Below are 106,848 nucleotides of genomic sequence, written 5' to 3'. Positions count from 1 at the left end.
AACCATTCATCTTCCATTATGTGTTCTCCTTTTTTTGTAACATAACTGGTAAACGCTTATCATTGAGGTCTATTATACAAAACGGTCATGACCGTTTTGTTGGACCGCAAGCGGTCACATCCAATTTTATGAAAAACGTCGAGACGTTTTTCACAGAAAAAGAAAAAGCACTCTTTCCATTTGTGAAAAGGAAGTGCTTTTTAACTTACTATGATTAGTGAATCACTAAAGAGCAGTCTGGTAAATAGATTGACCTGCTTTATCCAAATAACCAAAATGTTTAGTAGTCGTGTAAATGAACTGCATTGGTAATTTTTTGGTTATTTCGTCATCATAACTCCAGAACGGATGAAATACCTCGTTAACAGAGCGTACTGATGTGTAAATAGCAGATGATTTAGCCTTACCATCAGTCCCGAGAATCCCGTATCGACCTGTTTTTGCATCCTGATAGGTGATTAACATGTTACCAGCATCATTCATTACTACCTGTAAATTCTTATACCCTGCCGAAAGTTTTTTCAGCTGGTTAGAATAGAGAGCCCAGGTGTTTGCTTTTTTCACCAAGATTACTGGGGTCTCTACACCTACATTCACATCCTGAATGGCAGGTAATTGATAAACACCCGACTTGTTTACTACCACAAGGTCTTTTTGCTTATTCGCTTTCGTCAGGATGAAGATACCGCCTTCCTGATAGTATCGATATTCCATCTTTACATAGGCTGCACTTGTCACAGGTACGGCTTTCTTTTCCGAAATAGAAAGTAGCGCATAAGGAGCTGTTCCCTTTTGAGAAGCAAGTGCATACATATTGTCCCCTACGTACGCATAATCTACCGGTCCCATATCCATTCCACCTTTAACATGATGATAGGTATGGTTGGCATATAATTTCCATTCTGGATGTAAAGGTTGCCCGCTCTTCGTAAAAAGAGTTGCTGTCTTCTTATTTAAATCAATAGCGATTACCTTTTGGTCCTTAAAATCTTTGTAGATAGTAAAAAAGTAGTTCGATAGTGGTTTTTTTGTTGCCGTATCAATCAACATAGTGCCTTTTCCCATGGTTGTGGAAATACTTAGCTGGTCCTGCTCAGATATTTTCCTTACATCGGCTTGCTCTTTACCAAACTGATCACCATTGGACCAATATTTGATTGTTTTCCCGCCTGCTGTTGAAACGGTAACGATATCCGTATTCAAGTCCCCTTTGACCTCAACACCTTTAGCTGGCTGAACCAACACTCCTTTGTATACAGAGTATAGTCCCTTATTTCCATTTTCCACGATAACCGCCATTTTTTCATTCATCATCGGATAGATATGACTGTACCAGCCTTTAGGTGCTTCTATCTTGCCGTCAGTGTTGTGAATCATTCCCTTTTTACCATTTGCTTTCACCAGGAAATTGATTGTCAGCTGAGGTTGCTCGATTTTCGGAAACTCATAGGGGACAATCGTGTCTCCATTTATGTGCTGTACTCCATACAGACCAGTTTTCGGATCTTGCCCCATCACATAACCATCTGATAAATAGGTAGACCCCTCTTTTACTGTAATAGAGCTATTCTGGGAAATGGAATGATAGGTGGTTAAGCCTTTGCTGGTAACCGAATAATACGTGTTTGGATAAAGAATATCAGTTTTTTCATAAGGCTCTCCGGTAATCAACTTCTCTCGTCCCTGATGAAACAAGCCCATACCTTCGTCAGTTCTAACCTCAATATACGAACCAGGACGGGCTGTAAACTCCTTGTATGCTGGCTCTAGTACAATCTTGCCGGATCGATCTGCTAAGCCAAATTTCCCATTCTTCTCAAGTAAAAAATATGGGGTGTCTTCCACATTACCCTGGATACTGTAGCCTTCCAAGGTGAATACAGATTTCAAGGTAGTTACATCATAAACGGTTACTCCATCAGCTGTATTATTTGCCACATAGTACTCGACCTGATTCGAGTAAGGATCTGTAGCTGAAGGAATTTTCAATGTGGCAGATTTCAGGTTACTCCCCTTCCGCATCTCGAGCAATGTCCCATCTCCACGTAGCACCACTGGTACTGGGCCGTTAGCCATATAAATGGCATGCTTTTGGTAGTAGGACGTCCTGATCGATTCCACACTACAATATGGTCCCGTTAGTAATTTCGCTTGTTTATGCTCATAAAACTGAAAGGTATTTCCCTTTTTTACCAAAGCAATCTGGTCATCATGAAGAAATTCTATTGCATCCCATTCCAAAGCAAGTAATTGCTTTCCGGTTGCTCGATCAAAAAGGGCATGCTTTCCGTTTTTAGAAACAGAAAAAAATACTTCTCCTGGCTGAAATGAATCGTATTCAGCTTTTAACACAGTAGCTGAACCATTGGTGAATCCTATCTTTCCTTTACTCATAAAGGGCTGTACATGAGAAAATACGGCAGCCTCTGCCACACTCATAAATGATGAAAAGCTTAAAGCAAGAGCCAATCCTGCTAGTGCCAGCTGTTTTTTCATCTTTTCCTCCTGCAATTGATTCATTCTCATATCTCAGACGTAAAGTTCTTACAAAAGTTACAATATTCAGCAACGTTTTTTCATCCAAAGCTGATAATAATCTACCCAGCCTTGCGCGTTGATTGTTACGCCTTTTAACTCAGGCTGTGAGAGCATCGTAATCTGATTACGATATAAGGGAAGGTATCCATACTCAGCTAATAAATGGCGTTCTGCCTCTTCCCACATTTCATATCGTTCTCTTCTATCTTTAGTCCTGCATAACTTCTGCGCTATCTGTTGGACGAATTCCCGTTGTTCCTCGTTACAATGCTGATAGAGAAAACTGTTCGTAGACAAAAACAGGTGTAACAAGGATAGCTCCACATCCTCCCCAATCGTGGCACTATCATGGATCAGATCTGCTTCCCTCACCCGCTCTGTCTTTAGCAATTCTTCGGTAGTGAAATGATACACCTCCAGTTTGACGCCATACTGGGCACATCTGGCTTTTATCCACTCACCATCCTGACGATGATCCTTTTCCTTAAAAGTAAACAAACGAAGCGTTTCTCCCTGATAATTGCTTTGTAAGAGCAATTGTCCGACGGATTGCGCTAGCTCCGTCATCTCCTTCTCATTTCCCCTCGTTACAATACCCTCTTCTGTCCTGTTTCCCCCACGAAGGTCTAGTAAGAAAAAGCGGTCAGTAGCCTCGGCACGTTCTCCCCCTAGGTCTGAAATCATGTGCTTGGCATGAAGAATGAGAGAAAGAGCTTGTCTAAAATACGGAGAGGATAAAACACCTTCCCGCATCTGCTGAAAGCTGAGATAGGTAATATTACACTCCATACGTTCTGTCCGTCTGTCTGCTTGTGTTCCTGCCTGACGGGTATCCTGGCATGACACCGCTTGATCTGCTGATGGGACATATTGCAAATCGTAGGAGTTCTTTTCCCTATCTATTACATCCTCGTGCTCTGGTACGATCCAAATCTCGATTCTATCCAGCAAGGCTCGCTCACGAAAATAGGAAGGAAAAGCCTCCAATACTAGCATTGATTCATCATTCCTGACTAAACGGAAGGGACCTGTCCCAATTAATTTATCTCTGCCATTCATCTGATAACGCCGAGAAGCATGTTCTTGTAGAATGGACAAATGTGGACTACAGACGAACCGATCAAACCAGTAGCAAGGGTAAGCAAGCTGAATACGTAAGGTGTACGCATCCATAACCTCCATTTCTTCTATCAGCTCTGTCATCCACCTATAGGGAGAGTTTTCTCGTTTTACTCTCTGAAACGTATAGACGACGTCCTTTGCATCAAGTTCTTTTCCATCGTGAAATTGAACACCTTTACGCAAATAGAAGGTCCAGATCCGTCCATCCTCACTAGACTCTATATGATGCGCCAAATGAGCTTCTGCCCTGTTAGTGAGTGGATCATAGCGAAGCAATGTATCAGTGATTTGCATGACGATATGGCTTTCTGAACGCAGATACATGTGTATGGGGTCCATTTCCGTAAAGACATCGTCAAAACGCAGACGTAACGTAACATGCGGCTTATTTTTGCACATTTCTTGTTGATAACCAAACTGTGTATCGAACCAGTTTTGAAATTGTTCATAGGCATGAGGGAGCGTATTTTTATAGGTATGATGAAGCGCTAATGCTTCTTTTATTTTTCCTTGGTAGACAAGCCCTTTAGCAGTCTTATGATAGATATCTTCCAATTCCACTAGAAAAATTAGTTGAGAGCGATTCCCTCTTCCTCTCCCAGGCACCCATTTAATCACTCCCTGGTCTTCTAGTTTGCGGATAATCAGTTTGGCATTGCGCTCTGTACAACAAAGCAGTTGGGCTAATTGACTGATAGAGATCGTCATTCCCAGATGAAGAGGAACATCCTGATAGGGGTAACGTATCCGATAATAATCTTCGAGTAATAGCATCATTATTGTTCCTTTCTATCAAAAAAGATGAAAAAAACATGAGAAATCTCTTCCCTTTTTACGTTTATTCACCTGCTTTACAATGTGAGAACAAAAGGGGGATCACTCATGAATAAGCTAAAACACACATGGAACTATATCTTGCAAAACTATCATACCACTCTCCTGGTCAGAATGTTTGGAGAGCTACTAACTAGTCTGACAGGTTCAATGCTCTCTCCCTTTCTACTCTTGTACTTATATGAGAGGTTGGACGGTTCCATTCTGTTACCTCTGATCATCGTCGGTTTACAACCTCTAGCAGAGATTGTAGTCACGATAGCAGGTGGTAACATCACGGATCGCTACGGGAGAAAGCCCATTATTATGTTTGCCTTGTCCTTACAAATACTAGCGATGACCGGATTTATGCTAGCTGATTCTGTTTGGCTATTTGCCTTTTTATACATCCTGAATGGGATCGGCCACTCTCTCTACATTCCGGCAGAGCGTGCCCAGATTGCCGATATCGTTTCTAATGAAAAGCGAGCAGAAGTATATGGCGTATTAAACACATTGGGATACATAGGGCAAGGACTTGGTCCTGTACTCGGTATGCTGGTATTTGCCTTCGAGCCCGCTCTCGTATTCGGATTGCAAGCATGCTCGCTTCTCATCTACTTGCTAGTTTTCTGGAAGACTACTGATGAGACGGCACCGGGAGTAGCAGCACCAATTGATCATCAGGATGAACACACTTTGGCAGCTGGTACTGTACAAGATTTTCAGTCTGATCGTTCAATCGATAAGTCTCCATCCTTATTGGAACGAACAAAACAATTCATATATCTCCACCAGCATGTATTACTTCTTATGCTATGTGCGTTACCAATCAGTTTTTTCTATGCACAGACAGAAACCACTTTTCGCTTACATGCACAAGCCACCTTTACCGATTACTTGTCTGTGATCGCTATTCTGGCTACCGTGAAAGCTTGCCTTTCTGTTGGATTACAAGTCTGGCTCATCAAAAAAACGGAGCATATTACGCTCACAGCCATAATGCTAATCACTTGTCTCTGTTATATCCTTACATCACTTTTGTACGGGTTTTCCCCTGTACTTTGGCCTTTACTAGTGGCACAAGTGACAATGACAATCGGAGAAAGCTTAGGAATTACCAGGCTTTATCAGTACGTCGCTGGCATAGCTCCAGCTAATAAACGCGGACTTTACTTTTCCATTCATGGGACTCATTGGGACATTTCCCGCTCGATTGGACCTTTTTTAGGCGGTATTGTATTCATTCATGCAGGTGGCGCTGTTTTATTCACACTCGTCTCTCTTCTATTAGGAGTTTCTTACTTCTTATACCGATATGTATTATCACGTAATGTTCACAGTCCCAAAACACTCGTGGATTCTCCGGATTAAACTATATTATAATAGTGATAATTATGAAAAGTCTGTTTTCAGGAGGATATTTGTGCTAAAGACTGCAATAGGGCGTTTACGAGTGATAGGTTTTGTTGAAGGGATGTCATATCTGCTGCTACTCTTCATAGCTATGCCAGTAAAATATTTCTTGAATGAACCATTGGCAGTGATGCTTGTCGGGGCTCTTCACGGCCTTTTGTTTGTCCTGTTTATTTTTGCTGTGATCCATGCGGCTTTTGTTCATCGATGGTCCTTTACGTTAATTACAGGGGCTGTAATCGCATCTTTAGTTCCATTCGGTACTTTTGTGTTAGATGCTAAGATTAAAAATATGTAAAAAAACGCTCACGTTGCTTCTTTACAGCAACTGTGAGCGTTTTTACTAGGCGTCATCATGATCATGACCTCGTGGCACCCATCCTCTATCTTTCTGATGGAGCCTCCATTACTTTTTCCAGATCACGTACAAATGGACTTTTTTCTACAGCCTTCTCATGTTTATAGGTTCCCATCACCATGTCAAAAACTGGACTGGTTACTCCATACCAATACTTCTCATTTTTAAAATGATGCCATAAATGCAGTTTTTTCACCCAACGTCCCCATGCAGAAAGTGGCTGAACAGGGCGATGAGCTACATAATGTGTCCACTCATAATATAGCAAGAAAAGTATGATCCCACTACCAAAAGCATTGGTCAAAACGAGATTGGTTGTTAGCAGGTAGGCAATCCCTCCTGTAATGATAATAAGAGGCAAACTGTACCAAACAGGTAAAAATAATAAGTGCAGGTTATTCGGATCAACGTGATGGTCATAGTGAAGTCGTTTGAGCAGCTTGAGAAAGATAGGGTTCTTAGGTGGCTTCAAATGAAAAAGGAAACGATGAATGACATATTCACTCGTTGCATAGGAAATCATGCCGATTATCATGGCAATCCAGACATAAGGATATGTACCTGCCAGGAGCGTGAATCCAAAGCTTATTGCAAACAAGAGAGTCATGATTAATACATCGGGAAAAAAGAAAAATTCCTTCAGATATCTTCCTTCCAATGAGATTCCTCCTATTCCTATACTCGAACATCATTATGATCTCATTTTAATGTTAGATAGTACCTGTTCCATTGCCTCCATATATGTAGCATATTCCCCGGTAGTATCCTGATTTTCCAGTCGAAAAAACATGCATCTGACAAAATGCTTCGTATTGATTTTTTTCCTGTATGCTTCTATTCCTCCATTTGCTGATAACTGTTCATAAAAAGAGAGGACCCACTGTATAATCTGCTCTTTAGAAAGTAGATTCCTTTCCATGATCTGAATAGCTGCCGTGGTCAGCCGTTCATCTTCCTCATAGCTAAATACCATTCTCTCTTCCTGAACACTCTCTTGAATCAGATTCAATATGGCAATCAAATCTGCCGATTGTAATTCCAAACATTGCGCCAATTCATCTAACATATCAGCTGCGTGTGCCGTAGCATGTGCCCATCCTTTTTCTTCTATATAGCCGCGAAGGTCTTTTTCTCTGCGGAGATAATCAAATACCTTTTCTTTCATACTGTGGATTTCATGATGTGATAAAAATGGACGCTCTCGATGTACACTGAGGACAAGCGTAAGAATTAACATGGAGAATGAGCGTGTAAATACAGAATCCGTATCGCTCTCACCGATTTGATAAAATAGATGGTCTTCATCTAGCATAAGCCTACCCATCTGACGCATTTCATCTGGATTAAATACTCCATGTAAAAACCACTTTGCTAAAATCGAATAGATGTAATCATCACGTAGTTCAGGATCAACCGATCCAATATTCTGTCTATTTAACATCTCCTGTGCAATATCATATGCATGTTCCGGAGCTTGATAGTCATTCCTCACAATTTGAATGGCAATCTCCTTTATGTTCATTTAATCCCTCTCCCATTCTGTCACAAATTAACATGTAGTTCCATTCTAACAAATTTATTGCCATTTGCTATTCAATTTTGAAGTATTTATTAAAAAGCGGCCAATTACCGGCCTTACAAGTCTTTTGCAAATGGAAATATATGTTATTTTATGACAAAACAAGCCCAGTCACTACCTTTTGAGGTGGCTAGGCATTTCCTTTTCCGAAGGATGAGGAGAATACCTATACTTTAGCAATGACTAAGTGACATATGTGAAAATCATATCCTAAAACAAGAGTATATCGTTGTTGTTACAGGATTTTATGGCTGTTTTTTATTCTGTGTTTTGTATTCGGTTAAACGTTACTAAATAGGTTTTTGTATAACAAAAAAACGGCACCCGCGGAATGCCGTTTTTTCTAAAAATTAATAAGCACGAACAGAAATCTTAGCTCTACCTTGATCTCCATTTTTATCACGGAGTTTAATGACGTATTCGCCAAATTCTGTTTTAAAATCATTTTTCTTTAGAGTGTATTGTAATTCTTTCCCTGGTTTTAATGATGTGTCTAAAAATTTATTTCCTGATGGATACCAGACTTTCGTAGATAAATCTCGTTTTCCAAGATTAGTAACTGAGATAGTAAGTTCATCTTCACCTTTTTCCCATCTATCAAAATCGAATGTAAATGTTTCATCACCTGGAACAGAGAATTCACCTTTTATGTATGATGTACGAGGTAGAATAGCATCAACAATGACATAATCATCTACCAAACTTTCATTGCCATCATTGAGTGTTTCAATTGGCACTGAAGGTGTAACTTTGATGTCTGTGTCTGCATAAGCAGCAGGTGCAACTGATAAAATAGTAACTACTAGGGCTGTTACGATTAAGGATTTAACTTTTTTCATCTTTACTTTCCCCTCCAAAGTTATTTATTTTTAAATGCTTTTTAGATAAAATTCAAAAATTCACTTAAATTACATAATATTCAAACAAATTAAATGATAATTGATTAATAAGTACAAGATGATCTTTCCTTCCAAAATATAACATGTATTTTTTGGGAAATCAATGTTTCTATAAAATAGCAAGATTTTATTATTGGTATAATCAGTGTTTATGTCGAACAAGGTAGAATCTAAAAAAAAGATTCTACCTTGTTCGACATTTTGGTAAACTCAACTCATGATGTTCTTTGATAACTGGGTATATGTGGGGGTGTATGGAGAAATAAAATGCGAAAATCAAGCTTATACCTTCCATGCGTAAAATATCCAAGGTAAAGAAAGAACTCCGAAACGTCGGACATCTAGGATAGGAACTACCCGAAGTAACGCTATAAGGAGATGAAAGGTTGCTTTCGTCGTGGATTTGAGAAGCTCCCACTTAAGGCGATAGCTAAGTTGTGAGTAGTTCACCGACCAGTTACTGACAGCTTTCTAGTAGAGAAGATGGGATTTTATAGGGAATTATGCTTCCTGATTCTCAATTTGCTGGAGAGTCCGTTTAAATGTATCCAGAGACTGAGCTCCTACAATTTTGTATTTATCGTTAATAATAAAGGTAGGAGTACCTGTTACGCCATATTGCTGAGCTTTCTCCTGCGCTTCTTCCAAGCGTGGTAGGTAGCGTCCATCCTTCAGTGCTTTTTCTAGCTCGTCAGTGTCTAAACCTACTTCTTTCGCTATCTCTTTGATCACTTCAATATCACTGATGTCCTTTATATCGGTAAAATTAGCGTAAAATACTTTTTCATGAAACTCATGGTATTTACCGTGATCCTTGGCAAACTCACTAGCCTGGATAGCAAGACGGGTATTATACAAATGCGTTTGTTCTCCGAAAATAATTCCGTACGGTGCACCACTTTGACGAAGTTGAACAAACATCTGCTCTATATTAGCACCCTGGAACTTATCTTTTAATAAAATACCTTCTGCTGGCGTAGTTGGGTGCAATTCGAAATCTACCCACTCATCTTCAATAGATACATCTTTCTTCAATTCTTCAATCATCTTTGTCCCGATATAGCAAAACGGGCAAATATGATCAGAAAAAATCTTAATGTGAAATGTCATGTTATTCTTCCCTCCGAATGTTTTCGTGATTATTAATATAGTTGAAAATCGCTATTAAAAACTGCAGGAGTTTCCTTCACAGAAGTTACTATTCCCTTTGTTTTCCTGATCCTCTTTTGGTTGTAAATCAATAATCTCCAAGTTTTTTTTCTTCTTGTTCTCTGACTCGATTGCTTGTTGCTGTGTATCCTTCTCTGACATGAAAACCGTCCCCTTTTCCTCTATGTAACCGAAATAGATAATTGGCTTTCACTATCTCATGTAAATGAAGACCTGCTTTATTAAGAACTTCCCTTTAAATGTGGATATCATTTGTACACAATATATCTAGTGGCTTTTTGTTTGTCAACGATTGGGGTGTAGCTATAATTTTCTCTCTTTCTAACTGTTTGACTTACCAGTGCGGACTCCTATAAAATAACCTAGATAATAATTATCTCCAATAGATATAAACAAGGAGGTTATTTCTTCATGCGTATGAAATCTGGGATCGAACAAGCTGTTTATACGATGTTTATTCTCTCCCATTTACCTGACCGTAACACGTTATCAGCGGAATCATTAAGTGAATGCCTTGGTGTATCGACTTCTTATTTAAAAAAATTGATGAGAAAACTGGTTGAAGCTGGGTTAATCTACTCTTCACCTGGAATAAAAGGTGGTTTTTCTTTAGCTAAATCTCCATGTACAGTTACTGTGTATGACGTCTATCTAGCTGTGGAAGGCGTTGAATCACTTTATCGACAAAGTGGAGTTTTTACACATCTTTTCACCAAGGAAAATCAATCGTTGAAGGAAGGGCATTGTGCTTTTGAAGTGATAATGGACGAAGCAGAGCTGGCCTGGAAATCTGTCTTACAACGCCATACTCTATCTACATTCTTTGAGACAGCAAGAAGTACCTATCCGCAGCATAAGCTTGATACGATTAATACGTGGATTGCCAACCAACTTGCTAAATAATTGTACCTACATGTAATAATTCGAAAATGAATCTAAAAAGCGGACATTCTCCTTATATGAGATGTCCGCTTTTATTAGATATAGAGACTGCTTACTTATAAAGTAGCATTTACTCTCTCTTCCTGTGACATGCTTGCAAGCTGCTGTACTCGTTCTGTATCTAAGCCCAGAAGAGTAGCAACTCTTGTTCCATAATCTGCATCCGCTTTGTAGAATAATGCGGTTTGTCTGTATTGAAGATTCTCTTTAGCTCCACCTAAATGGCCGGCGATGTTATGGACAAGGTGATTCTTATGTTCTTCGTTTAAAACTCTTCTGTACAATTCTCCAGCTTGAATATAGTCTACATCCTCATCTGGTCTGGTATGGCGATCAATAATAGCTTGAACCTCAATGACAGGTGGTGCAAATGCCAAATCAGGTCTAGGTGTACCAGCCACGCTATTTGGATAATAGTTAGGTCCGCTTCCCCCATTGCCATCTACACTCATATAGCCATCACGTTGATAAGTCATACCTTTTGTATGCTTAGGAGCATTAACTCCGATTTGATGGTGGTTAGCACCTAAACGATAACGATGTGCGTCCTGATAGGCAAAAATTCTGCCTTGTAACAATTTATCAGGAGAGAAGCCGATACCAGGAACAATCGAGCTTGGGGCAAAAGCAACTTGCTCTACTTCGGAGTGGTAATTGTCCGGATTTTCATTTAATACCATTTTACCTAATGGAATCAATGGGAAATCAGAATGATACCAGACTTTTGTAACATCAAATGGATCGAATTGATATTCCTTCGCCTGCTCTGGAGTCATAATCTGTACATTCACGCTCCAGGAAGGGAAGTCTCCTTTATCAATCGCATAGAAAAGGTCACGCGTCGCATGATTCGGATCTTTCCCTTTTATTTCTTCTGCCTGCTTAGCAGTTAATGTTTTATGTCCCTGATCAGTTTTAAAGTGATATTTTACCCAAACATAATCATTATCCTTGTTGTACCACATGTAGGTATGGCTAGAGTGACCATCCATATGACGGTAATCTTGTGGAGTACCTCTGTCAGAGAACAGGATGGTTACCTGATGAAGTGATTCTGGAGTTAAGGAAAAGAAGTCCCAAACGGCATTAGGATCAGGTAAGTTTGTTTGTGGATTTCTTTTTTGCGTATGAATAAAATCAGGGAACTTGATGGCATCACGAATGAAAAAGATCGGGGTATTGTTTCCGACGAGGTCGTAATTCCCCTCCTTGGTGTAGAACTTAACAGCAAATCCGCGTGGGTCACGCTCTGCATCTGCGGAGCCCTTCTCTCCACCAACTGTAGAGAAGCGGGCAAATAAATCCGTTTTCTTGCCAACCTCCGATAAAAAATCTGCTTTTGTATACGTGGATAAGTCGTTTGTTACCTCAAAGTATCCTTTTGCCCCAGCACCTTTTGCATGAACGACTCTTTCTGGAATTCTTTCCCGGTTAAAATGCGCCAGTTTTTCTACTAGATGAACATCCTGCAACATCGCATAGCCATCTCTCTTACCCGTTGTTTCTGATGCCTGGTCATTTGATACCGGATTACCATGACTAGTTGTTAATTTTTTGTCTTTATCTTCCATAAGTAAACCATCCTCCATCAGGTGTATTTTACATATGTAAGCATTTTGGAAATTTGTTGAAAATAACAACTTTTATGAATAAAGTAACTATTATAATGATAACATAAGAATCAGTATCATTATATTGCAGTATTGTGAAACTAGAACGACGTGTAAGAAAAACCTCTACCACGTTTATGCAATTTGATACAGAAAAAAACGTGTAGACCCTCGTACTTTTGAGTACATGATCCACACGCTATTTGGAGAGAACCAAGCTTACGTATGCGCATGGTGGATTCCATAAAAAATCCCTGCAAGTAATTGCAGAAAGTTCTATCCATAAGTTCTTTACTCTTTTCTTCGCATAGCTCTAATCAATTTTTTATTCCTTTTATCTGATTTAGCATCATTCACAACTAGAATGGCGTGGATAACACCTGGAATCCAAAGACACAGCGTTAAAATAAGGTTTAAAATCGCACTTCCCGGTCGCCCAGCAAACAAAACAGCTAATGGTGGACAAATAATGGCAAGTAAAAAAAGCATAAATAGGACATCTCCTTATTAATGATCAGTATTTGAACACTTTAGACCGATTTTCTTTCTTGTTCCATTTCGATTACCATTTTACGCTCCCCTGCATATATTAAGTAGGCATCTGTACCCTTTATGAAAGTAAGCAAAACATTTAATCCAATTGGTACGTGTAGAAAGGAGAAAAGATATGTGGTCACATTCGTTTGACCTGTTTCCTTATGCAGTTCAACCTGGTGATAGCTACTGGCGGCTAGCCCAGGAATATGGTATCTCTGTAGATCATATTGTTGCCGCTAATCCTGGGGTAGATCCCTATCAGCTCATGATTGGTCAGACTATTTATATTCCCATTGCCAGGCACAATATGCCAAACAATCCAGCACCTTCATCTGAATGCATTTGTATGGCAGAGGTTCAATTATCAAATCAGATGCGTATGTTGTGGGAGCAACATGTATACTGGGCGAGAATGCTCATTATTAGCATAGCTGCCAATCTTCCTGACGAGCAGTTCGTAACAAAACGATTGCTGCGTAACCCCCCTGATATTGCTAACTTAATTAAGCCTTACTATGGCGAGAAAAACGCTGCGATTTTTAATCAGCTTTTCACGGAACATCTGGTAATTGGCGCAGAACTTGTTAAAGCAGTAAAAGCTGGAGATAGCAATGCTGCAGCCCGGATCGAAAAGCGATGGTATAAAAACGCGGATGACATTGCCGCTTTCCTTAGCAGCATTAACCCTAATTGGCCAATGAGAGATCTACAAAAAATGCTATATGAACACTTGGGATTAACAGAGCAAGAGGCGGGGTATCGAATCCATAATGATTTTGCCTCAGATATCGCTACTTTTGACAAAATCGAGCAACAAGCGCTAATGATGGCAGATGCTTTAACAGCTGGTATTGTCAAACAGTTCCCTACTTTGTTTGCATGCTAATTGATTTTCCAGTTTAATCGGTAACAATCTTGAAGCAAGAGTCGCAACTAGCAAGACCTGACTCTTGCTTCTTTCCTAAAATATTCCGATATATTGTAATATGTTTTCCACTCAACTCTTATCATTTTTAGTATAGTTATATATGTATACATACCTAAAAGGAGGAATGGGTAATGGCACAAGATAACACAGCGAACGAACCAAAAAAAGAGACTGTCCGTATCGCTAATGATGTAGTGGCTACCATTGCTGGAGTGGTTGCTAGTGAAACACCAGGTGTAATCGCAATGTCAGGTGGCTTATCTGAAGGATGGGCTAAGCGATTAACCGGAAAAAATGTTCAAAAAGGTGTTGCTGTCGATGTAGGAGAAGTCGAAACCTCCATTGACTTACGCATTATTGTAAAATATGGTCTTCCTATTCATGAGGTTTGCAGACAACTGCAAGTTAACGTTCATGATGCCATTCAAAACATGACAGGTTTACATGTAGTTGCTGTTAACGTTATTGTTGATGGTGTTTCTTTAAAAGAAGAAGATGCACCCACCGCTGCACAAACCAAATTATTGGAAGCAAACTAGAGGCGCTTATCCGCCTCTTTTCTTTTTTTTCGATAATTGATAAGGAACTACTCCAGTGCGAAAAAGTCCTATCCTCCTTTCCACATGCATCACAATCTGCCTTGTATATAATGCCTTAGAAACAAGTCCTTCACTGACAGGAAATGCTCCTTGTCATTGAGGGAATTTTTTATTTTGCACACCTGTTATTAGTAGTTTTTCTTCACAATCTAGTTATTATGTCTAGATTGACTCATTATTTCTATTAGGTTACTATATTATTGCATCAAGGAGATATGGAGGTTAAGAAAATGAAAGACGTTGAGTCAGAATTGATAAAATGGAGTGAACAACTAGCTGGGTATCATTTGCCACGTTGGCAAGAACTTCCTGATATAGATCTTTATATGGATCAGGTTGTCACTTTGATTGAAAAATATCTTAAGCTGCTGTCAAATGATGATAGTAAAATTATTACTCCCGCTATGATAAATAATTATGTGAAGCTCGGGCTTATCCCGCCTCCCATCAAAAAGCGATACACACGTACGCATATTGCCTATTTAATTGCGATCTCAATCTTAAAACAGGTGCTTACTATTGCAGAGGTACGTAATGGAATCATATTTCAGTCCAAAGTAAATGGAACAAAAGAAGCATTTAACCTATTCTGCGAAGAACAAGAAAAGGCGCTGCAAGCCATAAGTGCTCATATGGGCTCCAATAAGATAACACCTATTCTTCACGAGAAAATAACGACAGAAAATCTCGCATTACGAATGGCTACTCTTGCATTTGCCAGCAAAATCATTGCTGAAAAGACGATTCAAATCCAAAAGGAAGTTACTTCAAAAGCAAAAGAATCAGAATAGGACAAGATAAGGGTAGTACTTCTTAAGTAAGATGTTTTCATGCGTATCAGGAAGAACCTCTCCGCCGTTTATAACATTCGGATACATAAAAAAAGACATCATTAGATACAGGAAAGGATCAAAAATGAATCAGCAAAAAATTGCTATCTTGGTAGACTCTTGTACTGATATTCCCTTGGATTTAGTTAAAAAATATAACTTGTATGTCGTTCCATTAAAAATAAATTATCGAGATAAAGAATATTTAGATGGTGTTGATATTACCGCAGAAGAAGTATACAATCGCCTTCCTGTCGAAATACCAAAAACATCATTGCCTAGCGGAAGTTACATTGTCGGAATCCTGGATCAAATCAAGGCAGATGGCTATGAAAAAGTATTAGCAGTTACAATCTCCAGCGGATTAAGCGGAACACATAACGTAATTAATTTGATCGGGAGTGAATACGAGGGATTAGATATTTTTGTTCTTGATACCAAAAATATTGGGATGGGAAGTGGATTTAACGCCGTTCAAGCTGCAGAATACATTGAGGAAGGGATGGATTGGGATACGTTGATTCAGACCGTTTCTACTAACATCTCCAATTCTAAAATATTCTTCTGTGTCTCTACCTTGGAATATCTCCAAAAAGGTGGACGGATTGGCTTAGTCTCCTCTATTTTGGGAAATGTCCTCAACCTTAAGCCAATTATTTCTTGTAACGAGGATGGGGTTTATTATACAGTCGCTAAAGTTCGTGGAAGAAAACAATCTATAAAAAAGGCAATGGACATAGCTGTTGAATTTGCACATAAACGAAAGAAGTATAATGTTGCTATTTCCCATAGCAATGCTGAAGAAGAAGCAAATCAAATTAAAGAAATCCTTGTACCGCTGCTTCCTAATGTTAACATCTTTACAATAGGACAAATCAGTCCCGCATTAGGAGTACACGCTGGCCCAGGATTAATCGGGGTAGGTATTCAATTACTTTAAAATTTTTCTGATAAAAAACAAACTCCCCTTATATTTGTAGCATAAGAAGAGTTTGTCGACAGTCTAAAAGAGGCGGATATCCACCTCTTTTTTCTTTATTTAATGAATTGCTTTCTTGTCAAAATTACCGCCCATTACGTCAGATACGTGTTCAATTGCAATAAACGCCTTACTATCTATCTCATTCACGATTGTCCGAAGCTTTGATACCTCAAGACGAGTTACGACACAATAAATGATTTGTGTATCTTCTTTGCTGTAACCGCCTTTTGCATAGATGTAAGTCGTGTTACGACCTAATCTATTCATAATCGCTTCGGAAATTTCCTCGTATTCTTTGGAGATAATCGTAACTGATTTTGATTCATTCAAACCTTCGACCACAACATCTATCAGTTTAAAGGCAATATAGTAGGTAAAAATGGAGTACATCGCAGAATCCCATTCAAATACAAAACCAGCTGTTGTGAAAATAATAACGTTAATGATCATGATAATTTGACCAATTGGTATTCTAGTCTTTTTCGAAATTAATATTGCCACAATCTCTGTTCCGTCCAGTGTACCACCAAAACGAATAACGAGACCAACACCGATTCCTAGAATAAGACCGCCGAATAATACAGCTAATATCTTCTCGTCTGTAAAGGCATGAACATCATGTAGCATATAGGTGGTTATTGACATGACGGCAATCCCGTACATCGTCGCGATAGCAAAAGTTTTTCCGATATGCTTATAACCAATTATTAAGAATGGTATGTTGAGCAAGAAAAGGAAAGCTCCCAGTGGCAGATTGGTTAAAGAGGATAACATGATGGATATCCCGGCGACCCCACCATCAATTACTTTGTTTGGCACCAGAAATAATTCCAACGCCACACCCATCAGAATGGCCCCAATCGTTATAAAAATGAATTGTAGCAATTTGGTAAGTAACGTTCTTTTTTTATGTTGTCTAGCCATATACCTTATCACTCTCCCTTATTTATTTTCATCTAAAACCTTACATATCATAAAAAAAATGATTTACATAACATGTAAGATTTTAGAATAGGTATTTTCATATATTAAAAATATTTTAGCTTAATTGCAACTTTTTCAATACATTGCCTTTTATACTTATCTTAAAAAAATCTTTGTACGCTCCGCATTTCCCCACTCCTTCCAATCGTATTCCAGATTATTTTACCATATATACCCATCCACGCTCTTATTATTGTGGAAAATCCTATCATACCTTCATTGTAAAGTTAACTTGACACTCAACAAAATGTAAAGTACACTTTACGTAAAGCAAACTTGACATGGAGGTGTATGGATGAAGAATCGAGTTCGCGAAAAGCGTATAGAGCAAGGCTGGTCACAAGATACGTTGTCGGAGAGAGTGGGAGTGTCAAGACAGACCATTAATTCTCTAGAAAACGGTAAGTATAATGCTTCCCTACTACTTGCCCATAAATTAGCTCAGATTTTTGGGTGTTTCATTGAAGATCTATTTATTTTTGAGGGAGATGAGAGTATATGACGGACACATATGCTGCTTTACTTGGTTTGATTGGTGGGCTTGTCATCGGTTTATCAGGTATGTATGCTGGAAATAAATTAGCAAAGAAAAAACGCGGGTTAGATGAGCGACATCACATGATTCGAACGAAAGCTAGAGCTACCTCATGGATCATAACACTTGCAACATTATATATCCTCTTTCTTGCAGTAATTTTTAAGGCCAACATTTCTGTTGCTGCTGCTATGGGAACCTTACTACTTGTCCAAATGGGAAGCTGGTTTATTTTAGTCTTTTATTACCAAACAAAGTACTAGGATTATAAAACCAGTGAAAAATCGACAGACTCCTGCTGATATTCTTTCCTTTAAAAAAACTTCTATCGAAGTCCTTTCGAAGAAGCCGGTCCTTCTTTATTGGATGTTTCTCATGCGTATCAGGAGGTAAAGCCCAGAAGCTTATACTTTCTGATACAGTCAAAAAAAAGAGGTGGTCTCCCGCCTCTTCTTTCCTACAATGATGTCAATCCCAGGCATAACGTTCTTCTTTCCAAGGATTCCCATACATGTGATATCCATTTTTCTCCCAGAATCCTGGGCGATCATTCTCCATAAACTCGATGCCGCGAATCCATTTGGCACTTTTCCAGAAATACAGATGGGATAAAACAAAACGAAGCGGATAGCCATGCTCTGGCGTCAAAGCTTCTCCATTATGCTTGAAGGCAAACATGTTACCTGGCGTCATGAAATCAGCTAGTGGCATGTTGGTTGACCAGCCTTCTTCCGCATGTAGCATCACATACTTTACTTCCGGTTTAATCTTTACAAGCTTGACCACTTCTTCCACCGGAATTCCTTCCCACAGGTTGTCGAACTTGGACCAGCCTGTGACACAATGAATATCATTGGTTGCCTGTGCCATGGGTAGAGATAGCATTTGATCGAAGCTTAATGTTTTTTCCACCTCAACCAATCCAAAAATCTTGAAAGTCCAGTTGGTCAAATCCTTATACTCAGGTACATTACCATAATGCAGCACAGGAAAATCTGTAGTAACACGCTGATTCGGTGGTACCCGATCATTATTTTTCTCCTTGGGAAGTCCGTAAAACATTCTACTGCTTCGCCCCTTCTTTTCTCCTACGTGAGTCTATTTGCGACCTACTAAAATGGCATGGTCTACTTTAATACATTTATCCATAATCGCTTCAATTCCATTATTTTTTACCAAGTCAGCCGCTTCTTCATTATAAACACCTTGTTGCAACCAGAAGGCTTTCGGCGTATGTTTCATATTGATTGTATCCAAAGCAATTGGAAATGTCTCTTCACTACGACGGAATACGTCCACAATATCAACTGGTGTTTCAATATCTTTTAATGAAGCCACAACCTTTTCACCCAGTACCGTTTCCCCGGCAATAATCGGGTTAACAGGAATTATGGTGTATCCTGCGTGTTGCAGTGCTTCTGCAATCATGTAGCTGGTACGATCCGGCTTGTTAGAGCATCCAACTACTGCCACTACTTGTGCTTGTTCCAAAATTTCTTTTCGTTGTTCGTTTGACGGATTTTCAAATGCCATGAACAATCACCTCTATCTGCTAGTTTGCTAAATCAAAACTTCTCATCATCTGCTTCTGGCACTCGTAGCGTAAAGCTTCGGTACGGTACAGACAATTTTTTGACATTATCATAAGGGATACGGTCCTCTTCAGGCAATACTTGCAAGCAGCACTCCAGATAATTAAGAACATCCTCTACATCAAGATCCCAATAAAATGGAGCATATGCCTTCAGATATTTTTGGGCGTTCTGAAACATCCAGCGTGCTCCTTTAATATTTCCGTATTCCAGATGATACAGTCCTACTGCCATCTGCAATAATCCCTGTAAAAATTTATTCTGCTTCTGCTCCATCCAGATCTCTTCCAACAAGTCGTGGCACTCATAGAATTCATGCTCATTGAACTTTTGAAAAAAGTCCAGATACTGTTGTGGATGTTTATCTTCCATAGCTATTTACCCACTTTTTGGACAGGCTTACCTGTTTTATCATACCATAATGAAATTTGACTGTTGCAAAATACTTGAGAAGTTGGTAAATCAGGATTACATAGTTTCGTAGCAAAACGTTATAAGAAAAGCTTCTATTGAAGCCTTTCGAAGAGGCTGATCCTTCCTTTGCGGATGTTTTTCATGCGTATCAGGTTGAGTTGTTCCACAGTTTATATTTTCTTATACAGTAAAAAAAGTAGTAAAAAGGCACATCATCTTAACAAAAATCTAAGGATTGTTTGACTCTCTTTCTGATACAATAAACATACTGATCTGTTAAGAAAAACTTCTATTGAAGTCTTTTCGAAGAAGCTGGTTCCTCTTTAGAGGATGTTTTTCATGCGTATCAGGTTGAGTTGCTCCGAAGTTTATACTTTCTGATACAGTAAGAAAAACTTCTATCGAAGTTTTTTCGAAGAAACCGGTCCTTCTTCAGCGGATATTTTTCTTGCGAATAAGGAAGTGAAGCATAGAAGTTTATACTTTCTGATACAGTAAAGTAAGAACAGCCCACACGAAAGGAACGAATTGTTTACATGACTCTCATGGAGAACTTTCCGCTCTGGGCGGCACTGTTAGCAATATTTTTGGCGCAAGCTATTAAGATCCCCTTGCATTATTTCGCTACTCGCAAGTGGGTATGGCCTCTCATGTTCAGTACAGGAGGTATGCCAAGCTCACATTCTGCCGCCGTCACCGCACTAACCACCTCCATCGCGATCGAAGAAGGTTTTAATAGCACCCTCTTTGCTATATCTGCAATTATTGGTGTCATTGTTATGTTTGATGCTGCTGGTGTTCGTCGCCATGCCGGAATGCAAGCTGTGGTACTAAACAAGTTGGTGGAAGAATTTAATCATCTCATTCAGGGAATGAAGACATTTAAAGTAAGACCCACTACGGAGAAAGCCAAGAAGTTAAAAGAACTACTCGGTCACCAGCCTATCGAAGTATTTATGGGCGGTTGGCTTGGTATTGTCGTAGCGCTTGTTCTCCATCCCATTTGGTAAGTTTATCAATATTTTTCCCTGTACACGCACATGATAAAGAACCGGAAAGACTTTTCATCTCTCCGGTTCTTTTTGCCTATTATTTTCTGATTTGAGCGAAAGCAGCTACTCCGTCCTCATTTAATGTCTTCATCATTCTCTCATTCACGTAACCTTTGCCACGATGAACAACGAACACTTCTACTTCCTTTTTACCCCACTGGCTATATACATCTTTTTTAGTTTTGAAGTATAGATCCAGTTTATTTCCTTTGATCGCTCCACCCTTATCCGTTACAACACCGTAGCCATATCCTGGAACATACAGGATCGTGCCTAATGGGAATACCTTTAGGTCAGCTGCAATAGTCGAATAGGTTCCCCGATGAACCTTAACACCAGAATAGGTAATGCCATAGGATGGATGCCCCGGACCTTTTCCTGTTGATTCTACGCCAGCGTAGTAGCCTGTTGCCACCACCCGAACTTTAGGATACTGTGCAAATGCTTCCAAACTAGGCTGATTTGTACTTCCAACATCATTTATCTTTTCGTTCTCCACTGCTGCTTTAACTTTGGGTTCCGATGATTTCATCGTCATCATGGAACTGGATAATACATGCCGTTTTTTGATCATTTTGTAGCCTTCTTTTTTCTGCTGCAAACCGACTGAATGGGTGGTAGTTCCTGAATCCTCGAAATTATACGAATATCCAACGGTAGTTTCACCTAATAAAATCAAGCAACTTAGTGTGAGAACTCCCACAAAACGCAACCATTTCATCATCTATTTGCCTCCTCTCACCATCTAGTCATTTCCAAGTGAGAGTGTGGCTATACATTATTTGTAAGAAAAGCCGACCCCCTAAAAGGAGAAGTCGGCTTACATGTTATTATTTATTGGCTTGAGTACGAGGTACTCGCCAGTCCAGTTTATCTACAGTTACATTACCTCTTGGGAGCACTAAAGATAGCTGTTTCGGCATTTCTTTTGGTCCTTGCATTACAGCTACGATATGCTTTACTTCTTTGCCATCCTTATTTTTTGAAGTGGTTAGGTGGAAAGATGGTTGGTATAGATTGCTTTCTTTATTTTCCAATCCAGTCTTAATTATTGAACTTCCCTCTGACTTCCTTTTTTCTTTAAGTTTAGATACCTCCGCTGCGAAATCTGATGTATGCTCAATTTTTTTAATTGTATACACGCTCTCTTCTTTTTTCACTTCCACATTATTCTTAGCAACCTCTGCAGGGTTAAACGGAATTTCCCAATTCAGAATGCGTGTATATTCCAAACTAGTTAGCTGGAAAGTTAGAGGCTGTTTGTCATTCATCGGCAGAAACGGATCTTGCCCTGAAAAATGTCTCCCTGGCAAAGTGTCCTCATCCGTAAGCAGAACTTTACCTTTGTCGTCAAGGATATTATAAGTAATATTCCCCCTAATAAATGCCTTCTCTGAATAGTCCCATCCTGCTTTTTTGATTTCGGAAGCAAACAGCTCTTCACGCTCTTTGTTAGCTTCTACATCATAGAAGATTCGAGTTGCGCTTGGTGTAAACTCTACTTTTTGTAAATCGACCACATAACCTTGAGGGAGTGTATGTTTTTGATTAACCTGGTATGTCCGCGTAGCCGCTTTGCTTTTTTCTATATCAATTGGGATCTGCATGCTCCAGTTACCCTTGACATCTCCTACCTGCGTCACTTAAGGTTTGAGTCAATCGAGACACGACAGAAAATATTATTTACAACCATATTTTTACACGATACGATAAAGATAAATAGTGGTGGTAATTTATGAATGTTTTTACTGTGAAAAAGTTAGTTTTACATATGGTAAAAAGTGAGGAAACGATTAAAAGGTGGCTTCGATTGGGGAGATTCTCAGACACTTATTTAATAAGCGACAAAGAAGGATGGAGAATACCAATGCATAATTTCATTGGTGTCGCAATACCGAATGCATTGATACAAATGATTAGAACAGAAAACTATGGGAAAAGCCTAATAAAATTGGCTTATGAAGCAGTCACCTTCTCCTAAAGGAATCGCTCACGAACACAATGTTTTAAAAATTCATTATTTTTTCGTGGAGGATATTATGAAAACTTTCATTTACATGGTGAGACATGGCGAATCACCGAAGACGGAAGGAAATGAAAGAACAAGAGGATTAACTGATAAAGGAATATCAGATGCTTATCAAATAACTGAATTATTGAAAGGAGAGGGAATCGAGGTTTTCGTTTCAAGTCCATACCAACGAGCAATCCTAACCATTCAGGAGTTAGCTCGACGTTCAGGACAAGAGGTTTTAGTATTTGAAGATCTTAAAGAAAGAATTTTTTTAAATGAAGATAACCGAATGCCTGATAAGGAATTATACCCTTTGTTGGAGAAGTCGTTTTCTAATCCAAACTTTGCTTTAACGGGAGGGGAGACTAATATAAACTGTCAGAACCGAGCTATAACGGTCTTGAAAGAATTATTAAAGATCTATCGGGGACGGAAAGTAGTATTAGGCACTCATGGAGCTGTAATGACTTTAATGATGGCGTATTATGACAATCAGTATGATTATAATTTTTTACTACAAACATCCAAACCAGATGTATACAGAATGGAATTCAATGATCAGGAATTAGTAGAGGTTAAAAGATTGTGGAATATCCAGTAATGGAGTATTCCGGCAACATTGGGTTGGCTGTCCTTTACTTGATGAGTTATTGGTACGAGCGGAAATAGTTTGGGGACTATTAAACTAACGAAGACGATAGTTCAATTTAAACAAGAATATTTACAGATCTAAAATACTGCTGTAAGTAACTAACAGAAATGGATAGAGATTCAGATGTTTTCTGAAAACCTCTATCCATTCTTAATTTTGTTAATAAAATGTCTAACATTGTATCCAATCACTTTTTATTATTTGCTAAATTGTACTTCCTCGACCTTTTAATAAAAACTAGAGACATCCCTTCTTGAATCAAAACATTCGATAACCTTTTTTCCGCAGTAATTGTATAGTGTAGCCACTGCCAACCGTTCCAGCAATTCCTGCGCTAAGAATGACTATATCAATAAGTTGTGGGACCTTCCCATTCATCAATAAGGAAATAACCACGTAAGCAACAATTCCTACTCCCAGAACCAAAGGAAGCCAAGTAGAACGGAGTAGCATATTTAAAATAAATCCGATGCCAAATCCTAGCACGAGAAACAATACAAGGGAGATAACAGCGGTAATCGGGGTTAATGGCATGATAATTATGATACCTCCGAATACAGTTTATTTTCTGACTACAGTGTAGCGAAAATCAAACTGCTGGTCAATTCATTAGTTACACTTCCCTAGTTTTTGAAAAAATTTATACACGAATAGTTGCACTTATGTAGACTAGGACAAGAATATCATATATTCTTGTCAGTCAAAAAAACAGCCTATGTCTCCTATAAGGAACATCGACTGTTTCAGGTTTTGATTGGTACATCCTGTTTCTTCATTCTCTGTTTACACCTTCAGAATATCCAGCTCACTACTAACACCCATATAGAAGGAATCTCCATGACACTCCGGGCAACTTTCAGTACCGCCAACAGCGATATTTACATATCCTTCGCCTTTGCAAAATGGACACTCTTCTGTGTGTTTATTCTTTTCCATGCCCGATCCCTCCCGTTTTTTATCAACTTCATTTTTTATGGAGAGTTCAATATATCACGGAAAACCTGGTTTGGCGAAAGTCAAAATCGAGTAAAAACAGAGAAATTCTTTAATGAAAGCGGAAACATCTTAAGTTATCTGAAAATTACGCAAATTTATAAATACTCTTGCACTCAGGTAAAAATCTTATAAGACGAATATTGAAATACGGGATTTACCGAATAGTTTTGACCCACCATATAGCTCTGCATGTTAGGTACATGCGGCAGGATAATTTGAATGTATTCGGTAGCTAGCGGGTCTTCAATTAACTCAGCTATCTTACGGAATTCTGCCACTTCAATCTCTCCTGGGTTCGGTGTTGGTTCTCCTTCTATATAATCCATAATAAAAACCAGCATATTATCGCTAATTTCTCCTTTGATAACCCCTGTACGCAGCGCTGCTACCTGTCTTACCCTGGCTGTAACACCCGTTTCTTCCTTCACTTCTCGAACGGCTGCTTCATCCACAGTTTCCCCAGGGTCTACAAATCCAGCAGGGAAGGACCATTTTCCTTTCAGACCGCCGTATGTTTTTTTAACAACCAGCACTTCCTCTCCCTTTATGACGATTCCACCAGCTGCTAACCATACTTTTGATTCTCTCATTTAATCACATCCTACTACGTAAAGATTAAAAGTCCATTTCATTCGGTTCGTGTAAGAATAACCCCCGCTCTAATCGTTACGAGCAGGGGTTACTTGGTTAATTTTCTTCTTCTTCATCTAATAAACCGTGATCAATTAAATATCGCAGATTTTCCTGATCTCGCTCACGGCCTTGTTCCTTAAGACGTTCAATAGCAGGTAAAATCAGCTTATCCACTTCAGACTGAATGTGGTGGGATAAATCATATCGATCTTGTTCCTCTAAAAAGCTTCCTACTTCCATTAAAGCATTATAACGATCCAGTTCATCTCGAGTTAACTTCCCTCTTACCTGAACGCTGGCATGACGCATCTAGTCATTCACCTACAGACGAATTTTTTTCAGAACCAACCCAAGACCACCGATTTTCATCAGATATCTTGCGTCGCCACCTTTTTTCATTATAGCAGCAGAAAGGCCGAACATTTTTTTCTTATTCATGACAATTCCCATGCCTTCGCCTTTCCCCAAGGAAGCAAGTGTACCTTGCAGAGCAGGTACAAAAGGAACTAACGTTAGCTTTTCTCCACGAATAAATGCTTTCAGGTTGCGAACCACATTTTCGGCTTCCTGAATGGAGATTTGAGCAGTCGGTGGATAAGGACGACCTTCATCATTAAATATAAGGGCACAGTCACCGATTATAAATACATTATCATGACCTGGCGCACGCATGTATTCATCTACTTTTACTCGTCCTCGCATTACTTCAAAACCAGACTTTTCTACTACAGAACTACCTCGAACTCCACCAGTCCAGACCACTGTTTTCGACTTGATTTCTTCACCAGTAGCTAAGATAACGCCATCTGCTGTACATTGCTTGATCGGCGTATTAATTTTAAATTGTATACCTTTACTCTCCAGCATGTTCATTGCATATTCAACCAAATCGGTGTCGAAACCTGGCAATGCAGAAGGTGCTGCTTCGATACTATAGATCTGGACCAGTGAAGGGTCCACATCAAATTCACGACATAGTTCTGGAACACGATTAACCAATTCGCCTAAGAATTCGATGCCAGTAAAACCCGCCCCTCCAATAACAAAGGTTAGATAATCCAAACGATCCGGATCATTCTTAAAAGACGCAAACATATAATCAATGTGTTCTTTAATTTTATAAACAGAGTTAATACTGCGGATTGAGAATGCATTTTCCTTAAGGCCCTCAATGCCGAATGTTTCTGGATCGCTACCAAGACCAACGATCAGATAATCATAGGAAAGAACACTTCCATCTTCTAATGCTACTGTTTGATCAGCAGAATTAATAAGTTGTACCGTCCCTTTTACTACATTTACTTTTTTCTGATCAATAATTTCATCCAAGTAAATTTTGGCGCGATGCGCAGGCATGGTTCCTGCTGCCGGCTCATGCAACCATGTTGTTAAGTAGTGGTAATCGTGCTTACTAACCAGTGTGATATCCGCTTCGTTATGATTTAATTTATTTTGTAATCCAACAGCTGTACTTACCCCACCATAACCAGCACCCAGAATCAAAATCTTTGGTGTACTCATTACCTAAGCCCCTTCCATTTTCTAGCACTTTTTCAACATCATCGTTCAACATCTTGTGTTTTTTTTCACGTTAGTTAATAGGTATAATCCCCTAATATAGGAAAAAATAAATGATTGCTAAAGATAAATTATTTTTATATCTGTGAAAAATTGCACTATAATAGTAAGACAACTTTATAATAGAGACAATATTCGAGCAATGCAAGCATTATTTGACACAAAATTGTTTAATTTACATATTTCGTCTTATTGATTATACCTTCCTCTTTTTTTTCAAGGTCAATCTTGTATATAATAAGTAGTGTTTAGTATTTTTACGGAGAAAGTGGAGGTGTATGGGACTTGGCTACAGGCAATAAAGATGAGCAAGTATATGATCTAACCATTATTGGTGGAGGTCCCGCTGGATTGTTCACAGCTTTTTATGGCGGAATGCGTCAAGCAAGTGTAAAAATTATTGAGAGCATGCCTCAATTAGGTGGACAACTTAGTGCGCTCTATCCTGAAAAATACATCTATGACGTGGCTGGCTTTCCAAAAGTACGAGCACTTGAATTAGTCGAAGGATTAAAACAGCAGATCTCTCATTTTAATCCCACTATTTGTCTAGAAGAAAAAGTAGAAAATGTGGAAAAACTGGAAGATCAGAACCTGTTAATCACCACAGATAAAGGAAGTCATTTATCTAAAGCAGTCATTATTACGGCTGGTGTTGGTGCATTCGAACCTCGACGAATTGAGCATCCTGATGCTGTCAAGTTCGAAAAAACGAATCTGCATTATTTCGTAACGGATCTTACTATGTTTAAGGATCAGCGTGTAGCACTATTTGGTGGTGGAGATTCTGCGGTTGACTGGGCATTAATGCTAGAACCAATTGCCAAGGAAGTTCACATCATTCATCGTCGTGACAAATTCCGTGCTCATGAACACAGCGTTGAGAACCTAGTGAACTCACGTGTAAATGTAATAACACCATGTGAGCTTACTTCTATCGATGGAGATGAACTAATTAGATCGATTACCATTGAACACAATGTCACTAAAGAACAAACACAAATTGACGTAGACGCTGTGATTGTTAACTTTGGTTTTATCTCTTCCCTCGGTCCAATCAAAAACTGGGGAATTGAACTAGAAAAAAATTCAATTGTGGTTAACTCTCGTATGGAAACAAATATACCAGGTATCTATGCAGCTGGTGATATTGCTACTTATCCTGGTAAAGTAAAATTAATTGCAGTCGGTTTTGGAGAAGCACCAACAGCAGTAAATAATGCTATTGCGTACATAAATCCGCAAGCCAAATTGCAACCTGGTCATAGTTCTAACATGTCTCTCTAAGTAAATCAAACGAAAATAGGGTCTTTCTAAGCCTTTGCTTGTGTCTATTCCACGAGCAAAGGCTTTTTTATGTATGATTTCTTTTGTTATAATTTCTTCCTCCTGTAAATATGCATATGAACCTAGTATAGAGATCAGAGTGACCGAGAACGCTACAAACTAGGAGGTGTAGCATATGAATACAATCTGTCCGGTTTGTAATGGCTTCTCCCGTCTTCTCGCCACATGTGATCATTGTCATAAATATCTACAAGATAAAGGACGGCTGTCTGATTACCAAGGGGATTACAGTCCATACCGCCCAATTGATGACCTAAAACTATCAAATGGTTACAAGGATGCCGCTGATCATCTCTGTCTTCATCTTTGTTTTTGTGCAGGATGTGGTTGTGAACAAGTACTTCCGGTAAAGGAACAAATTATGCCTCCACCAACGTAGCTAGCTTCAAAGATGGAAACTTGGGATTTCAAACTTTTTTTATTTTTCACTAGCATTTTTTCTGTAAATCATGCAAAATAGTGAAGGGAGTTTTTTACGTTCACATCATGATGACACACTCCGATCAGTTGTACAGATATTCAACGCTATTTTGCAGGAGGGGGGCCCCCGCGTGGAAACCACTGTAAAAACCGTTAAGAAGCAGCCGCGCTTACTATCTACCCGCTGGCTAGCCGATATGGTTCATCATTCTGTTCACCGATTGTCTCATTTTTTTCAAAAAGATTATAATTTGAGGGGCCAAATCCTTCAAGAAAAAATGCAAGAACACAATAGTTAGAAGTTTTGCTCCGCAGTTTATACTTTCTGATACAGTAATAAAAAGGTTTTAGCAAGAGACATCTCTTCTTGCTAAAACCTTTTTGGTATTTTCGCTCTTCATTATTCCTGTATCAGATCAGGTAACCCACGGTATCTAGCCGTACGAAGTTCTTTTTCATATGCATCATATTCCGGCATCTGCGCTTCTTTAGCAAGTTGTAGCGCATAGTCAATATCATACGGAACACGCACTAACGTCATGCTAAAGCTGCTAGGGACTTTGCTATTTCTTTCCCCTTCTATAATCGCATAGGACGCCTGGGTAATATCTAGCGGATTACCGACACTTCCTACATTACAAAGAGTATATTTGCTTAGCTGTTGGATGAATGCATGATGAATATCACCATACATAACCACATCTGGATTCCGTTCAGCAGTACCGGTCATTTCTGTATGTACAAACATTGCCAGCCTTTCTTCTAAAGGAGAATGAGCACGGACCCGTTTATAGACACTTTCTGCTGAAGCATGAAACAGACGAATCAGCTTCCCACTGATCCAAAAATCAAATGAAAAAGGCAGGTTTTTCAGAAAATAAATTCTCTCTTTACCTAATTGCTCTTGATGCCAGCGAATCATCTCAACTTCTGTAGGATTACCAATGAAGTCGTCCCAGTTACCCTGAACAATTACCTCGCATTTTTTTCGTATAAGGTCTACTACTTCAGCTGAATTCGGACCTTTCCCAGGTAAATCGCCCAAACAATAAATGGTCTTGATTCCTTTAGAAGAGATGTCTTGTAACACAGATTCCAAAGCTGGTATATTGCCATGAATATCAGAAATAACTGCGATTCTCTCCACCTACACTCTCCCCTCCCTGTTTTTTATTAGCTAAAAGAAAAAAGAAACGCCCCGTAAGACAGGCGTTCTGGTTGAAAACATTCAAAGATCTATGTTACTCACACTTTTCAGCATTACCTTTACTAGTTCGGGTACGGAATGACGCTCCACATCCACAGGAAGCAACTGCATTGGGATTATCCATTGTGAATCCCCCACCCATGATTGATTCTTTAAAGTCCACTACTAAACCATCAATATGCAGGATACTTTCGGGATCAACGACTACCTTGAATCCTTCATGCTCATACACCTGATCGCCTTCATTAATTTTATCATCTGTTCCCATACCATAAGAAAAACCACTGCATCCGCCTTCTTTTACGCCTACACGTAATAAGATGTTAGGATTATTATCACTGGAAAGTAATTCACGAATTTTTTCTGACGCATTCTCACTAAAGTTGATCATTTTCTTACCTCCTCGACCAACATAATTCTGTCTTATCATAAGATAAAACCGCTTTCCTTATATAGTATACAGGTAAACAGTTTTTGCAACAAGCGGCCGAGTGCTCCTGGCGTCAGGTGACGTCAGCTATCCAATAATAATGAGGTTCTAGGCAATTCTAGGCTAAGTAGGTACACCCTTTCATTCTATAAATGGAATGGGCTTTATCCAGGCGTAATAATTGGTTATGGAGCTTATCCAAGTCCTCACTGCATCGCAGTACTTTCGGATCATTGAGACCCTCTTCTATTCCAATTTTAACCATTTCTTCTCGAAGGAGCTCAATTTGTTCGATTAAATATTCACGCATTATCTCTCCTCCTTATGCCTTTATTCTTATCTTACCTTGTGAATAATAGCCTAAGCAAACAAATTTTGCCATATCTTGTGAACAAATTAAGTAAATTTTTACATAGAAAAGAAATCATAAAATATCCTAGTAAAAACTTAGACGGTTGTTGCTTCTTATAAAGAAGCTTATAATAGAATTACTTTTCTTTATTACTACAACACGAAATCGTAACCTATCACATATTTTTTAAGACACTTACCGCATATTACAACGGATATGCGTTTTACGTTTGTAAAGGATTTAATAATTTCGTAGTCGGGAGATGAACAAATGTCGTTGTTAACCGTAGATGTACAAGATAAGACACTGGCTCCTATTGTTGAAAAAGTAATGAATGGCGAGCGTCTCACACTTGAAGATGGGCTTGTCCTCTATCAATCTAATGATGTATACAGTATGGCTTTGTTAGCAAACTGGGTAAGTGAGAAAAAGAATGGCGATAAAGTTTACTTTGTACAAAACATGTACATTAACCCTACGAATGTATGTGAAGCAAATTGCCGTTTCTGTGGATTCCGACGCGATCAGGATCAAGAAGGCGCTTATACGATGGGCAAGGACGAGTTGCTTCATTATGTAGATACTCGTTTTTATGAAGGAATTCGTGAATTCCACATCGTTGGAGGACACAATCAGCACGTATCCTTTGATTATTATGTAGATACTCTACGCACACTGAAAAAAGCATACCCTGATGTTACGCTAAAGGCGTATACTGGTGCTGAAATTGAGTTTTTTAGTCGTTTGGCTGGTATCAGTATGAAGGAAGTACTTCAAGAGCTGATGAAAGCTGGGCTAGAAAGCTTGACTGGCGGCGGTGCTGAGATTTTAACAGAACGTTATCGTTTAAAAATGAGCCCAGAAAAAGCAAGCACAGACGATTGGTTACTTGCTCACCGCACAGCACATGAATTAGGATTAAAAACACATTGCACCATGCTGTATGGTTCTATTGAAACACTGGAAGAACGTTTAATTCACATGATGCGTATTCGTGAGCTACAAGATGAGACAAATGGTTATCTTGTATTTATTCCACTAGCTGTACAACCGAAGAAAGCATCCGCTGGCATTCGTCGACGTACTTCTGCAATGGATGACATGAAAACAATTGCCATCAGCCGTTTAATGATGGATAACTTTAATCATATCAAAACGTATTTCATCAATGTTGGTACGCAGTTAAGCCAGCTTTCCTTACGCGCAGGGGCTTCAGATGCTCATGGTACATTGGTTGAGGAACGTATTAGCCATTCTGCTGGTGCACTTTCAGAGCAGAGCCTTACGAAAGAAGATTTAATTTGGCTAATCGAAGGTGCTGGTAAAAAAGCAGTAGAACGTGACACTTTCTACAACATCATTAAAGAATATTAATCACCTGATTACGCACAAAAACCACAATCCCGCTTTAACTGGGGTTGTGGTTTTTTATCTTATCAATAAAAAGTGGCAGCTCCACTCGAATGTCTCTTGTTTCGTTATTCCCACTCGGCTTCAAATTGGCGAACACTTTCCATAATTTTCTGCATTAATTGTTCATTTGTTTCAGCTGTAACAAAATCACCATTTACTAAAGCAAATGGCTGCATATAACATTCTCCACAGTGACCAAGGCAGCCATACTCTACTACATCAACGTCAAGATTTGAATGATTCTCCAATTCTATCATTAAGCTTTGTGTGTAGGAGACGGTGTTGCTAGCACAAAATTCCACCAAAGCTTTCATAATATCCCCCTTGTTACTTTTATTACAGTTATGTGAATTTTTCAACTCGACCTATGTTAACCATAGAGGTATAATGGTTGGGGACGATGTTGACTTCAAATTATATCATCTTCCTAACCCGTTTAAAAGTTTCTGTTACACTTCAAGATGTAAACCGTCTAAATCGTTTTAATTATGGCACAGAAAGGAAACGCTTCCTATGAGACAACTGGTTATCTTAGGTGGTGGCTACGGGGGTTTACGCATCCTAGAACATCTACTTACCCCTGATTTGCCTGAAGATGTAGTAGTAACGCTTGTTGACCGCATGCCTTTTCACGGGCTAAAGACAGAATATTATGCCCTAGCGGCCGGTACAGAGCCTGAAAGTAAGATTCGTGTCGCATTTCCTACCGATCCACGCCTAACAATTAAACATGGTGAAATTACAGGCGTTGATCTAAATGAACGCCTCGTTCAGTTTCAGAATGACGAAGATTTGGCATATGAATGGCTCATTATCGGGTTAGGTTGTGAAGATCGCTATCACAATATTCCTGGAGCGGAAGAGTTCACCCACTCAATTCAAACACTGGGTGCTACCCGACGTACGTATGCAGCTATCAATAGCATTAATCCTTATGGAACCGTTACCGTTGTTGGTGGTGGGTTAAGTGGTGTAGAAATCGCTTCTGAGCTACGTGAATCCAGATCAGATCTTAACATTCGTTTGATGGATCGCGGTCCTAGCATTTTAAGTCCTTTCCCAGAGAAACTACAGGATTATGCTTCCCAATGGTTCCTCAAAAACGATGTACAACTCATAAACAGAGCAAATGTGACCAGGGTTGCAGAAAGTGTAATTTTTAATAATGACGACAAAGTAGAGAGCGACGTTATTGTATGGACAGCTGGTATTCAAGGCAGTCGTATTGTCCGTAATCTACCTATCGAGCTGGATAATGGTGGTCGCGCTATCCTGAATCCTTATCATCAATTGCCTAGCCATCCTAATGTGTATGTAGTAGGTGACTCTGCTAGTCTTCCGTTTGCACCAAGTGCTCAGCTTGCTGAAATGCAAGGCGAACAGATTGCACTCATACTTAAGCATGAAATGAAGAGTAAGCCATATACGGAAACTCTTCCTAGTTTTAAAGTAAAGGGTGTTCTTGGCTCTTTGGGTAAAAAAGAAGGTTTTGGCGTTATGGGCAAAATGTCCCTCGTTGGACAAATGCCTCGTGTGATGAAAAGCGGTGTTCTTTGGATGTATAAAAATCATCTAGGTTAATAATTTTTGTAACATTTTTTTGATATTGAATATTTGTATAAAAACTTCTATTAAAGCCCATCGAAAACGTTGGTCTTCTTTAGTAGTGCTTTTACGTGTGTATATAGAAATAACGCATTATACATTTTAGATAAAAAAATAAGGCTGTCAAAAGCGACAGCCTTATTTTTTTATCAGTAGAGACTCAAACTCTTCGCTATTTAAAGGTGGACTAAAATAATAGCCCTGCATTTCAAAACAATTCTTGTCAGTCAAAAAGCGCTTTTGTTCCTCTGTTTCTACACCCTCAGCGATAACATTCAGCTTCAAGCTACGAGCCAGAGCAATAATGTATGAAACGATCTCTACATCATCATCTTCCTCAATATCTCTGATAAAGCTTCGATCAATTTTTAAGGTATCAACCGGAAATTTTTTTAGATAGCTTAGTGACGAGTACCCTGTTCCAAAATCATCAATTGATATATGGATACCCAGTTGTTTTAACTCATACAACGTGGAAAGCGCTACTTCCACTTGGTGCATTGTTACGCCTTCCGTTATTTCCACTTCCAGGTACTCCGAAGAAAGTCCTGTTTCTTTCAAGGTTTCAGCAATCATCTTAGCCAGATTTCGTTGTTGGAATTCCACAGGAGATACATTGACTGAAACACGTATCGGCTTAAATCCTGCATCTTGCCAAGCCTTATTCTGTTTGCATGCTTCCTGCAAAACATATTCATCTAAGGCACTAATTAGCCCTAGCTCTTCTGCCAATGGGATAAAATCACCTGGAGGAATTAACCCTAGTTTTGGATGGTTCCAACGCACGAGTGCCTCCATTCCAATGATTTCATCAGAATTCATATTATAGCGAGGCTGATATTGTAAAAATAATTCGCCTCTCTCAATGGCATTACGTAAATCTTGCATGAGAGTCAGCTTTAAAAAAGTAGACTGGTTCATGGTAGGCATATATAACTGATAGTTATTGCCTCCGCGTTCTTTTGAACGATACATAGCAGCCTTCGCGTTCTTAACCAATTCCAGTGGGGTTACCCCATCTGTTGGATAGAGACTGATACCGATACTGCACGTAACCACAAGCTGCTCTCCATTAATTTCAAAAGGCATGCTGATCTTGTTGTGTAATTGCTCTGCAAGAGTAGCTACATCTCTTAAACCTGAGATGTCAGGGAATATAAATTGAAACTCATCTCCTATTAAACGGCAGACGGTATCACCTTCCCTCATCCCCTCCGCCATACGTTTAGCAACTTGACGCAGTAGCTGATCACCTGCCTCTACTCCCAACGTATCATTAATGACCCTGAAGCAATCCAAGTCCATAACCGCAACAGCTAACATATTATCAGCACGCTTTGCCTGCGAAATAGCTAAGTGTAATCTATCATCAAATAACGTTCGATTGGGTAAACCAGTAAGCGCATCCCAGAAAATATGTTGGCGGAGTAAATCTTCATTTTTTTTACGTTCTGTCATATCTTTAAAAACCCAGATTCGTCCGTAAGACTGCTGATCCCGAGACAAGATTTGGTCTGTAAAAACCTCTAGAACACGCCCATCATGTAAGTTTAACTCTACTGGTTCATTCGTGATAGGCTGCATTTGATCAACGCCAAATATCTCTACATGTTCCCCTGCTTTATCGACCTGGGATACCATGTATGTCAGCCAATCCTCTGCATTTTTCTGATTCTCTATTTGCTCTGGAATATTCCATATTTCTTTGCATTTGCGATTATAATGTACAATTTTATGTTGCTCGTCAACGATCAATATCCCGTCCATGATCGACTCTTGTGTTGCTTTTAAAATAGCATTATTTTTGATTAGTTGATCTTCTGCCAACATCCGTTCCAACTCTGTAGACGCACGAGAAGCAAACAAATTAAGCATGGAATCTACTAATGTCTGGTTGCCTATCGGTTTTGAATGCATTACCCCTAATATCCCCATAGAAGTACCATTGGAATTGAATAATAACCTTCCCATTTGGGCTTCGACTTTCCCATTTTTCTCCCAATAGCCCAGAGAAAATTGGTTCATTGCACCGTGTAATGTACAAGAACTGCCTGATTTTATTACTTCTTCCGTAGGGGTGTTTACAATATCATATTGAATATTATCAATTATTTTGCCATTACTACTGATCGCTAATGTACTTGCACGTCCATCTCTTTCTCTGTCTAGCATCGCAACATATGCACAATCAATATCCAGTACATCCGTAAGCAGATGAGTTAACTCTTTGAAAAACGTAGTACCCGTTTTATTGCTAATCTCTTGAGATAATATATGTAAGATTTGTTCTGTCTGTTTCGAACTGGTTATATCTATAATGGTGCCCACGATCTCTATAACCTTTTCTTTATCCATGATGGGAGAAAGCTGCATAAAAAAGACCTGCTTATGCAATCTAAACTCGAACCATGTGCAGGTTCCAAGAAATGCTTCTTCAAATTTACTTTGGAATTCCCTATAAACGGAACGGGGTAAAACCTGATCAAATGCTTTATCAGTAACATTCTTTGAATTGATTTTATACAATTGGGTGAGCTTGCCTTCTGACAAGCTTATGATGAACTGGCCATCTTCTCGTCTTTTCACTACGATTATATGATGTTGGATACATTGAAGCACACGCTGTTGATACGATGTTGTTTCCTGAATACTTTGCTCCAGTTGAATAATACGATTCTTCAATTCTGTGATTTCTATCTCGTGCTGATTATTGATCTGAAGCCGCTCGTTACTGTTTATTTTTTGCGGGGATTCTATATCACTGTCAGACATGAGCTACCTCCTACCTTACACCTATTAACGTGCCTCTTTATCTCTCTCGTAGCATTTTTCCTCCTCGGTGTTTAGCTATGTCTAGTAAGAAAAACTACTATCGAAGTCCTCTCGGAGAAGCAGGTTCCTCTTTAGCGGATGTTTTTCATGCGTATCAGGAAGTATTTCTGCGATGATAAGAAACCATAATCTTGCTGTTATGTACGATCGAGATTTTTATCTTCATGTTATCAATAAAAATAGTTTTTTTCAGAATAGAAACAAAAGTGATACAAAAGACTGATATTCGACTTTTTTCATGTTGTTTCCTGCTTTTACAGGCAATATTTTTCATTAATCTCTGATTTCCGGCACCATCTCTTACATTTATCGACAAGAAAGCTGAGACCGATGATGGTCTCAGCTTCAATTTTATTTTTCTTCACTTTTATTACCTATAAATCGGGGTAAATATATATTTCAGTATAATTACCAAAAAATTGAAGGTCGAACGCCACCCCATCCGAGTACCAGTGTGCATAGTAAAGGGAAGGGCTGTCTGTCAATTTTCCCTGTTCAGATTCACCCAAACAAACCGAAATCTGCTCGATCAGTTCAACATAATTCGTTTTATTATCGTAGGTTAATGTGATTTGAGAAACCTTATTTTCATTCAAGAAATATTGGGCCTTCGTATCAGTTTTCCAATTAAACCAGTTTTCTATATACGTGATATGGGTTAGAACAGTTCCACCACTATGTGTACCATATTCTTTTTTTCCTTCACCTTTCAACTCATCTAGCTGTTGCATCGTTGCACCTAATACCTCTGCTGGCTGAACAGGGAAGCTTTGTTTTGTACATTCTGCAGTAGTAGACATTGCCGAAGGTTTTGGATTTGAGGCTTGTTCCTTTGCTTCAGTCTTTTGTTGGTTTGTCATAGTTGCATCGCTAGGAGGATCTTGAATGATTGTAGTGCTACTGCAGCCTGAAACAATCAAGGCAGTTACGATCATAAATAGTATCCCAAGGCAGTTTTTCAAGGTAAATCAACACTTTCTGTATGAGATGTATCTTTATGATAACTTTTCAATAGAAGGAAGTCGTTACAAAAAAGTTACACCTCGTTATGAACCAGTTTTGCCCCTGCGTTTTCTAAAGCTTGATAGATTGGTTTTAGCTTTGGATTCCCTTCTCCGACAATTTCCCCGGAAATTATGACAAGTGGATACCATAAATCTTCTTCCATGATGCGCGTTGCCCAGTTTTTATCTATTTCTGTCGCAGGATGCAAGAAATCGCAATATCTTACGTCGAAATCTTCTTTTTTATATTTTCGGGACAAAGCTGCTTCCAGCCATTCAGCTGTTTCCTTAGCAGAAGGCAGATTCACACAGCTTGCACATAATTGTTCCGTTCCATAAACTGTTACCTCGATTTTCATACGATCCCTCCATTTCACTCTTTCAACGATAACTTGTTTTTCTAACTCCTATTATTATAATGGTGTTCGCTGTTATGAGTCCATGAAAAGGGAACATTCTGAAACCTTACATTTTTTCACTATGGAGTGTATCTGGTGGGGAAGGAACTGCGGGTTCGTTATCTCCTCCCAATCTTCTTCTTGCTGTCTCATATCTTCCTTTTGCTGGTTGATGATTAAATGCCTTTGCCAACCCAAAAACTGGCATGTTATTGTAAACGGCTTCATATGTACCAGGTTTCATAATATACGTTTCGTGAAATATGCCAACACTTCCATCGCTACCTATCATTTGGTTAAACTTTTTCCATGTTTCCAGATGATAACCCCCACGAGCAAACGTCTCCAACTGTTCATAGGAACGCCAATATTGTAGTAATCCAATAGTTCGACCGCCCCAAAAACCCTCTGTACTTTTAAAGCCCAACTCAGGATGCCTATATAATTCGCTAATCATTCGCCCCATCGCTAGAAAAACCGGTAACCATTTATGAACCGCCCATAACTTATTAATTCGCATTCCAATAAAAAAAACGACAAACTCCTCATCATCTGCCACCGCTGTGAATCTACCAGGTATTACTTTAGCCATGGTTTGTACACCTCTTCCTGAGATGATTCGAGTTCTATTTACCTCTATTACACCAACAATGTTGATCATTTATCAAAAAGAAAAAGAACCTGTTGAAGGTCCTAGTAGTAGACTTATTGTTCAATCAAAGCACCCATAAATCATTTATTTCTTAATAGGCATAAATAACGATGGGTTCAATTCTTCACTTTCAATGACAATAGCGGTTAATCCAATCATTGACTTTGTTTCGTGCCATTCATCTCTCTCCCAAAATACAGCGTCTCCAGCTTGCACTTTAACATATTCTTCATTTTCACCTCTGACATATCCTTCTCCATTCAATATTAGAAGAAGTTGAGGTGATACTGCTTAATGGTAACCAATAGTTCCGTTTGTATCTACATGCATACATCCGATGTGAGCTGCTTTATCTGTTTGAATAATCCGAGCCATGATAAAGTCTGAATTGAATTTTGTAATCTTTTTACCGCTATCTTTATTGAAAGTATACAACTCCATTACGTACCTCCAAATTACAAAAGATCGGCGAAGAAGCATGTTTATCGGTATCCGACAAGCGAGCTTCCCCGCCCTATCACCACTTATCTCAACGCCTGCTCCAAATCTTCAATTAAATCCTCTACATCCTCAATACCCACAGAAATCCGTATCAATCCATCAGTAATTCCAAGCTGTGCCCGACGTTCTGCTGGAATAGACGCGTGCGTCATCCGTGCAGGAATACTAATCAGGCTCTCTACTGCTCCAAGTGATTCCGCTAGTGTGAAGTATTTTACCTTAGCCAGCACTTCGTCAGCACGACTAGCGCTACCTACATCAAATGAAATCATTCCGCCGAAGCCACGCGCTTGTTTTTTCATCAATTCGTGTCCCGGATGGGAAGGTAATCCCGGATAATTTACTTTTGAAATAGATGGTTGTTCCGATAGCCACTCTGCTAATCGGGCTGTATTTCTCTCATGCTCTTCCATTCGAATTCCCAGTGTTTTTGCTCCACGAAGAAGCAACCAGGAATCTTGTGGACCTAAAATTCCTCCGATTGCATTTTGATAAAAATGCAGCTCTTCGCCTAGCTCAGCGTCTTTCGTAATAGCTACTCCTGCTACTACATCGCTGTGTCCGCCTAAATATTTGGTAGCGCTGTGGAAAACAATATCTGCTCCCAGATCAAGCGGGTTTTGCCAATATGGGGTCATAAATGTGTTGTCCACAACTAGCAATACCTTATTTTCCTTGGCAATGGACGCAACCGCAGCAATATCCGTAACTGCTAGTAGGGGGTTGGTTGGGCTCTCCAGAATCATCAATTTAGTATTGGGCTGAATTGCTTCTTTAACGGCTTCTAAATCGGTCGTATCCACATAGGTTGCTTCCAGACCAAGACGGGTAAATACTCGCGTGATTACTCGATAGGTCCCCCCGTACACATCATGACCAACTACTAAGTGGTCCCCTTTTTGGCACAGAGATAAAATAGTAGACAGCGCAGCCATTCCAGAACCAAATGCAAGACCTCGCGCGCCACCTTCCAGTTCAGCCATATATGTTTCTAGAGCATGACGGGTAGGATTACCAGTACGTGAGTATTCATAGCCTTTATGCTTACCAACCGCTTCCTGCTTATAGGTACTCACTTGATAGATCGGTACAGATACTGCACCAGTATGCTCATCACCGTCAATACCTCCGTGAATCAAGCGCGTTTTCATTCTCATGTTAGATTCCTCCTTGATAAATTTGTTTAGATAGGTAACGTTCACTGCTATCTGCGAATATGACCACAATATTTGTTCCAGGAGTTGATTTTGCAGCTTCCTGAAGAGCTGCTTCCATAGCCGCTCCCGATGAGCTACCTGCTAAAATTCCTTCTTTTCTCGCCAATTCCTTAACCTGTAGAAAAGCATCTTCATCGGAAATCGTGTAAATCTCATCAAAGTAACTAGTATCCATAAACTCAGGAATCAGTTCCATTCCGATCCCTTCCGTCTTGTGTGGTCCTATTGCTCCTCCATTAAGAATAGAGCCTTCTGGTTCTATGATTACGGTTTTAATGTTAGGATTTTGCTCCTTTAAGTAGCGAGCTACCCCCATAAATGTGCCACCTGATCCTGCCCCTGCAATAAAAGTATGAACTTCTCCATCCATCTGCTCCCAGATTTCAGGACCTGTCGTCTTATAATGGGCATGAGGATTAGCTGGATTTGCAAACTGCTGGGGCACGAATGAGCCGGGAATGCTTTCTGCCAATTCTTTAGCTTTTTTGATGGCACCGCGAATGCCTTCTTCCGTAGGTGTATTAACCACTTTTGCTCCAAGCGCTCTCATTAATTCCTGTTTCTCCAGAGAGAATTTTTCTGGTACACAAAAAATCACATGATAAGGTGTCTGTATAGCAGCAAGAGCAAGTCCGATTCCTGTGTTTCCAGCCGTTGGTTCAATGATTGTCCCACCAGGTTGTAATAATCCCTTCTCTTCCGCGTCTCGAATCAATTCAATTCCCAACCGATCCTTAACGCTACCTCCTGGATTAAAATATTCCAACTTGGCAAACAAACGGACTCCTTTTGGCAAAGAAAACTGTGTTACTTCTACAATTGGAGTTTTACCAATTAAATCCTTTATGTTTTGGAACACTTTCACAAAACTCTTCCCCCGTTCATTGTTATTTATCTAATAAGTTTTTATCTACGTACATAACACTTTTTAGTATATCATGATTATTAAAAATTTTTCGTCACCAATATAGAAAGTTGTTTTTCTCGTGGGAAAAAGTTCGTCTTCTTCCTACCATAGTGGAGAAAACCAGCTTCTCTTTTCGCCCTTCGCTTAAAGTCTTCGCCCTGCAAGAGGTTAGACTGTCCGCTCCGCACTATTCATCGGGGAAGCTCTATACGATGTATTCACTGTAAGACTTGCTGGGTATCGCTTCTTTTTCCCGATGAATAGTGCGGAGCTGAGATGGGCTTCGCCAAGACGCTCCGTGTGAAAAGAGAAGCTGGTTTTTTCATGCTTTTGGTTTTGTTTGTGCTATTCCACTGCAGCCCTTGGCAGAAGAAGCCCATTTTTTGTCCAGAACTATTTAAGGTCCTACCTAGCTACACAGCAAAGAGTACGGATTAAAAAGCGCAACCCATGAGACACTGCGTAGCATCCCTTCTTTTTGCACTTTCCGTACTCTTTGCTGTGTAGCGGGCAGTATTCTCTTCTTCGCTGGACCTCAACGAGTTTGCAGTCAAAAAATGGGCTTCTTCTGCCAGTCCATACAGTAGTCATTATATGAAAAACCTCTATCAAAGCTTTCCGATGAGGTTAATAGAGGTTTTTCATGTGAATATGGAAGTAAAGCCCCGAAATTTATACTTAACTTATACAGTAAAAAAATCGAATACTGGAACCGGTTCTACTGCTATAGGAGTGATTTCCACTCCCTTACTACGAATCAACGTGTAGTATTCATACGGCTTAATCACACGAAAATCCCCTTCAAGAATACCTGGATACGCTCGGTTTACGGAGTACTCCTGACTTTTATGAGCTTGAATGGCCTGCCCCTTCCTATCTGTTTGAGACGAGATATCGATTTTTCCCGTGATCGGATAGGTTGCAGATGGTGCATGATCCGTACAATGATCATAATAGTGTGGAATGGATACATAATAAAGATCGCACCATTCATGTGGTTTTAGCCATTGTTCTGATTCTACTACCGCCTGCTTTGTCGCTTCTGACAGCGTAATATGATCATTATGCCCCGTCACCCCGTCTGGCGGGAAAGTAATCACGACATCTGGAAGAACCTTTATGATGGTCTCACGCAGCTTTTCCACCAATGTTTCCCTATTCATCGCAGAGAGTCCTCCATCGGGAAAACGATACAAGATTAACTCTGTCACACCCGTACAATCAGTTGCTTTTTTCAGCTCGTTCTCGCGAAACGAAGCCAACTCCTTCTTGCAAGTGATATTGAACGGGCCACATTTACCCTTATCACCCGATGTTGCACATACGTGATAAATCTCATGACCTGCTTCACTGTATTTACTCATCGTGCCTGCACAGGCAAAGGACTCATCATCAGGGTGTGGAAAAATAAAAAGTAATTTCTTCATCCTTATGTCTCCTCCCTATCATGTGCTACTTCTTGTTCAATTGACCAATTCCCATGGCGATCACACCATGGATCGGTTCTTTTTTTGCTTTTTCTACTACAGCATGGGGGACAAAGGAAGCAAGGCGTTCCATTAATACTTGACGAACTACCGGCTCGTTTTGCAGAACCCCGCCTTGTAAAATAATGGGACAAGCCTGATTCGTCAGATTCAACCGGATCATAACTGCTTTTATACCAGCAAACAGCTCTACCCCAGCTTTCTTCAAAATTCCTTGCGCTACAAGATCTCCTGCAGCAGAAGCTTCACTTACCAAGCGAGCGAGTTCCCCCATTTTTTCAACTGAATAGTTGGAACTATACACCCAATGGAAAAGCTCCTCCACATCATTCATATCCAAGTAGCCGAGCAGCTTCTCTGTCATACACGTCGCTTCCAGTCTGCCATCAGCTTCCTTTAACACGGCTATTACTGCTTCTTTCCCTATCCAGTAGCCACTTCCCTCGTCGCCAACTCGATGTCCCCAGCCACCTGCTCGTAAACTGATCCCCTCTTGATTAATACCACAAACAATGGAACCTGTACCAGCGATGGCAAGTATACCCGGTTTTCCTTCTGTTGCACCTAGTAACGCTGCTACACAATCATTCTCCACAAGCAGCTGTTTTACCTGTAAGGAAAGCTCCTTCAGGATATCGGTTATAAACTGCATAATTATGGTTCGATCATATTCAGTATCAAGGCCTGCCATTCCAAAAACGGCACATTCAATCTGGATTGATTGTTGGTCTGTATCTTCTATGCTACGTGTTTTCTTCCAATCGGAAAGAGCTTCTTCCAAAGCTTGTCGCAATTCCTGAGTAGCACCTGCCACTCCATTTCCATGATAGTTGCAAGACCCTGCTTTTCCTGTACCCAGAACCAAGCTTTTTTCATCCAGGAGGATTGCAAGACACTTGGTTCCCCCTCCATCTACCGCCAAGAGAGGAATTATTGGTTGTTTCATTTTTCTTCACTCCACGTGGAGAGCTCATCATCAAGTTTTTTCAAAGCACTCTGACACTGCAAAGCAGCTTGATTAACCCAATCCTTTGCCTCTTCTTGACGTTTTGTCCGTACCGTAATCATTCGTCTCATCTCTACAGGACTTGGTCCACCTGGTAATGAGCGAATTTGCACAAAATGTACAGGATCAAGAGAGGCAGCCAACTCTTCCTTCGTTAGTTGGAGCGGACGTCCAATCACATGCATTGCAGCTTCATTTACCATCTCAAGCGAAATTTGATCTGCCGAGATGCCTTTGCTCCCCGCCTCTTTGACGATACGGCTCACAATATGATGTGATGTTCTAAACGAAAGTGAATCGGATCGAACAAGGGTATCTGCAAGCTCTGTTACGGTAGCAAAGCTGCCCTTAGCCCGCTCTGCCAATACTTCCTTATTTACATCCATAGTGGTGATAACTGCAGCGAGCAATCGATACATCTGATCTAGTGTAGCTAAGCTTTTCCATACATATGGCTGCATATCATCTTCTGTATCCACAATATCACCAAATGGTGTGTTGTGTATCATGGTTAGCACGGTACCAGCATTACCAGCACAACTGGACAATAATGCCCGCATGTGTTCCAACGAGACCGGATTTCGCTTCTGCGGCATGATAGAGCTGGTTTGCACAAATGGATTCGCCACTTTTAAAACGGCAAATTCCTGTGTGCACCACAGAAGCAAATCCTGTACCGCCCGACCTAAATTAATTGCTGCTACCTGAACGACAGCCATCGCTTCTCCTATGTAATCAGCTCCGCCAATTGCATCATATGAATTTTCAACCAGTTCATCAAATCCAAGTAGGTCCTGCATCATTTCTCTTGAGATATCAAATCCAGAAGTAGTCAGAGCTGCTGCTCCCATCGGACTGCGATTACAGTTATAATAAGCTGCCTTCATTCTACGCAGATCACGTTCTAGTGAATCTGCCATCGCCATGACATAATGAGCCATCGTGGTAGGCTGAGCCTGCTGAGTATGAGTATGTCCAATCATGATTGTCTCTGCATGCTCATCAGCAAATGCAAGGAGGAACTTATGCAACTCTATACCAGAAGAGAGTGTTACGAGCAGTTTCTCTCTTAGCACCATGCGGTAAATACAGATCCCCATGTCATTACGACTGCGAGCCAAATGCAAATTACCGGCGATATCTCCAGTAGCTTGCAATAATTCATCCTCTACTTGAAAGAATAAATCTTCGAATTTGCCTGTATACGAACAAACGCTAAGGGCCTCTGTATCTAATTCCCGTAATGCTTTTGCAATCTGTTTGGCCTCATCCTGCGTAAGCAGCCCTTTTTCTTTTAGCATGATTAGATGTGCCTTGTTAATTGCCATCATTGGTCCCAACAGATGGGTTTTAGCCTCTTGAAAGGCTGGCTCCAACACGCATTCTGTATACGTTTTACCTGGAAATGAAGTACCTTCTTGTGTGAAAATCTGCTCTCTTAAACTCATGATGTTCCATCCTCCTATTTTTAGACAAACGCAGGGGGAGACGGTGTGATTCCACACTCGCCTACCCCACCTTGTATGACAAGACAGCTCATGTTCTTACGTTGACGATGAGTTGCTTGCTTTCTGCGCTTGTTTACTTGCTTTTCCTTATTTGACTTGCTAAATTGACTCAGGTCATTGTCCCAGACTAATCATGTTCACAAACATGCGAATGGAACCAGGAACAAGCTCAGGAATTTCTCTGTACCAGACAAGTGAGCTGTACGTATATGTTCCTTTTCCATATGGAGCACTCAGGAATGTTCCGGTGAATTCTTTCTCACCAGCATCACCGTTAGAGATTAGCTCCGTATACTCTTTACCCCATTCCGCAGGGTTATAGGCAGAGCGGTCTTGAATCCAGCCATCCCAGTCCTTGTCAGTAATTTTGTTAGGTGTGTTAAAGAGCGGATGGTCAGGTGCAAGCATCGTTACCTTGGAATTTTCGTCGGTTACACGGTATTTGATAAGTGGTGCTCCAATCTTAATTGGATATGGTGCTAAATCTGGTGACCACTTATCTTCTGGTTTATGATACTGAACCACCAAATTACCACCGTTGTTTACGTATTCCAATAGACGCTTGTTACTCGGAATCAACTCTGGACGGAATGCGTAGGCACGAATACCAAGGACAATCGTATCGTATTGATCCAGGTTACCTGATTCAATCGCTTTTGCATCCAGATTAACCACATTGACACCTAGCTGGCGCAGATATTGGTCAATGTTATCAAATCCACTGGATACATAACCTACCTTAAGATTCTCTTTTACTTTTAGATCAAATCCCTGAATATTTAATGCTGCTGGTTGAACGTAGTAGTTCGTTCCTATATGTGGGTATTTAATGACCTGTACGTTCTTCTCACTTATCAAATCGCCTGTTGCTGCTTTGGCTAGAATCGTATATTTACCGTTTTGCACGTCTTTAGCTGCTGTTACCTGGAAGGAAACCGATTTACTCTCACCTTTTGCTGCAAAGGTTAATTTATGTGATGAAGGTTCTGCCTTCCAGCCCTCTGGCAGATTAAGCGAGATAACTGGACTTACTTTATTAGGTGCATAGTTTCTAACCGTAACAGTAACAGGAATCGGTTTTTCTGCCTGCTCCGTATTTAGCACCGTAGCGCTTGGATTAAGAGTTAATGAGAATGGAGGCAGAACTCCTATCGCATTATCTGGTTTTACCTCTACTGTTGCTTCCGTTTGATACGCTCGATACTCAATATTTGCTTTTACTGGTGAATCTTGATACGGATGAAATAGTTTGGCATCTGCCGGGATCATTACATCATAGGTAGTAGAAATGGTCTGGTTATACCCTAACTTGGAGAAGGTGGTCGGTCCTTTTGCTCTTGCAATCCAGCCTTCTGGTAAGGCAAGGTTCAGCTTGGCGCTTTTAATATCAACGTTGCCGCCATTGTAAGCTGTTACTGTCATTTTGGTGGTTTGTCCGGCAATCAGCTCATTACTCTCTGGCTTAACCTTGACGACAAGTGACAATGCTTCCACACTTGCTTTGTTTAACTGCTCCTCTTTTACCTTCAAGCGGTGTAAAATATCTGTTTTCCATTCCTCACTGATAGTAGAGGATTCTGTTATTTTCTTGGCTTCATCTACCTCTTCGATCATTTCATGCACTTCTTTTGCTACATTACTAAAGGTAGGATAAGCTGCAATTACCTCATCTGCTTCTTTCTGTAAACTCATTAGTTCTTTGGCGACACGCTTGCCATCCTTCTCTTTCTCTACCTGTTTTGCCAGGTCTTCAAAAGTAAAGGCGATTCCATCAAACATATCCTTTTCTTTTTTCGGAGTCTCTGAGTTAGATTTTAGCTTGTAATAAGCGTAGCTTGGACCTTCATCATAATGGCGACCCATACCCTGGCTCTTATGCATGAAGCGTGATTCCTCACCCAACTGTCTGTAAGAAGCCCCATAGATTTGATCGTAATCGCCTGTAGGTACAGCAAGGGTATTATCCTTTTCATCGGCTGGTTCATACAGCTTTTTAATTTGCCAAGGAGCTATGCCTTCCTTCGCATGCTCTGGAAACACCGTCGGATCAGCTGCATCTGCATAAGCCCTCACCGTCATGATATTAATGGCTCGGTGATGACCATGTGTGGAATCTTCATTTAAAAATGCAGGGATAATGACATCAGGGCGTTGCTCTCTGATATGACGAATCAGACGTTCATAAGCAACATCCTCGCCCCATTTTTTCAACGTTTCATCAGGGCTCTTGGAAAAACCAAAGTCAAAAATCGGATCATTAATTTCCTGACTTAAATTAAAGAGGTGTACATTCGTCACCTTGGAGGCCTCTTGCAACTCGCGAGTGCGGATAATTCCCAGTGCGTTGCCTAGCTCGCTCCCTATTTCATTCTGACCGCCTTCTCCTCGGTTAGCAATCAAACTGCTGGTATTTACGCCTTTTCCTAAAGCTAGGTAGGCAAGAGTAGCACTATGCTCATCGTCAGGATGTGCTCCTGTATTCATGGCACTGGCAATAGTGGTCAAAGGAAGAATTGATTTCCAGAGATCCACTGTCCCTCTGTCTGCATGAGCCGGAGTAGGTGAGATGGTTAAAGGAATAAGTAAACTGGTAACAAGCGCTGTACTGACTGTTGCAGATATCCATTTGGATCGCGACTTTCTTTTACTCAAACTTTTCTCCCCCTTTTTCATGCAAATCTTATTCTTTATACAGGAAGTGGCTGTTGGTTTATTCCTGTAAAATCACGGCATTGCCTGCCTCCTTTCATGATGCCGAGATGAATAACAAGAGTTACACTGCTGACCCTGCCGAATCCCCTGTCAATTTCTTCGAGAGGAATAAGACGATGATGATTAGTACCACTTGCAAAACGCCGTACGCGCAAGCTGTTCCAAATTCAAACGCATACATACGTTGGAAAATTTCAACCGAAATCGGTGTGTTACTCGGTGTAAAGAGAAGGATGGAAGCTACGAATTCTCCGATACCCTGAACAAAAGCGAGTAGAGTACCAGCCAATATTCCGCTTAGCGCCATAGGGAAGACCACTCGACGGAAGCTATACCACCATGATGCCCCTAAATTGCGTGCGGCTTCCTCTACTGAGTGATCCGTCTGCATTAACGTTGCCGAAGTGGAACGGAAAACAAGCGGCAAATGTCGAACGAAGTAGGCCAGCGGAATAATCCAGACTGTACCGACTAATACCTGATTGAAACTAAATACACTTGGCTCACTAAATGCCGTAATCAGATTGATACCTACTACCGTACCTGGCAAAGCCCACGGTAACATGATAAGAACATCCATCAGTGTTTTACCTTTAAAGTTCATGCGCACCATCGCATAAGCGGCAGCAACGCCAAAAATCACGTTTCCAATTGTAGCTAAGGAGCTAAGCTTAAAGCTGGTTGCGATTGGTCCCCATGTATCCGCATCAGTGAAGAGTGCCACATAATGGGCAACCGTATACTCTGGTGGCAGGATTTGAATCGTCCATGTCCCATCCTTGGAGAAGGAAAGCAGTACGAGTACCAGAATCGGTAGCATCAGAATGATTACTCCCAGTGTAGACAAAACCATCGCCAGATAGCGTCCTGCTTTACTTTTCACTTCCGTACGATGCACACTAACTCCCTTGCTCTGATTCTGATAGTTACGAGCGTTTTGATACCAACGCATGAATAATAAGAACAGAACAGAAACAATCGATAGAATCGTAGATTGTGTAGCCGCCATATCAAGACTGCCATTCGTTCGGGAAAGATAAATTTGCATCGTCATCGTCCGGTCAATTCCGAAAATGAGAGGTGCTGTATAAGATGCCATCGACACCATGAAAACCAATAAGGATGAAGCAACAATCGATGGTGTAAGCATTGGCAAAATGATTTTGCGCCAAACCCGCAATCGATTCGCTCCTAAACTAGCTGCAGCTTCCTCTAGCGATGGATCAAGCCCTTTTATAGCAGCAGAAGCCGTCATGAAGAAGTAGGTGTACATGGTAAACGTATGAACCACAATGACACCCCAGATTCCTTTGAGCGAGAAAGGGACCTGCTGTAATTGAAATAACTCTTTTAGCGCACGCGGGATAATACCGCTCTCACCATATAGGAACGTAAAGGAAAGAACACCGATTAACGGAGGCAATGCCATTGGGACCATAGCTAATACGGTAAGGATTTTACGCCCCGGAAAATCATATCTCTCCAACAAAAATGCCATGGAGATTCCGACGATCCCGCACGTAATGACACTTAATACCGATATATAAATGCTGGTCCAGAGTGCTTCCAGATTGGAGGTGTGCTCCAGACTAAAAAACTTTGCGTAGTTGGCCAGGGAAAATGAACCTTCCATTTGCATACTTTGCAAAAAGGTTTGGAACATCGGAAAGATAACAAAAGCAAGTAAGATAAAAAACAGCGGTGCAACTAGCACATAAACAAAATATTTGGAGGAAACCAGCGAACGGCGCTGTTTCAATGTACGAGTCGGCTCTGTTTGTAGGTTCATGCTCTTTCCTCCTTATCCGACGAAGTAGATACTTTCTTTTGGAATTTGGAAAGCAATCGACTCTCCGCTTTGTTTCACTCGACTTCCTTGGTTAATAAACATTGCTTTTATCTGAACATTTTCTGCTACATTGCACATATAATTGACGCTCGCACCATTAAATTCAGACACTGTGATCTCGCATTGCACTTTGTTGTCATATTCTTCTGAATTACTGTTGCACTGCTCAATTACTTCTGGTCTTACTGAAACCGCTATCTTAGAACCAACAGATAGGTCTGCCGACGAAGAAGCATTCTCGACATATCCTTTCAACATAAGGCTCTGATGAATTTCTACCAGTACTTCGTTACCTGTAACCTCTCGTACAATGCCTTCCCAAATGTTCGTCTCTCCAATAAAGGAAGCTACAAAGCGGTTTGCAGGCTTGTTATAAATTTCGTGCGGTGTACCGATCTGCTGCACTTCACCGCTCTGCATCACCATGATACGGTCTGACATGGACATTGCCTCTGCCTGATCATGTGTAACATAAATCGTGGTGATGCCGAGCTCCAATTGCAACCGTTTGATCTCGTACCGCGTTTCTTCCCGCAGCTTGGCATCTAGATTGGATAACGGTTCATCCAGTAGTAAGATAGAAGGCTCAATAACCAACGCACGCGCCAATGCGACACGTTGTTGTTGTCCTCCCGATAATTGGTCGATACGTCTATCCGAATATCCATCCAAATGAACTAATTTTTGTGCCTGCTCTACCTTTTCCTTGATCTGTTGTTTGCTCATTTTACGAACCTGTAGACCGAATGCAATATTCTCAAAAACCGTCATATGCGGAAACAAGGCATAATTTTGAAAAACCATTCCTGTATTGCGTTTATGCGGAGGAACATTCGTCATTTCCATATCGCCAAAGCGAATGATTCCTTGTGATGGGTAGTAGAAACCGGCAATCATCCGGAGTGTTGTCGTTTTCCCACAGCCACTGGGTCCAAGAAACGTGAAGAACTCACCCTGTTTAATATCTATGTGGACGTTTTCTACCCCTTTTGCCTCTCCAAATGTTTTGCTTACATGCTCCAATGTTACACCGCTCACCTTGCGTCCCCCCCTCTTATGATGCAAGACGGAGGTTTCCCTCCGTCTATTGGTCATACTTGTTCGTTACTATCTACTTATTATTTTTTGCCCTTACCTTTTACGTTCTCATCCCAATATTGCATCCATTCTTTCTCTTTCTCAGCCATTAGCTTCCAATCGATATCTAGTGGTTTAAGCTCTATATCTTTCATCCAAGAAGGTAAGCTTTCTTTACTGATATCTTCACGAGTTGGAATTTGGAAATATTTTTCTGCTAAGTCTAGACGTGTTTTCTCTTCAAACAAAAACTCATAGAATTTTTTCGCTGCTTCACTGTTTTTCGCACCTTTAACCATAGCTACACCATCAACCAGGATTGGAGCGCCGCTCTTCGGATAAATGTAGTCGAAAGGTTGGTTCTTGGTTTCTTTTTGTAGCATGATATCTTGTAGGTTCCATAGGGAGATACCTGCTTCTTGACGTGCCATTTTCAGATATAGGTTAGTTGGATCTGTTGCATATTCTTTCGTGTTCGCATCTAGCTTCATCAACCATTCGTAACCTTTTTCAGGTGTATCAGGACCTTGGCGATAAATCATGGAAGAATAGATTGTTCTCATCGTTCCAGATTTTAATACGCCACGAATGACAATTTTATCTTTGTATTTAGGATCAAGTAGTTCATCCCAATCTTTCGGTGCTTCTTCTTTCGGGATCATCTGAGGATTGTACATGATTACTTCAGGTAATAGCATCTCTCCATACCAGCGACCTTTTTCATCTTTATACAGGGCTGGAACAGCTGAGTCGAAGGAAGGTTTATGTTCCTCCAATAGTCCTTCATCAGCCGCAGTCATAAGAGCTGATTGCGTTCCCCCCCACCAGAAGTCTGCTTGGGGATTCGCTTTTTCTGCACGAACACGCTCCAAAATTTCCTGAGCGCCCAGCGTCATAAAATCTACTTTTACTTCAGGGTGTTTCGCATTAAAAGATTTAATAACTTCTTCAGCCATGTTTTTGTCACGACCAGTGTAGATGACCAGCTTTTGTTCAGCAGATGCCTCTGGTGCTGGTGTTGAACCACCTGACTTTCCTGTCTCTCCACCTGTTCCTCCACCGCCTCCAGAAGAACAAGCTGCCAGAGCCAAAACCAATGTTCCAGTTGCAATTCCTTTCATCCATCGGGATACTCGCCCTTTAGACTTTTTCATTGATTGTTTCCCCCTCTTTATCATGTGATTAATTGTTGCTTAGATAATTGAGTCTTTCATTGCTGCAAGAGTCTGTCGAGTGGAAATGCTTCTAGTACGCTTTGTACCGCCCCCACCAAACCAGCTTGATCTCCCAAACTTGCCTTTTCGATTTCTGGTACGACGGGGACCCATTCTTGAAGCCATCCCTTGATTTGACTCACCCCTTTTTCATCAATATGGATCATCTCTCCGCTTAAGATCAGCAATTCGGGATTCAAAACACTGATCAAATTCACCATTCCAAACGTCCAATGCTTGTATGTCTCCTCCAGGAGCTGTTCTGCTTCTTTAGAACCGTTGGACGCCAGTTTGGTTAGATGCTCTATAAGACTCTCGCCTTCTTGATGATCGGAGAGGAGTTCCCTAGCTCGTTGTTTGATACCATACAGTGAAAAGTTTTGTTCAAATACTCCGGTATCTTTCTCCCGAACAGCAGGGATAGGACCTATCATCATGCATCCAACCTCGCCTGCTGCTTCTTTAGAACCACGAAACATTTGCCCATCTAGAATGATACCTGAGCCAATTCCAGTACCCACATACATATATACAACGGAGCCGTACCCAGCACCCACTCCACGGGAATACTCTGCTAACGTCATCATGTTTACATCGTTGTCGATCATTACAGGAACACCCAGACGTTGCTCCAACTCTTGCTGAATCGGTAATCCTGCCCAGCCTGTAACTGGAGAGAAGCTGACTGTACCATCTCTGCGCTGAGCAATCCCAGGTAAACCGATCCCAACTCCCAACAGATGTTCTCTGTCATAGCCACTTTCTTGTAAAAGCTCTTGCACACCCCGTTCCAACGCTTTGAACGTTTCTTGTGTGTCGGCATCAGGTTTAATTGCCATTTGAAAGCGCTTAATAAAACTGCCTCGCAAATCCGCCAAAACCATATGTAAGTGGTGTCCGTCAAGTACAGCGCCAACGAGTACATAAGCTTGATAGTTATACTCAAGCAAAATTGGCTTTCTGCCGCCTTTGGAATTACCGATTCCTACCTCTTTAAGAAAACCTGTTTCGATCAGTTCCACTACTAGAGAAGATACACAGGGACGACTCAATTTGGTTATTTTAGAGAGGTCTGCTCGAGAGATTTGTTCTTGAGCCATACACTGTAACAGGATCTCCTGTTTATTTAAATTTTTGACTAATCTCGTATTACCCGTACTCTTTTGTTGCGCCAAATAACCATCACCGCCAAAGTTAGTTAATCTTACTAACAAAGTAACTTACAAGAAATTATAATGCAGGAGCCCAGTATAGTCAAACTATTCCGAAATGACCAACTAAAGAAACCTGTAAGTATAATAACTCATGGATTTTCTGGCTCATTGGGATTATAATAAAGAGGAAGTGTGGAAAAGGAGTGATAACCAATGATGGAACAAGTACAAGAAGTACTGGATAAACTTCGTCCCTATCTACAACGTGACGGTGGAGACGTTGAGTTAGTTGATGTAGAAGATGGTATTGTTAAATTGCGCCTGATGGGTGCTTGCGGAAGTTGCCCTTCCTCAACCATCACATTAAAAGCCGGTATTGAACGCGCATTGGTGGAAGAAATTCCAGGAATCGTAGAAGTACAACAAGTTTTCTAACATCATATACAACAAAGTAAGCATTCATGCACAGACAGTGCATGAATGCTTTTTTTTAGCTTTTCTTATTCAAATTAGATAGATACTTTTGAAAAAACTTCAAAACACGCTTCTTATATTCTTCAGGATCGCGTGAGTAGCATCTTACATGGTCAGCATCCTCAAGCTTCCATAGCTCTGCCTCTGGATGTTCAGCCGCTTCCAGAAGCTTCTCACTCTCTACACAAGGGATGGTGTTGTCACAAGTCCCATGTATAAGTAAAACGGGCTTACAACCATAACGTTTCAACGCTTCAATCGGCTTTACCTTCTTCGGATCTTCCCTTACGAACCACGGCATGAGCGTAAGGATGAGCCAGTTAAACGGAAAGCTAGGCAATCTTGTCCAGCGTGGCAGGTTATCACGCAGATAATCTGGTAGCGAAGAAAACGGCGAATCTGCTACAACAGCATCCACACGTGGATCGGCTCCTGCTACCATTAACGAGGTGGCTGCTCCCATAGAAAATCCAATTAATCCGATACTATGGTCGGGCTTCAGTTTTTTGGCATAATCGACCGCCCCCATCAGATCCCGTTGTTCGTACAATCCAATCGTGGATATTGTCCCTTCTGATAACCCGGCATTACGAAAGTCAAACATGAGGACATCATAACCCGCACGCAATATATCAGAAGCAAGTGCAAGAGCTGGGACGTGTGGTTCCAATCTATTTTGACTATAACCATGAGCAAAAATAATCGTGGAAGAAACTACTCCTTGCTCCTTCTTCGCTTCCATATACCATCCACTGATACGTAAGCCGTCCTTACTGGGAAACATAATCTCTTCATATGAACGAATCCCAAAATCATCCGGACGCTGATGAAGTGGCTTACGAGGGGGATGAAGCAATTTCATTCCTACCTTTAGTCCAATATAGATCATCCCACCAACTAATAATATCGCTATGATTATAAGAAAGATGACCCATCCATTCATACGGGTGTAATCGCCTCATCTCCCTGTAAAACAGCCTTAATATTTTTAGCAACCAGCATAGCCATTTGGTTGCGTGCCTCATATGTAGCACTTCCGATATGCGGTAATGCCACCACATTAGGAAGCGTAAGTAACGGATGATCTGTTGGGACAGGCTCCACCTGGAATACATCCAGACCTGCTGCCCAAATTGTCCCGTCTCTAAGAGCTTCAAACAATGCTTCTTCATCAACTGTTGCCCCTCGGGATGCATTAACGAACACAGCGGTAGATTTCATTTGAGCAAATTCCTGTTTGCCCATAAGCCCCTTCGTTTCTTCTGTTAACGGAGTCAGTAGTACGACATAATCAGCTTCCTTCAATATATCTGGCAAGCTTGCATATTCTGCGTTATACTTCTCCTCTGCGTTCGGTTTACGATTCCGATTATGGTACATGATTCGCATGTCAAAGCCGGTAGCTCTTTTAGCCACTGCTTCCCCAATACGTCCCATCCCGATGATTCCGATGGTTGCTCCATGGATGCTTTGCCCTGCCATGAAATAGGGACTCCAAGTCTTCCATTCACCATTCATAACCATTCGATTTCCTTCAATGAAGCGACGTCCCGCAGACATTACTAAACCAAAAGCCAAATCTGCGGTTGCATCTGTAAGCACATCAGGTGTATTGGTAACCACAATTCCTCTCTCTTTGCACGCTTGGATATCAATACTGTCATAGCCAACCGCCATCGTGGATACGACTTTCAAATGGGGAGCATGATCAAGTAGCTCACGGTCAATCCGATCAGATAGCATCACATAAAGAGCATCCGCCTGACCTACTTTTTTGAGCAGAATCTCTCTAGGAACCGGATACTCCTTTTCCCATACTTCAATCGTGGCGAACGAAGTAAGAAGATTCAAAGCTTCGTCCGAAACTTTCCTCGTCACGTATACAAATGGTTTTTTCATCATTTCGAGAGAACCTCCATAACCAATTTATTTCAGGAATTGTAACGGTAAAATGTTCAGCAATCGCTTGTGGATACTCTCCCAGAACATGCTCCATCAAGACCAGCTCTTTTTCCAACCCTGTTTTCCATTCTTCCCCTAGTTGCTCCCTTTCCTCTACTGACAACACTGAATAATCCTCAACCGACTTGAGAAATTTTGAGGGATATAAGAGAATGGCATAAATAAAGGCATACTCTTCCTTATACAACTCCGCAACACAATTATACCCTTTCAAAAACTGAATGACATGCTCTTCATTCCAACCATGCTTGCGAATGAGCCACTTGATTCCTTGGCCAATATCACGGGTCCGTATATCTAAAACCCAGCTATACTGACCAGCTAGATAGCAACTGCCACTTTCATGAAAAATAATATGGCCTTCCTGAAAGTTTTGGAACGCTATCTTTCCGTGTTTAGCTATCTGTGGAACCATTTTGCGGTATCCGTTATTGTCCAAATATTTAATCGCCGTTTTCCCCAACTGATTCACATAGTTAAACATAGTGAGCAGATAGACATCCAATTCCGAATAACATTCAAGCTCATCTAAATCATCCAAAAATTCCTCGTATTCTTTACACTTCTTTTCCCACATAGAATTCCAGCTTCCATTGGAAAGATAAGGTGTATACAGCTTATCCCATCCACAAGAGCAAGTTGCCTTATGAAATTCTGCTAATGTCTTACCAAGCAGATAGTAATGCTCTTCCACATTTGTTTCTCTTAGCCCTTCCTGCAAGTAATAGAGCTTATCATCATACTTTAGATGTACTCCCCCCTCTCTGGTCTTACAGACAGGAAGGACCTCTAGTGAGCAATTTGATTGAATCGCATCTATAACTTTTTCCACAAGAAATCCTTTATGTTTATAGGCAGGTGGACATGAGTGTAAATAATGAAGTCCTCGCTCTGTATACAGCAATTGTCGACCATTCTCTTCCTTGTATTCCATATCAATAAAATTGTACTCATCACAAATTTTCCCGATTAATTTTTCCATAATGCGACCTCCTATCCTTGCTGAATTTCATTTTATGAATCAAACGAAGGAAAGGTGCCTAGTGAACAAATTAGGTCATGTTTACTTTTGGGTATAGTCATTAGTAAGCAACCTAATACTATCCGTACCAATATCTAAAAAAGAGGGGATACTCGTTGGAAGATGACAAAGTAATTATCTGGAGTGACCAGGTTTATCAAAAAGCATTGGAGCTATTGGAACAACGCGGTGTTACACTTGAAGATATCGGTGAGATCGTAATGATCTTACAGGAAAATTACATCCCGGATATCACAATGGACCAAGCACTTGAAAGTATTCATGCTGTATTAAATAAGCGGGAAGTACAGAATGCCCTCCTAACCGGCATTCAACTGGATATGCTGGCAGAAGAGGGCAAACTCATCTCCCCGCTTCAAGAAATGCTTGCAAATGACGAATCACTATATGGTGTAGACGAAGTAATGTCCCTCGCCATTGTTAATCTGTATGGCAGTATTGGTTTTACCAACTACGGATATGCCGATAAACGTAAATACGGCGTTCTGCAAAAACTGAACGACAAGGCATATGGCATACATACATTTCTGGATGACCTTGTAGGTGCCATTGCTGCCGCAGCTTCAAGCCGGCTTGCTCACCGTTATCGACACAGACAGGAAGAAGCTTACCGCGCTAAGATGGCATCTTCTGAATCCAAGTAAGCAAGCTTTCCTCGATGTAAGTAGGAGACACTTCATATTTATCTGCGTCATCCTTTGTAGAATAGCCTGATAGTACGAGCAGTGAGTCAATACCTGCATTGACTCCTGCTTGGATATCAGTCAGGAGATTGTCCCCGACAATGATAGTCTCCTCAGGGGATGTCCCTAATTTTTCTAATGCGTATTCCACAATAATGCGCTCAGGTTTACCAATAACAGTTGGTTTTGTCGCAGAGGCAGTGGTTACGGAAGCAACGATGGAGCCTCCTCCTGGCAAAAATCCATTTTCTGTTGGTAACGCTGGGTCAATATTGGTAGCAACAAATGTAGCACCATTGCGGATTGCTCTTGCAGCAATGGAGAGCTTTTCATAGGTGAATTGACGATCCAGCCCTACGACTACATAAGAAGGATTATTTTCCGTGTACGTGAATCCTTCCTTGTTCATTGCTTCAAAAACCCCAGTTTCTCCAATTGCGAAGAACGTTTTATCTTTCTCCTTCTGATCAGCCAAATAAGTGGCAGTCGCCATGCTTGTTGTATATACCTGCTCTGGTTTTGCAGGAATCCCCATGCCACTCAAACGGTCGGCTACACCTTCTGCTGTAACCATTGAATTGTTGGTAAGATACAGGTATGGAATTCCTCGTTTATTTAGTTCATTAATAAATGTAATTGCTTCTGGAATAACTCGTGTACCGTGATAGATTGTTCCGTCAAGATCTAGTAGATATCCTTTATAGTTCTTCAATGTTCCAAACCCTTTCATCAATAAGTATGTACATCTCAGATGGTGAATTCTTATCGAAGACACTGCTACGTATTGCGAGTCTTCCTATCAATTATAGTAACAAAACGGTCATTACCGTTTTGTTGGACCGCAAGCGGTCACATTTCACTCTTATGAAAAACGTCGAGACGTTTTTCACAGAAAAAACCTCTCCAAATGGAGTGGCTTTTATTACTGTATCAGAATGTATATACTTGCAGGTGTTACTTCCTGATATACATGAAAAACATCCATTAAAAAGAAGTCCCTACTTCTTCGATTGGGGACTTCTTCATACCTTATGTTTGAGGTTTTTGTTTAATTTTGTACAGGCATTTGTCGCCGCCCTTTGCTATACACGAGGACTGCTCCACTTTCGTATCCAGTACTTGCTGGAATAGGGAAAGCTCACAACTACATGCTTGATTAAATTGCTTGGCGACCTGCGAGATCGGACAGTTAAATTCCTTGAGGAAGTAATCCCCTGTTACTTCATCCTTTCCCCACTCTACCATATAACCCTTTTGGTTTTGAATCTCCGCTAATGCCGCTACTCGTTCCTCCAAGTCCCCTTGGATAAACGGACGATAGTTTTCTTCCAAACGATCTTTCCGTCTGCGGAATAAAGCATTTATCTTTTCTTCCCCATCCAAATCAGCGATGTCCTGTAAAAAATCCAGCGTAAAATCGTGATAATTGCGTGGGAATAACTCATCAGCCTCTTGAGATAAGGAGTACACATTAGTAGGACGCCCCATAGCTTGCCGCACCAGTGAAGACTGAATCAGGTTGTCGCGCTCCAACGTATTGAGATGGCGACGCACGGCCATTTCGGTAATGCCCAGATCCTGAGCAATATCACTGACGGATAGCTGTCCCTTCAGTTTAAGCATATGCAGTATCTGGTCGCGCGTTGATGCTTGTTCCTTTGACACACGTTTCACCATCCCTTCTTGAACCTTATTGTAGCTCATTCCAATCGATTAGTAAACTAATGAAAGTCTTTTGTTTAATAATAAGCATCTAAATTTGTCAATCCTGAAACAAGTTCAAAGTGTGATTTTTCCCATTTTTCTAAGAAAGATAATAAAAGCTGGTTTTCACCCTACCTTAGTGGAGAAAACCAGCTTCTCTTTTCACCCTTCGCTAAAAGTCTTCACCCCGCTGAGTTGGGCTTCGCCAAGACGCTCCTTGTGAAAAGAGAAGATGGTTTTTCATTCCTTTGGTTTTGATTCTGGCTTTTTTAATCGTCTACAGCCCTTGGCAGAAGAAGCGCATTTTTTGTCCAGAACTATTTAAGGTCCTACTTAGCTACTCGGCAAAGAGTGCGGAAAGTCTACGTTTCTTTGCTGGACCTTAACGAGTTCACAGACAAAAATGTGCTTCTTCTGCATCCCCACTACAGTAGTCATTAAGTAAAAAAACCATACATCCCAACACATGCCGAACCGAATTCTGCACACATGCGGGACTTCTGGTTTTCTTCGCTAAAATAGCTCCTTTTTTACATACGCCCTTACTGATGGAGCAAATGTCATAAGATCAGGAAGAGACTGACGAATCAGAATTATCATGTCAGCAACTGGCACTTCTGTATAGTCATGGGCAAGCGGTTTACGGAAGGTTACGACCTGGTGTAGAGCAGCTGCCTGCCCTTCTGTAAGTACCTGCTCGTCTCGCAAAATTTCTACGATATCAGTATAACTACCTGGATCTCGCATGATAAAACCATCGATAAGTGCGTTTCCTACATCAGCAATACCTTCTATACAAAGATGAAATGCCCGCTCAGTTGCCAGTTTTTTCGTATCATCCTGCTGAATGGTTTCATCAGAATACGTGAGAAGTTCCTCTAAAATAGCTAGCATTTTTTCCATATACGTCAACACGGTTTCGATCTTGTTTGTATTTACGTTGTACACGTGTATCCCGCCTATTCGTCCTGTTTTTTGCGTTTCTTGGAAGCCCGTTTTGCCCAAAAGATCGTGCCTACAAAAGTAAGAACAACAACCATTAAAATCAGCACGCTCTCAGAAATCTCCTTTGACACCAGACTCACCTTCTTTCATCCCCATTATAGCAAAAAAGCAGAAGATGAAAATGTATCTGATAGCTTTTAGAGAGTATCCTACAATTGCTTAGAATCGTATAAATCCGCACATTATAAGCAACTTATTTCCTTTCTTTCGCTTTTCCATAAACTCTACATCTATTTTCACGCTGTATCTATGATAGAATATAACCGAAATAGAGCCACGGGTTTACGTAAATATAAAACAGAAGAGTAGCGTGGAGGGAAAAACATGGATAGAGATTTCACACTGGAAGTCGTACGGGTAACAGAAGCAGCTGCTCTAGCTTCAGCTGAATGGATGGGACGAGGTAAAAAGAACGAGGCAGATGATGCTGCTACCAAGGCAATGCGATCTATGTTCGAATCTATTAATATGAATGGAACGGTTGTCATTGGAGAAGGTGAACTGGATGAAGCTCCTATGCTTTATATTGGTGAAAAACTAGGAACATGCGCCGCCAATACACCAGAAGTAGACATTGCCGTTGATCCCCTGGAAGGGACTACAATCGTTTCCAAAGGTCAAAACAATGCTATGGCCGTTGTAGCAATTGGGAAAAAAGGCAGCCTGTTGCATGCTCCTGACATGTATATGAGAAAAATGGTTGTCGGTCCTGCCGCAGCAGGAAAGATTCAGATTGATGACTCAGTTGAAAAAATGATAGATGTTGTAGCAGAAGCCAATTTCAAACGCGTTGAGGATGTAACGGTTATTATTCAAGAACGTGAACGTCATCAGGCGATCATTGATGCTGTACTGGCAAAAGGAGCTCGTGTTAAGCTATTTGGCGATGGTGATGTTGGCGCTGCGATTGCCGCATGCATGCCAAACACAGGAATCGATCTCTTTGTTGGTATTGGTGGTGCTCCTGAGGGGGTTATCAGCGCTGCTGCCATTAAATGTCTAGGTGGAGACATGCAAGCCCAGCTTGTACCTCAAAATGAGGAAGAGCGCGAACGTTGCTGCAACATGGGACTGGCTGATCCGGAACAAATTCTGTTGATCGATGATTTGGTTAAGGGAAATGATGCTCTGTTTGCTGCAACTGGAGTTTCAGACGGAGAATTGTTGCCAGGAGTTAAAATCTTAGGTCATAATATAGCTGAGACGCACTCCATTGTTATGCGTGCCAGAACCAAAACAATCCGTTTTGTTCGCGCTATGCATGATATGGAGCATAAAGCTATTATACTTGGGAAGTAGGTAGATAAATGAACCCGGATCTTTTTTTCCTGTATGATGACTCGGAGGAAACCACTACTCGTTTTGTCAGTTTCATGGGTGAACATGCCCGCTATGATCTGGCCATTACTAAAACGAGTCGTTTTTATGGTAAAAAACTAGTCGTTAACATTCAAAACGGTAGAAGTGCCATTATTGGTTCAGATGATTTGGAAGAAGAAGGATATTTGGAACACGCCTTCCAGGTTACGGAAGAAGAAGCGGAAGATTTAAAGGATTTCCTACTAGCCGTTATCATGTAAACCATATTATCCATAGATGTGAACATTCAGGAGACGTTCTCAGTCTCCCCATGAAGAAGCCAGAAGATAGTACTTATCTTCTGGCTTTATCTATTAGGGCAACCGCCCAATATTACCTATTAATAGCCCATTTCCCTTATGGACATACGCCAAATGCCTACCTTACTCGTATACTGCAATCGATACTAGATAGTGAGGAGAGTGCTCAAGTATGGAAAGCAAATACGAAAGTAATGATGTTACCAAGCACCAGGCTGATGGAGTCAAGCAGCATGCTGCCAATTGGCAAGAACATGAAAACCAAGAACATTACAATCAATATGGCCAACATCCACAATATTATGAGGCACAGTATTATCCCCAACATCCTTATTACTATGCCCCTGTTTACTCACCCTATTCGCACTACGGATACCAGCATGACCAGCCAATTCCTGTTCAGTGGGGACGTCGAAGAAGAAGAGACCCTTTCTTCCCATTCTTTCCTTTTTTCCCATTTTTCCCGTGGCAAGCTCAACCTAATTATCGGAATGTAGATGGCCGGGATTACTATGGATACGAATCCCAATTTGATTCTTACTAGAAAAATATCATTCCGTAAAAAAACACCCGCCTAGGCAGGTGTTTTTTGTTATTTATCCGTTTGTGGCGGCTTTTTATTTGATGATTGTGATTGTGCAACTTTATCTCGCGGTGGTCTAGGATAATTCTTACGTTCCTTATTACCTTGTTCAGCGCGGCTTCCTTTAGGCGAACTACCAAGCTGCTTCTCTTTACCTTCACGATCAGAGCGATCTTGTCGGGGAGAACGACCAGGCTTGTCACCTCTGTCCGATCTACGTTTAATGGCACGCTCATAGCTGCGAGGACGAGAGGGGCTTGGTGATTGTGCTGAAGAAGAGCCTTCCTGTTCTGGACTTTCCACAATGAGGTCCATTTCATCCTGCGGTTCATTGCCTGTGAGACGTTTCGTACGCTTTAACACAAAATAAGCGCATCCAAAATTGCAGTATTCCTGCAAATACTCATCCAGGGCAGCGATTTTTTGCTCAAAAGGTACTTTCCGATTGGAATTATCAAAAAAGCCTCTTAGACGAAGCTGACCATATCCCCAATCACCCACAATAAAATCGTACTTATCTAGAACATCGCTGTACCGCTCCTTGCAAACCTCAAGATTCCAGCCTTCACGATTTTCTTCAATTAGCTCATATACACCTGCCTGCAAGCGAATCAAGAGTGTTTCCTCCTCTACATAACCTCAACATCTTTACCCATTTTACCATATTTTCTGACGTGACAAAACATACCTTCTTCATCGAGGCGGATTCGTGCACCCTTCACTGTAATTCCCATGAGCAACTATTCATAATGCGGGTATCATAACTTGCAGGAGGTGTCACCCATGCAAAAGAAATGGATGTTAGCTATTGCAAGTATCGCTCTTGTCGCTTCTGCCTGTGGACCAAATACGTATGGTACAAGATCTTATGGAACCACATATACAAAAAACTATAACAAATCTAGTCTGGATCGAGGTTATGGCACAACCTATGACGGTAGCAGGTATAACCGAACAGGTAATATTGGTATCAACGGTTTATCCAACTTGTACGGCACGGATCAAATTGATGGTATATATGGTCGGAATCGGACCAGAAGTTTTAGTGGGACAACCGGAATAAACAGAAATACTGGCTATGACGATTTTACTGCTTACGATAGTAGAGGTATGTCCGGAACTATGAGTATGTCTGGAGGATACTCCAATTATGGTGGTATGGGAACAAGTGGGTACCCATATTCCGGTAGTCATATCACAAGAGGAGCTGGGCTTTATTCTCACCCCGGTACAGCTCCTCTTAACTATTACAAAATGCATGGAAGCAGCTATGATCAATTTAATACCGCTACTGCTCACCATGCTCATTCCATAGGGTACTCAACAAAACAGGGCCGTGTACAACAGAATGGGAAAACAATAATCAATGCAAATCATGTAAAACCACTCGTCTACGTAGACCGTGAAGCTTTGGCTGATGCAGTCAGCCAAGTCGTTTCTACGGTACCAGGTATTCAACATGCTTCCGCTCTTGTTACGGACAAAGAAGTTTTGGTTGGTGTCAAGGGAACGGATAAAGATAGCCGTTCACAAGCGGCAAAGGCCAGAGCAAATGCCCTTTCCATCACTCCACGATATTACAAGGTATACCTGTCACATGATCCTGCATTAGTTCAAGAATTAAACCATCTGGGAGCAACTATGAAGAAATCGACAACTGCTTCCATGAAAAAAGACCATACTATGCATTCGACAGAAGTGGATAACCTTGTACGTAAATTCGGTGGAACTACACAAACTGAGAAAATCAACAGCATGAAGTCTAAGAGTCAGAACATGCACCGATAACTCCATGCATATTAGAAAACTTGGTTTTATCAAGCCCCTAGCGCGGGTAAAGCCTTAGTTGCACTTATGCAGATAGAATTTCTATAAATTCCTATCTGTAAAAAAAAGCGGGGATGAGTTACTCCCCGCTTTTCCACTTTCTATTATTGATTAGCCGCCAATGTTTTCTTAGCAGCATTAACTTGTTCATGTGCATGGTAAGAGCTACGTACCAAAGGACCAGATTCAACGTGACTAAACCCACGTTTCATCCCTTCTTCTTTCATTGTTTTGAATTCATCGGGATGATAATAATTTATAACTGGAATATGCTTTTTGGTTGGTTGCAAATATTGACCAATCGTCATGATATTACAATCAACACTACGCAGGTCATCCATCGTTTCCAGGATATCTGCCATCTCTTCGCCAACACCGACCATGAGGCTTGATTTCGTAGGGATATCAGGTTGCATCTCTTTTGCTCGACGTAACAATTCTAAGGTGCGGTCATATTTCGCACGTGCACGAACGCGGTCAGACAAACGACGTACTGCCTCAATATTATGGTTAAGTACATCAGGACGAGCATCCATGACCAATTTTAATGCATCCCAGTTGCCCATAAAATCAGGAATTAACACCTCAATAGAAGCAAACGGCAGACGTCGACGAATAGCTTTTATCGTCTCTGCAAAAATGCTTGCTCCTCCATCTGCTAAATCGTCACGAGCTACGGAAGTTACTACCGCATGCTTTAGATTCATCTTTTCACAAGCTTCTGCTACTCGTTCTGGTTCTGCCAAATCTAACTCGGTTGGCAAGCCAGTTTTTACGGCACAAAAACGGCACGCACGAGTACAAATGTCTCCCAAAATCATAAAGGTAGCTGTACGGTGAGTTGCCCAGCATTCATGGATGTTAGGACATCTTGCTTCCTCACAAACCGTATGTAAAGTCTTGCCACGCATCATTTGTTTAATTTCACGGAAATTCTCCATTTTTTCGCCTGATGCAAGATTTATCTTTAACCAATCGGGTTTACGTTGTGCCATTCAGCAGGTCACACTCCTAACTTTTTCAGTCAATTAAATTATATGTTTAATATTTCAGAGCCGCAACTAGTCAAGTGTGGTCACAATGCAGTTTCCCAGTTATAAATCATGTGTCTGGATGAATGACTACAAGCATCCTTTACGTACTCCATTTCTCTCTTGTGGCAACTGAACAGGAAAATCTGGTGGTTTTCTCCACAGGATAACAGATAATCCAATGTTTTGTGTAAACGCTGCTCGTCATAATGAACAAAGTGATCATCCAGGAAAACGGGCAGTGGTTCTCGTTCACGGCTCATTTTCTGTATAATCGCCATTCGTTGCGTAAAATATAACTGATCCTGCGTCCCTGTAGAGAAGCGCTTCTGTTCCATAACTAGCTGTCTCTCAGGTTCTATTGCCCGAATTGCAAAGCGTTGCATCGGGTCTACGCGCACATCCCGATATCGTCCCTCTGTAAGCACTTCACTAATTTCCGAAGCGATTACATTCAAATCAGGTGAAACCTCCCGCTGACATTCAACTAAGGCTTGTTGCAGTGTATCTCGTGCTACCTGCAACGCTTCCCGATACAAGATAACCTCATTTCGCCTTTCATCCGCTTCACGAAATGCTGACTGGATTTTGGCAAATGATCGTTCATCACGTTGACCAATCTCCCCTTGTGCACGTGCAATCTCTTCTTTTATTCGCATCAGCTCTTGATTAATTTGTGTAATATTACCTGCACAAGTCTCTTGGTACTGCTCCCATTCTTCTTTTTTTGATAGAAGCATGTCACGTGTATGTTCGGTCCATGTTTCAATCAACCGCTCACGTTCCCTCTCCTGCTCAGATGACTCCAGTAGATGGATCTTACTCAGGTGCATCTCTCGTTTTTCTACTAACTCATCAAACTGGGATACTTCCTGACGTTTACAGAGCAACTTAATCTGCTTCTCTTGCTCTTGTTCTTGATCCATTACCTGATCAATTTGTTGTTTTATTTCTTCTACACGCTGCTTCAGTACGTTTTCTGACTCTTGCAGCCTGCTCCATGTATCTTGTTGCAAGCTAAACCATTCATTCAATTTTTGCAATTCCTGTTTTATCTGGGCATGCTGTTCGCCAAGAAGTCGCATGTGGGCAACTTCTTCGGCTGAAGACTTCTCTACTTCCTCGAGCCAAGAAAGAACATCAGTTGGTAGTTTGTCATCAGTAAGATCGGTCATTTGCTCCACAACTGTTGCCCGATTAGGCCTACGTATAAATAAAAGGATAGCAATCACACCACTACTTACAGCAAGAAAAAATCCAATGCTTGCTACAGTCAGATAGCTCTCCAACCCCATCCAGATACTCCAGACAAGAAGGACTAACGAAACGGTTGACGCAACCAAGGTAGGAGTTATGACGTTATTTCTCTGATTGTTTTCACGCTTGGGCGTTTCTTTGTTCTTTCTACTGCCCATTGAGACAAACAAGTCTACTTTGTCCAAAGTCTTCTCTCTTCTTGATGCTGCCATAAGAAGGGCTTGTTCTGCTTTCTTGGCAATAGAATCGTCATAATGAATGAGCTCCGGCATTCTTTGTAGCAGTTCCGATTCCTTCTGCTTCAGACTTTGCCGATTCTCCTCTTGCGCTTGCCATTTATCACGTTTCGTTCGGGTGATCTGATAATTATTTTCCTCTTTAATGAGTCTAGTTTGACACTCATATCGTTGTTTACGTAATTCCTCCGTCTGTATTTGCAGTTGCCATGCAATTTGATAATCCTTTTCCAGTAAAAACAACACATCAGATTGGGAAGGATGCGAATCGTCAGTTGATTGTATTATCTCGTTCTTATTAGGCTGTGCAGATTCGGAGTTCGTAAGCATGAGCCATGCTTCCTTTGTGTCTCGATGAAAAGCTAATTCATGCTCATGAAACAATGACTCGGCAGAAAGCCATGGTTCAAGGTCGTCCACTTTCTTGACCTGATACATACGATCCCACCAGCTTTGCCATTCCTTTATGCCTGCTAACATCTCTGTCTGTTCCCTTACTGCTTTTTGCTGCTCATGTGACAAGCGATCATACTCTTTTTGTCCTTCAGCAGCCTGAGCAGTTAAGTGCTGCACTGCTTCCCATGCCATTTCAGCCTGATCCAGGTCTTGCTTTGCTTGCTTCCATTCTTTATTTACCTGTCCAAAGCGTGTATTCTCAGCATTCTCCTTCACACCGATAGAAGCTAGCTCCGCTTCCAGACTACTCACTATTTTTCCAGCGAGAGGATCTACCGCTTCCTTATGCATCAATTGGGGAAGCAAGTAATCAGCACTACCAATCTCTTCTCTTCTAATCCATGTAATATCGGTAAAGAGAGTTCTGGTCAGCCCCAGATGCTTTTCGATAAATGGAAGCTCACGCCTTCGATCCTCCTTATACAAAGCATTGGCAACCGTTAACTCCGGTTCCAAATAGAGAATACTCTGTTCTCGTTCCTTATCCAGTACACGATGAAGTCGATAGGTTTGACTCCCCAGTGTATAACGAACAATTGTCTCATAGGAAGTATGGTCCCAAGGAAAATATTGATCATATTCATCGAGATAGCGAGATACCTTCACATAATCTTTTTTCATTCCGAATAACGAAGCAAAAACAGCCTGCAATAAGGTTGATTTACCTGATTCATTAGGAGCATAAAAGAGATTCAATCCCGGTGCGAACTGAAAATGCTGCTCTTTCCATTTTCCGAATCCTTTTATATGAATATCATGAATAATCAACGTAATGCTCCTCCTATTCGCTTCAGCACTTCCTTTTTCGCGAGGAGAAGTACCTGTTTCTCTCGGTCGTCGCTACACTGTTCCTCCAGCTTTTCCATCTGAGTAAGCCACTTGTTCCAAACCCCGCCGCTCCGTTTTATCTGCTCCTGATCAATGTCAGGATATGTATCATCCTGAAATCGAATAAAGAAAAACTCCTTGAAACGAGACTGCATAAGACTAATGGGCACAGCCAAATGAGCGGTCCGCTCTCCCTCTATTGTTACATAAAGGAGATTCTCCTTATCTTCGTGTCGAAGAACCTCTTCCACATGGCTCATCATCTGATCAATGCTCTCCAATCCAGCGAGGGTGATCGTCACTTTTCTGATTTGCCGTGAATGGACCGGGATCGTTTCCAGTGTTAGTTCATTTTTTTCATCTAACGTCCCAAGAATGACATGACGTTCTCCCGTTTCTTTGGAGGACAGCCCTTCTGGTGACCCAGGATAGGCTGCAAAAATCTTTCCAGACCTAGGATGTGTAAATGTCATCGCCTTGTGGATGTGTCCCAATGCTACATAGTTTACTTCCGTTTGAGCAAGGCTCCCTACTGTCATCGGTGCATAAGGAGAGTGATCCATCTCTTCTCCCGTTATCACCGAGCCGTGAATGAGCATGAGATGGTGTCGATATTCGTTTAGCTTACCCGGGAACTGAGCGAGAGGATTGTCATGAATGTGCGCTTGTGTAAACCCCCACCCGTAAATCACACATGATTTTTGTGGAAAATCAATAATCCCCCACTCTCCCGTAAATATATGCACATTGGAAGGCCAATCCAATGTCTGATAGAAAGAGCCCTCCATCCATGGATCATGGTTACCTGGAGAAATCAGCACAGGAATAGGCGCTACACTGTGAAACAGCTCAATCAAAAAATGGGCACTTAGTAAGCTACCCCCGTGATATTCCAGCAAATCCCCTGCAATCAACCAAAAATCTACCTGCTTATCCCAAACAATATCTCTCATGCGTTTTAATGTTTGACGATAATCATCCTGTCTTATTTCGTATAAGGCAGACAGGTTCACCAAGGGTGCATCCAAATGGATATCCGCCGTATGTATGAAACGTATCATTTTTCCCCTCCCGTTTACACCTGGTTTGGCTATCATCATTACATTTTTCATCATACATGATTTTACCCACCTTTACAGGAGAACGAAAAAAATTTAAGGGATAGATCAGGCTATATTCGGTCAATCTAACAGATAGAAAAAACAGGCTGGAGGTAGACGTATGCGCAATCTGCGTCTGTATATAATGTGGGCAGTAATCATCTTGCTTGTATGGTCTGTAGATGGCACCAGTCTCGCTAAAGAAACTGGTCAGACCCCTCGTCCTGAAGTGGAAGAAAAACTACAACTGTATAAAAAATTCGAAGCGATTTATGGAATCCCTTGGAATTATCTAGCTGCTATTGATCAATACGAGCGTTCCATCAAAAAAAAGAAACAATCTCAAGAACAACAAGATAATCCAGAGATCAAAAGATTAACGGCTATAACCATTTCACCTGATCTATGGTGCGGATTCTTCAACCCTGATTCTCTCGACCAAGAACTGACTTCCATATCATTTTTCCAAGGAATCGGTAAGGATGGTTCAGGGGATGAGAAAGCAGACCTAAACAATGATTACGACGTTCTCACGACCATAATTGATTTTTTAAGCGACTATGGCTTTCAGCACGATGACTTCAAGATTGGATTATGGAATTACTATAAAAGGGATGCCGCTGTTCGTACCATCATGGGCTTCTCCAAAATTTATGACAAATATCAAACGATTGATTTGGATTATCATGCTTTTCCCATCCCGAAAAGGTACAGTTATAGTTATCGAAGCACCTGGGGTAGTCCACGTGGTTGGGGAGGGAGACGTATTCATGAAGGGGTCGATATCTTTGCCGGTTACTCCACTCCTGTCTTAAGCACAGGTTACGGAATTGTTGAAGTAAAGGGATGGAATCGATATGGTGGCTGGCGTTTTGGCATCCGTGACATTAACGGCATCTATCACTACTTTGCTCACCTCTCTTCATTTTCGAAAGGGTTAAAAGAAGGCGATATCGTGGAACCAGGGCAAGTGATTGGCTATGTAGGCAGTTCTGGTTACGGTAAACCTGGAACCTCAGGCAAGTTTCCACCGCATTTGCATTATGGCATGTATCGGGATACTGGAAACACCGAGTGGGCTTTCGATCCTTACCCGTCCCTTAGACGCTGGGAGCATCAAAAGAAACAACCCCGACCTGAAAAAAATGAAACAAAAAAATGAGGCTACCCATCATACGTTAGGTAGCCTCTTTCGTACTTTTATTATTTTTATCGCTATTTGATCTCAAACCTACTATCGCTTGTGGTGCCGTTCTGTTCTGCTTAAGTTTTTTGTATCTTCTTGGTTTTGTTGTTGTTGTTCTGCCTGATCCAGATGATTCTTCTTACGCCAGAAACGGATAAGCAGAATTAGGACGATCAATACCGTTAGCCCAAAAACACTTACTGCGATAACCATTCGTCCATTATAACTATCAATGTGTTGCACCGCATCAGTGGTACGAGACTTCATTTCCTCTACAAAGGAAACTGGGGGTTTACTTGTAAATGGAAGCTCAATGGTATCCAACTGTGCAGAAAGTAAAATCGCCTCAACACTGTTGTCTGGTGTAACTTTTTTGGGGTTAAGCATTGTCTCAACAGCAGATTGCATCAGCTCAGAATTACCTGCACTAACCATCAAAACGGCTTGTCCATTTTTCATAAATCGCTGTTGAATAAAAGCACCACTTGCTTTCATTTCATCACTGAGTGGAATATCGTTACTAACCAGACCATCCTTTGACATGTAGACTGGCATTTTCTGCTCGGTAGCCCAGTTTTGAACAAGCTTACTTTGACTACCCAGATCAAATACCCACAGCTTATCATCCATTTCAGCAACATTCATATGATCTCGCCTTACATCTATATCAACACGTTGTGCATGTTTGGACGCTGCTGCCACTAATTGAGCAAAAGCAGTCAGTTCAGTCTTATCCGGTTTATCAGAGAGTACTGCGGTTGCCCCTACTTCATTTTCACCCTGTACAAACATGTTAGGAAATGAAGCCAACGCGGCCGTTTTACTTACGTCATGAGGTAGCACAAGTTGACTGTCAGGGAGAATCGTGATGTACTTATCTACCCCATTCACTCCCAGGATACACTCTCTTTCGCCCTGATTGGCTTGAACTGTAATGGTAATGGGCTCTCCTATCCGTAACGTAGAGGGGAATGGTACAAATAGTTCTTGCCTTGCCCCACCTTCTCCGATCAAGGGAACACTAGTAACAGGCGTTCCATTTACGACAACAGTCATGGAGCCCCTATCTTTTTCTTCTAGCTTGCCATGCTGATAAAATAGTCTAAGACCTGCACCTTTTCTGTAAGACCAATCATGTGGAGTGTTGAATACATACGTAATGGATTCACTTGTGAAATTGGATAAGCTAACCTGGTTATAGCTTAGATCCTTGAGGGTAACCTTACCCTTCTCAGCTTTTTGCAAGAAGGTTGGCTTCATCTTTTGCATATTACTTGCTTGGGTTAGCATTTCTGCTGAAACGGCCTCTGTGTGTCCACTCATTTGTTGAACCAGCAACGGATAATGGAGCGCCTGGGCAGCCTGTTCGACCAACTGGTCATTCTCACCCATTACGAACAAATAGGTTCGATCCATACTGTCTTCTGCCTCTGTTACCGTCATTTGATGAAGCACGCCTTTTCCTTTATACTGCTTCTGCAAACTACCCAGATTTTCTTTCCATTCGCCTGGATAGCTGCTACTTTTTCCTACGACAATGACATGTCTATTTGAAGAGAGCTTCTTCCAATCTGAGTATGCTAAGAGTGTAGCTTCTCTGTAGTCAGCAGGAGCATGCTTGGAAAGAACAGCAATTACCTTGGAAGCGGCACGCAATTCACCATCAGTCGCTTGATCAGGTACGACAACATCCACCTGCCACGCAGGAGCAAGGGTCGATTGTACAAAAGGCTCTGGGAAATACTTCAAAGGGACATTCACCTGTTTAGGTTGATACTTCATATGAATAAAGCTGGACTTGTCCAATACTAGCCAGTTAGCAGGATCTTCATTGTTCAAACACAAATCCATGGTAGATACGGTAAGAACCCTAACGGAAAATTGATGATAACCAGGCGTCAAATCCTTTGCTGGAATGACCGCCTTAAACTGCCCACGCCCGTTGCCTTCGTCAGTCAGACGAACGGAACCATATGGTCTCCCATCCATGAACAGGGTCAGACTAGATTCAGGCATCAGCTCTGTTGAATATCGATAATAAACTTGAAATTCTGCTTGTTGAACTTCAAGTCTCTCTGGAACCTTCAAATAATAATCAAATTGATTAGTAGAAGGAGTAAGCGTTACATCCTCCCCGGTCAAAAATGTATTTTGAACTTGAGAAGATGCATCTGCGGTGTTAGCTATGGGCATTACCAAAAAGCCAACCGCAAAAACGAGTGCGATCATCACTTTTAAAGCCCGATACACGGATTTCATGTATTCAACTCCTTTCTCATCTCACTAAAATCGATCCGTTTTATACCAGACCAGTTTTTCCTTACGCACGACACTTTTTAGTTGTAACAACATGCCACGCACCACTAAAAACAGCCACAACTGCGAATAAGTAAAGTACATCAGCATCACAATCAACAAATTAGGCCAATTCAATTCTGTCTTTTCAATTTCAAGTGTTACCATTATTTCAACGATAAACAAAAGATAAGCAAGGAGCCAGATAATCAGATAGGGTCCTTCCACACTTAGCTCGACAAGTCCGACCAGCGACAATAAAAAAATAGCATTGGACAAGAGAACACCAGATAAAAAGACAAAATACGTAAAAAAGAAATAAAACACATCAAAAACAATTCGTTTATTCTTCAGCGTAAATATCTCTTTCATGAATTTCACGACTACATAACTATTTCCCTGAACCCAACGCGTCCGCTGTTTTAACCAGACACCCCATGTTTCAGGTTCCTGCTCCCAGGTGACAGCAATCGGCATGAAGCAAATTTTCTTTCCTGCTTCATATACCCTGATACTAAGCTCCGTATCTTCTGCCAGTGCCTTTTCATCCCAGCCCCCCGCTTCCTCCAGCACGTCTCTTTGGATGGCAAAATTGGTGCCAGGAATACTGGCAATTTGAAATAAACTCCATCTTCCTCCTTGCACCATCCACTGAAAATTGATCGTTTCAATATTTATGAATTTCGTAAGCAAGGTCTTTTTGGCATTGATAACGCGAAATTTACCAACTACAACTCCGTATTCGGGATTGCTTACCAATGTAGCGATTAATCTACGCAAAGCGGTACGCTCCGGTGTATTATCTGCATCATATACGACCAGCACCTCTCCCCTTGCATAACCCAATCCTCGGTTAAGGGCAGCGGATTTGCCTTTACCGCCCTCTGGCGCATGCACGTGTATAGGGCGTAGCATCGGATACTCCTCCGCTAATCCATCCAGAATTTGTCCGGTTCGATCAGAAGACCTGTCATTAATCACAATAACCTCAAATCGATCAGTCGGATATTGAAATGAACACAAAGCACGAACCGTTCGCTCAATTACTTTTTCCTCATTGTGCGCAGGTACCATAACACTAACAAAGGGAGGACTTGACGGCAGTCTTAAATCTTCCGTGATTTTATCCAGCTTCTTCTCATAACGATATCCGGACAGGGCGAGCACTACATGATAAAGAAGCATAATCCAAATCATGATCAAGGAAAAAATGAATAATTTATCTGCCATTAATCTTTATCCACCGCCTTCCCCTTGTTTTCAAACATTCGTTGTGCTCGCTTTCGGCGAAGTATTCTAACTTGAATAAAAAAGAGTATAACAACACCCGTTACTATCACTACTAGACCCCATGAAATATAAAAGCTGACCTGTTTAATACCCGCTCTTGCTTCGTTCTGCTCGTGATTCACAGTGTGCTCACCCACTGTATTCTGGTCTTCCCCTGAAAGATCCCCTCCATCTTTCGGTACAGCGAAGGTAATTCCTCTACCTTTTAATTCCATAATAAGATCGCTCAAGCTCTGCTTAGACATGTTATAGGGCAGAGGTAGAACCATGTTGGTCTGTGCAGCAATCATACTTTTATCCACTTCCTGCACTACACTGGATACATAAGATGGTGAATAAACCTGTAAGCCTTCTGGTAATGGTAGTTCGGAAATAAGAGCAACTCTTTCTTCTTTCCCTTGATAGGTAGTGGGAAGAGGTGTAGTAAAAGCAGGTAATGTACTCGTCTTTTTAAATGAGGTTCCGATAATCTGCTCAATCTGTCCTGGAATTTGCGTAGCTATATCAGGGGTTACAGCAAATCCTGATAACTGTATGGTCGAAATGTTCCAATTCTGTTCAATCAACTTATTCAGCTGACGTAACTCCGCAGGTGATTGTAGAATGGGAACGACTTGTCCATCCAATTCTTGTTGAATGCGCTGTATGGTTAGCAACTGCTTTGAATTACTTGCTACTAGCTGAGATGTCTCCATCGCTATGCTAAATGGAATACCTTCATCATGTAAATATTTTGCCTGATTCCATAGTTTTTGCGGATCACTCTCAGGATCATTATCTCCTATCAAGATATGTAACTGATGTTCTCGGGTCTGTTGATCGTCATAAAACCTCTGAATACTGTCAGCTATCACATAGGCTAACTCACCATCTCCCATAAACCTTGAACAGATATAAATCTTCCGGCCACTTCCTTGCTCGGTTAGCAGTAACAGATAGGGCGTTTTTTCTTCGACGTTTGACAGATAAGCCATCACCGTTGTCTTCTGTTTCGGATTATCTGACTGTTTAGCATTTGCCTCTGGCTTGAACTTATATCTGTGAACATCCACAGAGCTCGTCAAAGGATGAGTTAGACCATTATATTCAACGATTACATTTTGAACTGACATTCCAGATCTTGTTATCCCTGCAATCTCTACTATTTCCTCATCTGTCATATCCAAAAGATAAAGAGGCAGATTACGATTCTTTATCCACCTCTTCCAGTCTTCTTCTATCTCATGCTGCTGATGATATGCGTCCCCCGCATACACCAAGTGAGTCACTTGTTCATCACCAGTAGGAGCAGATTGGCGATCTACATTTACCAGCTGTACATTCCCTTCATAAGAAGCAAGGATTGCTTGTAGCTTTAGCAAATTGACTCCACCCGTGTCCTCTTCATGATGCAGTAGCCAGGTTATTCTCTGATTGGAGGTAGGTCTGTTACCTTCCCCTGCGATTACGGGATTTGCCGCTACAGTTTGATTACTACTAAACAGACACAGAAGCATCATCCAGATGAGAGACAGCCTTTTTCTCGTCATTTTGTTAGCCCAGATCATAACGAAGCTCCTGTTTCGCTGCTTCAATCAGTTCTTGTGGTTTGTCTCCCTGATGCGGTGTAGTAGCTATCCCGAATTGCAAGGTAAGGCGAACCTCTTTCATTTGAAACTGGCTCAGTTGAAGCTGGAATTTTTCCATTGCTTCTCGTAATCGGTTTTGGACAATAACAGCGTTATCTCGTGGTGTTTCTGGTAAAATGACAGCAAAACAATCACGGTCAACACGTGCTTTTTTGTCACTTAAGCGTAATGACGAGTGTAAACCTTCCGCAACAGCAAGGATAAGCTGTTTTCCCCAATCCTCTCCATACAACGAATGGAACTCATCATAATGAACAATCTTAATTAACATGATGGTTGCATGTTCATCTGCTGGTATAGTCTTTGGATCTTGTTCCTTCCACGTTCCTACAGCTTGTCCTGCACGTTGTCTTCGAATGAAATGACGATATTCTCTCTGGATTTCTTCCTCTAAATCAAAGAAAAAACGTTTTTCAGTCGAGAGTCCAGTAACAGGGTCAATCATCATTAATTCGTCCACGGATTGATATATATCTTGATATTGCCGATACAAGCGACGTATCTGTTCCCCTAGTAACCCTCCTGCGTATGCAGACGTGGGAAAAAGCCCAAACCAGACAAGGTCCAAAAATGTTGGAGGATATGTCTGATCAAGGACAAAATAATTGATCAAAAGAGTTGTGCCAAAAAGAAAGATAATAACCAGGCTTGCTGCCAGACTAATAACTCTATTTTTGGCATATCCAATCCCAATCAAAAGGATACATAAACCAAACCAGATGAACGAAAATGTATGGTTTTTACTAAGAAAAGTTACATACTGTGCCATAAATAACACTAAAAATGTTAGAAGTAAATACGGTTCCAGAACCTGATGGCGAGTATATTTTTGAGTACGACTCATGAAGCTTCTCCCTTCGAGATTCTCATCGCAATCAATGCCTTCAATTGATCAAATGAGTAGGCATCTAAATGATTCAGATCAATATATCCTCCATCGAATTTCGTTGCGTTCTTTTTCAATTCAGATGAACTAGATTCATATTTATCTGATGAAACCTGCCACTCTTCCAATCGGTGAAGCACTTGTTGCATTAGGTCCTTCTGACCTGTTTTTTCAAATAACATCACAGCAAGAGCATATACAGCAGGAGACTCCGTCTCCTGAATCATTTTACCCGATCGTTTGTCGATCTGCGCATATAAGCGCCCCGATGTATGTAACTGATTGGTAAGCTTGTCCAATAATTCTCGATTGAAAAGCCCTGCATCCCATGCATAGATCGCTGTAAGTAATTGCTCACTCATATTGGTAGAGATTGCGATCTCTCCTGTTTCTGAATCCTTTTGATAGCCACCCTCTTTTGGAACATACGCCTGTGCATAGTACCCATTTATCACCGGGGCATCATTCAGTATTTTTTTCATATTTTCATAAACAGGTTGATAGTCAGGTAATTCTTCTGCCAACTGTTTTAAGACAGGTAAGTAAGCATATCGTACTTGAATTGTTTTGGCTAGATTCTTCCCGTTCTTATCTGCATAATCGTATAGCCAACCGTCTTGTTCATTTGTTGTTAGCAATCCTTCTGCGATATCTAGGGCAAGCTCTTTTGCAGCAGGGAGCTCAAATTTTTCTGATCCTTCTAATAACGCACTTATTATTCGTAGGTCATCCAGTGTGCTGTTTACTGGATTTTTGGTTGGATCAGGATATACCCACGGAATAAATGCTCCATCTAAAAAATAATTGGTAAGTAAATGAATTTGTTGCTCGAACAACAATGGATTATCCGATAACACTGCATATTCCATGGTTAAACCTACCGTCTCCGATAAAATGGTATGTCCTGTCGCTAAATCATTTTCATAGGACGCATCTTTATCAAGATAATTCGTGAAGACTCCACCCTCTTTGCCTACCATATTTGCGCTAATAAAATGAAACAAACGCTCTTCGGAAAGACTGACGAAAGTAGTAGGTTCTCCCCATTTCTCAATGGGTCCACTTGATTCCTTACTGTTATAATCAAATAAATAGAATAGGGTAAGTGAAAGCATGCATACGCTTATGAGTCCTATTACAATTTTTGATGTTCTCACACAAACGAACTCCTTATTTTAGCTATATATCTTTCATACCCGTTTAAAGGTAAAAGAAATCCATTAACGCTGTTCCCAAGCGGTTTATTTCCTACTTGTAATGTAATTGTTTCCGTTGTATCCGTCAGCTAGTAAGTTTTGGATTTTCTCATTATAAATCTTCATTTTAACAATTATGTTTAATAAGAAAGATATTTAATAAATTATACATTCTAATAAAGTAAAATAGCTCCTCCATTTTCGCAAAAAAATAGAAGAGCTTTTTCATGTTCACTTATCCAAGTGCTTCACTTTCTGAAATCATCACATTTAATTCTATTGAGAGATCCAACTCGTAGGGTGTAATCTTTTCTTTCGCTTCATTTTCCAAAATTCGTATAACCGGTCTAGCAAGAACTGATTGATTATTCCTAATTACCACACCAGATTCGCCAGTATTTAACTTTACTCCAAGACCAATCGGATAAATAGCAACAGAATTTCGGAACGACTCTAGTACACGTTGACAATACTGAGACCCTGATCCGGCAAATAAAAGTTCTGTTGCATCATGTGGAAGCATCGGTTTTCGATAAACTCGATAACTGGTTAATGCGTCAAACACATCGCAAACAGCCATAATTTTGGCATATGGATGAATGTCAGGTTCAGTTAATTGCCTTGGATAGCCTGTCCCATCCAACCGCTCGTGATGCTGAAATGCGCAATGAGCTGCCAATAGCGGAATATCATCATGCTGACGTAGTACATCAAATCCAAGAGTGGTATGAGTTTTCACTATCTGGTACTCTTCATCTGTTAAACGAGACGGTTTATTCAAGATATGTAGGGGAATCATCATTTTTCCGATATCATGCAATATAGCCCCTACACCCAGTTCAATAATTTGTTTTTCTGGTAAACCCATTCGAAGACCTATAGAGATAGCATAGATCGTGACATTAAAGGAATGCACAAATACGTAGGAGTCCACCCCACATATCGATCCCAGCAGGTTCATTGCATTCTTATTTTGTTTCAATTCATCTACTAGATGGTTCAACATATCTCTCACTCGAAGTCCCATCTTTTCTGCAGTGAATACTTGTCGGAACTTTTTCGGATCTTCCCGGAAAGCTTCAAAGGAAGTATGAATAAACGTCATGGCTTCCTGTCTTGTTTTCTCTGAGATAATATCATCTATTAAAATATCCACAGTATCAGGGTCTTCAATATACAAATGAAAAACTTTCATATTACGTAAACGATCAATCATTCGATCCGTCAATAATACACCGCTTCCAACCAAAACAGTGCCATTGCTGTTGTAAATACTTCGTGCTAATTTCATACCTGAGCGACACGAATTTATCATAATAAGTCTCATCTGATGCTTCAAGCCTTTCTTCGATCTACTTATCACTATAATAGCTATAACTTTCAAAAAATGTAAAATATTTAGCTGATTTTTGTGGTATGCATTTTTTTTCATTACTCTTCTTAACCTGAAAAAACCTTCCTGAATTACTCAGGAAGGGGGTATTTATCAGGATAAGCGTCCGTTAGAGCATTTTTCGAATCGCTTCGCTTCCTATTGTCCCTGATGTAATCCCTAATGAAGCAGCCGATTGAGTAACTGATTCTAAAGGAGCCCCAAGCAACTCCTCAATCGTTTTTACTCCTACAGCTCTACCTGCAATTATTTCCCGATGCGCAAGCTTTTCATTCAACAGCCCCACATCTAACGCTCCACACATAATATATCCCTTGTCTGTCGTAACTGCCAACAGAGTAGTTTTAGGCAAGTAAACCGTGACGGCGAGGGCGATTCCCTCTGGATAAGATATAGGTTTCACTTCGACCATGACCATCTCCTCCTTCTTCTTAATCCTATGTAAGAAAGAAGGAATGGGTGTATGACCTTTCTTAGGCAAACGCTTTATAAATCATCTGTGCAGCAATTACCAAAATGACGATACGTAACAGGAGTACAATCGTTTTTCCTTTTAAGTTACGAGCAACGTATGCTCCAATTTTACCACCAATCCATGCTCCTGGCGCAAGTCCCAAAGCGTACAACCAATGAATATTGTCTTGAAAGACGTTCGTGGTTGTCCCTACCATCGCTGATAAGAAAATAATACACATAGATGTAGCTGCTGCCATATGTGCAGGAAAACGATAAAACACCAACAATGCAGGTACCATTAATATACCGCCACCTACACCAAATAAGGATGATACAATCCCGACGAATAAAGCAATAATGATGGCAGATACTCGATTATAACCATATGTATGGAGCTCGCCTGCTTCATCTGTATATGTCTTCGTAATAGTCCAATTGTTCTCTCGTGGTTTACATTTATCTTTAATCAATAAGAGAATGAACATGGAGATTTGGAATAAACCAAACAGGAGATAAAAGGACTCCCCATTAATCCATCTATTCAAGTAAATACCTACGAAAGAACCTGGTGCACTACCAATAAAAAAGAGCCAAACCGCTCCCATATCTACCTTTTTTTGCTTATAATATGAAATCGAAGAAGAGAGAGCTGTCACTCCTACAATTAGTAGTGACGTTCCGGTTGCCAGCTGTGATGTCATGCTGTTTGGCTCGTACACATTAGCAAAATATAGTAAGGCAGGAACAAAGAACATTCCCCCTCCAATCCCTACGATGCTACCAAATATTCCAGCTACTAACCCTGTGAGAAGAAAGATGAGCATGATAAGTCCTAGTGACATGTGAAGCCTCTTCCTGCGCGTTGCGCTATAGTCATTATTGTTAAAACAACTCTAGTTGCCTCGGATTTAACCCATCCGGATCAACTCCTAATAGTTCCATCATCCGCTTGGCATTACCAGCAGCGTCACCACCCGAATTATTGTTAAATAAAACGCATACCTTTTCTGTCTGTTCACTAACCTGAATCAATCGTGGCTTCCACTCTTGAAGCTCTTCCTCCGAATAGTGATACAGATAACGAACATCTCGCCAATTTGCTCTCCCACCAGCATCGCGCCATCCGCTGATATTACGTCCATGAAAGCGGACCAACGATAATTTTTCATGAGTTACTTCTGGAACGATCGGCACGGAACCACTTCCAGCTTGTGGTTCATCACATATAACATGCACCGCTCCAATTTCTTTTATAAATGCTAACGTTTTATCATAATAAGCTGGCTCAAACCAGCTCTGATGGCGAAATTCTACTGAAACCGTAAATGCGTTAAAATACTCAACACAATATTTAACATACTGCACATTCTCTCGTTTGCAATCAAACCAGGGTGGAAATTGAAAAAGTAAGGTTTCCAGCTTACCCGCTTCTATCAAGGGAGAAATGCTCTCACTAAATTGGTTAAAAATAGTCAGCCTTTCATCTCGTTCAATCTGCCGCTGGTGTCCCGTCATTGCCTGGTGAGGTTTCACGATAAACCGAAATGCATCAGGTGTGTCCTTCACCCATTTCGCATAATTCTTTTGTGGTAAAATGGCGTAGAATGAGCTGTCCAACTCTACAATGGGGAAATGACTGGCATAGACAGATAATTTATCTTGGGAACGAACACCATGCATATAAAGCTCGTCGTGATCTCCCCAACCACAAACACCGATTTCTATTTTTGGTTGATGCTTCATGCGTTTCCCCCATCTCATGTAAGGTGGTTTTCTTATGCTTCCCACAATTATGGGTCATCCATTTCAAAAAAATAAACCTTTGACTATGAAAAATACGATATATAAACAACTAGTGGCAGAAGCTAAACAGCAGCTTCCACTTGAATTCAGCGCTCTCTTGGCTGGTCAGGATCAGGAGATTACCGCTTTTTATCCAGCACCAGTTTCCGAGCATTCTGTTGACAGATTTACCTGGAAACCTGCGCAGTTTTTCTCCACTCTACAAAAAATTAGACATGCCGGCTTACAGTGGCAAGGCATCATTCATACCCACCCCGTAACGGATGCTTTCCCTTCCTCTATAGATGTAGCGAACTGGCATTACCCCATGCTTAGCTATTGGATTATCTCCTTCTCTACTGAACCAGAGACACTTGTGTTATACAAGATAGAAGCAGGCACATGGGAAGAATACCCATTTGTGATCGTATAAAAATTAACTTTTCTTAGTTTACCTTTTTTCCTCGAAATCCTCAATTTTTAATGGTGCACATGAAAACTTTCATGATAGAGCAAATTAAGATCAAGGGCAGGATATGGTAGCGATGGTCTGTTTTTCATAATTGTCAATCATTTGACTTGCCAATTGTATCCTGCTAAACTTGCAACGTTTGTCCATAATTTAACATGTTTATGCATCAGTTCGAGACACAAAGGGAGGATTTTCAACATGAAAAAGCTTTATTCCATCTTGGGTTCCAGTTTATTGGTTCTATCACTGGCACTTAGTGGCTGTGGCGGCGGTAATAAAGATTCAGGCGCGCCAACAGGAGACACTGGAAAAAACCTGAAGATCGGTATGGTTACAGCAGCGGGTACGGTAAACGATAACTCTTTCAACCAAATGACGTGGGAGAGCCTGGAAAAATTCCATAAAGATACAGGAGCAGAAGTACAATACTTGCAATCAGGAAGTGACGGAGATATTATTCCGAACCTGACGCAATTCGTAAAAGATAAATGGGATCTTACTTTTGGAGTAAGCTTTCTCATGTCCGATCATGTAGAAAAAGTAGCTAAGGAAAACCCTGATGCTAAAGTCGCAATCATCGATTCTGTCGTTGATTTGCCTAACGTTACCTCCATCACTTTTAAAGAGCATGAAGGTTCTTATCTAGCAGGTGTAGCAGCAGCATTATCGAGCAAAACAGGCAAAATCGGCTTCATGGGTGGTGTTGGGACTCCCGTTATCAAACGTTTTGAAGCTGGATTCGTAGCTGGTGCAAAAGCAGCAAAGCCTGACATTAAGGTTGTTTCCATTTACACTGGGGCATTTGACAAACCTGACCTTGGTAAGTCTACTGCTTCCACTCTGTTCAACCAAGGTGTAGACATAGTGTTCCACGCAGCAAGCTCTACTGGTGACGGTTTGTTTAATGAGGCTAAGGACCGTAAAGCAAAAGGTGAAGAGGTTTGGGTAATTGGTGTTGATATGGATCAAAGCAAAATCTTTGGTACCGATATTACACTTACTTCCATGATGAAGCGCGTCGATGAAGCTACCTATCGTGTTGCAACAGATTTGATGAATGGCAAATTTGACGGTGGAAAAGCAGTTAGTCTAGGACTAAAAGAAAATGGTGTTGGTCTAGCAGAATCCACTAACATCTCAGAAGATGTTTGGAAAAAGATCGAAGAATTTAAACAAAAAATCGTAAATGGCGAGATCACAGTACCTGAAACTGTATAAATCAATCAAGACAGCATACGACAAGATTCCTTCAAGTCGTTTGCTGTCTTTTACACGTAGCAACAGGAGGATTACCTAATGAAAAAATCAACCAAGCGCAGCCTCTCTTTCTTACTTGCAATTCCACTGCTCGTAACAGCATGTGGTGGTGGCGGAAATAATAATGCACCTGCTGAAAATGGTAAATCTGCTGTTAAAATCGGAATGGTTACTTCCGTGGGGACAGTTAATGACAACTCATTTAATCAAGGAACATGGGAAGGTCTGCAAAAAGTAAAACAAGAATCACAAGCAGATATTGAATACCTGCAATCTTCAAGTGATGCTGATATTATCCCTAACCTGACTCAATTTGTAAAAGATAAATGGGATTTAACCTTTGGAATTGGTTTTCCTATTACGGAGCACGTAGCAAAAGTTGCAAAAGAAAATCCTGATTCAAAAATGGTTGTGATTGATGGTGTTGTTGAAGCCCCAAATGTTATGTCCGTTGTCTTCAAAGAACAGGAAGGTTCCTTTTTGGCAGGTGTAGTAGCTGCCTCCATGTCGAAGACCAAAAAAGTAGGCTTTGTCGGTGGAATCGAAATTCCAGTAACCAAGCGCTTTGAACAAGGTTTTGCTCAAGGTGTTAAAGCAGTTGATCCATCCATCCAGATTTCAACTGTATACGCAGGTGCTTTTGATAAACCAGACGCTGGTAAGTCTGCTGCTTCTGCCATGTACAGCAATGGCGTAGACATCATCTATCACGCTGCGGGTGCATCTGGCGACGGTGTCTTTAATGAAGCGAAGGATCGTAAAGGAAAAGGTCAAGACGTATGGGTAATTGGTGTCGATATGGATCAGGCATTGGTATTCGGTGATAACGTAACACTTACCTCAATGATGAAGCGTGTCGACCAAGCAGCTTATCAGGTAGCAACAGATTTTGTTAACGGTAAATTCGAAGGTGGAAAAACCATATCTCTTGGTTTAAAAGAACACGGTGTTGGTCTATCTGATTCTTCTCGTAAGAATATCCCAGAGGAAGTATGGACCAAGATAGATGAATACCGTAAGAAGATCATTGATGGTGAAATTGTAGTTAAATAGGTTACTTATTATAAATCAAAAGAAATGCCTTCTTCCCAATCAAATGATTGGGGAGAAGGCATTTTTTAGTGGTACTAATTCAGTTTATAGGATGACGCATATCATCTTTTATTGATAAGCCTGTATACCAGAACTGGTTTCGGTTGGAGCTTGCCGTTTTCAAACGGGTAAACATAGACCAGTTCCATTTCTTTCTTTTTGAAAGCTTCTAATTTTAGTTTTGCCAGTTGATCAGGGGTAACCATATTTGGTAATGCCTTGGTAGGAGTATCATGTCTCTTTTTGAAATGAACAAGCTCGCCTGTTTGTTTATCTAACTCTATCAGATAATTTTGGTCAGTCATCAAGATGCCGTTATGCAGTACTTCCATGTAATAGGAATAGCTGTTTGGTTTTTCTTCCACTTTCAATTGTACTTCTTTTATTGTTTTTTCCATGTAAGGCTCTATGATTGAGATGGCTTTCTTTTTTGCCTCTTGTGCACTTATCTTTACAGAGGTTTCATTTAGGGCACTGGAATGTACTCGTACGGTTTTTACTTCCCCTTTTTCAATCATTACCCCATAAACATTCTTCCCGTTTACTTCTATGTCGTATTCTGCTTGGTTTGGTATCATCATGCTAGGAGGAAGATCACTTTTGGCAATCGTTGCGCCTTTCATATTTAGTTTCAGTTCATCCTGTAACAGAGTCGGGAGCTTATCAACACTAGCAACCGTAAGCTTTTTACCTCCCGGATTTATGTTTTCTGTTGTTACCACCTCTTCTGGTTGACTAATCCAAACTTTTTCTCCCGTGTTCGCATCAAAAAATTCTGGGGATCGAGCAATATCATAGCTAAGTAAACCCTGTTCTGTGCTATAGATTAGTTTTCCTTGCTCCATTATTCTTTCTTTTACTTGTTCTGTTACCGTTGTTTTAATTGGCACAGGGTACTCATTGACAGAAATGCCTTTAAAGTATCCACCTCCGCCATTTACATACTGAATGTCTCCATTGTGATAAAAGCCAATTACATAGCTATCTCCCTGTACAGGCAGACCATTTACATATCGGGACATGTGAACACTAGCGTGTTGGTACTCATAATTTATCTCGCGCACCTGAAAATTTTTTGCATCTTCGCCAAGTAACTGTTGCAAAAACAATGTACTTTTCTCTTTCATGATTTTTTCGGAAGGTTTTATATTCTCAAATTCTTCGGGAGGGTTAATTCCAGAGTAGGAAATTAACCCTCCTGTTTGAGCATCAATTGTAATATGTGCTACTTTGGACTCCTCATTGTTTATTACCTCGTCGAAATACAAGTAATAGCGTCCATCATCACGAAATAGAGTTGTTAGCTTTAGCTGTTTATTTTGTAGTACCGGAAATATTTTGTATATTTTATCAAGTGTTTCTTTTGCTGCTGAGGTCAATTCTATATTTTTTTGCTGCTTTCCTTGCTGTGCCTCTTGAACTGCGACGGTTTTCACTTGACCAGGGATTTGTCCATCCATTCCTGGAGATGGAAATAATAATACTCCTGCCATAACTGCTGCTGCAGACGAGGAAACTCCTACTTTAATCATAATATTTACTCTCCTTTTCATTCGTTGTTTTTTTTCAATTCTTTGGCTGAGCAATGCTTCAAATGAATTCTTCATCGTAGCTCGCGGTTCCAACTTTGAAAAGTATTTCAACTCGTCTATCAGTTGTTCTTCTTGGGCTTTGTCTTCATTTGAACGCATTGATGTAACTCTCCTTTCCTGCAACTGCTTCCCACTTCATTCGAAGCTCTTTTTTTGCCCGGTGATAATCAACTTTGACTTTCGCTTCACTGCACCCGATGACCTCTGCTGTTTCCTTGATACTGTAACCCTTGACCCCACGAAGAAAAATGATAGTTCGATATTTCGGTTTGATCTGTTGCAAAGCCTTCTCTACATTTTTCTTGTCTTCCTTTGCCTGCAATTCTTCTTCGGGTAATCCTTCTTCTGAGTGAAAAAACATAAGCCATTTACCAGCAAATATGGTCTTTACCTTTTTCTTGCGGTAATCATCATAGACAACCCTTTTGGCAATGCGTAAAATATATGTTTTTAAACTAGAACGCTGCTCGAATCTGGGCAGTGCATCCATTACACGTAGAAACACCTCTTGGGTCAAATCCTCAGCATTGTTCCTATCACCTGTGAAGTAGAGAAGAAACTGATATACTTCCTTGTAATACTCTTCATAAATCTGTTTAATCTCCTGATGAATTGCCTCTTCTGTAAACAAAGTTCTCCTCCTCATTTAAGAAAAGCCATGATCGCTTGCTAATGACCTCCTTCCGTTTTACAATATAAACAGTCGGAATTTTTCTCGAAAAGTTACAAATTTTTTTATTTTTTTCAAAAAAAAAAAGAAACCGTCCTCTTCGCTCAAAGGATGGCCTCTTTCATACTTGACACCGGAGCTTCTCCCGGTATTACTTAATTAATTTGTTTACGGTTTTTATAAATTCATCAACCACTTCTTGATCGCCTTCACTTAACCGTTCGATGACACAGGTTTTCATGTGGCCTTCCAACAGAATTTTGCCAACAGAATTAAGTGCCGATTGAACAGCAGCAATCTGATTAAGAACGTCATCACAGTATACGTCTTTTTCAATCATACCCTTGATGCCGCGAATCTGCCCCTCAATTCGATTTAATCGAGATTGTAGATTCCCTTTCAGTTTATCGGAATGATGACTCTTACGTTCTGTTGTAGTGCAATGATCAGCCATTTCCCCCTGCAAAAGGTTTTCTTCCATACCCACTTCACCTCCGAGCGAAAAAACTTCTTTCATTATTCTACATCATAACCTTGATCATCGATAGCTTCTTTAATTTGCTCAAGATTTGTTTTAGCCGAAGCAAATTGTACTTTTACTTCCGCTTCATCTAATTTAACGGTAACTAGGGTAACTCCATCAAGCTTACCTACAGCTTTCTCGATTGCTTGCACACAATGGTTGCAAGACATTCCTGATACTTTCAATGTTACATTTTCCATGGTATGTTCCCCTTTCATTTATCGTGCTTGTCACTTCCAGCTGATTATTTCGTTATGACTGGTGTGTTATATCCTATCTAGTACCTTATCACTATATTACTATACCCCCCTAGTGTATGTAAAGAGCAGTACACATAAATTCTTCCTTGTTCAATGCAAAATAACCGAGTAGTCATTTGACCACTCAGTTATTTTTTCTGTGAAGAACGTCTCGACGTTATTCATAAAATTGGATGTGACCGCTTGCGGTCCAACAAAACGGTCATGACCGTTTTGCTATGTCGTTACATCCTAATCAAGCGTTACCTATTTTAGAATCTTCTTTTTCAGCATGATCTTGATCTGCATGGTTACCTTCGCTATTCGGAGCTAACGTGACGGCAGCTTCCTCTTGCGCATGTGTATTGCTAACAAATCTTCCAATCATTTGATTCATGTCTAGACCAGATACATCTTTTAACATCTCTGGCAACTGTGACATTAATTTGGTCACATTCATGCTAAGACGATTTACACCATCACCTTGACCATTCCCTGTATCAATGATCGTAACTTTGTCGATGCTCTTCATCGGTTCTGCCACTTTTTCCGCCAATTCAGGTAACATCTTGGCAACGATATCGAGGACGGCAGCCTGACCGAATTTTTCATAGGCTTCTGCCAGTTTTTCTTTCCCTTCCGCCTCTGCTTCCAGTTTCAGTCGGGTTACTTCCGCTTCAGCAGTACCACGCGCTCGCTCTGCGTCTGCCTGAGCCAAACCTGCCATTCTCTGTTGCTCCGCTTGTGCCTTCGCCTCTGCTTCAATACTGTATTTAAGTGCGTCAGCTTCCCGCATTTTTTTGGATTTCTCCGCTTCGGCTGCCTGTTCGACTGCATAACGGTCCGCATCAGCCTTTTTCTTCACTTCCGCATCATACTGACGCTCTCTGCGAAGGATCTCTTTTTCTTCCAACAGAATTTCTTTTTCTCTGCGCACAATGTCAATTTGCATTTCCTCTTGTGTTACCTGCTGTTTCATAATAGCTTGTTGTAAAGTGTAAGCCTGGTCAGCAGACGCCTTGGCTCTATCCTGCTCCTGTTTAAACGAAGCGACCTTCAGCTCTTTCTCCTTTTCAGCCTCGGCAATATTTGTCTCTTTTAACAATTCCGCTTTTTTTGCCTGTTCTTCAGCCTGTGCCTGCTTGATACGAGATTCCTTGTCAGCTTCTGCCTGCGAAATACTGGCATCCCGTTTTACTGCCGCAATTTGGGGAATCCCCAGAGCAGCCAGGTATCCGTTTTTATCTTGTACATCTTTAATGGTAAAGCTGACTATATTCAGACCCATTTTCTTCAAATCACGAGCTGCAACGGATTGCACTTCCTGAGCAAAACGCTCCCGATTCTTATAGATTTCCTCCACCGTCATACTTCCCAGAATAGCACGCAGGTATCCCTCCAATACCTCTCTTGCTTCTGATTTTAGCTCATCATTTGTTTTACCCATGAACTGTTCAGCCGCAGTAGCAATATCTTCAATGGAACCGCCGACTTTAATGATAGCTACCCCATCTGCAATTACAGGAACCCCTTGTTCCGTATATACTTCTGGAGTTAGTACATCCAACTTATGAGACAATAAACTTATAAAGTTCCCTTGTTGAAAAATAGGCAGAATAAATGCACCGCCACCTCTAACAATCTTCATTTTGCGTCCAGATTCATCAGTTAGTACGTTTTTGGTGCCCAGAAAACTACCTGTCACAATCATAGCTTCATCGGCCCCAACCGTTTTGTACCGTGCCCAAAAAGCTATCCCAACTATGATAAAAACAGCAGCTACCGCAATAATGGGCACCAAGAATATAGGGTCAATATCCATTCCTCATTTTCCTCCTTCTATCTCTTATGTAATCTATGAATCAAAGGGAATAACATGTAAAACATGCTTCTCCACTTTGACAACAATGACACGCGAACCCTCCATAATAGCGTTTCCATCATAGCTGGCAGCGATTTGATTGGTCGTTCCACTTAAGAGTTTTACAATAATCTCTCCATAGCCAGAAGCAGGAACTGTCGTAATAACTTCTCCAATCTTTCCTTCTAGATCAAGAATGGAAAAACCAGTAGAATTCTCGGCATTAGCCATTGGCCGTATCCAGAAAAAATAGCTTACAAGGGCCAGAAACAAACCAAAAACAGTCGAAAGTAACAGCAAAATTCCAGATGAAAGTGAAGTGAAGTTCGTGAGTAGTAGACCAGAGGCACCAAAAGCAGTCAACGCACTAACGAAACAGACAGGATGAAGTGCAGGGATATCTAAACCTATATGTAAAACAGATAGATCAAAAAATAATAACGCAAGTGCAAACACCAATCCAAAAGCGATGCATCCAATGAAAATCATATCCAACGTTACCATATGATCACCTCTTTTCTCTTTGCCTTAGCACTTATATGGTTATACGAATAACTTGAGAAAAGGTTCCAAAAATTGTTAGTCATCCTATATCCACTTACACACGTTCGAGAGGTTTATGAGGCTCTGGTGGCAAATCAACACGAATCGAATCACCTGGTTGCACGTTTCCACCCGTTAGCACGACCCCCATTATTCCTGCCTTTCTAATCAGATTTCCTTCATCGTCTTTCCCTACTACAGCCGCCAGTAGACCAGGTTGAAAATGGTCGATTTGAGCGCAGGGATTGCGTAAACCCATTACTTCGATTACCGCAGTCTCCCCTACATGTAGCTTCGTACCAGTTGGTAGCCCGAGTAAGTTGATTCCGCGTGTCGTCACATTCTCCCCCAATTGCCCAACAGACACATCAAAACCTTTCAATTGCAATTCTTCTAATAATTCCATATGAATCAAATGAACCTGACGCAGATTGGGTTGAGTCGGATCCTGCTTTACCCGCGATCGATGCTTGACCGTTACTCCAAGATGCGCATCATTTTCAACTCCCTGACCCGCTATGAGCCTAATTTTGTTCTGATTACTTTTACTAAACGTATGTGTTGTGCTACTGCTCACTGCAACTACTACTCCATCCATGTTTTCCACAACATCCTTTACATGTAAAGTTGTAAGCACATGACTGTTAGCTTATCAGGTTACTGCTTTGAAGCATTCTTGCATCCTACCATAGTGGAAAAAACCAGCTTCTCTTTTCACTCTTCGCTAAAAGTCTTCGCCCCACAAGGGGTTAGACTGTCCGCTCCACAATATTCCTTAAGGAAACTCAAAACGATGTATCCACTGTAAGTTGCTCTCGTTTCGCTTCTCTTTCCCGATGAATAATGCTCCGCTTGGATGGGCTTCGCCAAGACGCTCCGTGTGAAAAGAGAAGCTGGTTTGTCCAAGCCATTGGTTTTAATGCTGTTGGTTTTGATTCTATTTTTCCTCTGAATCCGGTTGCAGAAGAAGCACATTTTTTGTCCAGAACTATTTAAGGTCCTACTTAGCTACTGGGTAAAGAGGGCGGATTAACAAGTGCAACCCGTGAGACACTGCGTAGCGTTCCTTCCTTTTGCACTTTCCGCCCTCTTTGCCCAGTAGCGGACAGTCTTCGCTTCCTTGTTGGACCTTAACGAGTTTGCAGTCAAAAAATGTGCTTCTTCTGCTCCTCTATATAGTTTATTCTTTTTGAAATAATAAGAAAAGTCTCTATTGAAGCCTTTCGAAGAAGCTGGTCCTTCATCAGCGGATACTTTTCATGCGTATCGGGATGAGAGGCTTCGTAGTTTATACTTTCCGATACAGTAAAAAAACCTTTTCCATCCAAGTCTCCTTGAACAAAAAAGGTTCATCTGTAGCAGTTATAGTCTTAGTAAGTAAAATGGGGCGACCGATGGGAATCGAACCCACGAATGTCGGAACCACAATCCGATGCGTTAACCACTTCGCCACGATCGCCACGTGTTCAAACTGTTACATAAAAGGTAAAATGGCGGACAGGGTGGGATTTGAACCCACGAGACGGTTGAACCCGCCTACACGATTTCCAATCGTGCTCCTTCGGCCACTCGGACACCTGTCCATCTCATCAGCGAACACTTGATTAGTATAGCACTCTAATTTATAAATTACAAGGATATTGATTCATTTTTATTAAAAAATTTTCACCCTTCCTTCCCTATTCTTTCTGTTTCACTAAACGGAGAACCTGATGCATCATAATCTGAGGTAATGCATACAAAATGCCTAATACAATCACTATCGATTCAGGTGTGAACGGTTTGTAATAATATACAGCTTCTCCAAAAAAGAGGACGGTGCACACTATCGAGACAAGCATAGAAACGATCATTCCAAATAAAAGATAAGAAAATTGAGTAATAAGTAAAGGCAAGGCAACCATTGGCAATATATATAGCCAAACACTTCCATTATGATAATCGCCATACATGGCAAGGAAGATTAATGGTGAACAAAGCAGAGCAACACTTATGTTCCAGTAAGACGAGAATACATTTTTCACCTCAGCACCACCTTGCTTTATCAAATTTTCTATATTCTACCATATTCGTATGTATTTCTCTACCAGAGAAACTGCTTTGATTGTCTAATTTACAACATAAGGAGCTATATTTCTTCCGAATAGAGGTCTCATGAAGAGTGCTTTCGACCCTAATTCGACAATTTATCTATCATTGTGCTTTTTCGTGTCGAAAATAATTTAGTAAAGCCTATCTACAAATTAACGGTAAAAGTTTTATCTATAAAGAAGTAGCCTATGTATTTTGATTATCCTGATTCAACTTATGTAGGTATTAACAGGTATCCAACTTATATTTCCTAGAAATTTTTGCATAACAAAAAAGGATTACAATTGGATTGAACCAATTATGTAACCCTTCTTAGCTAATTTCCTGTTTCGTTTATGTGAGTTCAGTGTTTACCTAAACAAATGTGTGTTTTGAAAATGCGGTAATAATGCGATCCCAATCATCGGAGTGATTTTCGTGCCCTGTACCTTCAAGAATTACCAAGGAAGAGTTGGGCAATTCATCCCTAAGAGCTAGTGCATGCTCAAAAGGCAGCACCGTATCTTCTGTTCCGTGAATAACCAGTGCAGCCATGTTACATTCTTTCATCTTTCCCTCATAGAACTCATCACCTACAAGAAGAGCATGATTAAACATACTAAGTAGATTGTTAGCTCGTTTTATCTCTGCACGTACCTGTTTATAAGCTCTCTCTTCTTCAAAGGCGTGCTTAGAACCGCAAAGTAAACTTGATCCTGCAACCAGATACTTTGCTACTGCATCGTGATCTGACCAATCAAGGGTGGCTCCATTCGCATGGTAGGCCAGAATCCTTTCATCCATTGGTGGTAACTCACGGTTATTGTTATCCGAACCGAAAATACTGGAGGCAAGTAATGTGATCGTTAGAACTCTTTGCGGATACTTTACTGCTGCCACCTGGGCAATCATGCCACCGAGCGACATCCCAAACAAGTGTGCCTTGTCAATTTGATAAGCATCAAGTATCCCTACTGCATCATCCGCCATCTCTTCTACTGTATAGTTAGAAGTCCCTGGCTCATAGGTAGTGGAACGTCCAACATCCCTGTTATCATATCGAATGACGAACTTTCCTGTATCAGCTATTTGTTGGCAAAATTCTTCATCCCAATAAACCATAGAACACATGGCACCCATTATTAATAATACTGCCGGATTAGCTGGATTACCGAAACTTTCTGTACATATTTCAATGCCATTTGCAGATACGATCTTTTCACTCATGATTATTCCTCATTTCATTTCGTATTTGGTCAATGTAAAAAGGCGCACTCAAATATACTCACGATTTTTTAATAAATCAAATGAGTATAAACGAATGGTACCTGTCATTAACGCAGACGAATGAATTTGATAATCATGATATACACTCTCCCAGTTAAAAGGATATGAGGTTTTTTTACTCTCTAACCAAGTATAACACACGGCTCTCAAATGGTATTGGAACGAGAAGATATATAGCCAAAGAGATCTCTTTTTGTATACTCCCCTCTTTCCGCAACCGAACGTGAGATTTTTCCCTGATACGGCTTGTCTGATGGGTACGCCATAAACAAAAAGGAATCCGCAAGCAAAATATACGGATTCCTAAACGAGATATTCATATTCGGTGGACTACTACCGCCCAACCCTTACTATCATGACATGCAACTTATCCAATAGAGCCTTCCATTTCAAATTTAATCAAACGGTTCATCTCTACTGCATATTCCATCGGCAATTCTTTTGTGAATGGCTCGATGAAGCCCATTACGATCATTTCTGTTGCTTCTGCCTCAGTTAGACCACGGCTCATCAGATAGAACAATTGATCTTCAGATACTTTAGATACCGTTGCTTCATGCTCAAGCGTAATGTTGTCGTTCATGATTTCATTGTATGGAATCGTGTCAGAGGTAGACAATTTATCCATAATCAATGTATCACACTTGATGTTGGACTTGGAGCCTTCTGCTTTACGTCCGAACTGGGAAAGACCACGGTATGTTACTTTTCCACCATCACGGGAGATGGATTTGGATATGATTGTAGACGTACAATCTGGAGCTAGGTGAATCATTTTTGCTCCAGCATCCTGATGTTGTCCTTTTCCTGCTACTGCAATCGATAACACAGTACCTTTTGCACGAGGACCCTTCATGATTACAGCAGGGTATTTCATCGTTAGCTTGGAGCCGATGTTACCATCGATCCATTCCATATTTGCATCTGCATAGGCAACCGCACGTTTTGTTACCAAGTTGTATACGTTATTCGACCAGTTTTGGATAGTAGTATAACGGCAACGAGCACGTTCTTTGATAATGATCTCAACAACTGCGGAGTGTAGGGAATCTGTGCTGTAGATAGGTGCTGTACAGCCTTCTACATAATGCACAAAGCTGTCTTCATCGGCGATGATCAATGTACGCTCGAATTGACCCATGCTCTCAGAGTTGATACGGAAGTATGCTTGAAGTGGCGTTTCAACCTTGATGCCTTTTGGCACGTAGATGAAAGATCCACCAGACCATACTGCTGAGTTAAGTGCTGCGAATTTGTTGTCAGCAGGAGGAATTACCGTTGCAAAGTATTCCTGTACAATCTCAGGGTAATCGCGAACAGCAGAATCCATGTCTGTAAAGAGAACTCCTAGCTCTTCCAGGTTTTCTTGCATGTTGTGATAAACTACTTCAGATTCATACTGTGCGGATACACCAGCCAAGAACTTTTGCTCTGCTTCTGGAATACCTAGCTTGTCAAAAGTAGCTTTAATCTCTTCAGGTACTTCATCCCAGCTGCGTCCAGCTTTTTCAGATGGTTTTACATAATAGGTGATCTCATCAAAGTTAAGACCATCTAGATCGCCACCCCATTTAGGCATTGGCATTTTATTAAAAATATCGAGCGATTTCAAACGGAATTCCAGCATCCACGCTGGCTCGTTTTTTATACGCGAGATTTCTTCTACGATTTCACGAGACAAACCCTTTTTCGTACGGAAGATCGATACGTCTTTATCATGAAAGCCATATTGATACTCTTGTATTTCTGGGGCTTTTTTTGCCATGTGACTCACTCCTTTTCAAATATTCATAGTCGTTCAATTTTATTCGTTCGATTTATCGTCCGATTTTTTAATCCCTTGTTCCAGGGCTTTCCATGCGAGTGTTGCACATTTAATCCGAGCAGGGAATTTACAGACCCCTTGCAACGCTTCAATATCACCCAGGTCAACTGAATCATCCGGTTCTTTTCCCTGCATCATATCAGAGAAAATAGTAATCAGACGAATTGCTTCTTCTTCCGGTTTTCCTTTTACAGCTTCCGTCATCATGGAAGCAGAAGACATGGAGATGGAACAGCCTTCTCCAATAAACTTGGCATCTACAACAATGCCATCTTCTACTTTAAGCGATAACGAAATGCTGTCCCCACAGGTTGGATTGTTCAGGTTAATGACCAATCCACTATCATCATCTATTTTTCCTTTATTCCGCGGTTTTTGGTAATGATCCATTATCACACGACGGTAGAGATCATCAAGAGAAGACATTTCCGAAATACTCCTTCGCTTTTTTCAACCCAGCGATCAGGGCATCCACATCATCTTCCGTGTTATACAGATAAAAACTGGCCCGAGCAGTTGCTGTTGCCTTAAGCCAGCGCATCAGCGGTTGAGCACAATGATGACCGGCACGTACCGCAATGCCTTCTGTATCAAGTATGGTAGCTAAATCATGCGGATGTACCTCTGCCAGATTAAAAGTAATTAAACTGCTTCTATTTTCAATCGGGCCATAAATTGTAACGCCCTCAAGTTGTTTCATTTGTTCAATTGCGTATTTAATCAGTTTTTTCTCATGTGCTTCGATATTCTCCAAACCGATATCTTGAAGAAAATCAATCGCAGCACCGAGACCAACTACTCCAGCAATGATAGGCGTGCCGCCTTCAAATTTCCACGGTAGTTCCTTCCAAGTGGAATCCTGTTCGTAAACGAAGTCGATCATCTCGCCACCGAACTCTACAGGGTCCATCTTTTCAAGTAAAGCTCGTTTGCCGTATAGAACACCTACACCAGTTGGTCCACACATTTTATGAGCGGAGAAAACATAGAAATCAGAATCCAAATCCTGCACATCCACTTTCATATGTGGAGCGCTTTGAGCACCGTCTACCACAACAATTGCGCCGTTTTCATGGGCAACCTTAGTAATTTCTTTAAGCGGAGTGGTATCGCCAAGTACATTGGAGACATGGTGAATGGCTACTATTTTGGTATTTGGTGTGATTGTTTCCTTCACAGCTTCCATCGTGATTGTTCCGTCTTCTGCAAGTGGAATGAACTTGAATGTCGCTCCCGTAGCCTTCGCTGCCTGTTGCCAAGGAATAAAGTTACTGTGATGCTCAACTAACGTCGTAACGATTTCGTCCCCTTCTTTTAGGAACTTACGAGCATATCCAATGGCAATTGTATTAAGTGCAGTGGTCGAACCACGAGTAAAGATGATCTCAGCTGTTTCTTTGGCATTAATGTAAGAGCGTACCTTTTCACGAGCACCTTCGTACAAATCGGTAGCTCTTGTACCTAGTGTGTGTACACCTCGATGAACATTGGCGTTGCTTTCTCTATAATATTTCTCTACAGCTTCCAACACCTGAATTGGTTTCTGGGAAGTAGCAGCACTATCTAAATAAACCAGTGGATGACCATTTACCTCTTGCTGAAGAATAGGAAACAAATTGCTGAGTTCTTTTGAGTTCATCAGCCTAACTTCCTTTCTATTGCCTGACGAAGACGATCTTTCACTCCCTCGATCGGTATCTCGGCAACTACAGGATCAAGGAATCCAATAATAACAAGACGCTCCGCCTGTCTACGCTCAATTCCGCGAGACATCAAATAGTAAAGGCTCTCTTCACTGACACGACCAACGGAAGCTGCGTGACCAGCAGTTACATCGTCCTCATCAATGAGAAGAATTGGGTTAGCATCGCCACGTGCTTTTTCAGATAGCATCAGAATATTTTCTGCTTGCTCTCCATTTGCCTTTTCAGCACCTTTTTCAATCTTAGTAATACCATTCAAGATCGCTACCGCCTCATCAGTCATTACTCCCTTGGAGAGCATTTGAGAATCGGTATGGGTACCATAGTGTTGAACTTTGGAAGTCAGATTGGAACGTTGTTTACCTGTACCAATAGTGATTGACTTCGTGTCAGCCGTACTGCCTTTTCCTTTTAGAATTGATTCATTTCCCGCCACTGTATTACCATCATTCATTTCTCCCAGAATCCATTCGATTCTTCCGTCTTGTTCAACAACAGCACGACGGAAAGAATAGTCATGTACCTGATCGGATACGGAATGAACAGAAGCCACTTGTACTAGTGCATTCGATCCAACGAATGCTTCAACAACACTGCTTGCTACCATATTACTACCTTCGCCATTCACAAAGGAATCGACATACGTAACGCGTGAATTCGCTTCCGCTATGATCACAACATGTGGAGCAATCAGTGAATCATTACCAGCAACCTGGTAAATCGCCTGTACGGGAACCTTTACTTCTACGTTTTTAGGAACATAAAGGAATGTTCCCCCATTACAAGCAGCAGCATGCAATGCTACCAAACGGTGTTCATCAGCTTTTACAGCTGTGTGCATATATTTTTGAACAAGTTCACCATGTTCACGAAGAGCTGTAGCCAAATCAGTAAAAATAACGCCTTCTGCTTTTAACTCGTCAGCTACTTGTTTATAGATGACAGACGCATTTTTCTGTATGAGCAAGCTGGATACACCTTGTACGTCCACTAGTTCTTTTACGATCTCAGCCAGTTCTGCAATTGTCTCTACAGATGCTTCTGTTTGGAACGGGTGAAATTGGTCGATGTTCCACTTATCAATTTTTGTTTTTTCCAATTTAGGCAACTCAAGTGTTTGTGTTAACGCAAGCGCTGCAATTCGTTGTTCAAGAAACCAGGAAGGCTCCTGATTCGTCTGGGAATATTGTTTAATCGCTTCTTGATCAAAGCGAAGTTGTGTATCTGTACCCATGATTTGTCTAGACCTCCTCCGCCTTATTCTGCGTTTACTGTTTCGTCTTCGATGCCTAGTTCTGCTTTAATCCAGTCATAACCTTCAGCTTCCAAACGTTCTGCCAGTTCAGGTCCGCCAGATTTTACAATGCGGCCTTGCATCATAACATGGACAAAATCAGGTTTTACATAGTTCAACAGGCGTTGGTAGTGGGTGATAATCAAGAAACCACGGTCTTCTGAACGCATTTCATTAACGCCGCTAGCAACGACTTTCAATGCATCAATATCAAGACCAGAGTCAATCTCGTCTAAAATACAGATGTTCGGTTGAATCATCATCATTTGCAGAATTTCGTTACGTTTCTTTTCCCCACCAGAGAAGCCTTCATTTAAATAACGATGAGCAAAAGATTCGTCCATTTCCAACGTGCTCATTTTGCCATCCATTTCGCGGATAAATTTCATTAAGGAGATCTCATTACCTTCTCCACGACGAGCATTAATCGCAGAACGCAAGAAGTCAGAGTTGGTTACTCCAGTAATTTCAGAAGGATATTGCATTGCAAGGAACAGTCCAGCACGCGCACGCTCGTCTACTGCCATTTCTAACAGATCTTCACCATTCAGGCTTACTTCGCCACCTGTTACTTCATATTTAGGATGACCCATTAATGTGGAAGCCAACGTTGATTTACCCGTTCCGTTTGGTCCCATGATCGCGTGGATTTCTCCGCCTTTAATCTCTAAATTTAGACCTTTTAGAATTTCCTTGTCTTCGATCTTTGCACGTAGATTATTAATCTGTAAGTGTGGTACAGTAGCCATCTGTCATTCCTCCATATATTGTAATCAGCTATCCAAAGGATAGGCTTTCATTCTCAATTCATTCTCACTACTTATCTTATAATAATTATAAAAAGAAAGCAAGGAAAGAACTATTGGCGTATTTATAAAACAAAAATGTTTAGAAAGTCCGTTTTTACCTACTAATTTTCATAAGAAAAGCCCACTATCAATCATAGTGAGCGCCTTGTACATGTAACCGGCAGAAGCCTTTCTTTTTTACATGATTATATTTGTTGAAATTTTGTTGATTTATCTGCTGTATTCGGTAATGGTTTTTATTGTTTTACTCGTTTTTCTCGATTATTTCTATGATCTCTTTACGCTTCTCTTCATACTCCTCTTCACTTAATACAGGAGAGTATGCTTCTTGAGGAATATTGTTTAATAGATTATGCCATGATTTGCAGCCTTTATACTCTTCAGCGATTTCAATGGTGATTGGACGATGCAATCGATATACACGAGCGAAAAGGATATGAAGAGGTTTTGTCTTTTTCCACTTTAATCGTACGTCAGCGAAATCATCGGTCCAGATATGATAAGGATCTAATGCACGTAACGTAGCTTCACTCAGCGTTTCGACATCGTCAGTAATACGTGCGAAATACTGAATTTCTACGGTTGTTTTTTCTGGACTCCAGCCTTCTAATGTGGCTGCAAGATCTGATTGATTCTCTTCCTTAACCATTTCTGCTTTTTGGTGTTCATAAGTGGGATATAAATAGAAAGTATCGTTTTCTAGCTTGAACTCTCTTGTTTCTTCATACAGACCACCTTTACGTACGGTGATAATCTGTTTCCCTTCCCCTAACGCTTTCACTGCAACAGCCCATTCTTTCAGCGATAGTGTAGACTCTGGTTGTGTAACAGTTTTCATGCTCATTATGCCCCTTTCACGCTTATAAGAGAATCTTTCTCATCATTATCTTCCTACCAGTGTAGCAGAAACCAGGATTTCAGCAAGCTACATACCTACATTAGCCATTGGTCCGCCACATCTTGTGTGAGATGTAGAAAAAAACGTCCCTTGCTAGAATTTTTAAGGGTTGTCTTAATCCTACTTCAGTGGAGAAAACCAGCTTCTCTTTTCAGTGAATCCCTTGGCAGAAGAAGCACATATTTGTCCAGAACCGTTAAGGTACGACCTAGCTACACAGCAAAGAGTGCAGAATAAAAAGTGCAAACCATGTGACACAGCGTATCATCACATTATTTTGCACTTTCCGCACTCTTTACTGTATAGTGGACAGTCTTCACTCCCTCGCTGGACCCTAACGAGCCTGCCCACTACAGTAGTATAAATATAGGCTATTTACCTATATGATCAATCAATTATCCGCGAACAACCGGACCTGCTTTCAATATATCAACAGCATCCGGGAATTTTTTAGTGAAATTAGCTTGGAATAGACTAGCTAATTCATTTGCTTGTTCATCATAAGCAGCTTTATCTGCCCATGTTTGTTTTGGTTGAAGTACTTCACGTGGTACACCTGGGCAAGTCACCGGCACTTGTACGCCAAACACTGGATCTGTTTCATATTTTACTTTTTCTAGATCACCATGCAAAGCTGCGGTTACCATCGCACGCGTATATGCCAGCTTCATACGGCTTCCCACACCAACCGGGCCACCAGTCCATCCTGTATTTACAAGGTAAACCAATGCATTCCCTTCATCAATTTTCTTACCTAGCATTTCAGCGTAAACCACTGGACGAAGCGGTAAAAACGGGGAGCCAAAGCATGTTGAGAACTCGCTTTGCGGAGTGGTTACACCTCGCTCTGTTCCTGCCATTTTACTGGTATAACCAGATAAGAAATGGAACATCGTTTGTTCTTTCGTTAGTTTAGAAATCGGCGGAATTACCCCGAATGAATCGGCTGTCAGGAATATAATTACATTTGGTTGACCGCCTACACCCGGAATAACTGCACCTGGAATCGCTTCAACAGGATATGCAGCACGTGTATTTTCTGTATATTTTGCATCATCATAATTAGCTGTATGTGTTTCTTCATCTACTACTACATTTTCCAGAACTGCACCATAATTTATTGCATTCCAGATTTGAGGTTCGCCTTGTTCCGAAAGATTGATACACTTCGCATAACAGCCGCCTTCAATATTAAACACACCTTTTTCTGACCAGCCATGTTCGTCATCACCAATCAGGCGACGGTCTGAATCTGCAGAAAGTGTGGTTTTACCAGTTCCAGAGAGACCGAAGAATAGCGCAACATCGCCATCTCGTCCAACATTGGCCGAGCAGTGCATGGATAATACATTACGTTCTGGAAGGAGAAAGTTCATTACGCTGAAGATTGATTTTTTCATTTCGCCTGCATACTCTGTACCACCGATTAAAACAACTTTTTGTTCAAAGCTAATCAGGATAAAAGTATCGGAATTAGTACCATGAATCTCCGGATTAGCTTTAAAGGAAGGAACATAAATGACAGTAAATTCTGCCACATGATTCTTCAGCTCTTCCTTAGTAGGACGAATAAATAACTGGTGGGCAAAAAGATTATGCCACGCATATTCATTAACCACGCGAATTGGCAGACGATAAGCAGTATCCGCTCCGGCAAAACCATCAAACACAAACAGATCTTTTTCTTCAAGATAAGCAAGAACTTCCGAATATAATCTCTCGAAATGTTCTGAAGAAATAGCCTTATTATTGTTCCAATCGATTTTGTCGTGAACAGAAGCCTCGTCGACAATAAATTTATCTTTGGGAGACCGTCCAGTAAATTTCCCAGTCAGAGCATTTAAAGCGCCTTTGTCTGTCAGCACTCCTTCACCACGTTTGATTGCTTCTTCAATTAGTTTTGAAACCGCCAGATTATATTGTGGGCGAGCACTAGCAAGTAATTCAGGTAGACGCTTAACCGTTTTGGCTTCCATGTAAAAAATTCTCCTTCCCCTAATGTACAAATTGTGAGGGATTCTTTGCTTTATTTTTTAATTAGTATATCACATTAAGCCAAATAAGCCACAGGATTCTGCAAAGAGATTGCAACTCTAACTCTTGACTAAAAAAGAGCGAAACATAGGTGAATTTTCCTGCAATCCCCTTTGTCATTCGCTCCATATTATCCTTTACCTACCCTTTTCTAGAAAAGCAGTGCTTGTTAAACGCAAAATTGAATCCAGCTTCAACTGATCGTAAATGCTTCCACTAACATATACATTCTCCTTGGCATATGAGTAGGATAGATCTTCTCCACTGACAAGCATCAGGATTATTTCTTCGCTCCCCATTATATAAAGATCAACCTCTTCTACCTGTAACCACGATCTTCTACTCACTTTTCCTCCTGTAAAAAATAGACAATGTCGTTCTGTTCCCTCCTCGATTTCAAAGCCGATCGTACGCTCCCACTTACCTACCAATAAGGGGATAAACTCCTTTTTCTCCACTCTTCCGACCAGTTCATTCAGAGCTTCTTCTACTACCATCCTACTCGCCCCCCGTCCAAGTTCTTCTCCTCCCTATATTTCTCAAGCGATTAAGTCGAACCCTTTGACGAGCATTTAGAGCCTCTGTCGCATCTTGTCATGATGTCCATATACTTTTCGTCAAAATCAGATTGTGGTGGCATAGTACATCGAAACCAGTTAATAACGTTACATTATTTATAAATTGTTACATCACATTATTAAGATAGTTAATACATGTAAAATCTAACAAAACAAATTTTCCTTCAGAAAAACATTGAATTTTCAAAAGATTTGTTAAATAATGGATGAGTATCATAAAATTGAGAGGAGAAACCATATGAAGCGATTTCTTTCATTAGCTACAACTCTATTTCTTGTACTCGCCTTGGTCATTCCTGCAACCAGTTTTGCAAAAGGAACAAACCCTCCTTCTCCCACGAATAGCACAGAAGCTAAAAAGAAACACAAAACTCCCTACTCCAAACGCATTATCGCTTACTATCCAGAATGGGCGATCTACGATGATCACAATAATTACACCCCTGCACAAATCCCTTGGGATAAAATCACACATCTTAATTACGCATTTGCAGACATCAACATGAAAACAGGAACCATAGAGATATTTGATAAATACGCTTCCACATTAGCCCCTATTGATGGTGCCAAAGAAGGTTCAAAAGATGCAGGTGCCCTAGGGTCCATTCGCAAGCTTAAGAAAAAACATCCTCATGTGAAAGCACTTATTTCGGTTGGTGGCTGGTCTCGATCTGCTGGATTCCATGATGTCGCTGCCACTCAAGAAGCCCGCGAGAAATTCGCCAAGAGTGCTGTTGAATTTATTCGTCACTGGAATTTTGATGGGGTCGATATTGATTGGGAGTATCCTGGTCAAGTACGCCAACCAGATCCTGTGGACTCTCCTGATGACTTGGGGACCCCAAAAGCTGATGCAAGTGAAAGGGAAACCTATACACTCCTCCTGAAAGATCTCCGTAAAGCACTTGATAAAGCAGGAAAAGAAGATGGCAAGTATTACGAACTGACTGTTGCCGTAGGTGCTGGCATCAATATGATAGAGAGAACAGACCCGGATAAGTATCATCAATACCTCGATTTCATTAACATCATGACCTATGATTATCACGGGGCGTGGGAAAATGTAACCGGACACCAATCCGCTTTGCTTGAAAATCCAAAAGAACCGTATGATCAGCTTTCCAAAACCCATTTCAATACAGCACAAACTCTGAAAAACTTCGAAAAATATGGTGTGCCCAAAGATAAACTAATCGTCGGAACTCCATTTTATTCCCGAGGTTGGGGAAAAGTGAAAGGAGACGGTCCAATCCCTGGACTACCTGGTCTCTTTTCCTCTGCTACCCCTGGTAGCGTTCGAGGTATCTGGGATGGTGGCCGAAATGCAGGTAACAACCCTTATTATCATCTAAAGAATGTAATAGCCAAGGAACCTTCCTTTAAACAGTATTATGATCCTGTCTCCAAAGCGACTTACCTATATAGTGTAGCTAGACAAGAGATGTTTTCCTTTGAAGGACCACAGTCCCTTCAAGACAAGGTCGATTATGTAAAGAAGAACAACTATGGCGGGATTATTGTCTGGGATCTAAGTGGGGATCATGAGAATGAGTTGATTTCAATTATTGCAAAAGGATTTAAGAAAAAAGACAAAGATGATGATTGACCCCTATTAGTCAACGTTTTCTTTCCTTAATGATAGCGCCTGAGGACTTGTTCCACAGGCGCTATCATTTTGAATCTCTTTTCTCTCTCATCCATATAAAGTTCAAACTTATCAATAATAGAATGAAACTTCTTCGGAATCTACACGTAATAATGATTATGGCGCACGAGATGCTATAGGTTTTGTCTTCAACCATTACCCATATACTATCTGGGATTTTTTAAAAAAATGGAGGAATGTTTTTATGTCATTCTTTAAACGTTTACGTGATGTAACCATGTCCAATTTGTATGCAATGATTGAAAAAGCGGAAGACCCAATCAAAATGACAGACCAATACCTACGTGATATGCAAGAGGATCTTGAGGATGCAGAAAAGGCTGTAGCTGCCCAAATTGCTTTAGAGAAAAAATTTAAGGCTCTATATGAAGAGCAAGCAGCTTTGGTTCAAAAACGTGAAGAGCAAGCACACATTGCCGCTCAAGCTCAAAATATTGATTTAGCTCGTCGTGCCTTGGAAGAGAAAAAATCTGCTACTGAAAAAATGAACGAATATAAAGCAGGTTATGAGCAAAACAAACAATCTGCGGACAATCTGCGTCTACAACTAGAAGATATGCGCAAGCAGGTTGTTGAATTGAAAAACAAACGTGAAACATTGGCTGCTCGTGTTAATGCAGCTAATGCCCAGAAAAACATTAACAAAAGCATGTCAGGCTTCAACAACAACTCTGCAATGTCTGGTTTGAAACGTATGGAAGAAAAAGCTTTGCAGCTAGAAGCTGAAGCTGAAGCAAGCGGAGAGATTTACAAAAAGAAAACATCGTTTGACGACGAGTTTGCAGAGTTACAAAAAGATAAAGTAGTTGAGGATGAACTCGCTGCACTGATGAAAAAATACGAGGGGTAAGCCGCACAAGCGGCCCCCTTTTCTTTCTTTAGTAGTACGTAAAAGCGGCTTGTCACTCAGGCAACCATGATAAAGGAGGTACCTTATGCTAGGAGATTTGAATATTTTACGAATGATTGTCTGGACTGGTTCAGGCGTTCTATTGTTGTGTCTCTTGATGTATATTGACGCACTTTTTACGCGATACAAGGATATGGAAGAAATTAAACGGGGCAATCTGGCGGTAACGACACGCTTTGTAATGAAACTATTTGCACAAGGGTACATTTTAGCGCAATCATTATCTATTTCTAATGATCTCATTACAGGCTTGCTTGTATCTGTTATTTCTTTCGTATTGCTCTTCGTTGTGGAAAAACTGGTCGAATTCAGCGTGAAGAGTTTCGCAGGACTGGAATTGGATAAAGGTACACAGGAAGGGAAAGTCGCACATGCTCTCTTCTCAGGCTCTCTTCATATTACAGGAGCCTTTATCATTGCAGCTTGCCTACTGTAGGGAGGTATCCATATGAGTTTCTTTCAACGTGTGAAAAACATTCTAAAAAAACCGGAGGCACCACAACCAGAAAAAAGCATACTTACAGTGGGACCAGGTGATATCATCGAAGTCTCCTTACTTACCTACCAAATTGTAGGACGTACCCGCAATCAGAAACGCAATGCTATTATGCTTACCTTACAGGACGGGAATACTCTTCGTTATCTTCATATTGAAGAACGGGAAAAAATCAGCTATGAGTTGTATGCTCCCATTGATGGACGACTTGACTCACCTGATGAGGTACCAACTACCATCGATTTAGATGATATTGTCTACCATATGGAAGAACAGTTTCATGGCACAGTATTAACACAAGGGAAGACACCTTTCCCTTCAAATGGTGAACAGCATGTGTGGACTTATCAATCGGATAATCGTAAATTATTACGTATCGAATGGCAAGATGGTCGCTTTATGTTGTATGAAGGAGAAATTATTATCCCCGCTGATGTGAAGGTGCTACGGGGAGTGTAGGAGGGAGGAGTCATGTGGAATTCACTATCTAAACTCATTAAGACAACCCTTGTCCTCTCACTGGTTGTCGGGCTTTTAACTGGTTGCTCCGATCCATCAGATTCCGTCAGCTCATCTTACCCACTTGAACAGATTACTGACAATGGACGTGAGTCATCACGTATCTATCGAGCAGAGAATAAAACGGTTCCGGAAGTTGCCAAAGAGATTGCTGATGAACGTACACCAAAGGAAATTTCTAAAGAAGATTCTGAGCACATGTTTCTGGTGTACAAAGATGAATGGTATCACATACAAAAAGATACTGATAAACCAACCGATACTCTGATAGAAATAGATAGCCAAGAATTTGTTCAACGGAATTACAGTCCTTCCTTCCTAGAAATGTACTTCATCGCAAATGTTCTGGAAGATCTAATTGATGCTGCGAAATACAAAGGAAATTATCGGGGATACGCAAGCCGTGACGTCTACCAGTCTGGACAAAAGTATCATACTCCAACTGTCAAAGAGAAGAAAACCTATGCTCCTATTACAACAGAGAAGAAAGGTTCAATTCTTCGTCGCTCATCAAACGCTGATAGCAAATCCACGAAGTCGTCAGATAACGGTAGCTTATTTAAAAAACCTGATGCCGAACCATCTGGATCAACTGGAAAAATCATTCGTGATTCTGATAATAAAGGTAGTTCAATCGAGGGGAACTCGTCATCTAAGAAAAAGAAATCCTCTGTTCTTGAACGACCACGTACCAAATCACCACCTAAAGTGAAGAAAAAGATGGGCAGTATTAAACGTCGTCGCTAGTAAAAAGGATACGCTGCAATGCAATGTACGCGTTGTGTACTGATTTGACTTGAAATACTTAAATAGCTGCTTTATAACAGAAAGGCTCCACCGGGATATAATCTCAGTGGAGCCTCTCTATTTTACCTGTATGGATTGCGCTACTCTGTGCAGTTCTTACTTTCTGATACAGGCAAAAAAAAGACGCGCTCTAGGCGTCGTCTGTTTCGTCTTTAGCCAGGCGAATTTCCAGATGATGTCCGTCTGGCGTTTCAAAGTACAGATTGTAGCTGTTAGGTCTTTCTAACGGGCCTCTATAGCAAATATTCTCTGCTTCCAGTTTATCAACGAGATAATCCAGTTCATCACGAGTTGCTACTGCAAAGGCAATGTGATCAACGTGACCAGAGTTGCTTGGCAACTCTTTGGAAGCTGGATGTAGACCGATTCTTGTATAAGGCCCTACATGGAAGTAAATCGGTTGTTCTTCATCTGTTCTTTCCAACGATAGTGGAACTTCCAGTACCTCTTGAAAAAAACGTGCTACAGTAATCATATTGCGGCAACTAAGGGCAATGTGATGAACTCCTTGGAGTTGAAGCATCAAAACAATCCTCCTAAACGGTTGACTACCGTTTTTCTGAATGCGAATGGGACCTGGTGTATTTCTTACTGTATCAGAAAGAATAAACTTCGAAGGGTCACTTCCTGATACGCATGAAAAACATCCGCTAAGGAAGAACCAGCTTCTTCGAATGGACTTCGATAGAAGTTTTTCTTATCTGTTTATCTAGCATTTC

The 106,848-nt window shown here is 40.9% G+C and carries 108 protein-coding genes, 2 tRNA genes and 1 pseudogene (1 of these 111 running past the window's edge); 31 read left to right on the top strand and 80 right to left on the bottom strand.

Annotation, left to right across the window (positions count from 1 at the left end; genetic code table 11):
- Nucleotides 1-225: 225 nt before the first annotated feature.
- Nucleotides 226-2,496 (bottom strand): WG repeat-containing protein, encoded by a 2,271-nt coding sequence (locus LM917_RS07440; protein ID WP_232696850.1) that lies wholly within the window; start codon nucleotides 2,494-2,496, stop codon nucleotides 226-228.
- 66 nt (nucleotides 2,497-2,562) lie between these two features.
- Nucleotides 2,563-4,437 carry an ABC transporter substrate-binding protein gene (locus LM917_RS07435; protein WP_232696849.1) on the bottom strand — a complete coding sequence of 625 codons (1,875 nt, stop codon included), beginning with the start codon at nucleotides 4,435-4,437 and terminating at the stop codon, nucleotides 2,563-2,565.
- A 105-nt stretch (nucleotides 4,438-4,542) separates the two neighbouring features.
- Here LM917_RS07435 and LM917_RS07430 point away from each other — a divergent pair, with 105 nt between their 5' ends.
- On the top strand, nucleotides 4,543-5,847 hold the full coding sequence (locus LM917_RS07430) for an MDR family MFS transporter (RefSeq protein ID WP_232696848.1): 1,305 nt from the start codon (nucleotides 4,543-4,545) through the stop codon (nucleotides 5,845-5,847).
- 52 nt (nucleotides 5,848-5,899) lie between these two features.
- Nucleotides 5,900-6,187: a DUF3817 domain-containing protein gene (locus LM917_RS07425; RefSeq protein ID WP_232696847.1), complete on the top strand. Its 288-nt coding sequence runs from the start codon at nucleotides 5,900-5,902 to the stop codon at nucleotides 6,185-6,187.
- Nucleotides 6,188-6,272: 85 nt separating this feature from the next.
- On the opposite strand, the gene LM917_RS07420 is transcribed toward LM917_RS07425, so the two are convergent.
- The 5 genes from LM917_RS07420 to LM917_RS07400 form a co-directional block, all read right to left on the bottom strand.
- Nucleotides 6,273-6,905 (bottom strand): sterol desaturase family protein, encoded by a 633-nt coding sequence (locus LM917_RS07420; protein WP_232696846.1) that lies wholly within the window; start codon nucleotides 6,903-6,905, stop codon nucleotides 6,273-6,275.
- Between the two features lie 33 nt (nucleotides 6,906-6,938).
- Nucleotides 6,939-7,769, bottom strand: a complete 831-nt coding sequence (locus LM917_RS07415; protein ID WP_232696845.1) for a DUF2785 domain-containing protein — start codon at nucleotides 7,767-7,769, stop codon at nucleotides 6,939-6,941.
- Nucleotides 7,770-8,176: 407 nt separating this feature from the next.
- A complete protein-coding gene (locus LM917_RS07410) occupies nucleotides 8,177-8,665 on the bottom strand; it encodes a hypothetical protein (RefSeq protein ID WP_232696844.1) in 489 nt (162 codons plus the stop codon).
- A gap of 561 nt (nucleotides 8,666-9,226) precedes the next feature.
- Nucleotides 9,227-9,835, bottom strand: a complete 609-nt coding sequence (locus LM917_RS07405) for a DsbA family oxidoreductase (RefSeq protein ID WP_232696843.1) — start codon at nucleotides 9,833-9,835, stop codon at nucleotides 9,227-9,229.
- Nucleotides 9,836-9,889: 54 nt separating this feature from the next.
- Nucleotides 9,890-10,036 carry a hypothetical protein gene (locus tag LM917_RS07400; protein WP_232696842.1) on the bottom strand — a complete coding sequence of 49 codons (147 nt, stop codon included), beginning with the start codon at nucleotides 10,034-10,036 and terminating at the stop codon, nucleotides 9,890-9,892.
- 270 nt (nucleotides 10,037-10,306) lie between these two features.
- Between LM917_RS07400 and LM917_RS07395 the strand changes: the two genes are divergently transcribed.
- Entirely contained in the window at nucleotides 10,307-10,798 is a 492-nt protein-coding gene (locus LM917_RS07395) for an RrF2 family transcriptional regulator (RefSeq protein ID WP_232696841.1), read from the top strand.
- Between the two features lie 95 nt (nucleotides 10,799-10,893).
- Here LM917_RS07395 and LM917_RS07390 read toward each other — a convergent pair whose 3' ends face one another.
- Nucleotides 10,894-12,408 (bottom strand): catalase, encoded by a 1,515-nt coding sequence (locus tag LM917_RS07390; protein WP_232696840.1) that lies wholly within the window; start codon nucleotides 12,406-12,408, stop codon nucleotides 10,894-10,896.
- Nucleotides 12,409-12,738: 330 nt separating this feature from the next.
- Nucleotides 12,739-12,936 carry a YqaE/Pmp3 family membrane protein gene (locus tag LM917_RS07385; protein WP_232696839.1) on the bottom strand — a complete coding sequence of 66 codons (198 nt, stop codon included), beginning with the start codon at nucleotides 12,934-12,936 and terminating at the stop codon, nucleotides 12,739-12,741.
- Between the two features lie 178 nt (nucleotides 12,937-13,114).
- On the opposite strand from LM917_RS07385, the gene LM917_RS07380 reads away from it, so the two are divergent.
- The 4 genes from LM917_RS07380 (at nucleotide 13,115) to LM917_RS07365 (ending at nucleotide 16,281) form a co-directional block, all read left to right on the top strand.
- A complete protein-coding gene (locus tag LM917_RS07380; RefSeq protein WP_232696838.1) occupies nucleotides 13,115-13,870 on the top strand; it encodes a LysM peptidoglycan-binding domain-containing protein in 756 nt (251 codons plus the stop codon).
- A 173-nt stretch (nucleotides 13,871-14,043) separates the two neighbouring features.
- Nucleotides 14,044-14,451 (top strand): Asp23/Gls24 family envelope stress response protein, encoded by a 408-nt coding sequence (locus LM917_RS07375; RefSeq protein WP_232696837.1) that lies wholly within the window; start codon nucleotides 14,044-14,046, stop codon nucleotides 14,449-14,451.
- Nucleotides 14,452-14,741: 290 nt separating this feature from the next.
- The gene (locus LM917_RS07370) at nucleotides 14,742-15,302 is read left to right on the top strand and encodes a DUF1836 domain-containing protein (RefSeq protein WP_232696836.1); all 561 of its coding nucleotides are present in this window, start codon (nucleotides 14,742-14,744) and stop codon (nucleotides 15,300-15,302) included.
- 124 nt (nucleotides 15,303-15,426) lie between these two features.
- Nucleotides 15,427-16,281, top strand: a complete 855-nt coding sequence (locus LM917_RS07365) for a DegV family protein (RefSeq protein ID WP_232696835.1) — start codon at nucleotides 15,427-15,429, stop codon at nucleotides 16,279-16,281.
- A 99-nt stretch (nucleotides 16,282-16,380) separates the two neighbouring features.
- Here the strand turns inward: LM917_RS07365 and LM917_RS07360 are convergent, their stop codons facing one another.
- A complete protein-coding gene (locus LM917_RS07360) occupies nucleotides 16,381-17,247 on the bottom strand; it encodes a YitT family protein (RefSeq protein ID WP_232696834.1) in 867 nt (288 codons plus the stop codon).
- A 355-nt stretch (nucleotides 17,248-17,602) separates the two neighbouring features.
- Here LM917_RS07360 and LM917_RS07355 point away from each other — a divergent pair, with 355 nt between their 5' ends.
- Nucleotides 17,603-17,809 carry a helix-turn-helix transcriptional regulator gene (locus LM917_RS07355; RefSeq protein WP_232696833.1) on the top strand — a complete coding sequence of 69 codons (207 nt, stop codon included), beginning with the start codon at nucleotides 17,603-17,605 and terminating at the stop codon, nucleotides 17,807-17,809.
- Nucleotides 17,806-18,105 carry a hypothetical protein gene (locus LM917_RS07350; RefSeq protein WP_232696832.1) on the top strand — a complete coding sequence of 100 codons (300 nt, stop codon included), beginning with the start codon at nucleotides 17,806-17,808 and terminating at the stop codon, nucleotides 18,103-18,105. Before LM917_RS07355 ends, LM917_RS07350 begins: the two co-directional genes overlap by 4 nt.
- 205 nt (nucleotides 18,106-18,310) lie before the next feature.
- On the opposite strand, the gene LM917_RS07345 is transcribed toward LM917_RS07350, so the two are convergent.
- From LM917_RS07345 to LM917_RS07335, 3 genes are read right to left on the bottom strand one after another with little or no spacing between them, the layout of a single operon-like run.
- A complete protein-coding gene (locus LM917_RS07345) occupies nucleotides 18,311-18,904 on the bottom strand; it encodes a sulfite oxidase-like oxidoreductase (protein ID WP_232696831.1) in 594 nt (197 codons plus the stop codon).
- Between the two features lie 36 nt (nucleotides 18,905-18,940).
- A complete protein-coding gene (locus LM917_RS07340; RefSeq protein ID WP_232696830.1) occupies nucleotides 18,941-19,375 on the bottom strand; it encodes a CoA-binding protein in 435 nt (144 codons plus the stop codon).
- Between the two features lie 32 nt (nucleotides 19,376-19,407).
- Complete coding sequence (locus LM917_RS07335) at nucleotides 19,408-19,806, bottom strand: DUF309 domain-containing protein (RefSeq protein WP_232696829.1); 399 nt, start codon at nucleotides 19,804-19,806, stop codon at nucleotides 19,408-19,410.
- A 578-nt stretch (nucleotides 19,807-20,384) separates the two neighbouring features.
- On the opposite strand from LM917_RS07335, the gene LM917_RS07330 reads away from it, so the two are divergent.
- Nucleotides 20,385-20,858 (top strand): divergent PAP2 family protein, encoded by a 474-nt coding sequence (locus LM917_RS07330; protein WP_232696828.1) that lies wholly within the window; start codon nucleotides 20,385-20,387, stop codon nucleotides 20,856-20,858.
- Between the two features lie 79 nt (nucleotides 20,859-20,937).
- On the opposite strand, the gene LM917_RS07325 is transcribed toward LM917_RS07330, so the two are convergent.
- Together LM917_RS07325 and LM917_RS07320 are read right to left on the bottom strand one after the other, a co-directional pair.
- Nucleotides 20,938-21,621 (bottom strand): 3D domain-containing protein, encoded by a 684-nt coding sequence (locus LM917_RS07325; protein ID WP_232696870.1) that lies wholly within the window; start codon nucleotides 21,619-21,621, stop codon nucleotides 20,938-20,940.
- 109 nt (nucleotides 21,622-21,730) lie between these two features.
- The gene (locus LM917_RS07320; RefSeq protein ID WP_232696827.1) at nucleotides 21,731-22,507 is read right to left on the bottom strand and encodes a DUF5643 domain-containing protein; all 777 of its coding nucleotides are present in this window, start codon (nucleotides 22,505-22,507) and stop codon (nucleotides 21,731-21,733) included.
- 432 nt (nucleotides 22,508-22,939) lie between these two features.
- On the opposite strand from LM917_RS07320, the gene LM917_RS07315 reads away from it, so the two are divergent.
- Nucleotides 22,940-23,515, top strand: a complete 576-nt coding sequence (locus LM917_RS07315) for a histidine phosphatase family protein (RefSeq protein ID WP_232696826.1) — start codon at nucleotides 22,940-22,942, stop codon at nucleotides 23,513-23,515.
- 309 nt (nucleotides 23,516-23,824) lie between these two features.
- On the opposite strand, the gene LM917_RS07310 is transcribed toward LM917_RS07315, so the two are convergent.
- The 5 genes from LM917_RS07310 to LM917_RS07290 all read right to left on the bottom strand — a co-directional run bounded on the left by LM917_RS07310 (nucleotide 23,825) and on the right by LM917_RS07290 (nucleotide 26,716).
- Entirely contained in the window at nucleotides 23,825-24,100 is a 276-nt protein-coding gene (locus tag LM917_RS07310; RefSeq protein ID WP_232696825.1) for a YuiB family protein, read from the bottom strand.
- Nucleotides 24,101-24,349: 249 nt separating this feature from the next.
- The gene (locus tag LM917_RS07305) at nucleotides 24,350-24,502 is read right to left on the bottom strand and encodes a YuiA family protein (RefSeq protein ID WP_232696824.1); all 153 of its coding nucleotides are present in this window, start codon (nucleotides 24,500-24,502) and stop codon (nucleotides 24,350-24,352) included.
- Between the two features lie 173 nt (nucleotides 24,503-24,675).
- Nucleotides 24,676-25,152, bottom strand: a complete 477-nt coding sequence (locus LM917_RS07300; protein ID WP_232696823.1) for an NUDIX domain-containing protein — start codon at nucleotides 25,150-25,152, stop codon at nucleotides 24,676-24,678.
- A 97-nt stretch (nucleotides 25,153-25,249) separates the two neighbouring features.
- A complete protein-coding gene (locus LM917_RS07295) occupies nucleotides 25,250-25,504 on the bottom strand; it encodes a hypothetical protein (RefSeq protein WP_232696822.1) in 255 nt (84 codons plus the stop codon).
- A 12-nt stretch (nucleotides 25,505-25,516) separates the two neighbouring features.
- Entirely contained in the window at nucleotides 25,517-26,716 is a 1,200-nt protein-coding gene (locus LM917_RS07290; protein ID WP_232696821.1) for an NAD(P)/FAD-dependent oxidoreductase, read from the bottom strand.
- Between the two features lie 342 nt (nucleotides 26,717-27,058).
- Here LM917_RS07290 and LM917_RS07285 point away from each other — a divergent pair, with 342 nt between their 5' ends.
- From LM917_RS07285 to LM917_RS07275, 3 genes are all read left to right on the top strand, one after another.
- Nucleotides 27,059-28,060, top strand: coding sequence for an NAD(P)/FAD-dependent oxidoreductase (locus LM917_RS07285; RefSeq protein WP_232696820.1), 1,002 nt, complete (start codon nucleotides 27,059-27,061; stop codon nucleotides 28,058-28,060).
- Between the two features lie 175 nt (nucleotides 28,061-28,235).
- Nucleotides 28,236-28,499, top strand: coding sequence for a hypothetical protein (locus tag LM917_RS07280; protein ID WP_232696819.1), 264 nt, complete (start codon nucleotides 28,236-28,238; stop codon nucleotides 28,497-28,499).
- A 172-nt stretch (nucleotides 28,500-28,671) separates the two neighbouring features.
- Nucleotides 28,672-28,839 carry a hypothetical protein gene (locus LM917_RS07275; protein WP_232696818.1) on the top strand — a complete coding sequence of 56 codons (168 nt, stop codon included), beginning with the start codon at nucleotides 28,672-28,674 and terminating at the stop codon, nucleotides 28,837-28,839.
- 101 nt (nucleotides 28,840-28,940) lie between these two features.
- Here the strand turns inward: LM917_RS07275 and LM917_RS07270 are convergent, their stop codons facing one another.
- The 3 genes from LM917_RS07270 to LM917_RS07260 all read right to left on the bottom strand — a co-directional run bounded on the left by LM917_RS07270 (nucleotide 28,941) and on the right by LM917_RS07260 (nucleotide 30,487).
- On the bottom strand, nucleotides 28,941-29,687 hold the full coding sequence (locus tag LM917_RS07270; protein WP_232696817.1) for a metallophosphoesterase family protein: 747 nt from the start codon (nucleotides 29,685-29,687) through the stop codon (nucleotides 28,941-28,943).
- A 94-nt stretch (nucleotides 29,688-29,781) separates the two neighbouring features.
- Nucleotides 29,782-30,138 (bottom strand): HesB/IscA family protein, encoded by a 357-nt coding sequence (locus LM917_RS07265; RefSeq protein WP_232696816.1) that lies wholly within the window; start codon nucleotides 30,136-30,138, stop codon nucleotides 29,782-29,784.
- A 157-nt stretch (nucleotides 30,139-30,295) separates the two neighbouring features.
- Nucleotides 30,296-30,487, bottom strand: a complete 192-nt coding sequence (locus LM917_RS07260; RefSeq protein WP_232696815.1) for an aspartyl-phosphate phosphatase Spo0E family protein — start codon at nucleotides 30,485-30,487, stop codon at nucleotides 30,296-30,298.
- A 312-nt stretch (nucleotides 30,488-30,799) separates the two neighbouring features.
- On the opposite strand from LM917_RS07260, the gene mqnE reads away from it, so the two are divergent.
- Nucleotides 30,800-31,903 (top strand): aminofutalosine synthase MqnE, encoded by a 1,104-nt coding sequence (gene mqnE / locus LM917_RS07255; RefSeq protein ID WP_232696814.1) that lies wholly within the window; start codon nucleotides 30,800-30,802, stop codon nucleotides 31,901-31,903.
- A 104-nt stretch (nucleotides 31,904-32,007) separates the two neighbouring features.
- Here mqnE and LM917_RS07250 read toward each other — a convergent pair whose 3' ends face one another.
- On the bottom strand, nucleotides 32,008-32,256 hold the full coding sequence (locus LM917_RS07250; RefSeq protein WP_232696813.1) for a DUF1450 domain-containing protein: 249 nt from the start codon (nucleotides 32,254-32,256) through the stop codon (nucleotides 32,008-32,010).
- 199 nt (nucleotides 32,257-32,455) lie between these two features.
- Here LM917_RS07250 and LM917_RS07245 point away from each other — a divergent pair, with 199 nt between their 5' ends.
- Nucleotides 32,456-33,523, top strand: a complete 1,068-nt coding sequence (locus LM917_RS07245) for an NAD(P)/FAD-dependent oxidoreductase (protein ID WP_232696812.1) — start codon at nucleotides 32,456-32,458, stop codon at nucleotides 33,521-33,523.
- A gap of 162 nt (nucleotides 33,524-33,685) precedes the next feature.
- On the opposite strand, the gene LM917_RS07240 is transcribed toward LM917_RS07245, so the two are convergent.
- The 15 genes and pseudogenes from LM917_RS07240 to LM917_RS07170 form a co-directional block, all read right to left on the bottom strand.
- Nucleotides 33,686-36,319, bottom strand: coding sequence for a sensor domain-containing protein (locus LM917_RS07240; RefSeq protein ID WP_232696811.1), 2,634 nt, complete (start codon nucleotides 36,317-36,319; stop codon nucleotides 33,686-33,688).
- A gap of 434 nt (nucleotides 36,320-36,753) precedes the next feature.
- Entirely contained in the window at nucleotides 36,754-37,314 is a 561-nt protein-coding gene (locus tag LM917_RS07235; protein ID WP_232696810.1) for a hypothetical protein, read from the bottom strand.
- A gap of 101 nt (nucleotides 37,315-37,415) precedes the next feature.
- A complete protein-coding gene (locus LM917_RS07230) occupies nucleotides 37,416-37,742 on the bottom strand; it encodes a YuzD family protein (protein ID WP_232696809.1) in 327 nt (108 codons plus the stop codon).
- A gap of 106 nt (nucleotides 37,743-37,848) precedes the next feature.
- Nucleotides 37,849-38,373 (bottom strand): DUF4188 domain-containing protein, encoded by a 525-nt coding sequence (locus tag LM917_RS07225; RefSeq protein ID WP_232696808.1) that lies wholly within the window; start codon nucleotides 38,371-38,373, stop codon nucleotides 37,849-37,851.
- Nucleotides 38,374-38,517: 144 nt separating this feature from the next.
- Nucleotides 38,518-38,874, bottom strand: a pseudogene (locus LM917_RS07220) (cupin).
- A gap of 83 nt (nucleotides 38,875-38,957) precedes the next feature.
- Entirely contained in the window at nucleotides 38,958-40,091 is a 1,134-nt protein-coding gene (locus LM917_RS07215; protein WP_232696807.1) for a bifunctional cystathionine gamma-lyase/homocysteine desulfhydrase, read from the bottom strand.
- Nucleotide 40,092: 1 nt separating this feature from the next.
- Nucleotides 40,093-41,016 (bottom strand): cysteine synthase A, encoded by a 924-nt coding sequence (gene cysK / locus LM917_RS07210; protein ID WP_232696806.1) that lies wholly within the window; start codon nucleotides 41,014-41,016, stop codon nucleotides 40,093-40,095.
- A gap of 725 nt (nucleotides 41,017-41,741) precedes the next feature.
- Complete coding sequence (locus LM917_RS07205; protein WP_232696805.1) at nucleotides 41,742-42,485, bottom strand: PIG-L deacetylase family protein; 744 nt, start codon at nucleotides 42,483-42,485, stop codon at nucleotides 41,742-41,744.
- Between the two features lie 25 nt (nucleotides 42,486-42,510).
- Nucleotides 42,511-43,491, bottom strand: a complete 981-nt coding sequence (locus tag LM917_RS07200; RefSeq protein WP_232696804.1) for an N-acetylglucosamine kinase — start codon at nucleotides 43,489-43,491, stop codon at nucleotides 42,511-42,513.
- Nucleotides 43,488-44,999 carry an argininosuccinate lyase gene (gene argH / locus LM917_RS07195; protein ID WP_232696803.1) on the bottom strand — a complete coding sequence of 504 codons (1,512 nt, stop codon included), beginning with the start codon at nucleotides 44,997-44,999 and terminating at the stop codon, nucleotides 43,488-43,490. The genes LM917_RS07200 and argH overlap by 4 nt, the downstream gene beginning before the upstream one ends.
- A gap of 174 nt (nucleotides 45,000-45,173) precedes the next feature.
- A complete protein-coding gene (locus tag LM917_RS07190; protein WP_232696802.1) occupies nucleotides 45,174-47,711 on the bottom strand; it encodes an NEW3 domain-containing protein in 2,538 nt (845 codons plus the stop codon).
- A gap of 121 nt (nucleotides 47,712-47,832) precedes the next feature.
- Nucleotides 47,833-49,560 (bottom strand): ABC transporter permease, encoded by a 1,728-nt coding sequence (locus tag LM917_RS07185; RefSeq protein ID WP_232696801.1) that lies wholly within the window; start codon nucleotides 49,558-49,560, stop codon nucleotides 47,833-47,835.
- 12 nt (nucleotides 49,561-49,572) lie between these two features.
- Complete coding sequence (locus LM917_RS07180) at nucleotides 49,573-50,658, bottom strand: ABC transporter ATP-binding protein (protein WP_232696800.1); 1,086 nt, start codon at nucleotides 50,656-50,658, stop codon at nucleotides 49,573-49,575.
- 80 nt (nucleotides 50,659-50,738) lie between these two features.
- Nucleotides 50,739-51,851 (bottom strand): extracellular solute-binding protein, encoded by a 1,113-nt coding sequence (locus tag LM917_RS07175; RefSeq protein ID WP_232696799.1) that lies wholly within the window; start codon nucleotides 51,849-51,851, stop codon nucleotides 50,739-50,741.
- Nucleotides 51,852-51,907: 56 nt separating this feature from the next.
- Entirely contained in the window at nucleotides 51,908-53,011 is a 1,104-nt protein-coding gene (locus LM917_RS07170) for an ROK family protein (protein WP_309241941.1), read from the bottom strand.
- A 267-nt stretch (nucleotides 53,012-53,278) separates the two neighbouring features.
- Between LM917_RS07170 and LM917_RS07165 the strand changes: the two genes are divergently transcribed.
- Entirely contained in the window at nucleotides 53,279-53,500 is a 222-nt protein-coding gene (locus LM917_RS07165) for a NifU family protein (protein WP_232696797.1), read from the top strand.
- A 55-nt stretch (nucleotides 53,501-53,555) separates the two neighbouring features.
- Here the strand turns inward: LM917_RS07165 and LM917_RS07160 are convergent, their stop codons facing one another.
- Genes LM917_RS07160 through LM917_RS07150 form a run of 3 tightly spaced genes read right to left on the bottom strand, consistent with a single transcriptional unit; the run spans nucleotide 53,556 to nucleotide 56,483 of the window.
- On the bottom strand, nucleotides 53,556-54,482 hold the full coding sequence (locus LM917_RS07160) for an alpha/beta hydrolase (RefSeq protein ID WP_232696796.1): 927 nt from the start codon (nucleotides 54,480-54,482) through the stop codon (nucleotides 53,556-53,558).
- Nucleotides 54,479-55,438, bottom strand: a complete 960-nt coding sequence (locus tag LM917_RS07155) for a 2-hydroxyacid dehydrogenase (RefSeq protein WP_232696869.1) — start codon at nucleotides 55,436-55,438, stop codon at nucleotides 54,479-54,481. The genes LM917_RS07160 and LM917_RS07155 overlap by 4 nt, the downstream gene beginning before the upstream one ends.
- Nucleotides 55,359-56,483 (bottom strand): YutH/CotS family kinase-like spore coat protein, encoded by a 1,125-nt coding sequence (locus tag LM917_RS07150; RefSeq protein ID WP_232696795.1) that lies wholly within the window; start codon nucleotides 56,481-56,483, stop codon nucleotides 55,359-55,361. Before LM917_RS07150 ends, LM917_RS07155 begins: the two co-directional genes overlap by 80 nt.
- Before the next feature lie 155 nt (nucleotides 56,484-56,638).
- Between LM917_RS07150 and LM917_RS07145 the strand changes: the two genes are divergently transcribed.
- On the top strand, nucleotides 56,639-57,187 hold the full coding sequence (locus LM917_RS07145; RefSeq protein ID WP_232696794.1) for a phosphatidylglycerophosphatase A family protein: 549 nt from the start codon (nucleotides 56,639-56,641) through the stop codon (nucleotides 57,185-57,187).
- Here LM917_RS07145 and nucF read toward each other — a convergent pair.
- From nucF to LM917_RS24760, 4 genes are all read right to left on the bottom strand, one after another.
- Complete coding sequence (nucF, locus tag LM917_RS07140; protein ID WP_232696793.1) at nucleotides 57,159-57,938, bottom strand: 5' nucleotidase NucF; 780 nt, start codon at nucleotides 57,936-57,938, stop codon at nucleotides 57,159-57,161. The two genes, LM917_RS07145 and nucF, sit on opposite strands and share 29 nt — an antisense overlap.
- A 317-nt stretch (nucleotides 57,939-58,255) precedes the next feature.
- Nucleotides 58,256-58,891, bottom strand: coding sequence for a helix-turn-helix transcriptional regulator (locus tag LM917_RS07135; RefSeq protein ID WP_232696792.1), 636 nt, complete (start codon nucleotides 58,889-58,891; stop codon nucleotides 58,256-58,258).
- Between the two features lie 552 nt (nucleotides 58,892-59,443).
- Complete coding sequence (gene hepT, locus LM917_RS07130; RefSeq protein WP_232696791.1) at nucleotides 59,444-59,878, bottom strand: type VII toxin-antitoxin system HepT family RNase toxin; 435 nt, start codon at nucleotides 59,876-59,878, stop codon at nucleotides 59,444-59,446.
- An 11-nt stretch (nucleotides 59,879-59,889) separates the two neighbouring features.
- Nucleotides 59,890-60,006 carry an amino acid ABC transporter permease gene (locus LM917_RS24760; RefSeq protein ID WP_373688767.1) on the bottom strand — a complete coding sequence of 39 codons (117 nt, stop codon included), beginning with the start codon at nucleotides 60,004-60,006 and terminating at the stop codon, nucleotides 59,890-59,892.
- Between the two features lie 253 nt (nucleotides 60,007-60,259).
- On the opposite strand from LM917_RS24760, the gene glpX reads away from it, so the two are divergent.
- The 3 genes from glpX (at nucleotide 60,260) to LM917_RS07115 (ending at nucleotide 62,098) form a co-directional block, all read left to right on the top strand.
- On the top strand, nucleotides 60,260-61,234 hold the full coding sequence (glpX, locus tag LM917_RS07125; protein ID WP_232696790.1) for a class II fructose-bisphosphatase: 975 nt from the start codon (nucleotides 60,260-60,262) through the stop codon (nucleotides 61,232-61,234).
- Nucleotides 61,235-61,242: 8 nt separating this feature from the next.
- A complete protein-coding gene (locus tag LM917_RS07120; RefSeq protein ID WP_232696789.1) occupies nucleotides 61,243-61,515 on the top strand; it encodes a DUF3055 domain-containing protein in 273 nt (90 codons plus the stop codon).
- A gap of 211 nt (nucleotides 61,516-61,726) precedes the next feature.
- On the top strand, nucleotides 61,727-62,098 hold the full coding sequence (locus LM917_RS07115; protein ID WP_232696788.1) for a hypothetical protein: 372 nt from the start codon (nucleotides 61,727-61,729) through the stop codon (nucleotides 62,096-62,098).
- A gap of 48 nt (nucleotides 62,099-62,146) precedes the next feature.
- Here the strand turns inward: LM917_RS07115 and LM917_RS07110 are convergent, their stop codons facing one another.
- Entirely contained in the window at nucleotides 62,147-62,752 is a 606-nt protein-coding gene (locus tag LM917_RS07110; protein WP_232696787.1) for a YutD family protein, read from the bottom strand.
- Nucleotides 62,753-62,920: 168 nt separating this feature from the next.
- On the opposite strand from LM917_RS07110, the gene LM917_RS07105 reads away from it, so the two are divergent.
- A complete protein-coding gene (locus LM917_RS07105; protein ID WP_232696786.1) occupies nucleotides 62,921-63,925 on the top strand; it encodes a YhcN/YlaJ family sporulation lipoprotein in 1,005 nt (334 codons plus the stop codon).
- A 143-nt stretch (nucleotides 63,926-64,068) separates the two neighbouring features.
- Here the strand turns inward: LM917_RS07105 and lipA are convergent, their stop codons facing one another.
- The 3 genes from lipA to LM917_RS07090 form a co-directional block, all read right to left on the bottom strand.
- Nucleotides 64,069-64,959 carry a lipoyl synthase gene (gene lipA / locus LM917_RS07100; protein WP_232696785.1) on the bottom strand — a complete coding sequence of 297 codons (891 nt, stop codon included), beginning with the start codon at nucleotides 64,957-64,959 and terminating at the stop codon, nucleotides 64,069-64,071.
- An 80-nt stretch (nucleotides 64,960-65,039) separates the two neighbouring features.
- Nucleotides 65,040-67,712, bottom strand: a complete 2,673-nt coding sequence (locus LM917_RS07095; RefSeq protein ID WP_232696784.1) for an AAA family ATPase — start codon at nucleotides 67,710-67,712, stop codon at nucleotides 65,040-65,042.
- Entirely contained in the window at nucleotides 67,709-68,833 is a 1,125-nt protein-coding gene (locus tag LM917_RS07090; protein ID WP_232696783.1) for a metallophosphoesterase family protein, read from the bottom strand. Before LM917_RS07090 ends, LM917_RS07095 begins: the two co-directional genes overlap by 4 nt.
- Nucleotides 68,834-68,993: 160 nt before the next feature.
- On the opposite strand from LM917_RS07090, the gene LM917_RS07085 reads away from it, so the two are divergent.
- A complete protein-coding gene (locus tag LM917_RS07085; RefSeq protein WP_304502582.1) occupies nucleotides 68,994-70,034 on the top strand; it encodes a M23 family metallopeptidase in 1,041 nt (346 codons plus the stop codon).
- 72 nt (nucleotides 70,035-70,106) lie between these two features.
- Here the strand turns inward: LM917_RS07085 and LM917_RS07080 are convergent, their stop codons facing one another.
- The 9 genes from LM917_RS07080 to LM917_RS07040 all read right to left on the bottom strand — a co-directional run bounded on the left by LM917_RS07080 (nucleotide 70,107) and on the right by LM917_RS07040 (nucleotide 80,945).
- Nucleotides 70,107-72,317, bottom strand: a complete 2,211-nt coding sequence (locus LM917_RS07080; RefSeq protein ID WP_232696782.1) for a cellulose biosynthesis cyclic di-GMP-binding regulatory protein BcsB — start codon at nucleotides 72,315-72,317, stop codon at nucleotides 70,107-70,109.
- Between the two features lie 24 nt (nucleotides 72,318-72,341).
- The gene (locus LM917_RS07075; protein WP_232696781.1) at nucleotides 72,342-73,583 is read right to left on the bottom strand and encodes a glycosyltransferase family 2 protein; all 1,242 of its coding nucleotides are present in this window, start codon (nucleotides 73,581-73,583) and stop codon (nucleotides 72,342-72,344) included.
- Nucleotides 73,583-75,190 carry a hypothetical protein gene (locus tag LM917_RS07070; protein WP_232696780.1) on the bottom strand — a complete coding sequence of 536 codons (1,608 nt, stop codon included), beginning with the start codon at nucleotides 75,188-75,190 and terminating at the stop codon, nucleotides 73,583-73,585. Before LM917_RS07070 ends, LM917_RS07075 begins: the two co-directional genes overlap by 1 nt.
- Nucleotides 75,177-76,115 carry a GGDEF domain-containing protein gene (locus tag LM917_RS07065; RefSeq protein ID WP_232696779.1) on the bottom strand — a complete coding sequence of 313 codons (939 nt, stop codon included), beginning with the start codon at nucleotides 76,113-76,115 and terminating at the stop codon, nucleotides 75,177-75,179. The genes LM917_RS07070 and LM917_RS07065 overlap by 14 nt, the downstream gene beginning before the upstream one ends.
- Entirely contained in the window at nucleotides 76,112-77,314 is a 1,203-nt protein-coding gene (locus LM917_RS07060) for a hypothetical protein (RefSeq protein WP_232696778.1), read from the bottom strand. The genes LM917_RS07065 and LM917_RS07060 overlap by 4 nt, the downstream gene beginning before the upstream one ends.
- 274 nt (nucleotides 77,315-77,588) lie before the next feature.
- Entirely contained in the window at nucleotides 77,589-78,668 is a 1,080-nt protein-coding gene (locus LM917_RS07055) for an HD-GYP domain-containing protein (protein WP_309241940.1), read from the bottom strand.
- A gap of 187 nt (nucleotides 78,669-78,855) precedes the next feature.
- On the bottom strand, nucleotides 78,856-79,158 hold the full coding sequence (locus LM917_RS07050; RefSeq protein WP_232696777.1) for a YunC family protein: 303 nt from the start codon (nucleotides 79,156-79,158) through the stop codon (nucleotides 78,856-78,858).
- Nucleotides 79,159-79,219: 61 nt separating this feature from the next.
- Nucleotides 79,220-80,044 (bottom strand): sulfite exporter TauE/SafE family protein, encoded by an 825-nt coding sequence (locus LM917_RS07045; protein WP_232696776.1) that lies wholly within the window; start codon nucleotides 80,042-80,044, stop codon nucleotides 79,220-79,222.
- Between the two features lie 40 nt (nucleotides 80,045-80,084).
- Complete coding sequence (locus tag LM917_RS07040; RefSeq protein ID WP_232696775.1) at nucleotides 80,085-80,945, bottom strand: DUF72 domain-containing protein; 861 nt, start codon at nucleotides 80,943-80,945, stop codon at nucleotides 80,085-80,087.
- A 34-nt stretch (nucleotides 80,946-80,979) separates the two neighbouring features.
- Between LM917_RS07040 and LM917_RS07035 the strand changes: the two genes are divergently transcribed.
- The 3 genes from LM917_RS07035 to LM917_RS07025 all read left to right on the top strand — a co-directional run bounded on the left by LM917_RS07035 (nucleotide 80,980) and on the right by LM917_RS07025 (nucleotide 83,766).
- Complete coding sequence (locus tag LM917_RS07035; protein WP_232696774.1) at nucleotides 80,980-81,417, top strand: M67 family metallopeptidase; 438 nt, start codon at nucleotides 80,980-80,982, stop codon at nucleotides 81,415-81,417.
- Nucleotides 81,418-81,654: 237 nt separating this feature from the next.
- On the top strand, nucleotides 81,655-82,674 hold the full coding sequence (locus LM917_RS07030; RefSeq protein ID WP_232696773.1) for a BMP family lipoprotein: 1,020 nt from the start codon (nucleotides 81,655-81,657) through the stop codon (nucleotides 82,672-82,674).
- A 78-nt stretch (nucleotides 82,675-82,752) separates the two neighbouring features.
- The gene (locus tag LM917_RS07025) at nucleotides 82,753-83,766 is read left to right on the top strand and encodes a BMP family lipoprotein (RefSeq protein WP_232696772.1); all 1,014 of its coding nucleotides are present in this window, start codon (nucleotides 82,753-82,755) and stop codon (nucleotides 83,764-83,766) included.
- A gap of 101 nt (nucleotides 83,767-83,867) precedes the next feature.
- Here LM917_RS07025 and LM917_RS07020 read toward each other — a convergent pair whose 3' ends face one another.
- The 19 genes from LM917_RS07020 to LM917_RS06930 form a co-directional block, all read right to left on the bottom strand.
- On the bottom strand, nucleotides 83,868-85,496 hold the full coding sequence (locus LM917_RS07020) for a YcdB/YcdC domain-containing protein (protein ID WP_232696771.1): 1,629 nt from the start codon (nucleotides 85,494-85,496) through the stop codon (nucleotides 83,868-83,870).
- Entirely contained in the window at nucleotides 85,483-86,028 is a 546-nt protein-coding gene (locus tag LM917_RS07015; RefSeq protein ID WP_232696770.1) for an RNA polymerase sigma factor, read from the bottom strand. The genes LM917_RS07020 and LM917_RS07015 overlap by 14 nt, the downstream gene beginning before the upstream one ends.
- A gap of 190 nt (nucleotides 86,029-86,218) precedes the next feature.
- On the bottom strand, nucleotides 86,219-86,521 hold the full coding sequence (locus tag LM917_RS07010; protein WP_232696866.1) for a metal-sensitive transcriptional regulator: 303 nt from the start codon (nucleotides 86,519-86,521) through the stop codon (nucleotides 86,219-86,221).
- A gap of 62 nt (nucleotides 86,522-86,583) precedes the next feature.
- Entirely contained in the window at nucleotides 86,584-86,790 is a 207-nt protein-coding gene (gene copZ, locus LM917_RS07005; protein ID WP_232696769.1) for a copper chaperone CopZ, read from the bottom strand.
- Nucleotides 86,791-87,085: 295 nt separating this feature from the next.
- Nucleotides 87,086-88,651: a flotillin lipid rafts scaffold protein FloT gene (floT, locus tag LM917_RS07000; RefSeq protein ID WP_232696768.1), complete on the bottom strand. Its 1,566-nt coding sequence runs from the start codon at nucleotides 88,649-88,651 to the stop codon at nucleotides 87,086-87,088.
- 33 nt (nucleotides 88,652-88,684) lie between these two features.
- Nucleotides 88,685-89,194: an NfeD family membrane protein gene (locus LM917_RS06995; protein WP_232696767.1), complete on the bottom strand. Its 510-nt coding sequence runs from the start codon at nucleotides 89,192-89,194 to the stop codon at nucleotides 88,685-88,687.
- Nucleotides 89,195-89,288: 94 nt separating this feature from the next.
- Complete coding sequence (locus tag LM917_RS06990) at nucleotides 89,289-89,831, bottom strand: MOSC domain-containing protein (RefSeq protein WP_232696766.1); 543 nt, start codon at nucleotides 89,829-89,831, stop codon at nucleotides 89,289-89,291.
- Between the two features lie 785 nt (nucleotides 89,832-90,616).
- Nucleotides 90,617-90,692 (bottom strand) — tRNA-His (locus LM917_RS06985).
- Nucleotides 90,693-90,724: 32 nt separating this feature from the next.
- A tRNA-Ser gene (locus LM917_RS06980) sits at nucleotides 90,725-90,816 on the bottom strand.
- A 96-nt stretch (nucleotides 90,817-90,912) separates the two neighbouring features.
- Complete coding sequence (locus tag LM917_RS06975) at nucleotides 90,913-91,257, bottom strand: hypothetical protein (RefSeq protein WP_232696765.1); 345 nt, start codon at nucleotides 91,255-91,257, stop codon at nucleotides 90,913-90,915.
- Between the two features lie 421 nt (nucleotides 91,258-91,678).
- Nucleotides 91,679-92,530, bottom strand: a complete 852-nt coding sequence (mle, locus tag LM917_RS06970; protein ID WP_232696764.1) for an alpha/beta fold macrolide esterase — start codon at nucleotides 92,528-92,530, stop codon at nucleotides 91,679-91,681.
- Between the two features lie 427 nt (nucleotides 92,531-92,957).
- Nucleotides 92,958-94,355 (bottom strand): Fe-S cluster assembly protein SufB, encoded by a 1,398-nt coding sequence (sufB, locus tag LM917_RS06965; protein ID WP_232696763.1) that lies wholly within the window; start codon nucleotides 94,353-94,355, stop codon nucleotides 92,958-92,960.
- A 39-nt stretch (nucleotides 94,356-94,394) separates the two neighbouring features.
- On the bottom strand, nucleotides 94,395-94,841 hold the full coding sequence (gene sufU / locus LM917_RS06960; protein ID WP_232696762.1) for a Fe-S cluster assembly sulfur transfer protein SufU: 447 nt from the start codon (nucleotides 94,839-94,841) through the stop codon (nucleotides 94,395-94,397).
- On the bottom strand, nucleotides 94,828-96,054 hold the full coding sequence (locus LM917_RS06955; protein ID WP_232696761.1) for a cysteine desulfurase: 1,227 nt from the start codon (nucleotides 96,052-96,054) through the stop codon (nucleotides 94,828-94,830). The genes sufU and LM917_RS06955 overlap by 14 nt, the downstream gene beginning before the upstream one ends.
- Nucleotides 96,054-97,352 (bottom strand): Fe-S cluster assembly protein SufD, encoded by a 1,299-nt coding sequence (sufD, locus tag LM917_RS06950; RefSeq protein WP_232696760.1) that lies wholly within the window; start codon nucleotides 97,350-97,352, stop codon nucleotides 96,054-96,056. The genes LM917_RS06955 and sufD overlap by 1 nt, the downstream gene beginning before the upstream one ends.
- 23 nt (nucleotides 97,353-97,375) lie before the next feature.
- Nucleotides 97,376-98,161: a Fe-S cluster assembly ATPase SufC gene (sufC, locus tag LM917_RS06945; RefSeq protein WP_232696759.1), complete on the bottom strand. Its 786-nt coding sequence runs from the start codon at nucleotides 98,159-98,161 to the stop codon at nucleotides 97,376-97,378.
- A gap of 304 nt (nucleotides 98,162-98,465) precedes the next feature.
- Nucleotides 98,466-99,059, bottom strand: coding sequence for a DUF1802 family protein (locus LM917_RS06940; RefSeq protein WP_232696758.1), 594 nt, complete (start codon nucleotides 99,057-99,059; stop codon nucleotides 98,466-98,468).
- Nucleotides 99,060-99,514: 455 nt separating this feature from the next.
- Entirely contained in the window at nucleotides 99,515-101,095 is a 1,581-nt protein-coding gene (pckA, locus tag LM917_RS06935) for a phosphoenolpyruvate carboxykinase (ATP) (protein ID WP_232696757.1), read from the bottom strand.
- Nucleotides 101,096-101,290: 195 nt separating this feature from the next.
- Complete coding sequence (locus LM917_RS06930; protein WP_232696756.1) at nucleotides 101,291-101,650, bottom strand: hypothetical protein; 360 nt, start codon at nucleotides 101,648-101,650, stop codon at nucleotides 101,291-101,293.
- 319 nt (nucleotides 101,651-101,969) lie between these two features.
- On the opposite strand from LM917_RS06930, the gene LM917_RS06925 reads away from it, so the two are divergent.
- The 5 genes from LM917_RS06925 to LM917_RS06905 all read left to right on the top strand — a co-directional run bounded on the left by LM917_RS06925 (nucleotide 101,970) and on the right by LM917_RS06905 (nucleotide 106,069).
- Complete coding sequence (locus tag LM917_RS06925) at nucleotides 101,970-103,337, top strand: glycoside hydrolase family 18 protein (RefSeq protein ID WP_232696755.1); 1,368 nt, start codon at nucleotides 101,970-101,972, stop codon at nucleotides 103,335-103,337.
- 244 nt (nucleotides 103,338-103,581) lie between these two features.
- Entirely contained in the window at nucleotides 103,582-104,247 is a 666-nt protein-coding gene (locus LM917_RS06920; RefSeq protein ID WP_232696754.1) for a PspA/IM30 family protein, read from the top strand.
- Between the two features lie 85 nt (nucleotides 104,248-104,332).
- Complete coding sequence (locus tag LM917_RS06915) at nucleotides 104,333-104,743, top strand: DUF350 domain-containing protein (RefSeq protein ID WP_232696753.1); 411 nt, start codon at nucleotides 104,333-104,335, stop codon at nucleotides 104,741-104,743.
- 12 nt (nucleotides 104,744-104,755) lie between these two features.
- The gene (locus LM917_RS06910) at nucleotides 104,756-105,262 is read left to right on the top strand and encodes a DUF4178 domain-containing protein (RefSeq protein WP_232696752.1); all 507 of its coding nucleotides are present in this window, start codon (nucleotides 104,756-104,758) and stop codon (nucleotides 105,260-105,262) included.
- 12 nt (nucleotides 105,263-105,274) lie between these two features.
- Entirely contained in the window at nucleotides 105,275-106,069 is a 795-nt protein-coding gene (locus LM917_RS06905) for a DUF4247 domain-containing protein (RefSeq protein WP_232696751.1), read from the top strand.
- A 190-nt stretch (nucleotides 106,070-106,259) separates the two neighbouring features.
- Here the strand turns inward: LM917_RS06905 and LM917_RS06900 are convergent, their stop codons facing one another.
- Together LM917_RS06900 and LM917_RS06895 are read right to left on the bottom strand one after the other, a co-directional pair.
- Nucleotides 106,260-106,652 (bottom strand): VOC family protein, encoded by a 393-nt coding sequence (locus tag LM917_RS06900; RefSeq protein WP_232696750.1) that lies wholly within the window; start codon nucleotides 106,650-106,652, stop codon nucleotides 106,260-106,262.
- A 182-nt stretch (nucleotides 106,653-106,834) separates the two neighbouring features.
- Nucleotides 106,835-106,848: the 3' portion of a hypothetical protein gene (locus tag LM917_RS06895; protein WP_232696749.1), read on the bottom strand. It continues 418 nt past the right edge of the window; the window shows 14 of its 432 coding nt (coding positions 419-432); its start codon lies beyond the right edge, outside the window; it ends in the stop codon at nucleotides 106,835-106,837.

Source organism: Brevibacillus daliensis (assembly GCF_021245735.1).
Taxonomy (GTDB): domain Bacteria; phylum Bacillota; class Bacilli; order Brevibacillales; family Brevibacillaceae; genus Brevibacillus_B; species Brevibacillus_B daliensis.
The sequence above is the reverse complement of the archived record's forward strand: the minus strand, read 5'-3'. Positions and strand labels throughout refer to the sequence as shown.

Coding starts and splice junctions, on each gene's coding strand:
- LM917_RS07440 (WP_232696850.1), bottom strand. CDS start 2,496: ATGAAAAAACAGCTGGCACTAGCAGGATTGGCTCTTGCTTTAAGCTTT.
- LM917_RS07435 (WP_232696849.1), bottom strand. CDS start 4,437: ATGATGCTATTACTCGAAGATTATTATCGGATACGTTACCCCTATCAG.
- LM917_RS07430 (WP_232696848.1), top strand. CDS start 4,543: ATGAATAAGCTAAAACACACATGGAACTATATCTTGCAAAACTATCAT.
- LM917_RS07415 (WP_232696845.1), bottom strand. CDS start 7,769: ATGAACATAAAGGAGATTGCCATTCAAATTGTGAGGAATGACTATCAA.
- LM917_RS07410 (WP_232696844.1), bottom strand. CDS start 8,665: ATGAAAAAAGTTAAATCCTTAATCGTAACAGCCCTAGTAGTTACTATT.
- LM917_RS07405 (WP_232696843.1), bottom strand. CDS start 9,835: ATGACATTTCACATTAAGATTTTTTCTGATCATATTTGCCCGTTTTGC.
- LM917_RS07400 (WP_232696842.1), bottom strand. CDS start 10,036: ATGTCAGAGAAGGATACACAGCAACAAGCAATCGAGTCAGAGAACAAG.
- LM917_RS07395 (WP_232696841.1), top strand. CDS start 10,307: ATGCGTATGAAATCTGGGATCGAACAAGCTGTTTATACGATGTTTATT.
- LM917_RS07390 (WP_232696840.1), bottom strand. CDS start 12,408: ATGGAAGATAAAGACAAAAAATTAACAACTAGTCATGGTAATCCGGTA.
- LM917_RS07385 (WP_232696839.1), bottom strand. CDS start 12,936: ATGCTTTTTTTACTTGCCATTATTTGTCCACCATTAGCTGTTTTGTTT.
- LM917_RS07380 (WP_232696838.1), top strand. CDS start 13,115: ATGTGGTCACATTCGTTTGACCTGTTTCCTTATGCAGTTCAACCTGGT.
- LM917_RS07375 (WP_232696837.1), top strand. CDS start 14,044: ATGGCACAAGATAACACAGCGAACGAACCAAAAAAAGAGACTGTCCGT.
- LM917_RS07370 (WP_232696836.1), top strand. CDS start 14,742: ATGAAAGACGTTGAGTCAGAATTGATAAAATGGAGTGAACAACTAGCT.
- LM917_RS07365 (WP_232696835.1), top strand. CDS start 15,427: ATGAATCAGCAAAAAATTGCTATCTTGGTAGACTCTTGTACTGATATT.
- LM917_RS07360 (WP_232696834.1), bottom strand. CDS start 17,247: ATGGCTAGACAACATAAAAAAAGAACGTTACTTACCAAATTGCTACAA.
- LM917_RS07355 (WP_232696833.1), top strand. CDS start 17,603: ATGAAGAATCGAGTTCGCGAAAAGCGTATAGAGCAAGGCTGGTCACAA.
- LM917_RS07350 (WP_232696832.1), top strand. CDS start 17,806: ATGACGGACACATATGCTGCTTTACTTGGTTTGATTGGTGGGCTTGTC.
- LM917_RS07345 (WP_232696831.1), bottom strand. CDS start 18,904: ATGTTTTACGGACTTCCCAAGGAGAAAAATAATGATCGGGTACCACCG.
- LM917_RS07340 (WP_232696830.1), bottom strand. CDS start 19,375: ATGGCATTTGAAAATCCGTCAAACGAACAACGAAAAGAAATTTTGGAA.
- LM917_RS07335 (WP_232696829.1), bottom strand. CDS start 19,806: ATGGAAGATAAACATCCACAACAGTATCTGGACTTTTTTCAAAAGTTC.
- LM917_RS07330 (WP_232696828.1), top strand. CDS start 20,385: ATGACTCTCATGGAGAACTTTCCGCTCTGGGCGGCACTGTTAGCAATA.
- LM917_RS07325 (WP_232696870.1), bottom strand. CDS start 21,621: ATGAAATGGTTGCGTTTTGTGGGAGTTCTCACACTAAGTTGCTTGATT.
- LM917_RS07320 (WP_232696827.1), bottom strand. CDS start 22,507: ATGCAGATCCCAATTGATATAGAAAAAAGCAAAGCGGCTACGCGGACA.
- LM917_RS07315 (WP_232696826.1), top strand. CDS start 22,940: ATGAAAACTTTCATTTACATGGTGAGACATGGCGAATCACCGAAGACG.
- LM917_RS07310 (WP_232696825.1), bottom strand. CDS start 24,100: ATGCCATTAACCCCGATTACCGCTGTTATCTCCCTTGTATTGTTTCTC.
- LM917_RS07305 (WP_232696824.1), bottom strand. CDS start 24,502: ATGGAAAAGAATAAACACACAGAAGAGTGTCCATTTTGCAAAGGCGAA.
- LM917_RS07300 (WP_232696823.1), bottom strand. CDS start 25,152: ATGAGAGAATCAAAAGTATGGTTAGCAGCTGGTGGAATCGTCATAAAG.
- LM917_RS07295 (WP_232696822.1), bottom strand. CDS start 25,504: ATGCGTCATGCCAGCGTTCAGGTAAGAGGGAAGTTAACTCGAGATGAA.
- LM917_RS07290 (WP_232696821.1), bottom strand. CDS start 26,716: ATGAGTACACCAAAGATTTTGATTCTGGGTGCTGGTTATGGTGGGGTA.
- LM917_RS07280 (WP_232696819.1), top strand. CDS start 28,236: ATGAATACAATCTGTCCGGTTTGTAATGGCTTCTCCCGTCTTCTCGCC.
- LM917_RS07265 (WP_232696816.1), bottom strand. CDS start 30,138: ATGATCAACTTTAGTGAGAATGCGTCAGAAAAAATTCGTGAATTACTT.
- LM917_RS07260 (WP_232696815.1), bottom strand. CDS start 30,487: ATGCGTGAATATTTAATCGAACAAATTGAGCTCCTTCGAGAAGAAATG.
- mqnE (WP_232696814.1), top strand. CDS start 30,800: ATGTCGTTGTTAACCGTAGATGTACAAGATAAGACACTGGCTCCTATT.
- LM917_RS07250 (WP_232696813.1), bottom strand. CDS start 32,256: ATGAAAGCTTTGGTGGAATTTTGTGCTAGCAACACCGTCTCCTACACA.
- LM917_RS07245 (WP_232696812.1), top strand. CDS start 32,456: ATGAGACAACTGGTTATCTTAGGTGGTGGCTACGGGGGTTTACGCATC.
- LM917_RS07240 (WP_232696811.1), bottom strand. CDS start 36,319: ATGTCTGACAGTGATATAGAATCCCCGCAAAAAATAAACAGTAACGAG.
- LM917_RS07235 (WP_232696810.1), bottom strand. CDS start 37,314: ATGATCGTAACTGCCTTGATTGTTTCAGGCTGCAGTAGCACTACAATC.
- LM917_RS07230 (WP_232696809.1), bottom strand. CDS start 37,742: ATGAAAATCGAGGTAACAGTTTATGGAACGGAACAATTATGTGCAAGC.
- LM917_RS07225 (WP_232696808.1), bottom strand. CDS start 38,373: ATGGCTAAAGTAATACCTGGTAGATTCACAGCGGTGGCAGATGATGAG.
- LM917_RS07215 (WP_232696807.1), bottom strand. CDS start 40,091: ATGAGAATGAAAACGCGCTTGATTCACGGAGGTATTGACGGTGATGAG.
- LM917_RS07205 (WP_232696805.1), bottom strand. CDS start 42,485: ATGAAGAAATTACTTTTTATTTTTCCACACCCTGATGATGAGTCCTTT.
- LM917_RS07200 (WP_232696804.1), bottom strand. CDS start 43,491: ATGAAACAACCAATAATTCCTCTCTTGGCGGTAGATGGAGGGGGAACC.
- argH (WP_232696803.1), bottom strand. CDS start 44,999: ATGAGTTTAAGAGAGCAGATTTTCACACAAGAAGGTACTTCATTTCCA.
- LM917_RS07185 (WP_232696801.1), bottom strand. CDS start 49,560: ATGAACCTACAAACAGAGCCGACTCGTACATTGAAACAGCGCCGTTCG.
- LM917_RS07175 (WP_232696799.1), bottom strand. CDS start 51,851: ATGAAAAAGTCTAAAGGGCGAGTATCCCGATGGATGAAAGGAATTGCA.
- LM917_RS07170 (WP_309241941.1), bottom strand. CDS start 53,011: ATGGCTCAAGAACAAATCTCTCGAGCAGACCTCTCTAAAATAACCAAA.
- LM917_RS07165 (WP_232696797.1), top strand. CDS start 53,279: ATGATGGAACAAGTACAAGAAGTACTGGATAAACTTCGTCCCTATCTA.
- LM917_RS07160 (WP_232696796.1), bottom strand. CDS start 54,482: ATGAATGGATGGGTCATCTTTCTTATAATCATAGCGATATTATTAGTT.
- LM917_RS07155 (WP_232696869.1), bottom strand. CDS start 55,438: ATGAAAAAACCATTTGTATACGTGACGAGGAAAGTTTCGGACGAAGCT.
- LM917_RS07150 (WP_232696795.1), bottom strand. CDS start 56,483: ATGGAAAAATTAATCGGGAAAATTTGTGATGAGTACAATTTTATTGAT.
- glpX (WP_232696790.1), top strand. CDS start 60,260: ATGGATAGAGATTTCACACTGGAAGTCGTACGGGTAACAGAAGCAGCT.
- LM917_RS07120 (WP_232696789.1), top strand. CDS start 61,243: ATGAACCCGGATCTTTTTTTCCTGTATGATGACTCGGAGGAAACCACT.
- LM917_RS07115 (WP_232696788.1), top strand. CDS start 61,727: ATGGAAAGCAAATACGAAAGTAATGATGTTACCAAGCACCAGGCTGAT.
- LM917_RS07105 (WP_232696786.1), top strand. CDS start 62,921: ATGCAAAAGAAATGGATGTTAGCTATTGCAAGTATCGCTCTTGTCGCT.
- lipA (WP_232696785.1), bottom strand. CDS start 64,959: ATGGCACAACGTAAACCCGATTGGTTAAAGATAAATCTTGCATCAGGC.
- LM917_RS07090 (WP_232696783.1), bottom strand. CDS start 68,833: ATGATACGTTTCATACATACGGCGGATATCCATTTGGATGCACCCTTG.
- LM917_RS07085 (WP_304502582.1), top strand. CDS start 68,994: ATGCGCAATCTGCGTCTGTATATAATGTGGGCAGTAATCATCTTGCTT.
- LM917_RS07080 (WP_232696782.1), bottom strand. CDS start 72,317: ATGAAATCCGTGTATCGGGCTTTAAAAGTGATGATCGCACTCGTTTTT.
- LM917_RS07075 (WP_232696781.1), bottom strand. CDS start 73,583: ATGGCAGATAAATTATTCATTTTTTCCTTGATCATGATTTGGATTATG.
- LM917_RS07070 (WP_232696780.1), bottom strand. CDS start 75,190: ATGATCTGGGCTAACAAAATGACGAGAAAAAGGCTGTCTCTCATCTGG.
- LM917_RS07065 (WP_232696779.1), bottom strand. CDS start 76,115: ATGAGTCGTACTCAAAAATATACTCGCCATCAGGTTCTGGAACCGTAT.
- LM917_RS07055 (WP_309241940.1), bottom strand. CDS start 78,668: ATGATAAATTCGTGTCGCTCAGGTATGAAATTAGCACGAAGTATTTAC.
- LM917_RS07050 (WP_232696777.1), bottom strand. CDS start 79,158: ATGGTCGAAGTGAAACCTATATCTTATCCAGAGGGAATCGCCCTCGCC.
- LM917_RS07045 (WP_232696776.1), bottom strand. CDS start 80,044: ATGTCACTAGGACTTATCATGCTCATCTTTCTTCTCACAGGGTTAGTA.
- LM917_RS07040 (WP_232696775.1), bottom strand. CDS start 80,945: ATGAAGCATCAACCAAAAATAGAAATCGGTGTTTGTGGTTGGGGAGAT.
- LM917_RS07035 (WP_232696774.1), top strand. CDS start 80,980: ATGCTTCCCACAATTATGGGTCATCCATTTCAAAAAAATAAACCTTTG.
- LM917_RS07030 (WP_232696773.1), top strand. CDS start 81,655: ATGAAAAAGCTTTATTCCATCTTGGGTTCCAGTTTATTGGTTCTATCA.
- LM917_RS07025 (WP_232696772.1), top strand. CDS start 82,753: ATGAAAAAATCAACCAAGCGCAGCCTCTCTTTCTTACTTGCAATTCCA.
- LM917_RS07020 (WP_232696771.1), bottom strand. CDS start 85,496: ATGCGTTCAAATGAAGACAAAGCCCAAGAAGAACAACTGATAGACGAG.
- LM917_RS07010 (WP_232696866.1), bottom strand. CDS start 86,521: ATGGCTGATCATTGCACTACAACAGAACGTAAGAGTCATCATTCCGAT.
- copZ (WP_232696769.1), bottom strand. CDS start 86,790: ATGGAAAATGTAACATTGAAAGTATCAGGAATGTCTTGCAACCATTGT.
- floT (WP_232696768.1), bottom strand. CDS start 88,651: ATGGATATTGACCCTATATTCTTGGTGCCCATTATTGCGGTAGCTGCT.
- LM917_RS06995 (WP_232696767.1), bottom strand. CDS start 89,194: ATGGTAACGTTGGATATGATTTTCATTGGATGCATCGCTTTTGGATTG.
- LM917_RS06990 (WP_232696766.1), bottom strand. CDS start 89,831: ATGGATGGAGTAGTAGTTGCAGTGAGCAGTAGCACAACACATACGTTT.
- mle (WP_232696764.1), bottom strand. CDS start 92,530: ATGAGTGAAAAGATCGTATCTGCAAATGGCATTGAAATATGTACAGAA.
- sufB (WP_232696763.1), bottom strand. CDS start 94,355: ATGGCAAAAAAAGCCCCAGAAATACAAGAGTATCAATATGGCTTTCAT.
- sufU (WP_232696762.1), bottom strand. CDS start 94,841: ATGTCTTCTCTTGATGATCTCTACCGTCGTGTGATAATGGATCATTAC.
- LM917_RS06955 (WP_232696761.1), bottom strand. CDS start 96,054: ATGAACTCAAAAGAACTCAGCAATTTGTTTCCTATTCTTCAGCAAGAG.
- sufD (WP_232696760.1), bottom strand. CDS start 97,352: ATGGGTACAGATACACAACTTCGCTTTGATCAAGAAGCGATTAAACAA.
- sufC (WP_232696759.1), bottom strand. CDS start 98,161: ATGGCTACTGTACCACACTTACAGATTAATAATCTACGTGCAAAGATC.
- LM917_RS06940 (WP_232696758.1), bottom strand. CDS start 99,059: ATGAAAACTGTTACACAACCAGAGTCTACACTATCGCTGAAAGAATGG.
- pckA (WP_232696757.1), bottom strand. CDS start 101,095: ATGGAAGCCAAAACGGTTAAGCGTCTACCTGAATTACTTGCTAGTGCT.
- LM917_RS06930 (WP_232696756.1), bottom strand. CDS start 101,650: ATGGTAGTAGAAGAAGCTCTGAATGAACTGGTCGGAAGAGTGGAGAAA.
- LM917_RS06925 (WP_232696755.1), top strand. CDS start 101,970: ATGAAGCGATTTCTTTCATTAGCTACAACTCTATTTCTTGTACTCGCC.
- LM917_RS06920 (WP_232696754.1), top strand. CDS start 103,582: ATGTCATTCTTTAAACGTTTACGTGATGTAACCATGTCCAATTTGTAT.
- LM917_RS06915 (WP_232696753.1), top strand. CDS start 104,333: ATGCTAGGAGATTTGAATATTTTACGAATGATTGTCTGGACTGGTTCA.
- LM917_RS06910 (WP_232696752.1), top strand. CDS start 104,756: ATGAGTTTCTTTCAACGTGTGAAAAACATTCTAAAAAAACCGGAGGCA.
- LM917_RS06905 (WP_232696751.1), top strand. CDS start 105,275: ATGTGGAATTCACTATCTAAACTCATTAAGACAACCCTTGTCCTCTCA.
- LM917_RS06900 (WP_232696750.1), bottom strand. CDS start 106,652: ATGCTTCAACTCCAAGGAGTTCATCACATTGCCCTTAGTTGCCGCAAT.